Raw genomic sequence first — 113,639 nt, 5'->3', positions numbered from 1 at the left:
CAACCAACTCCTTTCCTCATGAGTCGACATCGGGACGGCTCGGCCCGTCACCCGGATACGACCAGAGGATCGAATGAACCCAGCCAGACGCACCGCGGCCGGCGCCGTGGTGCTCGCCACCGCCGGAGCCCTGCTCGGCGGCGCCACCGTGTCCGCCTCCGCGGCCGCGACGACCTGCGCCTCCCCCGTCTACAAACGGCAGTTCTTCGCGAACACCACGTTCAAGGGCACCCCGAAGAAGACGGACTGCGACTCCGCGATCAGCGAGACCTGGAGCGGTGCCCCGGCGTCCGGCCTGCCGAAGGACAACTTCGGCGTCCGCTGGAGCGTCACCCGCGACTTCGGCTCCGGCGGCCCCTTCGCCCTCGCCGCCTCCGGACTCGACGGGATCCGGGTGTACGTCGACGGCAGCCGCAAGGTCGACCTCTGGAAGAACACGACCAAGACGGTCAGCAAGACCGTCAACGTGACCCTCCCCAAGGGCCGGCACACCCTGCGGATCGACTACGTCAACTGGACCGGCGCCGCCAAGGCCACGTTCACGTACACACCCCGCACCTCGGCCACCGTCGACAAGGTCAAGCCGCTCGGGCCGAGCGGCGTGTCCGCCGTCTACCAGCCGGACGGGGAGGGCACGAACACCCTGGTCGCCTGGGCCGCCAACAAGGAGATGGACCTCGCCGGCTACCGGCTCTACCGGCGGCTCCAGGGCTCCGGCAGCTGGACCAGGGTGGCCACCACCACGGCCGGCACCCGCCGGACCTGGGACGAGACACCGCCGACCGGGCAGTCGTACTACTACGAGGTACGCGCCTACGACAAGGCGGGCAACGAGTCAGCCGGCTCCGCCGACCAGCTCATCGTGTCGCAGGACATGACCGCCCCCGCCGCCCCGGTTCTCACCGCCACCGCCGTGGAGGCCTCCAGCAACCTCTCCTGGACGGCCCCCGCGGACGCGGTGAACTACCGGATCTACCGCAAGGGCGCCTTGGACACCGAGTACACCAAACTCGCCGACACCACTGCCACGAACTACGCGGACACCTCGGCGGCCTACGGCGACGCCTACGACTACAAAGTGAGCGCGCTCGACGCGGCGCGGAACGCCCGCTCCTCCAACGTCGTACGCAGCACCCGGTCCATCGTCCCGCCGCAGAACGTGACGACGACCGTGCCGAGCTACGGCGTGGTGTTCACCTGGACCGAGGCGGCGGGCGGCGACACCGCCGACTACGACGTCTACCGCTCCACCACCTCCCCGGTGGAGACCGGCTACGAGAACCTCACCGACTGCCGCAGCCGCAAGACCGGGAAGGACGCGGCGGGCAACACGGTCCGCAGCTGTGTCGACTACGACGGCGACCAGGGCACCACGTACCACTACGTGATGGTCCGGAGGAACACCGCGGGCCGCTGGTCCACCGGCTCCGCCGAGATGACCGTCACCCGCCCCGGGGACGAGATCGCACCGCCTCCGGTGACCAACCTGACCGCGGAGCCCCTGGAGTACGGCTTCAGGCTGGACTGGGACGACAGTACGGCGGCGGACCTGAAGGAGTACCAGGTCTGGGAGTACCAATCCTGCTGCACGCCCGACTACCTGGGCACGGTGCCCGCCGGCACCTCCGAGTTCGTGGCCGGCCCGGAGGCGGCCGACGGCGGGTCGCACATGTACGTCGTCATCCCCGAGGACATCTACGGCAACTACCCCCGCTTCACAGGCGCCTACTGGGACGAACCCGTCTCCCGGGTCACCGCCACCGAACTCGACCTGCGGCCGACGACCGTCCCCGAGGACACCGCGCCCTGCTCCCTGAACGCCTACACGACCCTCGGCGACGAGGGCGGCATGTACATCGACTGCGCCGACTCGGTGGCCACGGAGGCCGCCGGCATCAACGTGTACCGCTGGGACCGCGCGACGGGCACCTACGTCCGGGTGACGGACACCCCGCTGGCACCCACCGCCACCAGCTACACCGACCCCACCGTGCCGCACGGGACCACCGTGTACTACCTGCTCTCGGTGGTCGCCCACGACGGCTCGGAGACCTTCAGCAACGTGGACTCCAGCGTGTCCCTGCCTAGCGGAGCCTGATCTCAAGATGAAGACCACCCTGACGGCGACGGCCGTGGTGCTCGCCACCACGGCCGGCGTCCTCGCCACCGTCGCCGCCCCCACCGCCTCGGCCGCGACGACCTGCGCCTCCCCCGTCTACAAACGGCAGTTCTTCGCGAACACCACGTTCAAGGGCACCCCGAAGAAGACGGACTGCGACTCCGCGATCAGCGAGAGCTGGAGCGGTGCCCCGGCGTCCGGCCTGCCGAAGGACAACTTCGGCGTCCGCTGGAGCGTCACCCGCGACTTCGGCTCCGGCGGCCCCTTCGCCCTCGCCGCCTCCGGACTCGACGGGATCCGGGTGTACGTCGACGGCAGCCGCAAGGTCGACCTCTGGAAGAACACGTCCAAGACGGTCAGCAAGACCGTCAACGTGACCCTCCCCAAGGGCCGGCACACCCTGCGGATCGACTACGTCAACTGGACCGGCGCCGCCAAGGCCAAGTTCACGTACACACCCCGCACCTCGGCCACCGTCGACAAGGTCAAGCCCCTCACCCCGCTGGATCCGCTGGTGTCCTACGACGGCGACGCCAACGCGACGAAGCTGAACTGGACGAAGAACCAGGAGATGGACCTCGCCGGCTACCGGGTCTACCGGCGCCTGCGGTCCAGCACCAGCTGGACGAAGGTGGGAACGACCACGGCGACATCCCTGACCGACGCCCCGCCCGCGACCGGCGCCCTCTACTACTACGAGATCCGCGCCTACGACAGGGCGGGCAACGAGTCGACCGGCACCACCGACGCCCTGGTCACCAGCACCGTGCTGCAGCCACCTGCCCGGTTCACCGCGTCCGCCACCGACACGGGCGCCGAACTGAACTGGTCGGGGGTGCACGCCGCGGTGAAGTACCGGGTGGAGCGGACCGACTTCTACAGCGTCGTCACCAAGTCCTGGGAGCTCAAGTACACCGTGAGCCTCACCGACGACACGCTCGCCCGGGGCGAGACCGCCAGGTACCGGATCGCGGCCGTGGACGGCTCGGGCCACGCGTCGCCGTTCACCGACCTCCAGGGGGTGACCCGCCCGCTGGCCGCACCCCGCGAGCTCACGGCGACCGCGGGCATCGGCAGCGCGACCCTCCAGTGGACGGTGAAGCCGGAGGACGCCCCGTACGACGAGTTCCGCGTCTACCGCTCGACCACGCTGCCCGTGGACACCTCGACGGCGCGGTGGGTGACCTGCACGACCAGCTTCACCACCCTCTCCGACGGGTCCCGCCGGTACAGCTGCGGCGACTTCTCGGCCGAGGAGGGCACGACGTACCACTACGCGGTGCAGAACGTGCAGTGGCCCAACGTCTCCCCGCTCTCCGACGCCGCGACCGTCACCACGCTGGTCTCGGACAAGCCGCCCGCCCAGGTGACCGGGCTGACGGCGACGGCCACGGAGTACGGCATCGAGCTGGACTGGGACGACAACACCGAGCCCGACCTGAAGCGGTACGCGGTCTACCGGGGCGTGGTGCTCGGCGAGGAGGGCGACGAGCAGGTCTGCTCCGGCTCGGAGTGGGCGTGGCTGCCAGCGGGCACCTCCCACTACCGGGACGTACGGCTGCCGGACGGCGACCACGCCTGCTACTGGGTGGACGCGATCGACAACGCGGGCAACTCCAGCAGATGGCTGGGGCCCGTGTCCGCGGTCACCGTCGACGAACTGGACCTGACCCCGTCGGTGGCGACCCCGGAGGGCTCCCCGCTCACCCTGACGACGGACCCGACCGACTCGGGTGTCGGCCTGTCGTGGAACGCCGTCGACTCGGCGACGGGCTACCAGGTCTACCGCTGGAACCCGGCCACGCGGACGTACGAGAAGCTGGCGGCCACCACGGACCGCTCCTACGACGACACCACGGCCGCCGCCGGCACCACCCACTACTACTGGGTGACCGCGCTGTACGCCGACGGCACGGAGTCGGCGCCCGGGGCGGACCGGGCCATCCTGGAGCCGTGACCACGAGAAGGGGCCCGGAGGATCTCCTCCGGGCCCCTTCCGCACAAAGCCGCTAGTCCTTGGCCTTCTTCGGCCGCCACACCACCAGCGCGCTGGTCTGCTGGACTTCCTGGTACGGGACCAGGTCACGGCGGTACGAGGCGTGCACCGCCGCTTCGCGCTGCCGCATCGTGGCCGCCGCGCCGTCCAGGGCCGCTTCCATCTCGGCCACGCGGGCCTGGAGCGCGGCGACCTGGTTCTCCAGTTCGATGATGCGCTTGATGCCGGCCAGGTTGATGCCCTCGTCCTGCGACAACGCCTGCACCTGGCGGAGCAGTTCGATGTCGCGGGCCGAGTAGCGCCGACCCCGTCCGGCCGTGCGGTCCGGGGAGACCAGGCCCAGGCGGTCGTACTGGCGCAGCGTCTGCGGGTGCAGTCCGGAGAGCTGGGCCGCCACCGAGATGACGTAGACCGGGGTCTCCTCGGTCAGCTCGTACGGGTTGCGTCGACGGCCGTCCATCTCTGTCATGCTCCCTTCGCGGCCTCGAACAGCTCGGCCCGCGGGTCCTCGCCCGCGGTCGCCTCGCGATACGCCTCCAGCGCGTCACGAGCATTCCCCGACAGGTCCTTCGGGACACTCACCTCGACGGTGACCAGAAGGTCGCCACGGGTGCCGTCCTTGCGGACCGCGCCCTTGCCACGGGCGCGCATGGTGCGGCCGTTGGGCGTCCCGGGGGGCAGCTTCAGGGTGACCGGCGGTCCGCCCAGGGTGGGCACCCTGACCTCGCCGCCGAGCGCCGCCTCGGTGAAGGTCACCGGGACGGTCACCGTGAGGTTGTCCTCCTTGCGGCCGAACACCGGGTGGGTGTCGACGTGGACCATGACGTACAGGTCGCCCGCCGGACCGCCGCGCTCGCCCGGTGCGCCCTTGCCGCGCAGCCGGATCCGCTGGCCGTCGGTCACCCCGGCGGGGATGCGGACCTGCATGGTCCGGGACGACTTGGCGCGGCCGCTGCCCTTGCAGTCGAGGCAGGGGTGCTCCGCGATCAGGCCGCGGCCCTTGCAGTCCGGGCAGGGGTCGGTGAGCGAGAAGCCGCCTCCGGATCCTCGCGCCACCTGGCCGGTGCCGACGCAGGTCGGGCACACGCGCGGTGTGCCGTTCTTGTCGCCGGTGCCCGAACAGGCCTTGCAGGGAGCCTGCGAGGACATCCGCAGCGGGACCGTGGCCCCCTCGATGGCCTCCGTGAAGCTGAGCGTGACCTCGGACTCGATGTCCTGGCCGCGCCGGGGCTGGGTGCGCGTGCCCGCGCCGCCGCCCCGATTGAACAAGCCCCCCAGGACGTCGCCGAAACCGCCGCCGAAGCCGCCCCCGCCCTGTTGCTGCGGGTTGCCCCCGAAGAGATCACCCAGGTCGAAGTTGAAGTTGCCGCCGCCCGCGCCCGGCCCGGGGCGGAAGCCACCGTTGCCGAAGAGGGCGCGTGCCTCGTCGTACTCCTTGCGCTTCTTGGCGTCGCCGAGCACGTCGTTCGCCTCGGAGATCTCCTTGAAGCGCTCCTCGGCCTTGGCGTTGCCCTTGTTGGCGTCCGGGTGGAACTCGCGGGCGAGCTTCCGGTACGCCTTCTTGATCTCGGCCTCGGTGGCGTCCTTGGGGACGCCGAGGACCTTGTAGTAGTCCTTCTCGATGAAGTCCTTGGTGCTCATCCTCGACGCGCCCCCTTTCCGGTGTTCCGCTCAATCTCTACGACTTCAGCCCTCCTCAGGGCCGTTGTCCTTCTCGTCGCCGGCCGCGGGGGCCTCTTCGGTCCCCTCGGCCTTCACCGGCGTCGCCCCCGGCTGCGGTTCGGCGACCGCCACCCGCGCGGGGCGGATGGTGCGTTCGCCGATGCGATACCCGGGCTGCAGAATCGCCACGCACATCGTCTCGGTGACGTCGGGCGCGTACGAGTGCATCAGTGCCTCGTGGATCGTCGGGTCGAAGGGCTCGCCCTCCTTGCCGAACTGCTGGAGTCCCATCTTCGCCGCGACGGTCTCCAGCGACTCGGCCACCGACTTGAAACCGCCGACCAGTTCGCCGTGTTCCCGGGCCCGGCCGATGTCGTCGAGCACCGGCAGGAGTTCGGTCAGGAGGTTCGCGATGGCGATCTCCCGGACCGTGATCCGGTCGCGCTCCACTCGGCGGCGGTAGTTCTGGTATTCGGCCTGGAGCCGCTGGAGGTCCGCGGTGCGCTCGGTGAGCGCGGTGCGCACCTGGTCCAGCTGCGCCGTCAGACCGGCCAGCTGTGCGCTTGAGTCCCCGGCCGGGGCCGCCCCCTGTGCGGGAGCGGCCTTCGGCTCGGCGTCGTCGGAGGTGGCGCCGGAGGGGACGTCGGGCTTCTCCTCGAAGCCCGGGGTCTCCTCCGTCACGCGGCACCGTCCTTGCGCTCGTCGTCGACGATCTCGGCGTCCACCACGTCGTCGGCGTCACCGGCAGCCTCACCGGCGGGACCGCCGGGGGCGGCCTGCGAGGCCTGGGCGTCGGCGTACATGGCCTGGCCGAGCTTCTGGGAGACGGCCGCGACCTTCTCGGTGGCGGTGCGGATCTCGGCGGTGTCCTCGCCCTTGAGCGTCTCCTTCAGCTCGGCGATGGACTCCTCGACCTCGGTCTTGATCTCGCCCGGGACCTTGTCCTCGTTGTCCTTGAGGAACTTCTCGGTCTGGTACACGAGCTGCTCGCCCTGGTTGCGGGTCTCGGCGGCCTCGCGGCGGCGGTGGTCCTCCTCCGCGTACTGCTCGGCCTCCTGGCGCATCCGGTCGACCTCGTCCTTCGGCAGCGAGGAGCCGCCGGTGACGGTCATCTTCTGCTCCTTGCCCGTGCCCAGGTCCTTCGCGGTCACGTGCATGATGCCGTTGGCGTCGATGTCGAAGGCGACCTCGATCTGCGGGACACCGCGCGGGGCCGGCGGCAGACCGGTCAGCTCGAACATGCCGAGCTTCTTGTTGTACGCCGCGATCTCGCGCTCGCCCTGGTAGACCTGGATCTGGACGGAGGGCTGGTTGTCCTCGGCGGTGGTGAAGATCTCGGACCGCTTGGTCGGGATCGTCGTGTTCCGCTCGATGAGCTTGGTCATGATGCCGCCCTTGGTCTCGATACCGAGGGACAGCGGGGTCACGTCGAGGAGCAGGACGTCCTTGACCTCACCCTTGAGGACACCGGCCTGGAGGGCGGCGCCGATGGCGACGACCTCGTCCGGGTTGACGCCCTTGTTGGCGTCCTTGCCGCCGGTCAGCTCCTTGACGAGCTCGGCGACGGCGGGCATACGGGTGGAGCCGCCGACGAGGACGACGTGGTCGATCTCGCCGAGCTGGATGCCGGCGTCCTTGATGACGTTGTGGAACGGCGTCTTGCAGCGCTCCAGGAGGTCCGCCGTCAGCTGCTGGAACTGGGCGCGGGTGAGCTTCTCGTCCAGGTGCAGGGGGCCCTCGGCGGACGCCGTGATGTAGGGCAGGTTGATCGACGTCTCGGTGGACGAGGACAGCTCGATCTTGGCCTTCTCGGCGGCCTCGCGGAGGCGCTGGAGGGCCATCTTGTCCTTGCCGAGGTCCACGCCGTGACCGGCCGCGAACTGCTTGACCAGGTAGTCGACGACGCGCTGGTCCCAGTCGTCACCACCGAGGTGGTTGTCGCCGTTGGTGGCCTTCACCTCGACGACGCCGTCGCCGATCTCCAGGAGGGACACGTCGAAGGTGCCGCCACCGAGGTCGAAGACGAGGATCGTCTGGTCGTCCTTGTCGAGGCCGTAGGCGAGCGCGGCCGCGGTGGGCTCGTTGACGATACGCAGGACGTTCAGGCCCGCGATCTCGCCGGCCTCCTTCGTCGCCTGGCGCTCGGAGTCGTTGAAGTAGGCCGGGACGGTGATGACCGCGTCGGTCACCTTCTCGCCCAGGTAGGCCTCCGCGTCCCGCTTCAGCTTCTGCAGGATGAACGCGGAGATCTGCTGGGGGTTGAAGTCCTTCCCGTCCAGCTGAATCTTCCAGTCGGTGCCCATGTGACGCTTCACGGACCGGATGGTGCGGTCCACGTTGGTGACCGCCTGGCGCTTGGCGACCTCGCCGACCAGAACCTCGCCGTTCTTGGCGAAGGCGACGACGGACGGCGTGGTCCGGGCACCCTCGGCGTTGGTGATGACGGTGGGCTCGCCGCCTTCAAGAACGCTGACGACAGAGTTAGTCGTGCCCAGGTCGATGCCGACCGCACGTGCCATGGTGATTTCCTCCAGCTGACTTGAGTGGAACAGGCTCAAGTGTGCATCAAGCCTCGCTGTGGGTCAACAGACCTGAGCCGCAACGACTCAACTCTTATCCGTTCCTTACACGCAAGTGGCCGCTGACCTGCGTCGATTCCAGACGACGGGGTCCATAAACCGGCACCCGAAGGAGTAGCAGCACGACGCTGACGGTGACGCACGCGACGCAGGTGGCGCCTGTCCGCCCGATCCAGCCGCCATGCACGAGCACCCCGACGAGCACCCCCGCGAAGGCCGCGACGCCCAGGACGACGGTCGCGCCCGGCGGAGTGAGCCCCAGCCGCCGCAGCCGGTGCGCGAGATGGTCGGGCCCCTGCCGCAGCACCGGCCGCCCGGCAAGGAGCCGTGACAGCACGACGAGCAGCACGTCGGCGCTGGCGACGGCGGTGAGCGCGAACAGCACGCCCGCGCTGGCGACCGGGTCGTGCCCGGTCCGGGTGATCAGCGCGGCCGCGGCCAGCACGAACCCCGTGAACAGCGCGCCGGTGGCGCCCAGCGCGATCCGCGCGGGATGCCAGTTGTGCATCAGGAACCCGGTGAGCGCGGCCGCGAGCACGCTCAGCAGCACGGCCAGCCCGTCCATGACCTCGGCGGTGGCACAGGCCCCCGCCCCGAAGGCGGTGACCACTCCCACGGTCCCGGCCAGCCCGTCCGCGTGGTCGAGCCCCTTGAAGGCGACGGCGACAAAGGCGATCCATCCGACCCCGAGCAGCCCTTCGGCCACACCGAACTCCCCGTACGGCACCACACACGCGGCCGCCACCGCCGTACCGATCAGCAGGAACCGGGTCTTCAGCCGCCACACGTCGGCGACCAGCCCGAGCAGCGACACGGCTCCCCCGGCGATCAGCAGTTCCCCGACCCCGGTACCGAGCGGGGCGACCCCGGTCCAGTCGCCGGCGCCGGCGACCAGACAGGTGGCGCCCACGACGGCGAACCCGCCCAGCACCGGGACAGGCCGCGCCCGCCGGCGGTCGACGAGCCCCAGCCGCAGCGCGAGCGGCCGGATCAGCGCGGCGAGGACGGCGGCGAACAGCAGGGCGGTGGTGGCGGCGGCGATCCCGTAGAGCACAGGTCTAAATTAGACCTGAATGTAACAATTCCGTACGAATAACACGAATAACACGATCACTTTGCCGCCGCAAGGCAGCGGCAGGTCAGGCACACCTCAGCGATTCAGATCACCCCGCACCTGACTACAGTGCGAGTAAAGATGCGGGTAGTCTCAGACCGACTGCATAAGTTACCGCTTAGTAATTTCGGGAACCCTCTCTCGCGAAGAGACCCGAAGAGACCCCTCGCAGGCCCGAGGAGCCCCCATGCAACTCGCCGCGATCATCGTGTCGCTGGTTCTGATCGTGGTCGGCGTGGCGTTGTTCGCCCGCGCCGTCGTGCAGATCTACACCTTCATGCGGCTCGGCCAGAACGTGCCCGCCGGCACCCGTACCGACGAGCCCGTGCAGCGGACCGTCACGGTGGTCAGGGAGTTCCTCGGCCACACCCGGATGAACCGCTGGGGCATCGTCGGCGTGGCGCACTGGTTCGTCGCGGTCGGCTTCTTCTCGCTGCTGCTGACGATCGTCAACGCCATCGGCCAGCTGTTCCAGGCCGACTGGCTGCTGCCGGTCATCGGCGAGTGGCCGCCGTACAACGTCTTCGTCGAGTTCATCGGCACCATGACGGTCCTCGGCATCCTGGTGCTGATCGTCATCCGCCAGCTGAGCAAGCCGAACCGGCCGGGCCGCAAGTCCCGCTTCGCCGGCTCCAACTTCGGCCAGGCGTACTTCGTCGAGGCGGTCATCCTGACCGTCGGCGTCTGCATCTTCATGCTGCACGCCCTGGAGGGCGCCCAGCACCACGTGGACTCCTACGAGGCCTCCTTCTTCATCTCCTACCCGGTGGTCTCCTGGCTGCGGGGCATGGACGTCTCCACCCTCCAGAACCTCACTTACTTCTTCGCCGGCCTGAAGATCGCGACCTCCTTCATCTGGATGATCGTGGTCGCCCTCAAGACCGACATGGGCGTCGCCTGGCACCGCTTCCTGGCCTTCCCGAACATCTGGTTCAAGCGCAACGCCACCGGTGAGACCTCCCTGGGCGCCCTGCTGCCGATGACCTCCGGCGGCAAGCCGATCGACTTCACCGACCCCGGTGACGACGACGTCTTCGGTGTCTCCCAGGTCGAGCAGTTCTCCTGGAAGGGCCTGCTGGACTTCTCCACCTGCACCGAGTGCGGCCGCTGCCAGTCGCAGTGCCCGGCCTGGAACACCGGCAAGCCGCTCTCCCCCAAGCTGCTGATCATGTCGCTGCGCGACCACGCCCACGCCAAGGCGCCCTACCTGCTCGCGGGCGGCGGCAAGACCATGGAGGGCGAGGAGAAGGCGAGCGAGGAGCAGCTGGCCGGTGTGCCCGCCGCCGCCCTCGCCGAGGCGGAGCGCCCGCTGATCGGCACCGCGGAAGAGAACGGCGTCATCGACCCGGACGTCCTGTGGTCCTGCACCACCTGCGGCGCCTGCGTCGAGCAGTGCCCGGTGGACATCGAGCACGTCGACCACATCGTCGACATGCGCCGCTACCAGGTCATGATCGAGAGCGCCTTCCCCTCCGAGGCGGGCACGATGCTCAAGAACCTGGAGAAGAAGGGCAACCCCTGGGGCCTGGCCAAGAAGCAGCGCCTGGAGTGGCTCAAGGAGGTCGACTTCGAGGTCCCGGTCGTCGGCAAGGACATCGAGGACCTCACCGAGGTCGAGTACCTCTACTGGGTCGGCTGCGCCGGCTCCCTGGAGGACCGCGCCAAGAAGACCACCAAGGCCTTCGCCGAGCTGCTGCACATCGCGGGCGTCAAGTTCGCGATCATGGGCGGCGACGAGAAGTGCACCGGCGACTCCGCCCGCCGCCTGGGCAACGAGCCCCTGTTCCAGGAGCTCGGCATGGAGAACGTCATGGCGCTGAACACGGCGTTCGGCGAGGAGCTGGACGACGACGGCAAGGTGACCGAGGAGTCCCGCAAGCCGAAGTCGGCCAAGAAGATCGTCGCGACCTGCCCGCACTGCCTCAACACCATCGGCAACGAGTACCCGCAGCTCGGCGGTGACTACGAGGTCATCCACCACACCCAGCTGCTCCAGCACCTGGTGGACGAGGGCAAGCTGGTCCCGGTCACCCCGGTCGAGGGCATCATCACCTACCACGACCCCTGCTACCTGGGCCGCCACAACAAGATCTACACGCCCCCGCGCGAGATCATCGCCAACGTCCCGGGCCTGCGCAACGAGGAGATGCACCGCCACAAGGAGCGCGGCTTCTGCTGCGGCGCCGGCGGCGCCCGGATGTGGATGGAAGAGCGCATCGGCAAGCGCATCAACAACGAGCGCGTCGACGAGGCGCTGTCGGTCAACCCCGACATCGTCTCGACGGCCTGCCCCTTCTGCCTCGTGATGCTCACCGACTCGGTCAACGGCAAGAAGAACGAGGGCAAGGCCAAGGAGTCCATCCAGGTCGTGGACGTGGCCCAGCTGCTGCTCGACTCCGTCCGGACCCCGGTCGACCCGGCGGGCGAGGCGGAGCAGGAGAGCGCGCCGGAGCCGGAACCGGTGAAGTAACCCGTTCAGACGAGGAACGCCCCCCGACCCACTGCGGGCCGGGGGGCGTTCCGCTGTGCTCCGCCTCGGTCAGGCGCGCGGGCGCTCGAAGGTCAGCAGCAGGCCCTCGACGGCTCCGGGACCTATCCGGCCCTTGACGTCGGCGGAGGTGATGGCCTTGAGGCCCCAGCCGTCCTCGGCGTGCTTGTTGAGGACCTTCTCCAGCTTGTCGCTGTCCAGCGCGTCGCCGATCAGCGACTCCCGGAAGGTGACGACCTTGTACTCGTACGCGTAGACACTGCTCATGACTGCGGGATCCTCCTGCCGGCCGGGGCCGGGTCGGGACGGGGTTGCCGGGGCCAGACAATCACCCCCGGGCACCGCCGCACACCGCGGGACCGGAATCACGGGGCGCCGGTCGCATCAGGCCACGGTGGCGGTGGCGGCCACCTACGCCGGCCCGCTGACCCGGAGGTGCTCGATGCCGGTGTCCAGGGCCGCCCTGAGGTGGGTCGAGTCACCGGTGGACATCATGATCGAGACACCGCCCTGGATGCCCGCGAGCAGTGCGGCGGACGTCCGGTCGACGTCGAGGTCCGGTGACACCAGACCGTTCGCCTGGAGGGCGCGCATACCGCGGGCGAGCTGCCGCTGCCACTGGCGCATCAGCTCCGTGACGATCGCCCGTGCGCCGGGGCTGGACCGGCCGACCTGGAGGAACAGGGAGCCCAGGGGGCACTGGTCGCCCTGGAGTTCATAGCGTTCCACCACCGCGTCCCGCCACTGCCGCCAGGACTCCCAGGAGTCCAGCCGCCCCAGGTGCGGCTGCTGGTCCGCCAGGACGCGGTCCGCCTCGAACTGGGCCACCGCGAGCAGCAGGGCGTCCTTGCCGTCGGGGAAGTAGTGGAAGAGCTGGCTCTTGCTGGTGCCGGTGCGGCCGCGGATGTCGTCGAGCGTGGTGGCGGCGACACCCTGCGCGCGCAGCACCTCGGCGGCCCCCTCGACGATCCGGGCCCGGGTGGCGCGCCCCTTCGCGGTCAGCGTTTCCGGCATGCGACTCCTCCTCCGACTCCGTCAAAGCCCGTCCGCGCGGTCGACTTTCTGGACTTGCTGGTCCATTTTATCCGACGCACAGTGGACCGCACACCGCTCGGCACAGCAGACGGACTGAGGGAGACTGCGTCATGAGTGAACGGCTGCGGAACAAGACGGCCCTGGTCACGGGGTCGACCAGCAACATCGGGCAGGCGATCGCCGAGGCCTTCGCCGCCGAGGGGGCACATGTCATCGTGTCCGGGCGCAACGCGGAACGGGGCGCACAGGTCGTGACGGGGATCCGCGCGTCCGGCGGCCTGGCCGACTTCGTGGCGGCGGACCTCGACGGCAGCCCGGAGGCGTCCCGGAGCCTGGCCGCCCGGGCCCGGGAGACCCTGGGCGGGCGGATCGACATCCTGGTGAACAACGCCGGCATCTATCCGTCCCCGGGTACCACCGGCACCGACGAGGAGACCTTCGACAGGGTCTACGGGGTGAACGTGAAGGCGCCGTTCTTCCTCACCGCCGCCGTCGCCCCGGCGATGGCCGAGGCCGGCGGCGGGGCGATCATCAACCTCGGCTCGTGGATCGCCCGGCTCGCCGTCCCCGTCGGCGCGCTCTACAGCTCTACCAAGGGGGCCATGGAGACCCTCACCCGGGCCTGGGCGGCGGAGTTCGGCCCCCAGGGCGTGCGGGTGAACGCCGTCTCGCCGGGCGTGATCCTGCCCCCGGCCCCGGCGGGCGCGGAGCCCCATCCGGGCGAGGTCATGATGAAGGGCACCCCGGCCGGCCAGGTCGGAACCCCCGACGCCATCGCCCAGGCCGTGGTCTGGCTGGCCGGCGACGAGGCGGCCTTCGTGCACGGGACCGTGGTGGATGTCGACGGGGGCAGGACCGGGGTCGCCGTCATCGCCGCGTAGCGCGGATCACGGCCTGAGAGTCCGGGGCCGATGGCGGGTGTGCGGGCCGGTCCGCTACTCCAGACCGATCGCCGCGCAGTCCGCCGCGTACTTCGGGGTGCAGATCTGGTCGACGGTGTAGACGCCGTCCGCGACCACCGTGTCCTTGATGTTGTCCCTCGTGAGGGAGACCACCGGCACGAGCGTCGCGGGGATCTTCCGCCGGGTCGGGCTGTCGACCGTGTCCTGGGTCAGCGCGTCGTACTGGATGTCACGGCCCTGCGCCTTGTACACCGCCATTTCGGCCGCCTGGGTGGCCTCGTCCAGGAACGACTTGTAGACGGTCATGTACTGCTCGCCCGAGACGACCCGCTGTACCGCGTCCAGGTTCGCGTCCTGGCCGGTCACCGGCGGGATCGTGGTGGCCCCCGCTTCCTTCATCGCGTCGATGACGGCGCCGGCCATGCCGTCGTTGGCCGAGTAGACGGCGGCGATGTTCTTGAGGCCGACGGCCTGGATCGCCTTCTTCATGTTCGCCCCGGCGACCGCCGGCGACCACTTGTCGGTGTCGTACTCCTTCGCGATCCGGACCTTGTTCCGGAGCTCGTCGAGGGCACCCTCCTTGAAACTGGCGGTGTTCGGGTCCGCGGGGTCGCCGTTCATCATGACGATCTCGCTGGTCGCCGCCTTGCTGCCGAGCGCCTCCAGGAGGGCGCGGCCCTGCACCTCGCCGACGAGTTCGTTGTCGTGGGAGACGTACGCGTCGATCGGGCCCTGGGCGAGGCGGTCGTAGGCGATGACGGGGATGCCGGCGTCCTTCGCCTTCCGGACGTCCGGTGCGATGGCCTTGGCGTCGACCGCGTCCACCAGGATGATGTCGGCCTTCTGGTCGACCATCCGCCGGAACTGCCGGCTCTGGGTGCCCGGGTCGGCCTCGGCGTTGGCGTAGACGACCTTGCCCTTGCCGTGGGTGAGGGAGGCGACCTCCTTGCTGAAGATGGGGTGGTCGAAGGTCTCGAACCGGGCCGTGTCCTTGTCGGGCAGGAGCAGCCCCACCGTGATGTCGTCGCCCTTCGCCGCGGACGCGGAGTCGCCGCTCCCGCCGATGCTGTCGACGACACCGCACGCGGTGAGCGTGAGAGCGGACGTGGAGGCGACCAGGGCCAGGGCGATACGGGGCACGGGGGTGCCGCAGAGGACAGGAGCGCTCACATCAGGCGCCTTCCGAGTGGGGGGGAGCATCATGCGCAACCGATGACGTGAGGGAAGCAAACGCGGAGTGGCCGGGTGCGTCAAGACGTAAGGACAACAAGGCTGTTGGGGTGAGCGGGGCGCGGTGCGGCGGGACGTGGCGGCGAGGTGGTGGTTGTCGCTGGTCAAGAGGGTGCCGGTGAAGGTGCGGTGTGGATCGCCGGGGTGGTGGGATTCCGGCGGGGCCGGACCGGGGGGCCGGCCGAAGGCGCGGGACGCCCCGATCACTTCGCGGGCGCTATCGCCGTGACGGTGTTCTGGGCCGCTCTCCGCTGTCACCGTTGCCCGTGTCCGCGATGCGGTCCGGCGCGGTTGTGGTGCACTGGCGGGGACACGGCGAAGGCATGGCGAAGACACAGCGAAGACATGGCAAGGGTTGTCGCGAGGGGCCCCATTCACGGCGTTGGCCCTGTTCCGCGGAGACGTCGCGTTCGACGTCGCGTTGCGCGTCGCCCGCTTTCCCGAACCGGACGAGAAGACGCACGCGTTCGAGAACCTGGCCGGCGGCGAGGGGCAGCCGACACGGCGACGGCAATGTTGGGCACTCTATTGACGGCAGCAGGAAATCAGCCCTACATTCCTGGACGCCTTCGTTCAGTGCACTGAGTACCGCGCCCCGTACTCCCCCACGTACACGTACAAGGAGCCGCCCCATGCCTGCCGCCACCCGCACCCGCGCCTCCCGCACCCGGCTGCGCGTCGCCCTCGCCGCCCTGGTCACACTCGCGTCCTCGGTCCTCACCGCCCTGCCCGCGCCCGCCGCCGAAGCGGACACCGCGGCCGCCGGCCATCTCACCGGCACCCTCTCCGACGGCGCCACCTGGATCGCGGACGTACCCGAGCACTGGAACGGCACCCTGCTGCTGTTCAGCCACGGCTTCGGCCCCACCGTCGCCCAGGACGCCCCCACCCCCGCCGTGCGCACCGAGCTGCTCGCGCAGGGGTATGCGCTGGCCGGGTCGTCGTACGACCCGAACGGCTCGATGTGGGCTCTGAACAGCGCCGAACGCGACCAGTTCGCGACCCTGGACGCGGTCACGGCGGAGATCGGCACGCCCCGCCGCACGCTGTCCGTCGGCCAGTCCATGGGCGGGCTCGTCAACGCCCAGCTGGCCCGGGACGGCGGCGGCCGTATCGACGGCGCGCTCGGCCAGTGCGGCCTGGTCGCGGGCGCCACCGACCTGGACAACTACCAGCTGGACGCCGAGTACACGATCGCCCGCCTGCTCCTGCCCGGACAGGACGTGAAACTCGTACGGTTCGACACCGCCGCCGACGCGGCCGCCACCGCCACCCTGCTCACCGGCGCGGTCACCGCCGCCCAGGGCACCCCGCAGGGCCGCGCCCGGATCGCGCTGGCCGCCGCCTTCCTCAACCTGCCCGCCTGGTCGCCCGGAAAGGACCGGCCAGCCGCGACCGACTGGGCGGGCCAGGAGGCACAGCAGTACGACTGGTTCGCGCAGGGCATCCTGGCGTTCGTCGAGGGCGGCCGGTACGCCATCGAGCAGTCCGTCGGCGGCAGCAACTCCTGGAACCAGGGCGTGGACTACGCCCGGCTGCTCGCCGGTTCCGAACAGGCGCCCCAGGTCCGGGCCCTGTACCGGGAGGCCGGCCTCGACCTGGACGCCGACCTGCGCACCCTGACCGAGCACGCCACGACCACCGCCGATCCCGGCGCCGTCCGCACCGCACAGCGGACGTCCGCCGCGGGCCAGGGCCTTGAGGTGCCGTTGCTCGACATGCACACCACCGCCGACAACCTGGTGCCCGTCCAGCAGGAGAACCGCTTCGCCGCCCGGGTGCGCGCCGCCGGCGACGGCGCGCTGCTGCGGCAGGCGTACGTCGAGCGGCAGGGCCACTGCGCGTTCACCACCGCCGAGACGGTGGCCGCCCTGCACGCCCTCGAACACCGCGTCGACACCGGCAGTTGGGACGACGCCGCGACCCCGACCGCACTCCAGCGGTCGGCCACCGCACTCGGGCTGGACGGGGCGGCCTACGTGCCGTACCAGCCGGCCCGGCTGACGGTCGGACGGTCACCGTCCGGGGTGTGAGGGCGGCACCAGGGCCTGGAGCGCGGACAGCGCGCCGCTGGTGACCGGGGACGGCGGCGCCGACTCGGGCGGGACCGTGCGGAAGGCGCTCGGAGGCATGCCGTAGACCGCGCGGAACCGGCGCGAGAAGTGGTAGGCGTCGGCGAAGCCGCACTGGACCGCTATGGCGCGCAGAGAGAGGTTGCTGAGCCACAGCAGCGGCTCGGCCCGTCCCAGGCGCAGCCGTTCCAGCGCCTCCACGGGGCTGACGCCGAGTCGCCGCCGGCAGATCCGGCACAGGGTGCTCTCCGAGACCCCGGCCGCCCGTGCCAGCCGCTGAAGGGCGAGCGGCCGGGCGACGCCGTCCGACCAGTGGGCGCGGACCTCGGCCATCATGGCGACCAGCGGTTCCGGGAGCGTGCCCGCGCCGGTCTCGGGGCCGTGCACGAAGGTGAGGAGCAGCAGCCGCAGCGTCTCCTCGGCGTGCCGCTCCCAGGCCGGCGGGCGGCTCGCGCCGAGCGTCAGGAGGTACTGGCAGAGCGCGGCCATCGGATCGCCGCGCCCCGTCAGGTCCCGGACGACCGGCCAGCCGCTGTCGTCCGGGAGGTCCGCGCCCCGCACGGCGGCGGGCAGCAGGAAGTGCGTGTAGCCGTGCCGGGTGGGGCGGCCGGGGTCCCAGTGGAAGGTGTCGCGCATTCCGGGGCGTACGAGCAGCAGCGCGCTCGGCGTCAGGGGCACGGTCAGACCGCCGCAGACCCAGCGGGCACTGCCGTGCAGCAGCCAGACGAACTCGTACGACCCCGCGTCCCGGGGCCCGAAGACCGAGCCGGGCGGGTAGTCGGCGACGGCGGGACCGAGCCGGGCGAGGAGCGCGGGGGCCGGGAGTGGGACGAACTCGGCGTCCTCCGTCATCGCCTCACCGGTCGCAGCCTCCGGACCGGTCGCGGCGTACCCGGGGTGTGCGGATGTCGGCGGTGCCCTTGTAGGCGTACGGGTCTCGGCCCGCGACCAGCACGATGTCCCGGAAGTCGGCCTGGGCCATGGGCAGTTCGGCCTCGGGGGGTGCCCAGGGGAGCAGGGACGAGGCGCTCATGTAGTGGTTGACCAGGGCCCGCCGGAAGCCTCGCCGGCCGGTGTTGGGGAGCGACTTGTGCAGCAGGTAGCCGTTGAAGAGCAGCACCGATCCGGCGGTGATCTCGACGGGCACGGCGTCCGTCTCGTCGTAGGGGAAGCCGTAGGACTGGACCGTGCAGTCGTAACGGGCGTCGTCGTGCTCGCGGTTGGGGTAGATGACGCCGGGCCGGTGCGAGCCCGGCAGGACCCAGAGGCAGCCGTTGTCGACGGTGGCGTCGTCCAGGGCGAGCCAGGCGGCGGTCAGGGACCGGTCCCGGGTGGGGATGAACATCTCGTCCTGGTGCCACGCCTGGCCCGGCCTGCCCTCGGACTTGACGAACAGCATCGACTGCATCGACTTGATGTCGGGTCCGATCACTTCGGTCAGCGGCCCGACGACGGCGGGATGGCGCATGGTGTCGAGCATGAGCGCCGACAGCTTGTGCGGATAGTGCACGCACAGAAACCGGCGCACGGTGTCGTCGTCGCTCTCGCCCGCCACCGGCGCCGGCGCCCCCTCGACGGCACCCCGTTCGCCACGGCAGATCCGCAGGGTCTCCGCGCGCAGCTCCGCCACCTCCGCCGCCGTCAGGGCGCCGGGCAGCACGGCGTAACCGTCCCGGTCGAAGCGGGCGGCGAGATCGTCTTCCACGGCGGCGCGGACGGTCATCGGATTCCCTTTCCCGCCGGGACGCCGGCACGGCTTTCCGGCGGACCTCGGCACAACGGAGGACGGTCGTGTTCCCGATGTTCCTGAATGCCGCGGCCGGCTGCCATGGCTCGCCCGTGCAAGGGGATGGCGAATCCTGTCACCCGGCTTGATCGAAATACGCGGGAAACCGTCCCGACAAAGGGAGTTCACGTGTCTTGACGCGTTTCGCGGCGTCCGAGTAGCGTCTTTCGGCACTTGCTAATACGTATTAACCGGGGGTGCTCATGGTCCCTCCCGAACGACGTAGACGCTCCACCCAACGGGACATCGCGCGGCATGCCGGCGTCTCCCAGGCAACGGTGTCACTGGTGATCAGCGGCGGTGCGGCCAGTGCGCAGATCGCGGAATCGACCCGCCGGGCCGTACTGGCGGCGGCCGAGGAACTGGGCTATGCGGCCAATGTCGCCGCACGCAGTCTGAAAGGCGGCCGGAATCAGCTGCTCGGGCTGTACACGTTCGAATCGGTGTTCCCGACCGACCAGCGCGATTTCTACTACCCGTTCCTGCTCGGCGTGGAGGCGGAGACGGCACGGCAGGGATACGACCTGTTGCTTTTCTGTTCCGACGGAGGTGAGTCCGGTCCCTCGGCGGCCGAGCGGTCGATCTACGTCGGCGGGGCCAACCGGCTGAAGATGGCGGACGGTTGTGTCCTGCTCGGCCGGAACGTCCGGCGCGAGGAGCTGTCCGCGCTGGTCCGGGAGGACTTCCCGTTCGTCTTCGTCGGCCGCCGCGAGGTGGACGACGGTGAACTCTCCTACGTGGCCGCCGACTACGTCTCCGCGACCGCGGCGCTCGTCGCCGAACTGGCGGTCCTCGGCCACCGGCGGATCCTGTACCTGCGGGCCCTGGAGGACAGCGAGCCCACCCGGGACCGCGAGGAGGGATACCGGCAGGGGCTGGCCGAGGCCGGCATCGCCCTGGACGAGGAGCTGATCCGGAGTCTGGCCGATCCCGCGGACCTGACGGTCGAACACCTTGAGGGGTGGATCGACGGGCTCGGGATCACCGCGCTGCTGGTCGAGCCGACCGAGGACAACCGGCTCACCGAGGCGCTCGCGACGATGGCCGGCACCGAGCGGGTCCGGTTCCCTCAGGACTGCTCGCTGGCCCTGCTGGGCGATCCGCCGTCCTGGACACCGGAGTTGCGGAACTGGACCCGATTCTCCCTGCCCCGCGCCGAGATGGCGGGCGAGGCCGTGCGGCTGCTGATCGAGCTGCTCGACCAGGAGACCTGCGAGCCACGCCGGCTGACCGTGCCCTGCGCGTTCGTACCGGGCGACTCGATCGGCCCGGCCCGCGCGGGCGGCCGCGGCCCGGCCCGTACGAGCGACCCGGCCCCGACCGACAACAGCCCGGCCCACACCAGCGGTCCGGCTCCGACCGACAACAGCCCAGCCCACGCCAGCGGTCCGGCTCCGGCCGACGGCGGTCCCGCCCGCGCCCGCCCCGTCGGCACCGGTCCCGTCCCGCTCCCGGGGCCCGACGGCAGCCACCCCGAGTCCGGCGGGAGGGCCGGCGGATGATCCGGATGATCGTGCACCGGTTGCTCATCGGCGTCTTCGTGATGTGGGGCGCCGCCTCGCTGATCTTCCTCATCGTCCGGGCCGCACCCGGCGACCCCGCGACCGTGCTGCTCGGCCCGGACGCCGACCAGAGCCAGATCGACAGCCTGCGCGCCTCGCTCGGACTGGACCGGCCGCTCGGCGCGCAGTACCTGAGTTATCTCGGTGACGTCTCCCGCCTTGACTTCGGCGAGTCGCACCGGCTCGGCAGGCCCGCCATGGACGCGGTCCTCGACCGGCTGCCCGCCACGATCGACCTCACGCTGACGGCCACCGTGATCGCGGTGCTCGTGGGGCTGACGCTGGGCATGCTGGCCGGCGGACGGCCGGGCGGCGTGGTGGACCGGGTGGTGTCGGCCTGCACGATCGCCCTCCAGTCGTTCCCCACGTTCTGGATCGGCATCATGCTGGTGCTGGTCTTCGCCCTGGGCCTGCGCGTGCTGCCCAGTTCCGGGGCCGGCACGCCCCAGCATCTGGTGCTGCCGGCCGTCACCCTCTCGTTCCCGTTCATCGCGATCATCGCCCGGCTGACCCGGACCAGCCTCGCGGAGACGATGCGCGAGGGCTACATCCAGACCGCGCTCTCCAAGGGACTGACCAGGCGTCAGGTACTGCTCGGGCACGCCCTGCGCAACTCGCTGATCCCGGTGGTGACCGTGGTGGGCGTCCAGGTCGGGGCGCTGGTCGGCGGCGCCGTGATCGTCGAGAACGTCTTCGCCTGGCCCGGCCTCGGCTCGCTGGTGGTGGACGCGGTGGCCAACCGCGACTACGCCGTCGTCCAGGGCGCCACCCTCCTGGTCGCCGGCATCGTCGTCGTCCTCAACCTGGTGGCCGACCTGCTCATCGCCCAGCTGGACCCGCGGATCCGGACGGGAGCCGTCTGATGGCCGACCTCGCCACCGCCCCCGAAACGCTGATGGCGGCAACCCCGCGGGCGCGGCGCCGCGGGCTGCTCTCCCGGATCCCCGCCGTGGTCGTGGGCTGCTACCTGCTGGTCGCCGTCGTGGGCCCGCCGCTGATCCACTACGACCCGGTGCACACCTCCCTGGACGACCGGCTGCTCTCCCCCGGCTCCCGGACCTCCACCGGGGGCACGGCCTGGCTGGGCACCGACGGGCTCGGCCGTGACCTGCTGGCCCAGATCGTCTACGGGGCCAGGACGTCGGTGCTCATCGGCGTGTCCACGGTCGCCCTCTCCTGTCTCGTCGGGGTCCTCCTCGGTGCCGTCGCCGGATACTTCCGCGGTGCCGTGGACGCCGTACTCGCCCGGATCTTCGACATCCTGCTGGCGTTCCCCGCGATCCTGCTGGCGATCGTGATCGCGGGCGCCTTCGAGCGCAGCGTCCTGCTGGTCGTCCTCGCGCTCTCGGCGACCGGCTGGATCACCTTCGCCCGAGTCACCCGCGGTGTCGCGCTCTCCCTCAGGGAACGGCCCTGGGTCGACGCCGCACGGGTGCTGGGAGTACCGGGCCGCAAGATCCTCGCCCGGCACGTCCTCCCGTTCACGGCGGGGCCGATCGTGGCCCTCGCCACCCTCGAGTTCGCGCTGGTGGTGCTGGCGGAGGCGGGGCTCAGCTTCCTCGGCATCGGGCTGCCCCTGTCGACCGTGTCCTGGGGGCAGACCATCGCCAACGGCAAGGAGTACCTGGAAACGCAGTGGTGGATCTCCACCCTGCCCGGCATCGCCCTGTCCCTCCTGATCATCAACATCGGCATCCTCGGCGACCAGCTCACCGCCCGCTACGGGCGGCGCCGCTCCGACTGACCTTCCCGAACTCCGCGCACCGCTCTCGTTCCCAGACAGGAGCACCTCCATGACCAAGACGCGTGCGTACGGGCGGAGCCGGCTGATCCGGCTCGCCACCACCTGCACGGCGGGCGCGGCCCTCCTCGCCGCCTGTTCGACGACCTCCGGCGGCGATGACAACGGGGGCGGGGCCTCGGGCGACGTGACGGTCGCGGGCACCTACCCGATCGAGAGCCTGGACCCGCACGGCGCCCAAGGCGCCTCCACCGGAACCCAGTTGGCGGCGCAGGAGATCTTCAGCCGACTGGTGAAGCCGACCGCGGACGGCACCCTCAAGGGCGACCTCGCCAGCTCCTGGAAGCCCAACAAGGACGTCACGCAGTGGACGTTCACGCTGCGCTCCGGCGTGACCTTCTCCGACGGCTCCGCACTCGACGCCGACGACGTGGTGGCGTCCTTCCAGCGGATGATCACCCTGAACGGCCCCAACGCCGGCAACTTCCCCGGCTACACGATGACCAAGGTCTCGCCCACCGAGGTGGTCCTCAAGAGCCCGGCACCCGACGCGTCCGTCCCGGGCAAGCTCGGCACCTTCTACGTCCTCCCCTCCGGCATCGGCAAGGAGGACACCGCCTTCTTCAACCACCCCGTCGGCTCGGGCCCGTTCACGGTCTCCGGGTTCACCCCGGGCCAGTCGCTGGTCCTGGTGCCCAACAAGAAGTACGGGGGCACCAAGCCCGCGCTCCACCAGGTCACCGTACGGAACGTCCCCGACCTGTCGGCGCGCCTGACCGCGCTGCGCACCGGCGAGGTGGACGTCGTCTGGGGCATCCCGGACGACCAGCTGGCCTCGCTGAAGGGCGACAACGACCTGACCGTGCGGACGGTGCCGAGCAGCGCCGAGTTCACCATGTGGTTCAACTCCGCCACGCCCGCCCTCAAGGACGCGAAGGTACGCAGGGCGATCTGGCAGGCGGTCGACTTCAAGACCATCATCGCCAAGCTCTATCCGGAGACCGGAAAACCGGCCGACGCGCCCGTGACCGGCGTCGTCCTCGGCCACGTACCGCAGTCGCCGGTGGCCTACGACCCGGCCGCCGCCAAGGCCGCGCTCACCGCCGCGGGCTTCGACTTCTCCAAGAAGCTGCGGCTCCAGTTCGCCAACGACGAGTTCCGGCCCTTCATTCAGGCCGTCGTCTCCGACCTGCAGAAGGTCGGCGTACAGGCGGACCCGCTGGAGAAGGAGCAGGCCACCTTCACCGAGGACCTGATCGCCCTCAAGTGGGACATCAACTTCCAGCAGCTGGCCACGCCCAGCTACGACGCGGCCAGCAACCTCGGGCGCCTCTACACCTGCGCCGCGAACCGGATGGGCTACTGCAACAAGCAGCTGGACGGACTGCTGGCGTCGGCGGGCGCGACGGCCGACAAGGCCAAGCGCACCGACCTCTACGGCCAGGCCGGCCGGATCATCTGGCGGGACGCCGTCGGGATGTACCCGATGTCGGTGAGCATCGCCTACGCCTGGAACAGCGACCTGAAGGGCTTCGTCCCCGACGCCAGCGGCCTGCCGGACTTCGCCACCGTACGGACCGACGGCTCGTGACCCCCGCCGGAACCGCACACGAACACGGGGCCACCGCACCGGCCCCGCCCGTGACCGACGGGCCGCTGCTGCGCGTCGACGACCTGGTGGTGGAACTGCCCGGCCCGCACGGCACCCGGGTCAACGCGGTGGACGGTGTCTCCTTCGACGTGCCCCGCGCCACCACCGTGGGACTGATCGGCGAGTCGGGCAGCGGAAAGACGATGACCGCCCTCGCGATCCTGGGCCTGCCGCCCGAGGGCGCCACCCTGGCGGGCCGGCTGCTGTGGCACGGCGAGGACCTGATCGCCGCCGACCCGGCCCGGCGCCGGGCGGTACGCGGCCGGGAGATCGCGATGATCTTCCAGGACCCGCTGGCCGCGCTCAACCCGACCCAGCGGATCGGCCGCCAGGTCGGCGAGATCCCCCGCCGTGACCGGCTGCCACGCGCCGAGGTGACCCGCCGGGTCGTCGAACTCCTCGACCGGGCCGGCGTGCCGGAGCCGGAACGCCGGATGCGTGCCTATCCGCACGAACTCTCCGGCGGCCTGCGCCAACGCGCCATGATCGCCATGGCGTTGGCCGGCCGGCCCACCCTCCTGCTCGCCGACGAGCCCACCACCGCGCTCGACGTCACCGTGCAGTCCCGGATCCTGCGGCTGCTCGCCGACATCCAGACCGCCGACGGCCTGTCGATGCTCCTGGTCAGCCACGACCTGCGGGTCGTGTCGCACGTGGCCGAACAGGTCGTGGTCATGTACGCGGGGCGGGTCTGCGAACGCGGCCCCGCCCGCGACGCGCTGCGACGCCCCGCCCACCCCTACACCGCCGCCCTGGTGCGCAGCGTGCCCGCCGTCAGGACCCGCACCGCGCTCGCCGACCCGCTGCCGGGCGCCCCGGCGACACCGGCGAACCGGCCGGCCGGCTGCGCGTTCCATCCGCGCTGCCCGCTCGCCCGCGACCGCTGCCGCGCCGAGGTACCGGAGGTGCGGGAGGTGGCACCGGGCCGCCGGAGCGCCTGCCACTTCGCGGAGGAGGTGCTGGGTTCGTGAGCACGAGCGAGGTCCCCCTCCTCGATGTCCGTGATCTGCGCGTCTGGTACGGCGGGCGGGGGCCGGTCCGCCGGGGCGGTCCGGTCGCCGTCGACGGGGTGAGCCTGTCGGTCGCACCCGAGGAGACCCTCGGCCTGGTCGGTGAGTCGGGCTCCGGCAAGACGACCGTGGCCCGGTGCGTGGCCGGACTGCTGCGGCCCGGCGCCGGGACGATCGCCTTCGACGGCCGCCCGCTCGGCCGCGCGGGGCGCAGACCGCCCGAGTTGCAGCGCGCGGTGCAGATGGTGTTCCAGGACCCGCGTTCCTCCCTGAACCCGCGGATGACGGTCGCCGCGGTCATCGCCGAGGTCTGGAACACCCATCCGGTCACCGCGCCCGAGGGCGACCGCACCGAGGCGCTGCACCGGCTCCTCGCCGACATGGGGCTCGACCCCGAGGTGGCGGGGCGACGCGCGGGGGACCTGTCGGGCGGCCAGTGCCAGCGGGTCAGCATCGCCAGAGCGCTCGCGGTACGGCCCCGGCTGCTGGTCTGCGACGAGGCGGTGTCGGCGCTCGACGTGTCGGTGCAGGCCCAGATCCTGCGGCTGCTAGTGGACCTGCGGGGCAGGCACCGGCTCGCGATGCTGTTCATCTCCCATGACCTGGGGGTGGTGCACCAGATCGCTGACCGGGTGGCGGTGATGCACCGGGGCGTGATCGTGGAGGAGGGCCGGACCGGCGAGGTGCTGACCGCGCCGCGGCACGCGTACACCCGGGCCCTGCTGGACGCGGCCCTGGACCTGGACGACTCGGTGCCCGGTGAGGGCACCGCCGACGACAAGGCGGGCGTATGAGCGCTGTGACCCCGGCGCCGACCGGCTGGAACACCTGGGACGTCCGTACGCACACGGGGATGAGCAGGCTGCCGGACGGCCCGCGGGTGCGGTTCGGCGTCCTCGGCCCCGACGGCCCGGTCCTCGACGGCTTCACCTGGCGCGACGGCCTCGACCGCCTGGGCCCGCACACCGTGGACGGCAGCTACACCGAGGTGACGGTACGCGCGGCGGGCCACCGCCTGCACCTGACCTTCGCGGGCGGCCCGGGGGACGTGCTGGACGCGCGGGCCGAGAGCACGGGCGTGATCGTGCTGTCGGTGGAGGGCCTGGACGCCATCGAGGAGCCGACGGACGTGACCACCATCGTCCGCGTGGGCGGGACCCGTTGGACGGTCACCACCTCAGCGCCGGCCCGCAGGATCGAGGGCGCGGCGGACGCACTGACGCTGGCATTCGACACCGAGGCAAGCGACAACGTGGAGTTGCGAATCACGCCGGCCACACTGGCGCCCCAAAGGGGCGCGGGACTGCATCAATGTGCGGCTCCGCCGCGGGGCGCGACCAGCCACGATGGCGCCGCAGCCGAACGACGACGCATCGCGGCCCGCACAGCGCAGCGCACCTCGCTCCGCTCCACCGGCTGGCTGGGCGAAGCCGCATCCGCCCTGACCAGGGCCGTCACCTGGAACACCATCTACGCCCCGGACCTCGGCCGCGTCCTCACCCCCACCTCGCGGGACTTCGTCTGCGCCGAGCGCAAGGGCTTCTACGGCACCTGGGCCCTGCACGCCTGGGACACGTTCTTCACCGGCCTCGCCGCCTCCGCCGTCGACCGGGACTACGCGCGCGGCATCTTCGGGCAGATCCTTCCGTACGCGGACGAGGCCGGGATGATCCCGAACCGGGTCTCGGACGAGCGGGGCCGCACCGACGACCGTTCACAGCCACCGGTCGGCGCACTCACCGTCCACCAGGCCTATCTGGCGGGCGGCCTGTCGCCCGGGACCCGCGACACGACGCTCCTCACCGACACCTTCCCGGCGCTGCTGGCCTGGCACGACTGGTGGCCCCGGGCCCGGCGCGGGCCGCACGGGCTGCTCGCCTGGGGGTCCGACCCGATCGCGGACGACCCCGCGTCGGCGACTCTGGACCGGGCCAGACGGGAGTCGGGCCTGGACGATTCGCCGATGTACGACGAGGCCCGGTACGACCCGGCGACCCACACCATGGACCTCGCCGACGTCGGCCTGAACGCCCTGCACATCGCCGACGCCGAGGCCCTGGCGGACATCGCCGACGTCCTGGGGCAGGGCACGACGGCCGGTCGGCTGCGCGCCGAGGCCGCCACGGCCAGGGCGGTCGCCGACCGGCTGCTGTGGGACGAGGAACGCGGCGGCTACCGCAATCTCACGGCGGCGGGGGCGCACGATCCGCATGTCTCGCCGACCATGCTGTACGCGCTGCTCGGCGGGTTGCCGGACGCCGACCGTGCGACGGCCATGGCCACCGACCTGCTGCGGCCCGAAGTGCTGGGCGGCGCACGCCCGTTGCCCAGCGTGGCCCGCGACGACCCGGGCTTCGCCGCCACCTACTGGCGCGGCCGGATCTGGGCGCCGATGGCCTATCTCGCCGTACGTGGGCTACGGCGTTACGACCTCACCGAGTTGAGCCGGCCGGTGGTCGGGGCCCTGCTGCGGCTGTTTCTCGACGAATGGCGGGAGTACGGCCATGTCAGGGAGAACTATCCGGCCGTGGCGGGCGAGAACCTGACCGGTCTTCAGAAGCGGTCGGACGGCCTGATGGCCTGGGGCGGGCTGCTGGCGTACCTCGCCTTCGGGGAACTGGCCGACGCGCGCCCCGACGGCTGGCGGTTCGCGCACCCGGGCGAACCGGCCGAACTGTGCAACCTGCCGCTAGGCGAGGGCCGCCTCGACATCCGGGCGGCCGACCGGCTCACCGTCGGCCTCGACGGACGGACCCTGCTGGACCTGGCGCCCGGAGTCGTCGTACGCGGATACCTGCTGACCGGCGACCGCGTGAGCGGGACCGCCGAGGGCGTCGGCGACCTGCTCGTCACTCCGCCGGGCGGTGGTCCGCCGGTGCGCGTGGAGGTGACGGGCGGCCCCCGGAGCTTCATGTTCGGGCCGGTCGGAGGACGTCACGCACGGGAAGGGAGCGGCACATGAGCGCGGAGACAGGGGCGGCCACGGACATCCTCGTCGTGGGCGGAGGCCTCGGTGGCGTGGCCGCCGCGCTGGCCGCCCTCGACCGGGGACGGTCGGTGCTGCTCACCGAGGAGACCGACTGGATCGGCGGCCAGCTCACCAGCCAGGGCGTACCGCCCGACGAGCACACCTGGATCGAGCAGTTCGGTGCCACCCGCACCTACCGCGCGCTGCGCGAGGCGATCCGCGACCACTACCGGACGTGGTACCCGCTGACCGAGGAGGCCCGGCGGCGCCGGTATCTCAACCCGGGCGAGGGACGGGTGAGCGCGCTCTGCCACGAGCCGAGGGTCGCCGCCGCCGTGCTGGAGGCCATGGTCGCGCCGTACGTGGCGGCCGGCCGGCTGCGGATCCTCTACGGGCACCGGCCGGTGGCCGCGTCCGTGGCCGGCGACCGGGTGCGGTCCGTGGTCGTCGAGGGCCCGGACGGCACCCTGGTCGAGGTCTCGGCGCCGTACGTCCTGGACGCGACGGAACTAGGCGACCTGCTGCCGCTGACCGGCGCCGAACACGTGACGGGCTTCGAGTCGCGCCGGGACACCGGGGAGCCGAGCGCGCCGGAGGAGGCGCAGCCGGCCAACATGCAGGCGTTCTCCTGGGTGTTCGCCGTCGACCACCGGGCCGGCGAGGACCACACCGTCGACCGCCCGGCCGGTTACGACGGCTGGGCCGCCTACCACCCCCCGCAGTGGCCGAACCGGCTGCTGAGCCTGAGCGCGCCCGACCCGAGGACGCTGGAGACCGTACCGCGCGGCTTCACCCCGAACGCCGACTCGGGGCCGGTGGTCGCCGACCAGAGCAAGGACGCGGGGGACAAGGAGCTGTGGGAGTTCCGCCGGGTGGTCTCCCGCAAGCTGTACCGGCCGGGCTTCGCCGCGAGCGATGTGACCATCGTCAACTGGCCCATGATCGACTACCTGCCCGGGCCGCTGATCGGGGTGGACGACAAGGAACGGGACCGGCATCTGGCGGGCGCCCGTGAGCTGAGCATGAGCATGCTCTACTGGCTGCAGACCGAGGCGCCCCGCCCCGACGGGGGCACCGGCTGGCCAGGGTTGCGGCTGCGCGGCGACGTGTTCGGTACGGCCGACGGGCTGGCGAAGGCGCCGTACATCCGGGAGTCGCGGCGGATCGTCGCCCGGCGCCGCATCGTCGAACAGGACCTGTCCCTGGCCGTCCGGGGCGAGCGGGGCGCGGTGCCCTACCCGGACTCCGTCGGCATCGGGATGTACCGGATCGACCTGCACCCCTCCACCGGCGGCGACACCTACATCGACGTCGCCAGCAGTCCCTTCCGGATCCCGCTGGGCGCCCTGCTCCCCGTACGGCTGCGCAACCTGCTCCCGGTGTGCAAGAACATCGGCACCACCCACATCACCAACGGCTGTTACCGGCTGCACCCCGTCGAGTGGAACATCGGCGAGGCGGCCGGATCCCTGGCGGCGCACTGCCTCGACCACCACCTGGAGGCCGAGCAGGTCTACGAGGACCCCGAGTTGCTGACCCGCTTCCAGACCGAACTCACCCACGCCGGGGTCGAACTCTCCTGGCCCGAGGTCAGGGGGTACTGATGGGTGACCAGGAAAGGAAAGCAGACAGGGACAGACAGGTCGACCTGAGTGAAGCGCCCCAAAGGGGCGCGGGGCTGGATCAATGTGCGGCTCCGCCGCGGGGCGCGATCAGCCACGACGGCGCCGCAGCGAAAAGACGGCCGATCACGGCACTCACAGCGGAGCGCCTGGCCGACGGCGAGAAGCGGCAGCCCGACGGCCGCACGCTGCTGTCCGGTGTCATCGTCCCGCTGGTCACCCCGATGGACCGGCCAGGGCGGCCCTCCGCCCCCGCCGCCGACGTCCTGCTGGGCGCCCTGGCCGCGGCCGGCGCCCGCGGCCTCATGCTCTTCGGCAGTAACGGCGAGGGCCCGCTGCTCCCCACGGCGGAACTGGGCGAGTTCACCGTGGGGGTCGCCAAGCGCTGGCGCGAACTGGTCGACGGCGGCCCGGTGTTGGTGAACGTCACCGCACCCGGCACCGCCGAGGCGCTGGCGCGGGCGGAGGCCGTGCTGCCCGCCGCACCGGACGCGCTGGTGCTCAGCCCGCCGATCTACTTCCACCACCGGCACGACGAGATCGTCGCCCACTACGCGGCCCTGGCCGGCCTCGGCGTTCCCGTCGTCGCCTACAACGCCCCCCGCTACAGCAATCCGCTGACACCCGCCCTGCTGGACGAACTGACCGGCCTCGCGCACCTCGTGGGCATCAAGGACAGTTCCGGCGACCTCGCGCTGTTCGGCCACGCCCTCGCCGCGGCCCGCCGGCGCGAGGACTTCGGGATCAGCCAGGGCGCGGAGCGGCAGGCGCTCGACGCACTGCGCCTCGGAGCCGACGGGGTGGTCCCCGGAGTGGCCAATCTGGCGCCCGCCGCCGCCGTCGAGCTGTTCCGGGCCCACCGCGACGGCCGGGACGATGCCGCGAGCCGCGCGCAACAGCTGCTCGACCGGGTGCTGGCGCTGCACACCGTACGACCCGGTGTGCCGGCGGTGAAGGCCGTCCTGGCCGCACGAGGGCTGTGTCCGCCGCACGTCGCGGCGCCCTTCACCCCGTGCTCCGACGAGGAACGACACGCCCTGCTCGACCTGCTCGCGCCCCTCGACGCCCATCTCATACGCGCCTGATCCGCACGCTCCTCGTTCCTGAAGCGGTACGTGCCGGCATCCGCTCCGCCGTACCGCCTCCTCCGTTCCGCCCGAAAGGGGTGGCCCACCTTGTCCGACAACGGACCGCAGCGCACCGCCATGAACCGCAGGTCCTTCGCCCTGGGCGTCGCCGGTGTCTCGGCGGCCGCCGCTTTCGGCCCCACGGCCCTGGCGTCCCCGGCCCACGCCGCCGACCGGTCGTCCGCGTCCGGCCGGCCCGGCACCTTCTTCGAGGAGCAGACCCTCTGGGACTCCGCCGAGGGACCGCTCGTGAACTACCACGTGCACGCGCTGGCCGTGCTGCCCGACGACACCGTCCTGGCCGTCACCGAGGGCCGGCACGAGGTCTGCGACGCCGGGCCGCGGGACCTGCTGCTGCGCCGCAGCACCGACGGCGGCCGGACCTGGGAGGAGAGCCGCACCCTGGTCACCTCCGTCGACGGCGAGTCCTGGGGCAACCCGGCGCTGGTCGTGGACCGGCGGACCCGGGAGGTCTTCCTCTTCTACATGCTCTCGCTCCGGCTGCCGCAGAACACCTCCTGCTCGGGCGACTCGGGCGACCTCTACCTGATCTCCAGCCAGGACAGCGGCCGGACCTGGGGCGAAGTACGGCACCTGGCCGGACTGTTCGACGGGTTCCCGTACACCTGGGCGCTGCACGGCCCCGGGCCGGGCCACGGGCTCCAGCTGAGATCCGGCCGGCTGCTGCTCAACTGCCTGCACCGCAGGGTGATCGTCGGCAACACCGTGGCCGAGCGGTACTACGGCGTCGCACCGATCTACAGCGACGACCACGGCGCCACCTGGCAGGCGACCGGCGAGGTGCCCGTACAGGTCGCCTACCCCATCAACGAGGCACGGATGGTGCAGCGCGCGGACGGCAGCGTGCTGGTGAACGGCCGTGCCGCGGCGGGCGGCGAGGGCCAGCGGATCGTCTCCGTCAGCGAGGACGACGGCCTGACCTGGTCGCAGCCGGCCCTCGACGGGGGCACCGGCTCGCTCAACGCGGTGGACGCGAGCCTGTTGCGCCACACCGGCGGCCCCGGCGGCCACGACACCGACCGGGTGCTGTTCAGCCGCCCCGACTCCCCCGTCAGACGCAACATGACGGTGTCGGTCAGCTACGACGAGGGCTACTCGTACCGCTACTCGCGCGTCATCAACGAGAACCGTTCCTTCTACTCCGACCTCGCCCACCTCTCCGACGGCACCGTGATCCTGCTCTACGGCTGCGACGGCGACTCGGCGAGCGTCCCGCTCCGGGTCAACGTCTGCCGTTTCTCGCTCGACTGGCTGACCCGCGGCCGTGACAGCCTGCGCCACGGCCCCCACTACCGGGAGACCGTCGTCGCCCTGGCCGGCACGCACCACGAGGTCACGAGCGGCGGCGCGGTGACCACCGTCGGCGACCCGCTGGCGCGCGCCGGCGAGCGCCTGGTCCTGACCCCCGAACAGGTCGGAGACGCGGTCGAGTTCACGATCCGGGTGCCGCACACCGGCGAGTACGAACTGCTCCTGCGCCACTACCGCTCGGCGGACGGCGGCCTCGTCACCGTCACGGTGGACGACGGCACCGTCCTGCCCGCCCACGCGATCGACACCACGGCGCAGACGGCGGCCGGCTTCGACCTGGCCCACCTTGGCTCGGCCCGGCTGCGCGCCGGGCGGCACACCGTGCGGTGTGCGGTGACGGGGACCGGCAGGGGCGGCGGGACCCTGCTCGGCCTCGACGCGCTCAGCCTGATCGAGGCGCCGGGCTCCGCCGACGTCCGCGCGGAGGTGGTCGTGGACAACGACCGGCTGGGCTTCGAGGTGGTCTCCGGCAGCTGGCCGACGGCGACGGCGGACCCGGGCTTCTGGTCGGGCAACTACCGGACGGCACCGGCAGGTTCGGGAACACGGAAGGTGCGCTGGCGTCCGGCCGTACCGCAGGACGGCGCGTACGAGATCCAGGCGTCGTATCCACCGGCGGCCACCCGCGCGAGCAACGCCCCGTACACCGTCGTGCAGGCGGACGGCACGACCACCACCGTCCGGATCGACCAGCGGACGGCGGGAGCCCCCGACCCGCGCGGCGGCACCTGGGTCTCCCTCGGCGAGTACCGGCTGGCGGCCGGTCTCGGCACGTCGGTCGAGCTGACCAACGACGCCGACGCGACGGTGGCCGCCGACGCGATCCGCCTGCTGGGCCCGCGGAGCTGAAGACCCGGAGTGCCGCCGGAGCCGCGGCCGGCGGCTACAGGGCGACGATGCCCTCGCCGCCGACCGCGTCCGGGACGGTGACCGAGCCGATCGCGGTCAGTGAGCCGTCGTGGCCGACCCGGAACTCGTCCACGATGCCCTTGGCGCCGGTCTGCGCGTAGAGGTAGCGGCCGTCCGAGGAGACGGCGGCGTCGACGGTGCCGCCGTCGGTGGCGGTGTCGCCGAGCGGGACGAGGCCGTGCCGGCCGTCGGTGCGGAAGCCGGACAGGCTGCCGCTGCCGGCGTTGGAGGCGTACAGGTGACGCCCGTCCCTGACGATCCAGCAGGTCGCGGCCTGCCCGGTGGCGGCGGGGGAGCCCACCGGGGTGACCTTCCCGTCGCGGCCCACGGCGTAGGTCGCCACGGCGTTGGTGCCGGCCTGGGTGACCTGGAGCCGGCCGGCGGCGTCGAAGGCGAAGCCGAAGGGCACGGTCCCGGGCTCGGAGTTCACCACCGGCTTGCGGGCCGGGGCGCCCGAGCGGTCCAGGGGAAAGACGTCGATGCTGTTGGCCGCGGCCTTGGTGGTGACGACCAGCCGGGTGCCGTCGGGCGTGAACGCGATCTGGCCCGGGGTGTGGGTGAACTGGGGCGTGGCCGTGGGGTCCAGGCCCAGGCCGCGCTGCCAGGAGTGCACGGTGGTCAGGTGGTCGCCGACCCGGACGAACCCCTGCACGGAGCCTCCGTCCAGGGCGTTGAGGACATAGACCCGGTCGCCGTGGACGGCGATGCCGACCGGGAAGGAGCCGCCGGAGGCCACCTGCTGGGTACGCGTCAGCCGGTCGCCGTGCACGGCGAACACGGTGACGGTGTCACTGCCCGCGTTCACGGCGTAGAGGAGCCGGTGCGCACGGTCGTAGGCGAGCGAGCCCTGCGAGGCGAGGTGGTCCACCACCGAGCCGGCCAGGCTGCCGCCCAGGCCGCCGGTGGGATAGCGGCCCGCGGCGGTGAGGGTGCCGTCGGCGTCGCGGTCGTAGGCGACGATCGCGTTCCCGGCCGGGCTGTTGGTCTGCACGAAGACCGTGGAGTGGACACGCGCGGTCTGGTGCGAGGCGGCGGCGGCCGGGACGGCGAACGCGGTGGCCACGGCGAGCGCGGCGGTGCCGATCGAGGCGGCGATACGGACGGTGCGGGCAGGCGTCATCGTCATTCTCCGTGTGTGGGACGGAAGTTCGGAATGACTGAGACGTTAGGTCGGCCGAGCCCGCGACAACCGGACGTATCCGGCATACCGCCTGGACGTCCGTGACCCGTAAGGATTGCCGGCCGGGCCGCGGCGCCCCTGCCGCTTACCGCCCGCCTACTGCTGTCCGGAGTTCTGGGCCGCGCTCACGATGAGGTCCGTGACCTCCTGGGGGTGGGAGATCAGGGAGACGTGCGAGGAGTCGATCTCCACGGTCTTGCGCGCGTGCGCGCGCTTGGCCTCGTACCTCTCGAGGCTCGGGTTGATCGCCCGGTCCTGGCTGCCGACGAGCACGTAGACTGGCTTGTCCCGCCAGGCCGCCTCGGTGACCTTGTCGGTGAACGCGGACTGTGCGATCGGGCGCTGCGTCGCCGCCAGGACGGCCGTCTGCTGCTGCGGGAGGTCCTGGGCGAAGACGGCGTGCAGCTTGCCGGGCTGGACGTACACGTCAGTGCCGGTGGTGCCGTCGCCGTTGCGGAACGGCACCTGCTGGAGCGCGCTGGTGAGCGGGACGGCCGGGAACTTGGCGGAGAGACTGGAGAACGACTCGCCCTTGTCCGGCATGATCGCGTTGATGTAGACGAGCGCCTTGACGTTGTCGAGCCCGGCGGCCGCCTGCGAGATCACCTCGCCGCCGTAGGAGTGTCCGACCAGGACGATCGGCCCCTTGACCGTCTTCAACAGGCTGTTCAGATACGTGGAGTCCTGGGGTATGCCGCGCAGTGTGTTGGGCGGGGCGATGACCTGGTAGCCGTCCGCCTGGAGGCGCTGCACCACGCCGTTCCAGCTGGACCCGTCGGCGAACGCTCCGTGCACGAGGACCACGGTCGGTTTCTGGCCCTCCGGGGCCCTGCCGACGCCGTCCGCCGCGTGCGCCGGCACCACGGTCAGGGCGGCGAGCACGGCCACCGCGAGGGCCAGTCTGCCCTCACCTGATTTCAAGGTCCCAGAGGCGGTCATGTGCGCGGTCATATGCGCGGTCATGTGCTTCCCCTTCCTCGACGTGCACGGTGAGAACAGGAAGGCCGATATCAGGCGTCAAATCAGCCTAGTCCGGTATCCACGGCGGTCAAACGGAGAGGTTGTGCCTATGGGGCGAGTGGCAATTCCGTTCCCTCAGGCCACCAGTTGCAGCCACCAAGAGGGCTGCTCAGACTTGTTACATATGCCTGATCGCCCACGGGAGTTTCGGAGTTTCTCATGGCCAAGATCCTGTGCGTGCTGACCGGCGCCAGTTACTGGACCCTGAAGGACGGGCACCGGCATCCGACCGGCTACTGGGCCGAGGAGTTCGTGGCGCCCTACAGCGTGTTCACCGACGCCGGACACGAAGTCACCGTGGCAACTCCGCATGCCGTGGTGCCCGTTGTGGACACGATGAGCCTGGAGGCCCGCATGGCGGGCGGCGAGGAGAACTCCCTCCGGGAGGAGGCCGTCATCGAGTCGGCGGATGAACTGCGGCATCCCCTCTCCCTCCAGGACGTGCGCCTCGAGGACTACGACGCGGTCTACTACCCCGGCGGACACGGCCCGATGGAGGACCTCGCGGTCGATCCCGAATCCGGGGAACTGCTGCGCGACGCCCTCGCGTCCGGCCGTCCCCTCGGCATCGTCTGCCACGCCCCGGCCGCCATCCTCGCGACCCGGGACGCGAACGGCGACACGCCTTTCGCGAATTACCGTCTGACGGGTTTCTGCAACGAGGAGGAAGCCGGCGTCGGTTTCGCCGACAGAGCCAAGTGGCTGCTGGAGGACGAACTGAGAAAGCTGCCCACCGAGTATTCGAAGGGCCCCGCCTGGGAGCCGTACACGGTCTCGGACCGCAACCTCTACACCGGTCAGAACCCGGCTTCCTCGGGCCCTCTCGCCGAGGAACTCGTCGCCGCCCTGTCCGGAACCGCCCGCTGAGGAACCGGAGTCCGCGCCCCGACCGGGATCATCCGCCGCCCAGGTCCAGCAGGACCTTGGACGCCCTCGTACGGTCACCGGCCAGGTCGAACGCCTCGACCGCGCGGCTCAGGGGCAGGGTGTGGCTGACGACGGGGCCGACGTCCAGGCCCGAGGCCAGGAGCGCGAGCGCGTCGTCGAACTCGTGGTCGAAACGGAAGGCGCCCCGGAGGGTGATCTCGCGGGTGACGACGACGTTGCCGAGGAAGCCGGTCTCGCCGGGCGGGAGCAGTCCGAGGAGGACGACGGTGCCGCCCCGGCGGATCCGCTGGACACAGGTGCCCAGGCCCGCCCCGGAGCCGGACGCCTCCACGGCCACGTCGACGTCGTCGGGCCAGGCCGGGTCGTCGGGGCGGTCCGCCCGGACGGTGGCCGTCGCGCCGACGCTCCTGGCGATGTCCAGCGGGGCGTCCAGCAGGTCGCTGACGATCACCTCGGCGGCGCCCGCGTGCCGCAGCGCGGCGACCACCAGGGAACCGATCGGACCGGCGCCGGTGACCAGCACCCGCCTGCCGGCCACCTCCCCGGCGCGGCGCACCGCGTGCAGGGCGACGGAGAGCGGCTCGGCGAGTACGGCGCGACGCGGGTCGAGCCCGGCCGGCAGCGCCCGTACCTGGTCGGCGGGGACGACGAACCGCTGGGCGAAACCGCCCTGGACGTGCGGCATCCGGGCGGCGCTGCCGAGATAGCGGGCGTGACCGCACACGTTGCGCCGGTCACCCGCGCACTCCGGGCAGGTCCCGCACGGGGTGGCCGGGTGGACCGCCACCGGGGTGCCGACCGCGGGGCCGCCCTCGGTACCGGGGCCGAGCGCGGCGACCCGGCCGACGACCTCGTGGCCGAGCACCAGGGGTTCGCGGACCTGGAAGTCGCCGACCGAGCCGCGGTGGTAGTAGTGCAGGTCCGAGCCGCAGATGCCGCCCAGGGACGCGGCCACGAGCACCTGCCCGGGGCCGGGCAGGCCCGGGTCCCACTCCTCGACCCGGAGATCGCCCGCCTTGTGGACCACGCATGCGTGCATGTGATGCTCCTTCCCTCGGGTCACAGGACCGACAGCATGCCGCCGTCGACGTACAGCACCTGCCCGTTGACGAAGTCCGACGCGGGCGACGCCAGGAAGATCAGGGCGCCGATCAGGTCGGAGACCCTGCCCCACCGGCCGGCCGGGGTGCGCCCCCGTACCCATGCGCTGAACTCCTCGTCCGCGACCAGTGCCGCGGTGAGTTCGGTCTCGAAGTACCCCGGGCCCAGGCCGTTGACCTGGATGCCCGAGGGGCCGAGGTCCGCGCACATGCCCTTGGTCAGCAGCTTCAGCCCGCCCTTGGTGGCGGAGTAGGGGGCGATGCCGGGCCGTACCGTCTCGCTCTGCACCGAGAGGATGTTGACGATCTTCCCGTGCCCGCGCGGGACCATCCGGCGGGCGACCTCCCGGCCCATGAGGAAGGCGCTGGTGAGGTTGGTGCCGAGCAGGCGGTGCCAGTCGTCGTCGGTGAAGTCGACCAGCGGCGCGCGGTGTTGGGCCCCGGTGTTGTTGACGAGGATGTCGATCGGGCCCACCTCGTCCTCGATCGCGGCGACGTTCGCGGCCACGGCGGCGGAGTCGGTCACGTCGAAGGGGTAGGCGAACACGGGGGATTTCCCGGCGAGTTCGTCGCGGGTGCGGGCGAGGGCCGTCCCGTCACGGCCGTTGAGGACGACCGTGCAGCCGGCCTCCAGCAGCCCCTGGGCCAGGGCCCGCCCGATGCCCCGGCTGGAGCCGGTGACCAGCGCGACGCGCCCGGCGATGTCGAACAGGGGGCTGGGTGTCATGCCGGCTCCGCCTTCGTGCCCGGCAGCGGCGTGCGGGCCGGGCGTCCGTCGAGGACGTCCAGGACGTTGTCCACAGCGAGGTCCACCATCGCCGCGCGGGTCGCCTCGGTGGCCGAGCCGACGTGCGGCAGGGCGAACAGGTTCGGCCGGGCGGTCAGATCGGCCACGTCCGCGCCGCGCGGCTCACGCTCGTACACGTCGAGCCCGGCCGAGTGCAGGCGGCCCTCGTCGAGGGCGCGCAGCAGGGCGGCCTCGTCCACGACCCCGCCCCGGGAGGTGTTGACCAGCGTGGCGGTCGGCTTCATGACCCGCAGTTCCGCGGCGCCGATCAGGTGGCGGGTGGCGTCGGTGAGCGGGACGTGCAGCGAGACGATGTCGGACTGGGCGAGGAGCTGCGGCAGCGCGACCGGGGTGGAGAGGCCGTCGGCGGCCGAGCCGGACCGGTCGTGGTGCAGTACGCGCATGCCGAAGCCGGTGGCGCGCCTCGCCACCGCCCGGCCGATCTGCCCGTAGCCGACCAGGCCCAGGGTGGCACCGTGCACGTCCAGGCCGAGGTAGTCATCCATCCGGAACAGGTCCCAGGCCCCGGAGTGCAGCGCGTCACGGGCCACACCCAGCCGGCGGCGGGCGGCCAGGATCAGCGCGAACGCCAGGTCGGCGGTCGTCTCCGCCAGCACCCCCGGGGTGTGGGTCACCACGACCCCGCGCTCGGCCGCGGCCCGCTGGTCCACGCCCTCGAACCCCATGCTGGCCAGGCTGACCACCTTCAGGGAAGGGCCGGCCGCGTCCAGCAGTCCGGCGTCGACCCGGTCATTGCCGAGGGCGAGAACGGCACTCACGCCTCCCTCGGCCGCGGCGAGCGAGGCCAGTTCGGCCGGCTCCGGCCGGCCCGTGCCCGTCCAGCGCACGACGTCCGTGTCCGGACGGGACGCCAGCCGGTGCAGCCCGCCGCCGGGCAGAGTGCCACGAGTACTGAGCACGCGCTCTTTCATCCACCACTCCCACGCTGCTTCTGCGTTACGACGGTGAAAACGTTAGTCAGCGCTCAGCCGACGCAACCAATACCGGATTCGTGTGACGTCATCGGGCTTCGGGATTCCCGCCGAATTCGTTGATCAGCTCGTGAAAGAGATCGTGTACGGCGAGGGCGGGTTCCGACAGGGGCTGGTGATCGGACGTGCACAGGGAGAGCTTGACCTCGATCGTGGGGTCGACGATCCGCCGTACCACCAGACTCCGTACGTCGAGTATGGCCTGCGCCGCCGACCAGGGCAGCACGGTGGCGCCGAGACCGGCGCCGACGGCACTGGTCAGGGTCAGGACCGACTCGATCTCGCCGACGACCCTCGGTTCGAGGGAGACATGGCGGAAGGCGGCGTCCACGACGTGCCGGATGGTGTGGATACGGCTGGGGAGCAGCAGGCCCACCCCGGCCAGCTCGGCGATGGAGACCTCGTCCCGGTCGGTCGCCGAACCGGTGCCCGGCGCGGCGACCAGGTACAGGTCCTCGGTCCGCATCGGCTCGAACTGGACACCGCGTACCGGACCGGCGTCGTAGATGAACGCCATGTCCATCCGGCCGGTCATGATCGCCTCGCTGATGACACCGCCGAAGTTCTCGTTGATGTGCAGCAGGATGTCCGGGTAGCGCTCGCGCACGGCCCGCAGCAGCGGCAGGGCCAGCGCGGCGCCGGTGCTGTACGGGGCCAGGCCCACCGAGACGCTCCCGGCCGGCGCCCGCCCGGACACGTCGACCGCCGCCTGCGCGTGTTCGAGCTGGCGCAGGATCAGCTGGGCATGGCGGTAGAGGGCGCGTCCGGCCTCGGTCGGTGCCACCCCGCGCTTGCTGCGGATCAGCAACTGCTGCTTGAACTGCGTCTCCAGCATCGAGACCTGCTGGCTCAGCGCGGGCTGCGCGATGTGCAGGATGTCGGCGGCGCGCGTGATGCTCCCGGCGTCGACGATCTTGACGAACGAGTACAGACGCCTGGTGTCCATCGGCGACCTCCAGCCTGAGAGGAGGGCTCATCGTACGGGCGGTCCGGGCGGCCCGAGAGCGAGCGGTGTCATACCCCGCCCTTATCACGCCACACACAACGGGTATTTGAAGCGCCGATCCCCCGGTACTACGGTCACCGAAACGCGAAATTCCCGGTCGACGGCGACCTGCCGAAGAAATTGCAACAGCCACGTTAACCGCGTTTCGGATTCATTTCCCCGGCTCCCCCCTTTTTCCCGGCTTCCCGGCTTCCCGGCTTCCCGGGCTTACCGGCTTACCGGCTTCCCATTCCTGGCGGAGGACGACATGACACTCACGGTCGATCTCGTGGCCGACCTCGGCGAGGGGTACGGCCCCTGGACCATGGGGGACGACGAGGCCCTCCTCTCCGTCCTGACCTCGGCCAACATCGCCTGCGGCTTCCACGCCGGCGACCCGCGGATCATGGACGCCACCGTCCGCCGCTGCGTGGACCGCGGCGTCGCCGTCGGCGCCCACCCCAGCTTTCCCGACCGCGTCGGCTTCGGCCGCCGCGCGATGGACCTGACCCCGGACGAGGTCCGCACCGACGTCCTCTACCAGGTCGGCGCGCTCCAGGCGTTCGCCGCCGCGCACGGCACCCGGGTGGGGCACGTGGCCCCGCACGGCCGGCTCGGCAACCTCGTCGCCACCCGGCGGGACTACGCGGTCGCCGTGACCGAGGCGATCGCCTCCCTCGACCCCTCACTGATCGTCCTGGCGCAGGACGGCGAACTCGCCGACGCCGCCCGCGCCCGCGGCCTGCGCGTCGCCGTCGTCGGCATCGCCGACCGCGCCTACCAGGACGACGGCACCCTCGTCCCACGGAGCGAACCCGGAGCGGTCATCCACGACGAACGGGAGATCGCCGAACGCACGGTCCGGATGGTGACCGAGGGCGTCATCCGCAGCGTCGGCGGCCGTGACATCCCCGTCGACTGCGACACCGTCCTGCTGCACGGCGACACGCCCGGCGCCCTCTCCCTCGCCCACCTCATCCGCGAGGAACTCCTGACGGCGGAGGTCGGGATCGCCCCGCTGGCCGCCGTACTCGACGGGAAGAGCACCTGATGAACGGCGACATCCGCATCGCGGACTGCGGTGACTCGGCCGTCGTGGTGAAGGCCCAGGGCGCGGGGGCCTGGCGGCTCGTGCACGCCCTCGCCGACGCGGTCGAGGCGGCGGCGGTGGCCGGCGTGTACGGCATCGTCCCGGCCTACGACTCCCTCCTCGTCGAGTTCGACTGCGCCACCACGGACCACGACACGGTCCGCCGCGCCCTGCGGCAGGCGGCAGCCCGGCTCACCGACGGCACACCCCCGTCGCCGTCCCCCCGGCGCTTCACCGTCCCGGTCGTCTACGGCGGCGAGCACGGCCCCGATCTCCCCGTCGTCGCGGACCGACTCGGCCTGACCGAGCGGGAGGTGGTGGAGCTGCACACCGCCCAGGACCTGACCGTGCGCTGTCTGGGCGCACCCGTGGGGGCGCCGATGATGGACGGTCCCGCGTTCCCGGCGCCGGTGCCGCGGCTGGCCTCGCCGCGGACCAGCGTGCCGCCCGGCTCGGTCGCGGTGGCCGGCCGGCAGGCCGTGATCTGCCCGCTGCGGTCCCCCGGCGGCTGGCCCATCCTCGGCCGTACCCCGCTGCGCGTCCTCGACCTCGACGCCGAGCCGCTGACGCCGTACCGGCCGGGCGACACCTTCCGGTTCGTGCCGATCACCGCGGAGCAGTGGCGCGACCACGACGGCGCGATGCTCTCGGCCGAGGCGGTGGCCCATGGCTGACACCCTCACCGTCCACCGCGCCGGACTCACGACCCTCCAGGACCTCGGCCGCCCGGGCCGCTCCCGCGACGGCCTCCCCGTCAACGGCGCTCCCGACCAGTACGCCGCCCGCGTCGCCAACGTCCTGACCGGCAACGACGAGAGCGCGCCGCTGCTGGAGACCACCGCGACGGACTTCAGCTGCACGCCCTCCGCCGACATACTCGTCGCCGTGACCGGCGCCCCCGCCGACCTCACCGTCGACGACGTCCCGCGCCCCCGCTGGGAACCCGTGGTCGTCCGCGCGGGCGAGACGATCCGCGTCACCGGCATCAGGGTCGGCGTCCGCGCCTACCTCGCCGTCCACGGTTCGGTGGAGTCGCCGTACCTGCTGGGCAGTTGTGCCCCCGACACGATCCTCGGCTTCGGCCACGCCCTGCGGGACGGCGACCAGATCGCCGTACGGACGGCCCTTCGGGCCCCGATCGGCCACCCGGTCTACGGCATCCCGCTGTTCCGTGTGCACGCGTCCGTACCGCGTCTCGCCGGGACGACGGCATGGACGATCGACGTCACCGACGGCCCCGACCTGGCGGAGTTCGGCGACTCGGCGGACCGGCTGTTCCGCTCGGAGTTCACCGTCACCCCGCGGAGCAACCACATCGGCCTGCGCCTGTCCGGCGACGTGCCGCGCAGGACCGCGACCGGCGAGGTGCTCTCCCGTGGCGTCCCCGTCGGCGCGATCGAGGTGCCCGCGGGCGACGAACTCCTCGTCCTGCACCGGGGCCGCGGTGTCACCGCCGGCTATCCCGTCCTCGCGGTCGTCACCTCGACCGGCCTGGACGCGCTCGGCCAGGCCCGCCCCGGCCAGGCCGTCCGCTTCCGGCGCCGCACGGTCGCCGAGGCGGTGGCCGCGTACCGCTTACAGCGCGCCGGTATCGAGGCCCTGAAGACCCGCGTCCGCACGGTGTTCGACGCCCACCGCATCCCCTGACTCCCCCATGCACGGCCCCGCACGTCAGTGACACCCCGTCCCCGAAAGCGCACGAACGTCATTGAAGGAGACCGCCATGGCCACCGTGGCCGCACAACCGACCCCCAACACGGTCGATCCGAGAACCGCTCGCAAAGTCACCCTCGCCGGCTGCGTCGGCATCTTCGCCGAGCTCTACGACAACGGCATCTTCGGTTTCATGGCGGGCACCCTCGGTGCCGTCTTCTTCCCCGACTCGGCCAACGCCGTCCAGCTGGTCTTCCTCGGCTACGCCGTCTCCTTCTTCTTCCGCCCGCTCGGCGGTGTCATCTGCGGCCACCTCGGCGACCGCATCGGCCGGCAGCGGATGCTCGTCTTCGTGATCATGCTGATCAGCGCGGCGACGGCGGCCATCGGCCTGCTGCCGACCTACGCGGCCATCGGTATCGCCGCACCCGCGCTGCTGATCCTGCTCCGGGTCGCCCAGGGCTTCTCGGTCGGCGGCGAGGCATCCGGCGCGATGAGCTTCCTCGCCGAGCACGCGCCGGAGGGCAGGCGCGGCCTCTACACCAGCTACGCCCAGATCGCCTCCTTCCTCTCCCTGCTCACCGGCACGCTCATCGCGGCCGCGCTGACCAGCGGCCTCGGCGCGGATCGGATGGAGTCCTGGGGCTGGCGGATCCCGTTCCTGCTGGCCATCCCGCTCGGCGTCACCGGCATCTACATCCGCAGGCGGATCAGCGACACCCCGAACTTCACCCGCCTCCAGGAGAGCGGCGGCCTGGCGAGGAACCCGCTGAAGGAGGCGTTCTCCTCCGCCGAGCACCGCCGCGCGATGCTCCTCGCGCTCTTCATCCCGCTGATGAACGGCTCCGGCTACTACGTCCTGTTCAGCTACATGCCGACCTTCATGAGCAGCGAACTCCACTTCAGCAAGGTGCAGGGTCTGCTCGTCACCGCGAGCAGCCTGGTCGCCATCTCGGTCGCCATCCCCTACATGGGCCGGCTCTCCGACCGGGTCGGGCGCAAGAAGGTCCTCGCGGGCGCCGCGATCGCCATGGCGGTCGTCGCGATCCCCTGTTACCTGCTCATCGGCACCGGCAACGTCCCGCTCGCCGTGCTCGGCGCGTGCGTCATGGCCGTCGTCTTCGCGGGCCACACCGGCGTCATCCACATCCTGCTGGTCGAGCTCTTCCCGACCCGGGTGCGCTACTCCGCCTACGGCCTCGGCTACAACATCTCCTCCGCCCTCTTCGGCGGCACCGCACCCCTGCTGATGACGTGGCTCATCGCCGAGACCGGCAACGTCAACATGCCGGCCTTCTACGCCGTCGTCACCGCACTGGGCACGCTCGTCGCGGTGTCCAGGGTCCAGGACCGGGCGCACCAGCCCCTGCGCGACGCGTAGTCAGCCCGCCCACGCCACCCCACTCCACCCCCCACCCCGCACCTCTGGGAGTAGTTCACATGCCCTTCTCCGACTACAAGACCGCGCTCGTGACCGGTGCCTCCACCGGAATCGGGGCCGTGGTCGTCGAGCGCCTGGTGAAGCAGGGGCTCGAGGTCCACGCCGTGGCCCGCAACGCCGACCGCCTCGCCGACCTGGCCCGGCGCACCGGCTGCGTGCCGCACGCCGTCGACATCACCGACACCGCCGCCCTGACCGGGGCCCTGCGGGGCATCGAGGTCGACGTCCTCGTCAACAACGCCGGTGTCTCCCGCTCCGGGAACATCCTCACCGCCGACGAGTTCGCCGTCGACGAGCAGGTGGCGGTCAACATCCAGGCGATACTGCACCTGGTCCGCCTGCTCATGCCGGGGATGGTGGAACGCGACCTCGGGCACATCGTCAACATCAGCTCGATCGCGGCCGTCTACAACTTCGGCGGCAACACGATCTACCACGCCACCAAGGCGGCCGTGCACACGCTCTCCCGGCAGCTCCGCGTCGATGGTTACGGCCACCGCATCCGCGTCACCGAGATCTGTCCGGGCCGGGTGGAGACGGAGATCTTCGGCCGGCTGCTCGGCGACATGGAAGAGGCCCAGCGCGTCTACTACGACGGCTACGAGTCCCTCAAGCCGGAGGACATCGCCGACGCCATCGACTTCGCCATCGACTCACCGCGCCATGTGAACATCGGCCACGTGGAGATCCTGCCGACCTTCCAGGTGCCGGGCGGCCTCAACTTCGAACGGCGGGCCGACTGACATGGCGGACACGACAGTCACGGCCCTGGCCCAGCGGGTCGACCGCATCAAGCCCTCCCCCAGCACGGCGGCCGCCCAACGCGTCCGCGAACTCAAGGCGCAGGGCCACCGCATCCTCGACCTCACGGTCGGCGAACCGGACTTCGACACCCCCGACCACGTCAAGGCGGCGGCGATCGAGGCGATCGGCCGGGGCGAGACCAAGTACACGCCGGTCAACGGCACCCCCCAACTCCGCGCCGCCATAGCCGACAAGCTCACGCGCCGCCACGGGCTGACCTACGCCCCCGACCGGATCACCGTCGGCGGCGGCGCGAAGCAGATCATCTTCCTGGCCCTGATGGCCACCCTGAACACGGGCGACGAGGTCATCGTCCCCGCCCCGTACTGGGTGTCGTACCCGGACATGGTCCTCGCCAACGACGGCACCCCGGTCGTCGTCCCGTGCCCGGAGAGCGACGGCTTCAAGCTGACGCCGGACCGCCTGGAGTCCGCGATCACGGACGCCACCCGCTGGCTGATCCTCAACGCCCCGAACAACCCGACGGGCGCGGCCTACACCCCGGCCGAACTCCGCGCCCTGGCCGACGTGTTGCTGGCCCACCCGCGTGTCCTCGTCCTCACCGACGAGATCTACGACGAGATCTGGTACGGCGACGAGGGCTCCGGCGAACTTCCCACCACCCTCGCCGCGGTCGAACCCCGCCTCGCCGAGCGGGTGTTCCTCACCAACGGCGTCTCCAAGACGTACGCCATGACGGGCTGGCGGATCGGCTACGGCGCCGGACCGGCCGGCCTGGTCGGCGCCGTCAACAAGCTCCAGTCCCAGATCTCCTCCTGCCCCTCCTCGATCAGCCAGGCGGCCGCCACGGCCGCGCTCACCGGCGACCAGGGCTTCATCGACGACTGTGTCGCCGTCTACCGGGCCCGCCGGGACGAGACGGTGAAGATGCTGACCGACATCCCGGGCCTGACCTGCACGCCACCGAGCGGCGGCTTCTACGTCCTGGTGAACTGCGCGGGACTGCTGGGCCGGCACACCCCGGCCGGTGAACGCATCGGCACGGACGAGGAGTTCGCCGCCCACCTCCTGGAGTCGCAGCAGGTGGCGGTGATCCACGGGGCGGCCTACGGAGCCCCCGGCTACTTCCGCATCTCCTTCGCGACGTCGAGCGCGGTCCTGACGGAGGCCTGCGAACGCCTCTCCGCCGCCTGCGCCGCCCTGACCTGACCGTTGCCCCTTGTTCCGCCCCTTGTACCGCTCCTCGTACCGCTTCTCGGAGAGAGACCCATGCTGCGTGTGAACACGAAGTTCGACCGCCCCGATCCGGACCTGGTCGAGCGACTCGGCACCTACTCCTCGGCCACCGTCCACGAGGCGCAGGGCCGGCTCGGCGCCCTGAGCTCGAAGATCAAGCCGGTGTCGGACACCATGTCCCTGTGCGGCCCCGCCTTCACCGTGCGCTGCGCGCCCCGGGACAACATCATGCTCCAGGTGGCCATCGCGCACGCCCGGCCCGGCGACGTCATCGTCGTGTCCGCCGGTGAGTACGCGGAGGCGGGCTCCTTCGGCGACGTACTGGCCAACGCCTGCGTGGCCAAGGGCCTCGGCGGGCTGATCACCGACACCGGTGTCCGCGACACCCGGGAACTGCGCGACCTCGGCTTCCCGGTGTTCTCCCTCGGCGTCTCCATCAAGGGCACGGTCAAGGAGACCGTCGGCCCGATGGCGGAGCCCGTCCTGGTCGGCGGCGAGCTGATCCGCCCGGGCGACGTGGTGCGCGGTGACGCCGACGGTGTCGTGGTGGTCCGCCGCGAGGACCTGGCCGACGCGGTCCGCCTCTCCCAGGAACGCGTCGACGCCGAGGCCGCGTACATCGCCGCCTACCGATCAGGAAAGAGCGTCATCGAGGTCAGCAACCTCACCGCGGTCCTCGAAGCGAAGGGCCTGGTCGTCGAGGAGTGACCCCGTGACACCGGTTCAGGCTCCTACGGTCCCGTCGATGCCCTCCCGCAGGAAGTCGGCGTGGCCGTTGTGGCGGCCGTACTCCAGGAGGACGTGGGTCATCACCATGCGCAGCGACACCTCCTGCTGCCACCTCGGCTGGTATCCGGCCCGGTCCAGGGATGCGGCCTCGCGTTCGATCCGGCGCGAGGTCTCCACCTCGGCCTGCCAGGCCGTGAACGCCTCCTGACGGGTCGACCTGCTCGCGTCGTACGCCGCCTGGAAGTCGACCTTGTCGGACCAGACCATGGGCGCGTCGTTGTCCTCGAACACCCGCCGGAACCAGGTGCGTTCCACCTCCGCCAGGTGCCGAACCAGGCCGAGCAGCGAGAGCGTGGACGGCGGCATCGACTGCCGCCGCAGCTCCTCGTCGGTGAGCCCTTCGCACTTCATGGCGAGGGTGGCCCGGTGGTAGTCGAGAAACGCCCGCAGCGTGTCGCGTTCGTTTCCGAAAGCGGGCGGTCCTATGCGGTTGTCGCTGGTCACTGACCGTACTCCTTGTCCGTTCCGGCGTCGGGGGGCAGCGGCGTCGCCGCCTCACCGGAGCCAGTATTGGGCAAGGGCCCCTTCCCGGTACGGCGCGGGGCTGACGCTGAGGTCGCCGGCGAAGGGACGGTCCAGGACGAAGACCAGGAGCAGGCTGAAGCCGACGAGTCCGGCGACCGAGGCGACGAACAGGATCTGGACCCGCAGTTTGCGCATGCCGTAGAGGAACGTGAGCGGCACCAGGACCAGCGCGCCGCCGACGGCCAAGGCCTGGAGCAGCGGCGGAAGTTCCTGGCGTGCCATGGTGATGCGGGCCCGCCGCTGGGAGGCCACGTCGTCGAGATGACCGACGGCCTGCTCGTAGAAGACCTGTTCCTGCTCGTTCTTCGGGCCGTACGTCTGGAACACCCGGAAAGCGTCCTGGAGATGGGACTCCGTGGCCCCGTAACTGGGGTGCCCCGCGCGCATCCGGGGCCACTGGTCCTCGACGACCGCGTGGACGTAGCCGCTCATGGCGGCGTCGAGACGGGCCCGCACCGACGCCGGGAACGAACCGGCGTCGCGCGTGATGAGCGCCACGTCGGTGGCCTCGGTGGCGACGATGGTCTGGGTGTCCTCCAACTGCGTCCACAGGGTGACGATCACGAACGCGAGGATGATGCCGTAGATGGCGCCGAACATCCCCAGCGTCACACCGACCATGTCGTTGTGCTCTCCGCGGGCCAGCGACGGGTACCTGCGGCGCAGCACCACACTGCCGGCGACAGCCAGGGCGACGGTCCCCCCGACGGTGCAGACGGCCAGCGTGAAGGTGCTGAAGTGGTTGAGCAGCCATAGGGACATGTGCGCGGAGTCTAGGCGGGACACAACACCCCAAAACCGCCGCACTCAAAGCCGCTACGGGTATGACGGGAAGAAGTTCACACCACCGAGTGAGAGCCCGATCCCGCCAGGCCCCGGCTTTGCCACAGCTTGATCAGGCGTATCCCCACACCTTGATCTTCCATGTCCCTGACATGGCTACGATTGGCCGACTTCGGGGCTGGAGGGGGAGACGACGGGGATGCTACGGAGATCGCTCGCTTTCGTCGGTGTGGCCGCGCTGGTGCCGTTGACCGCTTCCGCCGTCTCCGCACAGGCGGCGTCGGCCTCACTGGCCGTCACCACATCGGGCCGGCACGGCGGCAAGGTCTCGACGACGGTCACCGTCGTCGCCGTGCCGTCCGGTCATACGTACAGCGTCAAGTCCGGCAAGCGGATCAGCCTGCCGTCCGGGCGTTACCTCGCGATGACCGACATCTACGAGAGCGCCAAGGACGGTCTGGGCACCGACACCATCGGCGCGCAGGTCGTCCAGGTGTCAGGCAGCAAGTCGGTGACGCTCGACGCGCGCAAGGGCAAGGCCGTCAAGGTGTCACTGGACACGCCCGCCGACGTGACCGGCCCGCCGCGGATCAGCGCACAGGTGTGCGCCGCCACCGTCGGGAACACGCCCTCCGCCTTCAGCGCGGGTGGCTGGAACGACGAGGGCGCCCTCTACGCCATCCCGAACTCCTCCAAGCTGCTCCAGTTCGGGTACCTGGCACAGTGGTCGGGCGACGACAGCTACGTCGCCGTGAAGAACACCACGGGCATCCCGGCCGCGCCCGGTGGGTCGTTCACGCGGTCGAAGCTGGCGACGGTGCACTTCTCGGTACGCAGCGGTACGCAGATGGGTCGTCAGACCGGCACCGCAATCCAGGCGGTGCCGAAGGTCGACGACTGCACGACCGACCTGAAGGCCGAGGTCCGCGACGACGACGCACCGTACAGCGCCACCGTCCATGTGACTCCCGGCACCTGGCAGCCCCGCGACTACGTCTCCGCGAGCGACGGCGAAGGCGTCAGCGGCGGATTCCCGAAGGTCAGGACGCTGACGGCGGGGCAGAGTGTCACCCAGTCCTTCGGCCGGGCGGTGTGGGGTCCGTTGCACGACCTGCCGCTGATCGGGGACAAGTCCGTCACCTTCCATCCGGACGCCCTGATCGGCGACCCCGACGTCGGCGTCAACAGCGCCGACACGACGAAGGAGACGGTGGTCCTGTCCAGGGGAAGCACCACCGTCAAGAAGCAGACCCTGACCAACTGGGGCACCGGGGACGCCGTGTTCTCGGCCGGGGCCCGCTCGGCCGGCTGGTACCGCCTGACCGTCGACGCCCACCGCTACCGCCCGGGCATCACCTTCCCCGCCGGCATGCTGTCCTCGCGCGCCACCCTCGACTGGTACTTCAAGGCCGACCCGGCCAAGGCGACGGTCGCGCCCGTGTTCCTGACCCGCTTCCTGCCCACCGGGCTGAACACGCGCAACCAGGCCGCGCCCGACAGCACCACGACGGTCGGCGTGAGCGCCGCACGCGGCTCCCAGGGCACCGACCTGAAGTTCACCAAGGTGACCGCCAAGTCCGTCCGGGTCTGGTCGTCCGCCGACGGCGGCAAGACCTGGAAGGCGGCGACCGTCAAGCACTCCGGCTCGACCTGGCAGGCATCCGTCCACAACCCGGCCTCCGGCGCCGTCGCCCTGCGCTCCGAGGTGACCGACTCGGCCGGGGACCGCTCGGTGGAGACGGTGTACCGGGCGTACGCCATCGGCTGACACCGCGGTCGCCGGATCGCGGGCGAGCCGTGCCCGAGCACCCGGTGCCCGGCATCGGCCACGTCCCGACGTCCGCTGCGGCCAGACCGGCCGGACCGGCCGCGCCTGTCGGCGGGACCTCCTCGGGCTCCCCCTGGCGACCGGCCACGGGCGGCCGTCGGTTCGCCGCACGGAACGGGCCCGGACGCGTGATGTCGTCCGGGCCCGCGGGATGGCGAGGGTCGGTTCAGAAGACGCCCTTGTACCCCTGCCAGCCGGTGGCGATCTTCGTACGGCCGCCGAAGGAGCCCTTGCCGTTGCCGTTGTTGCGCCAGACGGTGCCGGAGGTGTCGCGGGAGACGAGGTCGGCCCTGCCGTCACCCGTGATGTCCCCGACCCCGACGATCGCGTTGTACGAGCCGCCCCAGTTGGCGAACAGCTTCACGCGTGCCTTGAAGGTGCCCTTGCCGGTGCCGTCGTAGCGGTACAGGTTGTTCGCCTTGTCCTGCGCGAGGAGATCACCGATGCCGTCGCCGTTCAGATCACCGGCGCCCACGATCTTCTTGTACGTCTTCCAGTCGGCGTAGAGCTTGACGCGGGCGGAGAGTTTCCCGGCGCTGGTGCCCTTGTACAGATAGACGGTGCCGGTGGAGGTGTTGCGGGCGATCAGGTCCGGTCGGCCGTCACCACTCACGTCACCGGGCGCGGTCAGCACGTCGTACTGCTGCCAGCCGCTGCCCAGCGAGGTGTACGCGGTGGAAGGCGTCACCGCCGCCCCGCACGCGGGCCGGTAGGCGCGCAGCGCACCGCTGCTGAACCGCACGAGCACGTCGTTGCAGCGGTCTCCGCTCAGGTCGCCGAAGGGCACCGCCTTCACCGTGGCCGGCCACCCGGAGCCCGTCCGCTTCCCGGTGAACGTCCCCTTCCCCGTCCCGTACTGGTACGCCAGCCCGCCCGAGCCGGTCAGCGTCATCAGTTCGCCGAAGCCGTCGGTCCCGACGAAGTCGCGGCGGGCCGGGGCGGCTCCGGTGACCTTGACCGTGCCCGTCCTCGTCAGCGCCGCCCCCTGCCCGTCCGCGGGGGTGACGGTCAGCTTCCAGGTGTAGGCGCCGTTGGGCACAAGGCGGCCGGAGCCGTCCTTGCCGTTCCAGGCCGGGGTCACCACTCCGCGTGCCGGACCGCCGGAGAGGGTGCGGACGGCCGTACCGGCCTTGTTGTCGACCACCAGCTTCCAGGAGGCCGCGGGCTTGTTCAGCCACCACTTCGGGCTCCACTGCGCGGCGCCGCCCTTGACGTCCACCGAGGCGGCGACGGTGGCGTCGCGCTGCACGAGGGCGGAGACGGGAACCTCGCTGGAGGTCAGGCGGATGGCGTTGTCGGAGCGGAGCTGGGCGATCACGCCGGTGTAGGGGTCGACGTCCCAGGCGTTCCCCTCGAACGTCCCGGCGGTGTGCGACACGGCCGTCCCACCGCGGACGTCGATCACCTTCAACTGCCCGGCCGCGACGGTCGCGACGAAGCCGTCGCCGAGCTGCGCCTGTTCCCAGTCGGAGCCCGCGAGCGTCAGGTTCCGCTTCGTGACGGTGTCGTAGACGCCCTGGCCCTCCGAGCCGAGCACGCAGTTCCACAGCAGCCACCGGCCGACCGCCTGGAAGTCGTTCAGGAGGCAGCCGCGCCCGAACCACACCGGCTCGCCCTGCTTCCCGGTCAGCAGGTCGTAGGGGACCACGGTGTCGTTGCCGGACATAACCCACACGGTGGTGCCCCAGATCGCCCGCACGCTGTCCGTCGTCGTGTACACCGTGCGCCCGGAGTCGAGGTCGACGACCCGGGTCTCCGCCACTCCCTTGCTGTCGTACGGCCTGGTCAGCGCGGCGAAACGGCCGTTCGCGGCGGTCGCTGTCTGGTAGCTGCGGGAGCTGTCGATCCGGGTGCCGGGCAGCGACCGGTCGGCGCCGAGGAGCTGGGGCTGCTGGGCGGCGCTCGTGCCGTAGCCGGAGATGACCGTCCGGCCGTCGCCGGTGTCGAGGAGACGCGGGCGGCTGCCCGAGTAGCTCTCCAGCACGATACGGCCGCGGGTGGTGCGGGCCCCCGCCGTGGGGGAGTCGGCCACGCCGGTCTCCCGGGTGTGGAGATACGACCAGTCACCCACGGGGTCCTGCTCGATGGTGGTCAACCGCCCCTGGGTGAGGGTCAGTTGGGAGACCGCGTGGGCGGTCTTCCGCGGGTACGCGTCCGCGATCCGGCGCACGGTGACCCCGCCGCCCGCGGCCGCCTCGATGAGGGAGACACCCCAGTGATCCGTGTCGGCGCCGCCCGCGACCAGGAGCCCGCCGTCCGGAGTCGGCACGGCCTGCCGTGACGTCCTGGCCAGCAGCGTGCGGGGCGCGGAGCCGTCCAGCGGGACGGCCTCGACCCGCGAGACCGCGCGGTAGGTGTCGTTCTGGCCCAGGGAGGAGTCGTACCGGGACACGATGACGTTGTCGCCGACCAGGCCCAGCACCTGCGAGATCTCGCCGACCCGCACGGTCCGCACGGCGGCGGCCGGGTTCTGGCGGGAGGCGACGTGCAGGGTGCCGTCCTCGTACCACACCAGGTGGGTGGGGCTGAGCGCGACCAGGTAGTACCACGCCCGCACGGTGTACGGCAGGGCGGTGAAGCGCCCCTGCTCGATGTCGAGCCAGCCGGTGACGTCGTCGTCGCCCTTGCGGTACTGCACGACCTGCCCGTGCGCGTCGCCCAGCCCGGCGGCGGACGTCAGGTAGACGCCGGAGGGGACGCCTTCCACCGTGCGGTCGGAGACGGAACCGTCGTCCCGCGCGTCCAGCAGATGCCACACGGAGTCGGTGCCCGGCGTCCCCGCCGTCGTGACGACCGTCGACCCGAGCGTGCTGAAGTACGCGTACCCGTCGGGCAGCTCGACGGTACTGACCTGACCGGACGTCATGTTCCGCAGTGTCACGGTCCTGGCGGAGGTGTCGTAGCGGGCGACGACGTCCGAGCCCGCGCCGGCACTCGTGACGCCGTACGCGTCCGTGCCCGACGCGTCGACGACCGTGTCGACACCGTCGTACGTCGTCCACAGCTGGCCCCGCCCCTCCTCGTACCGGAGGAATCCCGAGGGCCCCGCGCTCAGCAGGCCCGTCCGGGGGACCATGGCCGTGGTGGCCGGCACGACCACCTCTCCGGTGACCGTCTCCCCCTGCGCGCTGCCGGCCATGAGCGGGCCGAGCCCGAGGGCGAGCGTGCAGGAGACAGCGGCGGCGGTGGCGCCTCGTACGAGCGCGCGTCTGCCCATGCGGGACCTCTCCAGGAAGGGTGAGCGAGACCGGAGAGACCTGCGCGCACGCCGTCGAGCCGCAGGTCATGGACGTGCGGCACTATGACGTTCGGACACCCCCCCGGGCGAGTGGCCGGATCCTAGCATTTTACCTGCGCATGACCTGTCACAGAGCCGGCAGGCGCAGGGCGAGGAGGGCCACGTCGTCGGTGCTGCCGGGCGGCATGCGGGCGAGCAGTTGGTCGCACAGCGTGTCCAGCGGCGCGTGGGCCAGCGCGAGGGCGTGGCGGCGCAGCCCGGCCAGGCCGGTGCTGAGGTCGCTGCCGGGGACCTCGACCAGCCCGTCGGTGTAGAGCAGCAGGGTGGAGCCCGGTGGCAGGGGCTGCGTGGCGTCGGGTCGGCTCGTCTCGGTGCCCAGGAAGGCGCCGAGGAGGATTCCCTGTCCGGCTTCGAGGTAGCGCGCCTGTCCGTCCGGGGTCAGGAGGAGTGGCGGCGGATGGCCGGCGCTGGTCCACCGCAGTGTCCACGGCCCGGTGTGCGGGTGGCCTTCGACCCGGGCGAGGACGAGGGTGGCCATGGAGACGGTGGTGATGGCGGGCATGGCGTCGTCGAGACGGTCGACGACGGCGCCGGGCGGCCCGGTGTGGTCCCAGGCCAGTGAGCGCAGGATGCCGTGCAGTTGGGCCATCCCGGCCGCCGCGGTCAGGTCGTGGCCCACGACGTCGCCGATGACCAGCGCGAGCGTGCCGTCCTTCAACTCGAACGCGTCGTACCAGTCGCCGCCGACCTGGGAGCCGGCCGGGGCGGGCTGGTAGCGGGCGGCCAGCCGCAGGCGGCCGGGCTGGGGCAGGGGGGCGAGCAGGTTGCGCTGCATGGCCTCGGCGACGGCGCGCTGGCGGCCGAACCGCCGTGCGTTGTCGATGACCAGGCCGACCCGGCGCCCGATGTCGGTCACCACCCCCAGGTCGGCGGTGTCGAAGGGGTGCGCCGGGTCGGTGCGCACCAGCGTCAGGGCGCCGGTGATCTGGCGTCCGGACCCCAGCGGCACCGAGAGGACGGACCTCGCGCGCACCGTCCGCAGAAACCCGCTGTACGCCGCGGCCAGCGGGGAGCCGGGCGGCGCGGCCGTGCGGGCCTCGTCCTGAAGCACGGGATCACCGCTGTTCAGTACGTGGACGAGAGGTGAGCGGTCCCCCTCCGCGGGATCGGGTAGCCGCTCGCGCCCGCCCTCCAGTGCGCCGTCCCGGCCCGCGGGACCGGTCACCGCCATGCGGTGGACCTGCCCGGAACGGGTCAGGAGGTCGATGGCCGCCCAGTCGGCCAGGCGGGGAACCAGCAGGCGGCCGAGCCGGGCCAGGGCCTCGTCCGTCTCCAGGGTCTGGCCCAGTACGTCGGTGATCTCCGCGACCAGTGTCAGCCGCTCGTTGAGGTCCTCCAGGGCGCTCGTATAGGCCGCACGTTCCCGACCCGCGCCGTGGTCGCCCGTGACGTCGGTGAACATCAGGGCGATGCCCTTGAAGGAGCCGCCGTCCCGCAGGGGAGAAGCGGACCAGGAGATCGTGATCAGGTGGCCGTCACCGCGCAGATAGCTGTCGCCCTCCCCGCGCGCGGGGACCTCCTCGGCCAGCGCCTGGAGCAGGGGACACCGCTCCCGCAGGAGCGTGCCGCCGCCCGCGTCCCGGTGCAGCAGATCGTGCGCGTCCCGTCCGCGCATCTCGCCGACGGCACGGCCCAGCAGCCGCTCGGCGGCCGGGTTGAGGGCGACGATCCGTCCGGCCGGATCCAGCACCATCAGGGCCGTGCTCAGCTGGGCGACGACCTGCCACCAGAATCCCGGCTCGGCCGCCGGCCATGACCGCCCCTCGTCTCCCGCACCGGGCACCGCACCCGCACCACGCACCCGCCACCACGCACCCTCCAGCCGTCGCGGCCTCGCACCGGAGACCGCGGGCACGTCAGGGAAACCGACACACCCGGGTCCGATGGTCTCCCGGTCGGAGCCCGCCCGCATGGCCGACACGACGATCCGCCCCCGCACCTCCCGAGTACCCGCCCCATCGGGCGGCCACCGCCGGCGGACGGAAAGCCGCCGGGCGCCGCCCTCGCGCCGGCCATCGGCCGGGCGCCCGCGAGGGCACCGGTTCCGGGGGGATCGCGAGGAGGTCCCAGCGGCCCGCGGTGCGGGACAGCAGCAGGATCTCGTGTGGATCCAGCTCCGCGGCGGACCAACCGGCCCTCACCACATGGCCGTTGGCGGACATCCTGGAGGGGAGGACCGGCCGGTCACGCGGGTCGACCGCGATACGGGTGATCCGTCCCGCGGTCGTTCCACGCTACTCCGCACCGGCGCCTGAGGAGCCGTTCCCGGACGCCGTCCCGCCTCCGCCGGCGGGCCGTCGCCCGGACTGGCTGGTTTCGAGCCAGGACCGTGCGGGTTCTGCCGCGCGGGTGGTGTCCACGGTGAGATCGAGCAGGGTTCCTCCGTCGGGGCCCGCGGGATAACTGCGCTGCTCGGCGGCGGCGAAACAGTGGCGCAGCACCTCCGCCACCCTCCGCGCGACCTCGGGCGAGGCGGCGACGATACGGACCGCGGCATACCCGTCCGAGGGTGTTTGCATGGACTGCACGGCGACCTCGGAGTTCGGTGTCCCGGTATGAGACGGACTCGGACTGGATCACCCACTCTACTCCGGCGTGTCCCGCGGCCCCACGGGCGACCGGCGGGCGCCCCGGCCGCCGCCTAGGTGCGCAGCAGCCGCTGGGTGAGCTCCCGGTACTGCCTCAGCGCGAGCCTGAGTTCGGTGGAGTCCGTCTCGGGGTCCCGGTCCTGCCAGCCCGTGCGGAGGACCTGCCGCAGTTCCGCGAGGGCCTTCGTGAGCTGGGCGGCGGCTTCGTCGAAGGCGCCCTCGGCCTCCTCCAGGGCCTCACGCGGGGTGTCCGCGAAGGTGTTGACGGCATGTCCGAGGCGGCGCACGATCTCGTCCCGTTCTTCCGGGGGGAGCAGCGGCTCCGGGCCCGTGGTGCGGCGTTCGCCGGAGCCCGGGGGCCGGTCCGCGGGCTGCTGGGCGCGTGTCTGGTCGTACATCGTCGTGTGTACCGCTTCCGTTGCGATGGGGGGCACCGCCTGGAGACGGCCTTCGCGTCACCTTCTCGACGGCCTGCTCCAGGCTTCCGGGGCCCCGGTCGGCCTGCCCTTCATGGCCTGGCCCTCGGTCGTCCTGCCAGTCAATGTCCGGCGACGACGGGTGTCAACGCGACGCGGGGCCGGGCGCGTCCGGCCGGCGGGCGACGGTCGGCGCCCGCCGGGTGTCCCCCGCACGAGGAGCGGGAGGGAGTACTTTGGGGGGAGCGAGGGTGCGTCGTGCCTACCGACAGGCCGGCTCCAGCACAGCACCCATCCCCCAGGGGCAGTCCGTGACCCCGGCCGCGCCTCCTTCCCAGCGGCCTTCGCCCAGGTCAAGGAGCCCCACCATGCCGTCCGTCCCCAGAGCCCCCGTGCCCCCGACCGCCCCCGTCGCTCCGAGCCCGCCGGACACCGCATCGCCGCCCCGGGGCCACGACGGCGTCTCGCCCTTCCCGCCGGACGGACCGGCGCCCGCGCGCGACGGCGGGCAGCGGCTGTACGTGGCGGTGACGGCGGTGATCGTCGTCCTGCCGTTCGTGGCTCTCGGCCTGCCCGGCCGGCTGCTGTGGGGCCGGCTGATCCACCCCGCCGACATCCTGCTCGCCGCCGTCTTCTGCACGGTCACCGGCCTGCTCGCCCGGCTCTCCTTCGGGGAGAGCCGGCACAACCTCCACCACGCCGACCCGACCAGCGCCCGGCACGGTGCCGACCGCGGCCAGATCGACCCGTCGGCCGCCGTCATCCGCCTCCTGGAACGCCTCGGCTGGGTGTACGACGTGCGCCGGCCGACGCCGGACCGGGTCGCCGCGCGCCGTGCCTGACGGCAACCACGCATCCATTTACGTCAGTTGGCAGGAGCCTCATGAGCACCGCACTGCAGCCCGCGCTTCCCTCCCACCCCGTCCTCCGCCTGCACCTGGCACCCCACGGCGACCTGCCCCGGTCCATCGACGGAGCATGGTGGCCGCGCTCCTACGACCTCCTCGTGGAACTCCCGCGTCTGCTGGCCGGGCTGCCGCGCGACTGGGGCCATATCGCCAGCGTCACCGTCAACGGGGCGGCGTGGTCCGCGACGCCCGGCCGGATACTCGTCTCCAACCAGGTCGTACGACTGCGCAGAGCCCTGGCGGCGAACGCCCCGCACACCGTCGTCCTGCTCGCCCCCGGCCGCGGACGCTGGGACCTGGTGGTCGTGCCTCCGGACACCGCCGAGGACGCCGCGGAATCGCTCATGGCGGCCGCGGCGGGTGGCCTCGGGGACGGGTTCGGGGAGGACCTTGGGGACGGCCTCGGGCGTGGCCTCCGGGGTGACCTCCGGGGTGACCTCCGGGAAGGCTGACCCGGGCGCCTCGCCGCCGTATCTCCGCCACTTGCCACGGTTCGCGAAAATCTTTCGTAACCGAGGCATTTCCCTCGCTTGTCCCTGCCGTGAATCCCGTGTCAGTGTCCCGGCCAGCAGGCAGGCCGTCGGCAACCCCGCGTACGAAAGCCTTTCGTACGAGTCCCCGATCTGCCTCGCTCACCGACGGTATGGGGATACAAGAGAGGCACGACCATGCGGAGAACACCGGTCAGCGGACATCTCGAAAGCCCGCGCGTTCGTCGCGTCGTGGCGTCCGCCGTAACCCTGGCGGCGGCCATGGCCCTTGCCGCGTGCGGGACTTCGGGACCGTCCGGATCGTCTGCGGGCTCGTCGGGGAAAGGCCTGACGATGTGGGCGCTCAGCGACCAGACGATCCTCAAGGAGTCCGTCGACGCCTACAACAAGGACCACCCGGACGCGCGGATCACCCTGCGGCTCTTCGCGAACGACGACTACAAGCAGAAGCTGCGCGTCGCCTTCGGCGCGAACCAGGCCCCGGACATCTTCTTCAGCTGGGGCGGCGGAGCGCTCGACGACTACGTCGAGGCCGGCAAGGTCGACGCGCTGACGCAGGCCGACGCGGGCACGGACCGGTACACCCCGAGCGTGATGCAGAGCGCCACCTTCGACGGCAAGGTCTACGGCGTCCCCGCCAACGGACTCGCCCCGGTCGTCCTCTACTACAACAAGAAGGTGCTGTCCGACGCGGGCGTCCAGCCGCCGAAGACGTACGCCGACCTGCTGGCCGCCGTGAAGAAGCTCAAGGGCAAGGGCGTGACCCCGCTGTCCCTCGCCGCGAACTCCAAGTGGCCGACGCTGATGTACCTGGAGTACCTGCTCGACCGGCAGGGCGGCTCGGACGTCTTCACGAAGATCGCCTCCGGTGACGCCGAGGGCTGGAAGGACGCGTCGGTCACCAAGGCCAACCAGTACCTCCAGGACCTGGCGAAGGCCGGTGCCTTCGGCGACAACGCCTCCTCCGTCAACTACGACCAGGGCGCCTCCACGGCCCTCCTCTACACCGGCAAGGCCGCGATGGAGGTGATGGGCACCTGGGAGTACGCCAACATAGCCAAGGCCGCACCGGACTTCCTGAAGAAGGGCGACCTCGGCTACACCGCCTTCCCGTCGCTGTCCGGCGGCGCCGGCGACCCGAAGAGCATCGTCGGCAACCCCTCGAACTTCCTGTCCCTGAACTCCTCGACGAAGAACAGGTCGGCCGCCCTGACCTACCTCAAGGACTACGTCCTGGACGGCTCCCAGGTCGACGCCTACCTCGCCGCCGGCAGTGTGCCGCCGGTCAAGGGCCTGGAGTCGAAGCTGGCCGCCGTGAAGTCGTCGTCCGACAAGCAGTGGCTGACGTTCGTCTACGACCTGGTGCAGAACGCCCCGGGCTTCCAGCTCTCCTGGGACCAGGCGCTGCCCTCCGACCAGGCGGACCCGCTGCTGACCAACACCGACAAGTCGTTCCTGCGGCAGATCTCGCCCGCCGAGTTCGGTACGAACATGAGCAAGGCGGGGTCGTGACCGTCACCACGACCACCGTGCGCCGGAGAGGGGGCACCGGATCCGGCTCCGGCCTCCTCATGGCCGCCCCCGCCCTCCTCCTCTTCGGCCTGTTCGGCCTTGTCCCCCTCGTCGGCGTGCTGGCGCTCAGCCTCGCCGACTGGGACGGTCTGGGCTCCATCGGCTGGGCCGGCTTCGCCAACTGGGGCGACGTCCTGACCGACGGCGCGACCTGGCAGTCGCTCTGGCTCACCGTCAAGGTGATGACGGTGAGCTGGCTGGTCCAGACGCCGATCGCGCTGGCCCTCGGCGTCTTCCAGGCGCCGCGGGGGAAGGCGCGGGCACTGTTCGCGGTGCTGTTCTTCCTGCCGCTGCTGCTGTCCGCGGTGGCGATCGGCCTGACCTGGCAGGCGCTGCTCGACCCGTCCTTCGGCATCGGCGCCACACCCGGTCTGCACTGGCTGGCGAAGCCGCTGCTCGGCTCACCGGACCTCGCGCTGTATACGGTGATCTTCGTGATCGCCTGGCAGTTCGTGCCGTTCCACGCGCTGCTCTACCAGGCCGGGATACGGCAGATCCCCACCGCGCTGTACGAGGCCGCCGCCCTCGACGGCGCGGGACCGGCGGCCCGCTTCCGGCACATCACCCTGCCGCAGCTGAAGTACACGATGGTCACCTCCAGCACCCTGATGCTCGTCGGGTCGCTGACCTACTTCGACCTGATCTTCGTGCTGTCCGGCGGAACCGGCGGCCCCGGCACCGCCACCCGGGTCCTTCCCCTGGCCATGTACATCACCGGATTCCAGACCCATGACATGGGCCGGGCCAGTGCCGTCGCCACCCTGCTGGTGGTCGTCGGCCTCGGCCTGTCGCTGCTGACCACCCGGCTGTCCGGCTTCACCCGGATGGACAGCCGGCAGGAGGGCATGTGAGCACCACCGTGACCAAGGCCCGCGCCACCACCGCACCGGAGGACCTCCCCGCCCGGGGCACGGCGACCCCAGGGCCGGTACGGCCCAACCCCCTGCCCGGCATCCTCCGCCGCGCCCTCAGCGGCAGCGCCACGCTCGTGTGGACGGCGATCGTCGTCGTACCCGTCTACTGGCTGGTCGTCACCAGCCTGCGCGCCCGCGCCGACTTCACCACCGACAGCCCCCTGGCACTCCCCGCCCACCCGACGTTCGACAACTACCGGGCCGTGCTGGACGGTGACTTCACCACCTACCTGCTCAACAGCGTGGTCGTCACCGCCGGGACGGTGGTGCTCGCGGTCGCCTTCGCCCTCATGGCCGCGTTCGCGATCGTCCGCGGCGCGGGCAGCCGTCTGTCCCGGCTGTCGTTCCGGCTGTTCCTGCTGGGCCTGGCGATCCCGTTGCAGGCCGTGATCATCCCCGTGTACCTGCTGATCATCAGAATGCGGCTCTACGACAGCCTGCTCGCGATCGTCCTTCCGTCGGCCGCGTTCGCGCTGCCGATCACCGTGATGATCCTGGTGAGCTTCCTGCGTGACGTGCCCCGCTCGCTGTTCGAGGCCATGATCGTCGACGGCGCCGGCGACTGGCGCATGCTCTGGTCGCTGGCGGCGCCCCTGGCCCGCCCCGCCCTGATGACGGTCGCGGTGTACGACGGACTCCAGGTCTGGAACGGCTTCCTCTTCCCGCTGATCCTCACCCAGAGCGGCGACAAGGCCGTACTGCCGCTGGCACTGACCCTCTACAAGGGCCAGTTCGGCATCGACGTGCCGGCCACCATGGCCGCGGTGGTGCTCTCCACCCTCCCGATGCTCGCGCTGTTCATCCTCGCCCGGCGCCAGCTCGTCGCCGGCCTCACCGCCGGTTTCTCCAAGTAGCCAAGTAACCCACAGCGCTGAGCAGTTGACCCCCGTACGACGGCCGGGCCCCGCGCCCGGCCCCGTCGGCATGCCCGCGCAACTCCCCGAGGAGTCGTGAATGACGACCACCATGCCCGACCACGGCGGCCTCCCCCAGGAGGAGGACGGCCGTCCCTGGACCGACCCCGCCCTCCCCGTCGCCGAACGGGTCGAGGCACTGCTCGCCCGGCTCACCCTCGCCGAGAAGGTCGCGCAGCTCAGCAGCGCCTGGGAGGACGTCGAACCGGCCGGCCCCGAGGTGGCACCGGGCACCAGCATCTTCGACCGGGTCGGCGACCTCACCGAGACCGCCCGGCACGGCCTGGGCCAGCTCACCCGCCCGTACGGCACCCTGCCCAGGCCCGCCCTGGAACACTCCCGGGCGCTGGCCGACCGCCAGCGGCAGGTCATGGCGCAGAGCAGGCTCGGCATCCCGGCCATGGCGCACGACGAGTGCCTGACCGGGTTCACCGCCTACGGGGCGACGATCTACCCCACCTCCCTCGCCATGGCGGCCACCTTCGACCCGGAGCTGATCCGGCGGGTCGGTGCGGCCATCGGCGCCGACATGGCCGAGGCCGGCGTCCACCAGGGGCTCGCCCCGGTCGTCGACGTGATCCGGGACTACCGCTGGGGCCGCTGCGAGGAGACCTACGGCGAGGACCCGTACCTGGTCGGGGAGATGGGCGAGGCATACGTCACCGGCCTGCAGAGCGCGGGCGTGTACGCCACTCTCAAGCACTTCGCCGGGTACTCCGCCTCCATGGGCGGCCGCAACCACGCCCCCGTCCAGGCCGGGCCCCGCGAGCTCCACGACGTCCTGCTGCCGCCGTTCGAGCGCCTGGTCGCCGCGGGCGTGCGGTCGGTCATGAACTCCTACGCCGAGATCGACGGCGAGGCCCCCGCCGCCAGCCGCCGCCTGCTCACCGACGTCCTCCGGGACGCCTGGGGGTTCGAGGGCACCGTCGTCTCCGACTACTGGTCGCTGCCCTTCCTGGTGACAGCCCACCGGGTCGCCGCCGACCTGCCCGATGCCGGGGTGCTCGCCCTGCGCGCCGGGATGGACGTCGAACTCCCCGACCAGCGCGGCTTCGGCGACGCGCTCGTGCACGCCGTGGAGCAGGGCGCGGTCGACGAGGAGCTGGTCGACCGTTCGGTGCGCCGGGTGCTGCGGCAGAAGGCCGAACTCGGCCTGCTGGAAGCGGACTTCGACCCGCGGTCCCCCGCCCTGCGCGCGGGCGAACTGGACCTGGACAAGCCGGCCAGCCGTGCGCTCGCCCTGGCCGTGGCCCGGTCCAGTGCCGTCCTCCTCTCGAACGACGGCACCCTGCCGCTCCCGTCCGGCGGGCGGATCGCGCTGATCGGCCCCTGCGCCGACGACGTCCGCACCATGTTCGGCTGCTACAGCTTCCCCAACCATGTCCTCGCCGGCCGCGACGACCTCGGCAACGGTGTCGAAGCCGTCCCGCTCCGCACCGCGCTGGCCGAGGAACTTCCCGCCGTGGACTGGGAGTTCGTCCAGGGCTGCCCGGTCCGGGACGAGGACCGCTCCGGTGTGCCCGCCGCCGTGGCGGCCGCGGCCGGCGCCGACCTCACCGTCCTGGTCGTCGGCGACAAGGCGGGCATGTTCGGCATCGGCACCTCCGGCGAGGGCTGTGACGTGGAGGATCTGCGGCTGCCGGGCGTCCAGGAGGAGCTGGTCGAGGCGGTCCTGGCGACCGGGAAGCCCGTCGTCCTGGTCGTGAGCAGCGGCCGGCCCTATGCCGTGGGCCGGTTCGCGTCCGCCGCCGCGGCCATGGTGCAGGTGTTCCTGCCGGGCGAGGAGGGCGGCCGGGCGGTGGCCCAACTCCTCGCTGGAAAGGCGAACTTCAGCGGCAAGCTGCCCGTGCAGATCCCCGTCTCGCCGGGCGGCCAGCCGTACACCTACCTCCACCCGCCGCTCGGCGACCGGCAGAGCTTCCTGTCCAACCTCGACCCGACCCCCGCGTTCCCCTTCGGACACGGGCTCTCGTACACGACGTTCGCGGTCGACCAGCTGTCCGTGGACCGTGAACAGGTGCCCACGGAGGGGGAGTTCACGGTGCGGGCGCGGGTGCGGAACACGGGGGCGGTCGCGGGCGCCGAGACCGTCCAGCTGTACGCGATCGACCCGGTCGCCCAGGTGACCCGCCCGGTGCGTGCGCTGCTGGCCTTCGCCAAGGTGGCCCTCGAACCCGGCGAGGAGGCGACGGTCCGCTTCCACGTCCACACCGACCGCCTGGCCTTCAGCGGACTGGCCGGCCACCGCGTCGTGGAGCCCGGCGAGATCCTGCTGGAGGCGGGCTCCTCCAGCCTGGACACCCCGGTACGGACCGCGATCCGGCTGGTGGGCGAGGAACGGGACGCGACGGTGCTGCGGCAGCACGGGGTGCCGGTGAGCGTCGACCGGGCGTAGCGAGCGGGTACGAGAAGGCGGCGCCACCGGTGGACGCGGTGGCGCCGCTTCTTCGGCTCGGCACCTAACTACGGCTCCACTGCTGGGTCGCGGTGCCCAGCCCCGTCCACAGCTCGACCTTCGAGCCGTTGGCCGTCCCCCAGTTGGTCACGTCGATGACCAGGCCGTCGGAGCGGTTGACGATGGTGCCGTCCACGCGGAACGCCCACTTCTGGCTGGACTTCCCGTTGCAGGTCCACAGGATGAGCGTGGTTCCCGCGGTCGTACCGTCGCCGTTCGCGGCCAGGCACTTGCCGGAGACGCGGAGTTCGCCGGCCGTGGTCTGGGTGATGGTCTGGTTGGCGTTGCCCGAGCAGTCGTAGATCTGGACCTGGACGCCCGTCGAGCCGTTCGGGACGTCGAGGCAGCGGCCGGAGTAGGCGCCCTTCAGGGTGAAGGTCGAGGCCGTGGGGAGCGGGTCCTGGACCAGTTGCCAGTCCTGGGAGCCGTCGGTGGTCGCGGCCGCCACGGTAACGGCACCGCCGGCGGTCGAACCGGTCATGTAGAGGCTGGAGTTGAGGACCGAGCGGAGCTTGTAGTAGCCGCTGGTCGACGACGCGACCTGGGTCCACTGTTTGTCGGTGGCGCCGTCGTCGACCCACTGGGCGAGCTTCTGCCCGGCCGTCGCGGTGCCGGTCCAGATGGCGACCGAGCGGCCCCCCGCCTTGTTGAGCAGGGTGACGTTGCCGCCCTTGGCGGTCAGGTGCCAGCGTTGCGTGGCGGCGGTGGAGTCGGCCGCGCCGAGGACGAGGTCGGGGGTGTTCCCGGTGAGGTTCGCGTCCTGGGTCTTGCCGGACGCGGTGGTGAGGACCTGGCCGGTCAGCCGGTTGACGAGGCTGTAGTAGGCGCCGTCGGAGCGGCCGAGGTCGACCTCGGCGTACTTCACGGGGCCGACGCTGGTGCCGCTCCAGGACGCCTGGAGGATCAGGACGCGTCCCGTGCCGTCGACGTACTGGAGGTTTCGGCTGTATCCGGCGGCGATCGGCGTCTTGTACTCCTTCCAGGTGCCGGTGGACAGCCCGGACTCGTTGACCCAGACGTCGCCGCTGCCCGCGGCGTTGTAGACGATCCGGCCGTCCGGCATGGGCAGCAGGACCGGGCTGCCGCCGGTGGACAGGGTCGCCCCGCCCGAGGGCACGGGCAGTGCGGTGATCGCGGCGTCCGTGGCGGAGAAGAACTTCGTCGGGTCGTCGGAGATCCGGTAGCGGACGTTCGTCCCGCCGCCCCAGTACTCGTACGTCAGCAGCCACTTGCCGTCGGTCGTCGGGGCGATGGTCGTCATGCCCGGACGGCCCCCGCCGATCTCCGTCTTTCCGCTGCCCATGCTCACCGTGGAGCCGGGGACGTCCACGACCGGGCTGCTCCAGGCGGAGCCGCTGGTGCCGTCCCAGGTGCGGTGCAGGAGGACCTGGCCGCCGGAGTCAGTCGCGGTGTCGTTGGCCGGGTCGAGGGTCGGGGCGCCGGTGGTGGTGTTGTAGCCGGTGTAGTCGTCCTCGTCTGAGTAGTACGCGATGAGCTGACCGTTGTGGGCGAGCAGGTGCGGCTCCCAGACGGGGTCGACCTGGGCGTGGGTGTTGGCGGTCGAGACCCGGCCGACGCTGCCCGCGCTGCCGCCCTGCCAGCCGCCGGCCGCGATGATGTTCTGGAAGCTCCAGGTCGCACCGTCGTCCGTACTCGCGTACAGGGCCAGCGCCACGTCCTTGCGGTCGCCGTCACTGGTCGGCGTCCAGCTGGAGTTGGCGGCCTTCTGCTCCTCGTAGTAGTAGTCGTCGCCCGAGACGATGCTGGCGAGCAGCAGCGTGCCGGCGCTCAGGGAGCCGACGCTCTGCGGGAGGACGTACAGGTACGGGTTGGTCCAGTTGCTCGTGTACTTGGCGTACGCGGAGTCGGCGGAGAGGTAGGCGGGGGCCTTGACCTCGGCGAGCTTCGCCCATGTCGTGCCGGAGTCGTCGCTCTTGTAGATGGGCAGGGTCTGGCCGACGGGAGCGCTCTGGCTGTTCTCGAACGTGGCCACGAGCCGGCCGTCCGGCAGCTGGGCCGACTTCGGGTAGAGGACACAGGGGCTCTTGTTGCAGGCGGCGGTGTTGTCCGCCGTATACAGATTCGCGGGGCTCGGCTGATACGCCGACGCGGCCGTAGCGGAGGCGAGGGCGACCACCACGCCTATGCAGAGGGCCGTCGCCGAAGCGAAGGCCTTTCGCGCCCAGGATCTTTTCACCGGCGTTCCTTTGCCACGGGGGTGCGGGGAGGAAGCCAGTATTCGTAGGCGGCCCGGCACTGTCACCGGCACATTGCGAAAGGGTTTCGCGCGGTCGCGGGTTACGAGGTATTGACGCGGTGGCGAACGGACGTCGAGGTGCGCACCACGAGTTCCGTGGTCAGCTCGATCCGCGAGGAGGCGGGCGGCCGGCCCTGGGCGAGGTCCATGAGCACCCGGGTCGCCTCGCGCCCCAGCTCCTCGAACGGCTGGCGCACCGCGCTCAGCGGCGGGCAGGCCATGGCCGCCACGAGAGTGTCGTCGAAGGACATCACCGACAGGTCACCCGGCACGGCGAGCCCCTGCTGCCGGGCCGCCTCCAGCACGCCGAGCGCCTGTGCGTCGCTGGCCGCGAAGACGGCCGTGGGCGGGTCGTCGGCCCGCAGGATCTGGAGACTGGCGGTCAGCGCCTCGGCGTAGTCGAAGTCGGTGGAGCGGACGATCGCCGGATCGTAGGCGACCCCGGCCTCCTCCAGCGCGGCCCGGTAGCCGTGCACGCGGGCCGCCCCGGCCAGGGAGTGCGAGCGGCCGGCGACCATGCCGATCCGGGTGTGCCCCAGGTCCAGCAGATGCTGGACGGCGTCCCGGGCGCCGCTCCAGTTCGTCACGCCGATGCTCGGGATGTCCTCGGAGGGCGCGCTGAGCGGGTCGATCAGCACGACCGGCAGCCGCTGTTCGACGATCCTGCGCTGGTCCTCCTCGGCCAGCATCGAGATCACGATCACCAGCCCGGCCGCGCCGAGCGCCACGCACTCCTCCAGCCACGCGGAGATCGACCGCCGGCTCGTCGTGCCGGTCACCACGTCGATGCCCAGCTCACCGGCGGCGTCCACGATCCCCCGGGCGACCTCCAGGGTGTACGGGCCGGACAGGTCGCGGAAGACGACGATGATCTGCCGGGGCGTCTCGGGATCGCGCTCCCACGGGCGGACGTACCCGTACCGTGCCAGCAGTTCCTCGACCCGGTCCCGGGTCGCGGCGCCGACGTCGCGGCGCCGGTGCACCACCTTGGACACGGTGCTGAGCGAGACCCCCGCCTCGGCGGCGATGTTCGTGAGCAGGCCGTGCTGTGCCTCCTGCCGGCCCTTGCCTCGACCTGTCACCCGATGTCCGTTCCGTACGCCGCGCGTCGATGCGCCGGACGCACCGCACCGCGTGCCTGGCCGCAAGCCCCGCCGCAAGGTAACGGCGGCCGGTACGGGGAGGCAATACCGGGGACCGCCGTCCAGGGCGAACCGGGCCTGTCGGCCCCGCCGCCCCTCGTGCATGATGAGCCTCCGCCGCGCGGGAGGGCGCACCAGAGGCGAGTGTGGCGCAGGTCACGGGAAGTCGGTGCCGGGTGCCGCACAGCTCAATGAGGTGAGCACTCCTATGCGAACCCGAATACGGGCCGGGGACTCGAGCGCGTTCGCCGAGCTCTTCGACGGCTACGCCCGCGCCGTCTACAACCATGCCTTCCGGCTGACCGCCGACTGGTCGACGGCCGAGGACGTGATGGCCGCGACCTTCATGGAGGCGTGGCGGCTGCGCGAGAAGGTCGATCCGACGGGCGGTTCCCTGCGGCCGTGGCTGCTGGGTATCGCCACCAACACCGCGCGCAACCAGTACCGGAGCAACCGGCGCTACCGGGCGGCGGCGACGGCGGCCGCCGCGGCCGAGCTGTCGGTGCCCGACCACGCCGAGGAGGTGGCGGCCCGGCTCGACGACCGGGAGCGCCTCGCGACGGCGCTGACCGCGCTCGCGTCGCTGCGCCGCCCGGAGCGCGAGGTCATCGCGCTCTGCCTCGGGGAGGGCCTGGACTACGAGGCCGCGGCGGAGGCGCTCGGCATCCCGGTCGGCACGGTCGCCTCCCGGCTCTCCCGCGCCCGCAGGAAGCTCCGCAAGCTCGCTGACGCCGAAACGGCACGGCGTCGGAAAAATCTTGGAGCAACTCCCGGGAATCGGGAAGGCGGCGGCCCCGGCCGACAGACAAGAGGCGATCACGCACACGCGATCCGGCCCGCACAGGAAGGAAACCGATGAACGCGAACACGTCCCGGCAGAACGCTGCCGAACGGGACGAGGGCGACCGGCTCTTCGACCGGACGACGCGCGACCTGCCGCCGGGCCGTCACCAGTTCCACAAGGAGCGCATGATGGCCCAGATTCACGAGACCCAGGCGGCTCAGCGCACGGCCGAGCAGCCGGCGGACCGGGCGCGGACCCGGCGGCTGCGGCTGCCGCGCCCCGCGATCGCCCTGCCCGCGCTGGCCGCCGCCCTCGCCGGGGTGGTCGTCGTGGGGGTGGCCGTCTCCGGTGGCGGCAGCGGCGTCCAGGACGAAGGCGTCGCCACCGGACCGGCCCTGACCACCACCGTCGGCGCCGCGACCAGCAACGGCGTACCGCAGCTGCTGGACCGGATCGCACTGGCGGCGGCCGACACGTCCCACCCGGACGTCAGGCCCGGCCAGTACGTCTACGTCGAGTCCAGGTCGGCCGACACCTTCGTGAAGTCCACCGACGCCGGGACCTCCCTGGCCAGCCATGAGCTGCACACCCGCCAGGTGTGGAGGTCCGCCGACGGCACCAAGGGCTGGCTGATCGACCCGGCCACCAACGACAGCCCCGAGGGCGAGACCCTGAGCCTGCCCGACGAGCAGGGCAACACCCCGAAGGCGAACCTGAACTTTCCGTCGTACGACTACCTGGCCAAGCTGACCACCGATCCCGACGCCCTGCTGGCCAAGATCTACAAGGAGACCAAGGGGCAGGGGAACTCCCCCGACCAGGAGGCGTTCACCACCATCGGCGACCTGCTCGGCGAGAGCTACCCACCGGCGAAGCTCTACCCGGCGCTCTTCAAGGCCGCCGCGAAGATCCCCGGCGTCGTCGTGGTGAACGACGCGGTGGACGCGGCCGGCCGGCACGGTGTCGCGGTGGCCCGGCTCGACGAGACCAGCGGTCAGCGCGAGGAATGGATCTTCGACAGGAAGAGCGATGTCTTCCTGGGCGAGCGCACGGTCCAGGTGAAGCGGATGACCGGCGACGACGCCCTCATCGTGCCGGGCACCGTGCTGTTCACCAACGCCGTCATGAACCGCGCCATCGTCGACGGCATCAAGCAGACCCCGTCCCAGTCCGGCTGACACGTCCGAGGTCTCGCCACGAGAGGCCCCCGGGTGAACAATCTGGGGGTCTTTCCTGAACGAGACCGGAACCCGGCAGGCGATCCCTCCGTCTTCCCTCATCGGACAGGTGTCGTCGTCTAACAAATCGGCCGGAAATTGAGATCCATACCACCGCGGGTTCCTTCGCGAAGAAGCTATGGAACACCGCTCTCCCTGTGGCGTCGACCGGGGGCGAGACCCTGGGCCGTGGCGGGTGTCGCGGCCCTCGGGTTCCTCCTGGCACTCGAGATCGCCGCACGACGCTACGGCCTGCCAGGGCCGATCACCGAACAGGCGCGGGAGGTGATCCTCGCCCCCAAATCGGGCTTCCTGCTGTACGCCGGCATGGCGCTGATGATGACGGTGCTCACCTGGCGGCAGCGGTGCGTCGCCCTCGCCGCCGCGATCGGTATCGACATCGCCATCGCGGCGGTCCGCTGGGCGCTCGACGCCCCGGTGACCGACGGCCATCCCTTCGGCAACGGCGCCCTGTGGGTGATCCTGGGCCACGCGGTCGTCGCGGTCACCCGCCGCACCGGCCAGGAACGGGTCCTGCTGCTCAAGGGCGTCGGGCTGGGCCTGCTGCTGGTGACCGGCCGCAAGACCGGCGACACCTGGCTGCTCCTCACCTCCAAGACCCGCCCGACGGTACTCGACCAGTACGTGGCCACCGCCGATCACGCGCTGGCCGAACCGTCGTGGCTGGTCGGCCGGATCGTCACCGCCGCCGGCCCGGTCGGCTTCAACCTCCTCGACATCGTCTACGGCCAGCTCGCCGTGGCCGCGGTCGTCGTCGCGCTGTACCAACTGCGCCACGTGGCGGTCGAACGGCGCTTCCCACGCCACCACCTGGTGCGCACCTTCCTGGTGATCGGCCTCATCGGGCCGGCCGTCTACATGATCTTCCCGGTGGTCGGGCCGGTCTTCGCCTACGGCACCGGCGCCGAGCACTGGGCCTCGGTCAGCCTGTGGCCGGACCCGCCGCCCGGCGGTCACTTCCACGGCCACGGCCACGGCCTCGGCCCCGGCAACGGCCACTGGGCGGTGGCCGACTGGTGGCCGCGGACGCCGCCGCCGGTCGACCCCCCGCACCCCATGCCGTTCGACGGGTTCACCCCGCGGAACTGCATGCCCAGCCTGCACACGGCCTGGGCCGTCGCGATCTTCATCCACTCCCGGAACGGCCCGCGCCTGCTGCGCTTCGCCGGCGCGTTCTGGCTGGTCGCCACCCTCACCGCGACGCTCGGATTCGGTTACCACTACGGCGTGGACCTCATCGCCGGCGTGGTGTTCACGCTCACGGTCGAGGCGGCGCTGCGCGCGTTCGACCGCGGCTGGGACCGGTCGGGGCTCCGGTTCGCCGCCTACGGCGCGACGGTCTTCGCCGCGCTCCTGGTGTCGTACCGCTGGCTGCCGTTGGAGATGGCCAGGCACCCGTGGGCGTCCGGCCCGCTGCTCCTGCTGACACTGGCCTCGGTGGTCTACGGCTACGTACGGACACAGCACCGGCCCGTGGCGGAACCTCTCCTGACATCCCGTCAGCCGCTGCGGCCGGGGGCGATGCGGTAGACCGGCAGCGGCACGACGGGCATGCCCCGCCAGGTGCGCGTACCAGGTGTGCGTACCCCGGGCGGGGGCGGGCCGCCGCGCACCGGCAGACCGGTACGGCTGCGCCCAGGCGGATTCCCGGTGCGGGAGTAGCGTGGAAGTCATGACCGAAGACACGCTGATCGCACACGAGTCAGGGACCTTCGAGATAGCCGGCAAGCAGGTGGCCCGGCTGGGCTTCGGGGCGATGCGGCTGACCGGACCCGGCATCTGGGGCGAGCCGGCCGACCGCGAGGAGTGCCGGCGGGTCGTCCGCCGCGCCGTCGAACTGGGCGTCCAGCTGATCGACACCGCCGACTCGTACGGGCCCTATGTCAGCGAGGAGATCATCCGCGAGGCGATCCACCCGTACCCCGACGACGTCCTGATCGCCACCAAGGCGGGCCTCACCCGCTCGGGCCCGGACGAGTGGGCCCCGGTCGGACGGCCCGAGTACCTCCGGCAGGAGCTCGAGATGAGCCTGCGGCGGCTCGGCCTGGACCGTATCGACCTGTTCCAGCTGCACCGCATCGACGCGAAGGTGCCGCTGGAGGACCAGATCGGCGAGCTGAAGAAGTTCCAGGACGAGGGCAAGATCGTGGCGATCGGGCTCTCCGAGGTCACGGTGGCCGAGATCGAGGAGTGCCGGCGGATCGCCGAGATCGTCACCGTGCAGAACCGCTACAACCTCACCGACCCCACGTCGGAGGACGTGGTCGACCACTGCACGCGCGAGGGCATCGGCTTCATCCCGTGGGCGCCCGTCGCCGCGGGCGAGCTGGTCGAGCCGGGCCGTCTCGTCGACACGATCGCCAAGCGGCACGAGGCCACCCCCGGTCAGGTCGCGCTGGCGTGGCTGCTGGCCCGCACGGAGGTCATGCTGCCGATCCCCGGCACCTCCCGGGTGACCCACCTGGACGAGAACGTCGGCGCCGCCCGGCTCACCCTCGACCCCGAGGAGGTCGACCAGCTCACCCGGGCGGCACGCGAAGCGGCCTGAGCCACCGGTTCACGGGGCGCACACCGACGGGCGGCGGGTCTCGGGGTGTGCCTATGGTGGGCAGGTGACGGGCGTTTCGCCGTGGCCGCGGGTGCGCTCCAGGCTCCGGGCGCAGGGGCCGACGGCGGCCCGCATTCTGGTGATCGCGGTGCTCTGCTGGCAGGCCGCGCTGTGGGCCGGTGCCGATCAGCCGCCGGTGTTCGCCGCCATCGTTCCGCTGCTGTGCCTGCGCGGTGATTCCGCCTCCTCCCTGACGGCACTGCTGCTGAGGATTCTCGGCGTGATGGCCGGAGTGGCCCTGGGCGTCACCGTGGTCCACTTCTTCCGGCCGACCACGGCCGTCCTCGCCGTCGTGATGGGCCTGGCCCTGCTGTGCGGGACCGTCATCAGTTCCGGCACGGCACTGAACGTGCAGGTCGCGGTGACCTCGCTGCTGGTCTTCGCCAACCCGACACCGGAGTCCTACGGCTTCGCCCGGTTATGGGAGAACGCGCTGGGCGGCGCGGTCACCGCCGTCCTCGGTCCGCTGCTCTGGCCGCGGAACCCCCGCCGGGAGGCGGCGACGCTGGCGCGGGAGTACGCGGACGACCTGACGGAGGGCCTCGTCCGCAGCACCCGCGCCATCGGCTCGCCGGACGCCGCGTACGCGAACCGGACGCACACGCAGGCGGAGGCGGACCGGCTGCACCGCTACGGGGAGAAGGCCCGCGACGCGGAGAAGGCCATGCGGTTCAATCCGCTGCACCGGCGCCACCGGACCGAGGTGGCCGAACTGAGCGACCGGATCGGCCGCGCCACCCGGGCCGCGCCCCACCTCTTCGCGCTGGCCGCCGAGGTCGACTTCTTCACCGCGCGCGACGGACCCACTCCGGCCCTCGCCCGGGCCCGGACAGCCCTCCTCCCGGTCGCCGAGGCCACCGGCCGCGCCCTGAAAGCCCTCCTCGAAGGACGGGACCCCCACGAGGACACGGCCGCCGCCCGCGCCGCGCTGGCCCGGTACACCAGGGACGACGCGGCCCCGGTGGCCGTACTGCTCCGCAGACCGTTCACGAAGATCCTCGACCTCTGTGACGGCTCCCCGGGCTGAGGGCGGATCAGAGAGGCGATCGGCCTTCGCCCGCGGTCCAGGTGACGTGCGGGGGCTCGACGCGTGCGCACAGGGGGCCGCCGGCCGCGTCGGTCAGGCCGAGCCGGCCGACCAGCAGGCCGTGCCGCGCGGCGGCGGCGAGCACGTCGGCGGGGACCGCGTCGAGCATGAGCTTGGCGCGACGGAACATGACGAAGACGCCCGAGTCGTCGACCGTGCACCAGGACAGGTACACGAACCGGCGGCCCAGACGGTGCTGCACATACGGGCCCGTCACCTCGATGCCGTCGGGTGTGACGGTCGCCGTGCACTCCAGGGTCCACGTCGCGGACACGGCGTCGGCGGGCTGTGGCCCGAGGAGTTCGCCCGGACGGTCACGGCGTTGCACGGCGACATGGACGCCGGCGTACGCGGGACCGTCGCTGCCGGCGGGGGCCGGAGGGGTGCGGCCGGGCAGGTCGACGGCGTCGATACGGATACGCATACCGGCCATCATCCGCCCGCAGCCGCCGCCCGCGGCCGGCACGGCGACCGGATCTCCGCTGCCGGGTTCGTCGGGGTGCCCGTCGTGGAGGGGACCCGTCGTGGAGGGGACCCGTCGTGGAGGGGACTGGGCCGCTCGGTCCGGTGCTCGTCTCGACCCGGTGCTTATGTGGTGCGGCCGAGTACGTCGTCGGCGCTGCGGGGTTCTGTGCGGGGCTGTTGGTTGAGCTGGTGGCGTTCGATGGAGGATTGCCGGTAGACCTCCTTGCGGGCCCGCATGATGTTGCCCAGGGGCGCGTGCTCGGCGGTGACCCGCCAGGGTGTGAAGGACAGCGCGTCCATCTTCTCCAGGTTCTCGGGGCCGGAGATGTCCTGCCGCGGGAGCCGCAGCTTGGCCACCGTGAAGGACGGCGAGAGCTGCTCGGGCCACTCCACGGTGGTGTCCTCCACCGGCATGCGCTCCAGGTCGGTGCAGAGCTGGACCTGGATGTCGAAGGCGTAGGGCCCCTCCTGCAACTCGGCTTGCAGAGCCGGCCGGAAGACCTCCGCCGCCGAGGCCGGGTCGATGGTGCGCCGGACCACCCCGGCGGCGGACGTCGGGTCGGGAGTGATGCGCACCTTGGCGATGTAGTCCCCGTGCCGGACCGCGCCCATCGTCCAGTAGCTCGACAGCAGCAGGTTCGCCGGCGGGGTCTTCGACAGGCGCAGGAAGGCCAGGAACTCGTCCCATGCCCAGTTGTCCTGGTCGAGGGTTCCCTTTCCGGTCACGAACTCGCTGTAGAAGCGATGCGCGCCGGGGCGGCCCTGGGAGAAGTAGGCCGGCGCGTTCAGGAACAGCTCCTGGATGAACAGGTAGTGCTCGACGGTGTTGCAGAAGAAGACCGGTCCGTTGATGTTGGCGTAGTCGAAGGTGCCGGTGTCCGGTTCGTCGTCCAGCAGGGTCGGGCCGGGGATGTCGAACATCTTCAAGGCCAGTCCGGTGGCGGCGCCCAGTCGCGCGTCGGCTCCGGCGTGGGGCGAGCCGTTGGAGAAGCGGATGAGGGCGTCGTGGGTGCCCGGGGTCGCGTAGATGCCCTGGGCGTACTCGGGGGGCAGCCCGTCCAGGATCTCCACCTCGCCCCGGACCAGCCCGTAGCCCTTGGCATGGGCGTCACGAAGGGCCCGCCCGGTGCCCCCGGCCTTGACCGACTCGGCGATGTACTTCCCGGTCTTCTCGATCACGGTCTGCACGTTGCGGTCGAAGTCCGGGTCGGCGTCCTCGACGTCGGGTGTGTAGCGGACGAACTGTGCTGCCATGACGTCGACCTCTCCTCGGAGGGCGTGATCGGACCTCAGGGTGACCGGACCTCAGGGTGATCGGACTTCAGGGTGACCGGACTTCAGGGTGACCGGGCCTCAGGGGGGTGGCGATCGCCGTCAGTCCTCCAGTTCGGCGAGCCAGCGCAGGGCCCGCAGACCCGGCACGAAGCAGTACTCACCGCCCCGGGTGACCACGAAGCTGGGCAGGTTGTGCAGGCGGCGCCGGACCGGCTTCTCCGGGATGGTGACGGTGCCGGTTCCGCCGTGGTGGCCGGCCACCGGGTCCTGCTCGCCGGGGTAGCCGATGAAGTTGCCGTCGTTGACCCACTGGGCCTTGATGAACTCGAACTGCCGGTCCAGATGGGCCCCGAGGAAGACTCCGACCAGGCCCCGGTCGGCGCCGTCGTCCTCCAGCACGCCCTCGGGCAGCGGCGGCCCGTAGGTGGTGCCACGGCGGATGAGCCGGTGCATCCGCGCGTCGCCGACGATGGTGGCATCGCGGGGATTGGTGCGCCGGATGTGCGCACCGGCGGGGCACCGGTAGCCCCGGTCGTCGTTCTCCCGGTAGAGGAAGTTGTTGACGCGGTGCGGATCGGCCGCCAGCTCCGGATCATCGTGCTCCGGCGTCAACGTCAGCGGCGCCCCGCTGGGCCAGCGCCCGATCATCTTCGCCGCCAGCAGCGCCTCCTCCTCGGCAGTGGAGCTGTTCGCGCGCAGGAACCGGCGCCAGGCCGCCACGTCGGTGTGGACCTTGCGCACGGCCGCGTAGGTTCCGTTGCGCCCGAGCGCCTCGGGACGGGGCATGGGCGGCACGTTGCCGGTCTCGTCGGGGTAGCCGAGGATGAACTCCCCGGCCTTGATGGGGGCTTCCTGCGGGTTGGACCCGGGCAGCCCGACGCCCTCGATGTTCGGATGGCTGATGCCGTCACGGAACCCGAAGGTCGTGCGCCCGGTCGGGAGCTGCTTGACCTCCTGCTGCCAGATCACCCGCACACCGGGCGTGTCCTCGTAGGCGGCACGGGCCCGCTCCAGCTCCTCGTCCAGCCGCGCCGTATCGGAGGAGAGGGCACTCAACGCGATATGGACCTCCCCGGTTCCGAACGGTGCCTCCCAGTGGGCCGGGGCACTCTCCCCGACGTCGCCGATCAGCTCCGCGCGCGCGGCCATACCGTCACGGAACGCCTGCGGAAAGCTGTCCAGCGACTCCTGGGGCACCCCCAGCGCTTTCAGCCCCTGGTAGGTGAACGCCACGGCGACCCAGGCATCCTGCTGCCGGTCCGCGCCCGGCAGACCACCCGAGACCACCGGGAGCAGCCGCCCCAGCAGGGCCCGCCCGGCATGGGGGTCATCGACACGCAGGAGGATGTACTTCCCCTCGTAAGGCACGGGCCGTGGCCGCAGAGCCCCGCTCTGGACGTCGTCGATGTCGACGCGCACGCCTGCCGCGCTGCCGCTGTCCACTGCGTTCATGGGCGCTCGCGCCTCCACATCGATCTTGGCCTGGACAGCCGCCCCGCAACGGCCGACTCGCGACAGCGGGTTCTAGGCCGAGGCTTCTTCCAGCAGCTTCTGGAAGGCGGGCGTGGACACCAACTCCGCGTTGGCCGGGTTCTCCAGCGCCGCCCGGAACTGGGGGGTGTCCAGCACCTCCTGGAACGCGTCGTCCACGCGGTGGTCCTTGTAGATCTGCTGGACGGTCAGGTCGGGATAGGCGCTGACGAAGACCCCCGCGGCCTCCTGGTGGGCGACGAACCAGTCCTTCGCCCCCGGATCCTTGACGCCGGGGAACCCTTCGCTGTGCGAGAAGACCGTGTCGAAGCGGTCCCCGACCACCGTCTGGGCGAAGTCGTCGATGTAGTTGTCCCAGGAGCCGTCGAAGACGCTGGCGAACATGAACCGGGTGTCGTTGTCGAAGATCACGTGCCGTGCGTCGTGCAGGGTGCCGATCTGGCGCACCGCCGCATGGACCTTCTCGTCGTCCGCCGCGTCGGCGAGCTTGGCGAGATCCTTGCGCAGCTCGTCCGCATGGCCCGGCTTGATCTTGGTGAAGACGGTGAACTCGCTGCAGACCCCGTCCGACCTGCCCGGACGCTCGGGGTGAGCCGACTGGGTCGCACCTGTCGTCGCAGTCATCGTGGAACTCTCCTGCCACGGATCGGTGCGAGGGGCACCAGGCGCCCGAACATGAGACACCGTCGCCCTCACACCTCAATCCTCACCACGGACGCGCTGCCTCGCATCCGGGGAAAACCCCTGGCCCTCAAGCCCGGAACCCTTGGGGCCCCCGCCTCGCGAGCCTCCCGAGGACAGACCCGGCCGGGCGCAGGAAGATGGAACCAGTGGGACGTGCCGAGTGCGCCGTACACCGTCGTACTTCTCGGGCAGCCACTTCCGTACGGCGGTGAAACGCGGCGCACGGCCGTGAAGCGCACGACCGAGCAGGCAGCGGCGCAGCCGACCGCACGCCGGCCTGTCGCGCCGCGCCAAGCCCAACTCGGCCGGATCGCCACCCCGACCCCACGCGGAGGCAACCATGGGCGCAGTTCTCGGTGACGTACTGGGATTCGCGGCCGGCGTCGCGGTCAGCCCGCTCCCCATCATCGCCGTCATCCTCATCCTCGCCACGCCTCGGGGACGTCTCAACGGCGTCCTCTTCACGGTGGGCTGGATTCTGGGACTCGCGGTACTGGGTGCGATCATGCTGGCGATCGCCTCCCCGGCAGGTGCCTCCTCCCACAACCACCCGGCCACCTGGGTGGGAGCCCTCAAGCTCGCCCTCGGCCTGTTCCTCGTCCTCTTCGGCGCCCGGCAGTGGCACCGGCGTCCGAGGGATCCCTCACAGGCCCGGCTGCCGAAGTGGATGAGTGCGATCGACGGCCTCACGCCGGTCAAGGTCTTCGCACTCGGACTGGCCCTGGCGGCGCTCAATGCCAAGAACGCGCCGCTGACCATCGCCGCGGGCGCCGCGATCGGCTCGGCCGACCTGCCGCTGGGGCAGCAGATCGGCTCTCTGGCGATCTTCGTCGTGATCGCCACCCTCGGCCTGCTGGCCCCGCTGGCGGTCTACCTGCTCGGGGGAGAGCGCGCCAAGACCACGCTCGGCAACTGGAAGGACTGGGCGGCTCAGCACAATGTCGCCGTGATGGCGGTCCTGTTCTTCGTCCTCGGGCTGAAACTGCTCGGGGACGGCATCTCCGTCCTCGCCTCCTGAGAAGCGAGGTCGGACGTACGGCGTCCGGTGCCGGGGGACCCTTACCAGTAGTGGCGTCGGCCGGCCACCGCGTGCCCCATGGATCCCAGGATCCAGAAGGCGGCACCGACCACCGCCAGAATGATGCCGAGGGTCCACAAGATGGATATCCCCGTGACGAACCCGACGACGAGCAGAATGATTCCGACAGCGATCATGGCCTACCTCCTGGCGTTTCCTGAAGCCTGCTGGTAGTTGCCGGGTTCCCCGAAGCGGCGATGTCATCCCGAAGCCGGCCGCATCAGATTCGTCCGATGACCCTTTGTCGGCTGTCGGGGTTCGCGGGACATGGCGCCCCCGCGGAGGCCCGGGCCCACCGGCGGCCGCGGTGGGCCCGGGCGTGACCGTGGACCCACCGCCGCGTCTCGCGTTCTACCGCCGGTCAGAGGTCGCGCCAGCGCGCGTTGGCCCAGGAGAAGACCCCGAAGGCCATCAGGCCGATGGCTATCAGCGCCAGCAGCCAGGGGCCCGCCGGGGTGTCGGCGAACGTACGCAGGGTGTCGTCCATGCCTTTGGCCCTGCCGGGCTTGTGCTGGACGGCCGCGGCGACGGCGAAGCAGCCCGCGGTGGCGAAGACGACGCCCCGGGCCGTACCGCCGAACGTGCCGAAGAAGGCGACGACTTTACGCATCTTCGGTGACATCTCCGACATCCTGAGGTGCTTCTCGAACTTGCGCATGACGGCCCGGGCGGCGATCCACAGGCCGGCAGCGGCCACCGCGGCACCCGCGACGCCGACGATCCACTGCCCGCCGGGCCAGTCCAGGGCCTTCGCCGTGACGTCCTGGGAGTTCTTGTCGGAACTGCCGCTGCCGCTGCTCTTGTCCCCGGCCGCGTAGGAGAGGACGGAGTAGGCGACGAATCCGTAGAAGACGGAACGGCCCGCGGCCATCGCCCTCTTGCCCGGTTTCCCGCCGTCGGGACCCGCCTGTCCGAAGGCGGCCTCGGACAGCCGCCACAGGGCCATCCCGGCCAGGGCGACGCCGAGCATCCACAGCAGTACGGTGCCGAAGGGCTTCTGGGCGATCTCGGCGATCGCGCCGCCCCGGTCGGCCTGCTTGCCCCCGCCGGAGAAGGCGATCCGCAGGGAGAGAACGCCGATCAGTGCGTAGATGACCCCACGGGCGACGAAGCCCGCCCGGGCCGCTGCCGCGATCGCCTTGCTGTTCGCCGCACGTCGAACCTGACCGCGTCCGCGTGTCGTTGCCGATCCAGTAGCCATGTCCTACCGGATGCCCCGGAAGGCCGAGGCCATCCCGGGACCGACCCTCCGCTTCGCCTTCCGGCGCACTGCCGAGGAAGGTGGCGCGGAGGAAGCCGGCCGGGGTCCTCGATGGGCGGGGCCCACGCACGAGACGCCGGCGGACCCGATGACCCTCGGAGGACCTCGGCAACCGCAGCACGGCGACCCGCCGGTGCGATGGGAGACCTGCGGATGCGCGACGACTGCCTCGGCCTGTCAGGCGGGCCCGTCAGGCGGGCCTGTCAGGTGGGCCCGTCCGGGCTCCGGGAGAAGACCGTGTCGCCGGCCATCGCCACGATCGCGTCCTTGACGAGCAGCACGCGCGGCGGGTAGCTCTGCGCCTTGTCCCCGGGGTCGGCCAGTGCGGAGGTGCGCCAGACCTCCGCCCCGGTGCGGCTGTCCAGTGCCAGCAGACGGCCGAAGCGGTTGGAGAAGTAGACCCGTTTGTACGTCGCCGACACGGCGGGCGCGGACAGACTCTCCACGTCCGTCACCTTCTGCCAGAGTTGCTTGCCGCTGTCCGCCGACACCGCGGTGACCGACCCGTCGGACCGGACGAAGTAGACGATGCCGTCCACCAGGGTGGCCGCGCCGGTCAGTGGACGAGCCAGCGGTATCCGTCTGACCTGCCCGGTTTCCGAGGACACCCGCAGCAGCGCGTTGTACGGCCGTTCGTATCCGGCTTCGTAGACGTCCTTCGCGGTCTGCGGGGCGAGGAACAGAGGTTGCCCGTCGACCGCGCCGAGCGCCTCCGCCTTCTTGGGGAGTCCGGCGGTTTCGGTCAGGCTGCCGGATCCGAGCTTCATCAGTTCGACCGGGGCCTGGCCGGGCTCGGTACCCCGCGAGCACAGGGCGTAGGGGACGCCCCCCAGCACCGACGGAGTGCAGTACTCGTCCAGCGAGGGCGCCCGCCACAGTTCCTTGCCGGAGGGCCCGTAGGCCACGAACGACGAGTAGTCGGGAGACAGGGTCAGCAACCCGCCGTCGTACAGGACCGCGGCCTCGGACTTGTTGATGTCGCGTTGCCACCGCCGGTCCCCGGTCGCGGCGTCGAGGGCCACCACGCGCCTGGTGTTGTCGTCCGGATCCTCGTACACGTAGACCAGCCCGTCGCGGACGCCGATCGGCTGCGCCCCCTGAGGGCGGGTGCCGGTCCGCCACAGGGTGCGGCCGGAGGCCGCGTCGACCTTGGCGACCGTGACGCCTGTACCGCCGCAGAAGAGGGCGCTTCCCTCCGCCACGCATCCGGAGCTGTTGTAGTCGAGAGGGACACCCTTCACGTCGTACCGCAGCTCCGTGCGCCACGGCCGCCAGCCGGCGGGCAGTGACGCGGCACGGGCGGTGGCCGTGGCGGTGGCGGTGGCGTCCGAATCGGAGACGAAGACGCCCACGCCGACACACAGCGCGGTGACGGCCAGCACCGCGCCGAGACCGGTGAGCAGCATCCGGGCTCGGCGTCGCTTGCCGGTTCCGGAGCCGGTGCTGGTGCCGGTGGCCGTGCCGGTGCCGGTGGCCGTGCCGGTCGTGGCGCCCGCGGTGGCGGTGGCCGCGCTCCGGGCAGCGGGGTGGCGCCGGGGGTTCGGTGACTGTCCGGTCTTCGGAGACTCGGTGGCGTCGGCCTCCGGCAGCGCCTGGAGCATGCGGTGCAGGTCCGTCAGTTCCGGGCGTGCGGCCGGGTCCTTGTGCAGGCAGCGCTCGACAACACCCAGGAGCGCCTCGGGCACCCCGCCGAGGTCCGGGGCCCCGTGCACCACCTGATAGCCCGTTATGTACGGGCTGTCGGCGTCGAACGGTCCCGTGCCGACGGCCGCGAACACCAGCAGCGACCCCAGTGAGAACACGTCCGAGGCCGGGGTGACGTCCCGGGGAGCGGCCAGTTGCTCCGGCGACATGAAGGGCGGCGTGCCGATCATCCGCCCGGTCGTGGTCAGGTTCTGGTTGTCGGAAGCGCGCGATATGCCGAAGTCGATGACGCGCGGCCCGTCCTCGGTCATCAGGACGTTGCGCGGTTTGAGGTCCCGGTGCACCAGGCCCGCCCGGTGGATGTCGCGCAGCGCCTCGGTGAGCCCCAGCCCCAGCGCGCGCAGTTCCCGCTGGTTCAACGGGCCGTCCTTCTCCACGGCTTCGGCGAGGTTGAGCCCCGGTACGTAGAGCGTCGCCATCCACGGCCGGTCGGCGTCCGGATCGGCGTCCACGACCGGCGCGGTGAAGGCACCGCTCACTCTGCGCGCTGCCGCGATCTCCTGCCGGAAGCGGGTGCGGAACTCCTCTTCCTGGGCGTACGGCCCGTGGACGAGCTTGACCGCGACCTGCCGCCCCGAGGCGGAGACTCCCAGATAGACGACTCCCATGCCGCCCGTCCCGAGCCGACCGAGAAGGGTGTACCCGCCTATGGACTCCGGGTCCCCGGTGCTCAGGGGCGTCATCGCCGATCGTCCTTCCCAGCGCCTGCCTGCCTCACGGGGATCAGGGTAGGGCCTGCCGTCCCGGAAACTGAGCCGCTCATTTCCCGACCGGGCTCCCGCACCCTCCCGCATCCCGTTAGGCATTCCAGGAAGGCCACGTTTCCGCAGTTCAGAGCTGGTTCGATCATTCCAGCATCCCGAAACTCCCGCAGGGAATGGCGGATGGAACGCCGCAGGGCACAGGCTTGGGTCATCCGAGCAGGGCGCCTCACCGGACACGGCGGTCGTCCTCGTTCAACCCCGCGTTCACGGCTCGCACTTGCGGCGCGCCCACGCACACCACACGCAGCACACCCAGGACAGAACCGACCGGCACAGCCCACAACCGGAAGATCACCTTCCGAATATTCAGAGAGCAGTCCACTCATGCGTATCGCCACTCGTTTCGCCTCCCGCGCGGCCGCCTCCTCCATGGTCGTCGCCGCCGCCCTCGCGCTCGTCGGTTTCCAGGCCACCGCGCAGACCGCCTCCGCCGCCACCAAGAAGGCCTCCTCGGTCGTCACCTGCACCACGGCGAACACCAAGCTGACCGTCACCGAGGTGTCCCGCCCGATCAACCACCTGCTGCTCAAGGCCACCAACACCGGCACCAAGCCCTGCTACGCCTACATCGCCCCCTTCCTGAGGGCCGGCGCCGACGCCCAGGCCCCCCTGCCGTGGGCCGAGGAGACCACCCCGCAGGCCGTGGTGACGCTCGAACACGGCCAGTCCGCGTACGCGGGCATCACGACGTCGTCCCCCGACGGAGAAGGCGGAGCCAAGGAGAAGACCCTGGGCGTGTTCTTCGCCGACAGGAAGGGCAACGCGACCAGCACGGAGAAGACCCTGAAGCTGCCGAAGGGCGGCGTCTTCTTCAACAGCGCCGCCACCGTCACCTACTGGCAGGACAACGCGGCGGACGCCCTCTCCTGGTAGCCGTTCCCCGAGCCCCGCACCGCACCGCACCAACCCCAGGTCACCGACCTGGGGTTGTCTCGTCCGGCATGGCACCGGAAGGCGCGGAGGCGCACCGCTGTCGACCCTGGTGGACCCGAACGAGTTTCGCGGAGGTCTAAGGCCGTCGCAGGAGTCCTCTTTCCATGGCCACCACCACCGCCCTCGTCCGGTCGTTCACATCGAGTTTGGCGAACAGGCGCAGCAGATGCGTCTTCACCGTGGCCTCGGCGATCACCAGGCGTCTGCCGATCTCGGCGTTGGTGAGGCCGTCGGCCACCGCGTTGAGGACATCGGTCTCGCGGTCGGTCAGTGGGTCCTGGACGGGGCGCCGCATCCGCGCCACGAGCTTCTCGGCGACCCGGGGTGCCAGCACCGTCTCGCCGCGTGCGGCCGCGTGGATGGCGTCGACAAGCTGCTCGCGGGTGGTGTCCTTGAGCAGATAGCCGATGGCACCGGCCTCCACACCGCGCTCGATCTCCGTGTCCGTGTCGTACGTCGTCAGGATCAGCACCCGGGTACGCGGATACCGGGCGACGATCTCGGTCGTCGTCGCCACCCCGTCCAGAACGGGCATCCGCAGATCGACGAGGGCGACGTCGGGGTCGTACCGCTCGACGAGTCCGAGCCCGTCGCGCCCGTCGCCCGCCTCGCCGACGATCTCGATGCTGTCCTCGGCGGCGAGCAGGGCGACCACTCCGGCCCGCATGACGGTGTGATCGTCCACCACGACGATACGCAGAACCCCCTCACTCATGCTTCACCCTCGTCCCCCGTGGGGATCATCGCCAGGATCCGCGTCCCGTCTCCCACCGAACTCGTCACCGTGAGCCTCCCGCCCAGCTCCGCCAGTCGTTTGCGCATGCCGTAGAGCCCGAAGCCCGTCGACTCCTCCACCACGAATCCGGTCCCGTCGTCGGTGATCTCCAGTTCCACTCCGTACGGACGCCGGACCAGCACCACGCCGACCGTGGACGCGCGCGCGTGTTTGCGCACGTTGGCCAGGGACTCCTGGGTACAGCGCAGCAACGCGATCCGGGTCTGCTGGTCGCACTCGAGGTCCGCCAGGTCGGCGTCCACGGCAAGCCCGGTGTCCTCCGCGAAGCGGTCCAGCGTGCGGCGCAGCGTCTGCGTCACCGAACCGGCCGCCTCGCCGCCCGGGCCCGGCTGCCGCACCGAACCGACCAGCTCCCGCGCCTCTGCCAGGTTCTCCCGAGCAGTGGACTCGATCGACCGCACTTGCTGGGCACTGCGCGCGGGATCGTCGGACATGCCCGCCCGTGCCGCCTCCGCGAGCACGATGATCGATGCGAAGCCCTGCGCGAGCGTGTCGTGGATGTCCCGTGCGATGCGTTCCCGTTCGTCCGCCGCGCCCTGTCGCTGGTGAGCCTCGGACAGTTGCGCCTGCGTCCGCTCCAACTCCCCGATCAGCCGGGCCCGTTCGCTGCTCTGCGCGACGACCGAGTGCGCCCACAGGCCGATCAGTACGCCCACCGCGACCACGATCAGGGTGGACACCAGCGTCTCGCCGAAGAACTCCGCCGACCAGCCCTGCCGGACCAGGGCCCCGGCCAGCGTGGCACCGGTGGCCAGTCCGAGGAACCCCATCGAGGCCCTGGGCGTGGGCCCGAACATCCAGTAGTGCGGCAGCGTCACCATGAACAGGGCCGCATAACTGCTCCCGAGGTACGCCAGTCCGCCGAGGGCGAGTACCAGCACCGAGAGGTAGACCTGCGGACGTACGACGGGATTCCCCGGAAAGCGGTCGAGCACCGCGTAGCACAGCACCACGCAACCGAGCAGCGCGAGCGCCTTGTACTTGCTCCCGCCGGACGGAGCGGCCGTCACCAGCCCGACGGCCATCGCACCGAACAGCGCCCAGCACACGGCGTTCCACCGCCGCAGCGAAGTGGCCCAGAAGGGGTCGGCCGAGGGGTCGGCGAGAGCGGTCATGCCGATCAACGTACGTCGACCGCCAGGTGCCCGTCGGCGATTTGAGCCGCCGCCTTTCGCTCCGCCGCCCGCGAGGGCCACCAGCTCGCCTCGCCGAGCAGCAGCATCGCCGACGGCAGGACCATGATCCGGACGACGAAGGCATCGAGCAGCACGGCCACCGCGAGGACGAAGCCGATCTGCTTCATCTCGATGATGTGCAGGAAGACGAAACTCACGAACACGGTCGTCATCACCACCGCGGCGCTGGTCACCACGCTCGCCGACCTGTGGATTCCGTCGAGCACGGCCTGCCTCGTGGACGCTCCCGCGAGCACGGCCTCCCTGATCCGGCTCACCACGAACACCTGGTAGTCCATCGAGAGCCCGAAGAGGATCACGAAGAGGAACAGCGGTACGCGCGAGCCGATCGAACCCGTGGAGTGGAAGTCCAGCAGCCCTTCGGCCCAGGTGCCCTGGAAGACCAGGACGAGCAGTCCGAGCGCCGCCGCCGCGGACAGCAGATTCAGTACGACACCGATCAGGCCCAGCACCACCGAGCGGAACGCGTACACGGTCATCGCGAAGGTCACGAGCAGCAACGCGCCGAGGACCAGCGGGAGTTTGCTGTTCTGGTGAGCGGGATAGTCGGTGTACCGGGCGACATCCCCGCTCACTCCGTACTCCGCCCCGTCGATCCGCCCGACGGTCGCGGGCAGGTAGTCGTCCCGCAGGTGGTCGAGGGACTCGTACGCCTGCTCGGAGTTGCCCAGGTACGGCACCTTCAGTTCGAGCACGCTGATCCGGTGGTCGGTCGACGTCCGGATGCCCGAGGCGCCGGCGAACAGCGGGTCTGCGTCAGCACGCCTGGCCAGCTCGCGCAGCGCCCCGGTGACCTCGCCGGAGCGCGCGGCGTCGGAACGTACGACGACCTGGTGCGTGACCCGCTGCTCGGGGAACGCCTCGTTCAGCCGGTCGTACACCCGCATGGCGGGGATGTCGCGGGAGTGCGTGTCCCGGCTCATCTCCGTGATCTTCAGGCCTGCCAACGGGGTCACGAGCGCGAGCAGGGCGAACACCGAGACGCACAGGGTGGCCAGCGGGTGCCTGCTCGCCGGCCGCAGCAGCGCGGCCCACACGCGGCCGCCGCCGTCGCCCCGTGTCCGGCGCGCCGGCTTTCCGCGCAGGTCCCGGCGCCGGGACCTGCGCTCGGCCCGCTGTCCGAGCTTGACCAGCAGTGCCGGCAGCGCCGTCAGGGAACTGGCCACCGCGACCAGGACGACCACGATGGTGCCGGTGGCCAGCGAGGAGAAGATGACGTCCGAGGCGAGATACAGCGTCGCGGTGGAGGCCACGACCGCGAGTCCGGAGATCACGACCGCCCGGCCCGAGGTCGCCGCGGCCAGCTCCACCAGCGCCTCGGAGCTCAGCCGGCCGCCCGAGCGGGCGCGCTCCTCACGCTCCCGCTTGAGGTAGAAGAGCGTGTAGTCGACGCCGACGGCGAGGCCGATCATCAGGATGACGTTCGTGCCGACCCCGGCGTCGGGGGAAAGGTGCGAGGCCACCATCGACAGCCCGACGGCCGCCGCGATCGACGACAGAGCGAGCAGCAGCGGCACCCCTGCCATGGTCACCGACCCGAAGACGGCCAACAGGGTGATCAGGGTGATGGGCAGCGTGATCTCCTCCGACAGCGCCAGGTCGTCGCCGCGCTGCTGGTCGACTCCCTTGCTGATGGAGGGACTTCCGGTCTCCTCCAGCAGCAGCGCAGGACGCGCCTTCCGCACGGCCTCGGTCTGCGCGAGCAGCGCGTCGACCTTGTCCTTCGCGTCCCGTTCCTCGCCCTTCAGGGCCACCTCCACCATGAGGATCCGGTGATCCCCGGACAGCAGCGGGTCGGCCACGCCCGCCACCTCGGGCAGCCGCTCCATCCGGGCGGTCAGGTCCTTCGCGGCGGCTTCGGCCGCGGCCCGGTCGAGGGGGCCCGACCGGGAGGAGATCAGCACCTGCTCGGTGGACCTGCGTTCCAGGTGCCCCTCGGCGGCCATCGCCTCCGCCCGGCCGGCCTCGCCGACCCGGTAGTCGGCCGTCGTCGCGCTGTGCGTGCCGACGGCACTGCCGATCCCCAGGCACAGCACCACGAACACGAGCCAGCCGACGATGGCCCGCCAGGGGTGCCGGGCGCTCCAGCGCGCCATACGGACAGTGATTGAATTCATGCCCAAGAGCCTTGCTGGCAACCGCAGTTGGCAGACAGAGGTGTCTGGTTGAACTTCGGGTCCACCGATCGGTGGACCTACTGCGGCGCGACCGGTCCCGGACGTCGGTTCGACAAACGGAAAGGGAGTATTCACTTGTGCTGGTCACATCGGTCGTGCGTCCGACGTGAATGTGATCGACGCTCCAGTAGTTGATGATCCATCACCCGGCACGCATGGCCGTGTCCGTAATCGATTCGGAGAGTCACCGGAATGTCAGTGCGGCGGGACGGGACCTCGACGGCGTACGAACGCTATCTGCACACCGATGAGTTACTCAGCCTGCAGCGGGACACGGAGGGGCGCGTCGACCCCGACGAGATGATCTTCATCGTCGTGCAGCAGTCGTCGGAGCTGTGGCTCAAGCTCATCGCGTACGAGATGGAGTCCGCCGTTTCCGCGACGCGCTCCGATGCCGTTCTGCGGGCCGTCCGGCACCTGCGCAGGGTCCATTCCTACCTGCTGAACCTCATGGGACAGCTCGACGCGCTGGACCACATCCCGCCGTGGGCGTACCAGCGGATCCGGACCCAGCTGGAGGACGGCTCGGGGTTCTCCTCGCCGGGATGGTCGAGCACCCGGAGACAGGCCCGGGCGCTGGGTGAGGAGTTCACCGCGTTCCTGGCGCGCCGGGCCGTCGGACTGCACGAGGTCTACACGCGGCTCACCGAGTTCGAGGACCTCTACCAGCTCGCGGAGAGCCTCGTCGACCTCGACAGCGACTGCATGCTGTGGCGCACGCGCCACCTGAAGGTCGTCGAGAGGATGGTCGGCGTCGACGCGGTGGGTGTGGCCGGAACCCCGATCCACGTGCTGGCGAAGCTCGCCACCGAGCGCCTCTACCCGGAGCTGTGGCGCATCCGGTCACAACTCACCGGCGAGGCCGGCGAGTACTTCGCCACCGCGCCGACTCCCACCCCCTGACCGAAAGGCCGAGATGTCCGAGTTCTCCCGCGAGTCGTTGACGGACTGGGACCGCGTCGTCGCCGCCGTACGCCCCCACCTCGACGCTCTCCTCGACACCCAGCGCACTCCGTGGACACGGCCGGTCACCAGCGACGACAAGGCGTTCTACGAGCGCTCGCGGGACGCGGGAGCGGCTCCGGAGCGTGGTACCCCGCTTCCGGAGCTGTTGACGGAGATCACCTCGACGGTCCTGGACCGCGGGTACCTCAACGGTGCCCACCCGCAGTACTTCGGGTACTTCCACCCGCGGCCGCTGCCGGTGGCCGTCCTCGGCGACAGCATCGCGTCCCTGCTCAACCAGAGCCCGGCGGCGTGGCGGATGGGGCCGGCCGCCACGGCCATGGAGACGGAGACGCTGTCCTGGGTGGCGGACTTCGTCGGCTACCCGAACGCGACCGTCCCCGGCGGCATCTTCACCTCGGGCGGGACGATGGCCAACATATCCGCGTTGAAACTGGCCCGGGACGCCGTGCTGGGCGACGCGGTGCGGGAGAACGGGATCACCGGCGGCGGCACCGTGTACGTCTCGTCCGAGCTGCACTACTCCGTCTCCAGGGCGATGGACTTCCTCGGCATGGGGCGGGCGGCGCTGCGGGTCGTGCCGACCGACCGTGCAGGGCGAATCACCGTCCCGGCACTGCGGGAGCGGATCGCGGCCGACGTGCGGGCGGGGCACCGGCCGGTCGCGGTCGTCGGCCTGGCGGGGGCGACGGCCACCGGCGCGATCGACCCCCTGGCGGACCTGGCGCAGGTCGCGGCGGATCACGACATGTGGTTCCACGTCGACGGTGCCGCCGCGGCGGTCTTCGCGGGCCTTCCGCGTACTCAGGAACTGTTCACCGGACTCGCGTCGGCAGACTCGGTCACCCTGGATCCGCACAAGTGGATGTTCGTGCCGTACGGGTTGGGGTGTCTGCTGGTGCGCGACCCGAGCCGGCTCTCCGCCAGCTTCGCCGACCAGGCGCACTACTGGAACCACGACTCCCGCGCCGATTTCGTGTTCCTGGGCCCGGAGGGCGCCCGGCCGTGGAAGTCACTGGGGCTGTGGCTGGCCATGCGTCACCTCGGCCGCGAGGGATACGCGGACCTGCTGCTGGGCAACCTGGACGTGGCCCGGCACCTGGCCGACCGGGTCCGCGCCACCGACGGCCTCGAACTCCTGGCCGACCCGGTTCTCCCGATCTGCTGTTTCCGCGCGGTGCCCGGACGGGACGGCGTGGACCTCACCGAGTACACCGAGCGACTGCACCGCGCGGTGGTGGAACGCGGCGACTTCCATCTCACGGTCTGCCACCCGAACGGCGAGCCCTACCTGAGAGTGGCGGTGAACAACTACACCACCCGGAACGAACACGTCGACGCCCTGCTGGAGGCCGTGATCGACGCGCGCGCCACGCTCGACGCCTGACGGTCCGGGCAGGACCTTCGCGCTGAAGCCCGTCCGGCGGGCCTGCCGCCCCCGTCCGTGCGCCCTCGCCTGAAAGGATCCGGCCGGTGCCGGACAGGACGGGGCGTGGAATCCATGACGGAAGAGGAGGCGCGCCAGAGGCAGCGGGCGCGCTTCGAAGGACTGGCGCACGTGGTGGTGGAACCGTTGCACCGGTATCTGCTGCGACGGACGAGCGCCGACACGGTCGACGACATCCTGGCGGAGGCGATGCTGGTGCTGTGGCGCCGCATCGACGACGTCCCCGGTCTTGGCCCGGCGCCGGATTCCCCGCCCGACCCCGATGACGTGCTCCCGTGGTGCTACGGGGTGGCGCGGGGCTGCCTGGCGAATGCCCGTCGCGCCGACGGGCGCCGTCTCCGGCTGGTGGAGCGGTTGATCCGGACGCGGGAGCAGCAGCCGGCCGGGGCCGCCGACCACAGCGATCTGCACGCCGCGCTCGCCGCCCTCGGGGCGCTGGACCGCGAGGTGGTGCGGTTGTGGGCGTGGGAGGGGCTGGCGCCCCGGCAGATCGCGGAGGCGACCGGGCTGACGTCCAACGCGGTGAGCATCCGGCTGAACCGGGCCAAGAAGAAACTCGCCCAACAGCTGAGGCGAAAGCATGACGAACCGTCCGGACACAAGAGGGTTGAAGGAAGGAGCGGTCAGTGAACGACGACGAGTTGCTGGCCCGGCTGAAGTCCGCGGACCCGGCGCTGACCCCCCATGCTCCGCTGCCCGACATCGACCGACTTGTGGAGGACACCTTGACCACCGACACCGCGCTCCGGACCGGCGTCACGGTCCCCGTGAAGACCGCCGCGCGGCGGAGCCGCCGTCAGCTCCTCGGACTCGCGGCGGCCGCCGGTCTGCTTCTGCTCGGCGGCGGCATCGCCGCAGGATTGATGGCGCACGACGACAACGGGCACCCGGCCTCGGCCGGCCCGCTGACACTCACCACCCACAGCGGCTTCGGCGCCCAGAAGTGCGCGGCACCCAGCCCCGACACCCTGCGCGGGTACCCGACCCTCTTCGTGGGGACGGTCACCTCCGTCAAGGGCGCCACGGTCACCTTCCGGGTCGACTCCTGGCTGAAGGGCGGCGACACGCAGACGGTCGTGCTCGACAGCGACGCGAGCCGGCCGGAGGCACTGACGTTCTCGGAGGGTGAGCGCTACATCGTGGCCGCCGAGAACGGTGTCGTCCCGGTGTGCGGCGCGAACGGGGCCTCTGACGAGACCGTCGACGAGTTCCGCCAGGCATTCGGGAAGTAACGGAACACGGCCGCACGGACGATCCGAGCCCACCGACGGCCGCGGTGGGCTCGGTCGTATCTGATGTTCCGTCACATCCGCGTGCATGCACTGTTACCCGAAGCGCCGGTATTAATTCGAATGATCAAAGTATTGAGATCAATTGTGTGATGAGTAGGCTTCCCCTGACATGGCGCGGACCCCATTTTTCGGACCAGTCCGCCATCGCTAGCATGCCGGGGACTTCTGTGGCACTTCACGCGCAAGCGGCAAAACAGCAGACAAGCCAAGAAGCGGAACGGCGGCGAGGCGACCAGGAGACGGTTTCGGAGCGCGGGCTTTCGCTGCGTACGACTCTGCTCATCCTGGCCCTGGTTCCCACCATCGCCATGATCGCCCTGTGGGCGACGAACTCGGCGCAGCTCTACGGCAACTGGAAGAGCATCAACGACCGCAACAACGCGGGCAAGCAGCTCGGGCAGCCGATCGCCACCGTCTTCTACCAGTTGCAGGCGGAGCGGCAGCTGAGCGCGGCGGCACTCGCCGACCCCGACGCCGATCCGTCGACGTTGGCGAAGCAGCGCAAGCTCACCGACCGGTCCGTCCAGAGCCTCGAAGCGCTGTCCGGCTCCGTGCCGTCCGGTCTCACCAAGAGTTTCCAGCGGCTCGGCCGGGGTCTGGAGCGACTGCCCGAGTACCGCAACGCGGTGGACAAGCGGGACGCCACCCAGGAGCAGATGCTCGACAGCTACACCGGTGTCATCGCCTCGGACATGCAGGTGTTCGAGGAGTTCACCAACGTCGGCATCGGCGAGGTCAACGTCCTCACCAGGCCGGTCCTCGACGCCCAGTGGGGTCAGGAGATGCTCTCGCGCGAGAACGCGATCTTCACCGCCGGAGCGGCGAGCGGTCACCTCACCAGTGCGCAGCGCTTCCAGCTCGCCGAGGTGATCGGCAGCCAGCAGCACATTTACGAGGACAAGGTCGTACCGCGGCTGCCCGGCACGTACGCCACGACGTACCAGCGTGTGCTGTCCGGTGCGGCCTGGAAGCAGAAGACCGGGATCGAGCAGAAGGCCCTGAACGCGGAGAGTCCCGGGGCGGACGGCGGGACCCCGGTGTCCGCACAGCTCGGCAAGGAGTGGCAGCGGAGCTACGGCGCGCTGACCCCCCAGTTGCTGCAGGCCAGTGGCGCCTACTCCGAGTACCTCGTCGACGCCACCCACGACAAACTCGGCGACATGATGACCGACCTGGTCGTCGACAGCACCGTGGGCGCCGCGGCCGTCCTGCTGGTGTTCCTGGTCTCGCTGCGGCTCACCGGAGTCCTGCGCCGCCGCATCCTCGGGCTCCGCTCCGCGGCGCTGGAGCTGCAGACCCGGCTGCCCGACATGGTGGAGCGGCTGCGGCAGGGCGAGACGGTCGACACGGACGCCGAACTGCCCGAGATCCGTTACGGCAACGACGAACTGGGCATGCTCGGCCAGGCGCTCAACCAGGCCCGCAGCAGTGCCCTGGAGACCGCCGTGCGGCAGGTCGAGCAGTACCGGGGCTTCGAGCGTCTGCTGCAACGCATCGCCAGGCGCACCCAGTTGCTGATCGGCATGCAGATGAAACGTCTCTCCACGATGCAGCGGCAGCACGAGGACCCCGAGGTCCTGGAGGGGCTCTTCGACGTCGACCACCTGGCCGCCCGGCTGCGGCGGTACGAGGAGAACCTGGTCATCCTCGGTGGCGGTCAGCCCCAGCGGCGCTGGCGCAATCCCGTGCTGCTGCTGGACCTGCTGCGCTCCGCGCAGGGCGAGGTGCAGGACTACCGGCGCATCCGGATCGACACCGAGGACGAGATCTGGCTGTCCGAGCGCGCGGTCGGTCCCATGGTGCACGTACTGGCCGAACTCATGGAGAACGCGGTGTCGTTCTCCAAGCCGCCGACTCCGGTGGAGGTGTCCGCGTCCCGGGTGGGCCGCGGGGTCGCGGTCGAGATCGAGGACCGCGGCATGGGCATGGACCCCGAGCAGTACGCCGAGGCCAACCGCCTGATGGCCGACCCGCCCCGGATGGACGTGATGTCCCGCGCCGACGACGCCCGCCTCGGCCTGTACGTCGTGGCCCGGCTCTCCGCCAACCTGGGGCTGAAGGTGGAGCTGCGGCCCTCGTCGTTCGGAGGCACCCGGGTGGTCGTCCTGGTGCCGGCAGAGCTGATCTCCGACGGAAGGCCGCGCACGGAGCCGTCGGACGGCGCCGTCCCGGCGCAACTCGCGAGCGTCGGCGCGCCCCGCTCCGCGCAGGACGGCGATGCCGGGGGTTCACGGCCGGAGCAGCAGCCTCAGCCGCACCTCCCCCCGCAGCCGCAGCCCGGCGGCCAGGAGGCGTCCACGCGCACGGTCACCAGCCCCAGGACCGACGCGCCGGCCCGCGCCACCGCCACGCCCCCGACGGCGAGTTCGGACCCGCTGCCCCGCCGGGTACGGCAGGCCAGTCTGGCCGCAGAACTCCGCGATCCTTCCTGTGTGTACGCTGAGACGCCGCTCGCCGAGACCTCGGATACGGAGACGGAGCCTTTGCCGCGCCGGATCTCGCCGCGCCGCTCCGGCGCCACGGTCGGCGCCTTCCAGCGCCAGTCCCGGATAGCCCGGCTCGGGCCCGACTCCGATCAACAGCCCACCCAACCCTCACCGCGCCACGACGGGGCCCGCAAGGAAGACGGACGATGACTCTGCGAACCACTGCCACCAACTCCGACCTCGACTGGCTGCTCGACCGCTTGGTCGACCAGGTTCCGGGCACCAGGAACGCCATCGTGCTGTCCGACGACGGCCTGGTGGTCAGCCAGTCCAGCAGTATCGACCGGGTCGACGCGGAACGCCTGGCCGCCATCGCCACCGGCCAGCAGAGCCTGGCCCGCGGAGTCGGTGAGGTCTTCGGCGGCGGCCCGGTCCATCAGGTCATCATCGAACTCCGTGACCTCTGGCTCTTCGTCAGCTCCGCCGGCCGGGGCACGCACCTGGCGGTCGTGGCGGACCAGGAGGTGGACGCCGAGGTGATGTCGGTGGCGATGCACACCCTCGTACAGCAGGTCGGGCAGCGCCTGGGCACCGAGGTCCGTGTGGCGCCGGACGATGCCGAGGGACCGGCGTCCCGCCGCTCCGGCGACGCCGAGAGTGGGGGAGGACGTGGGTGAGCCACTGGGCGGACGCGGCACCGGACGACGAGGACGCCGAACAGAGCTTCGTCAGGCCGTACACGATCACCCAGGGGCGCACGACCTCGGCCCGGAGCGACCTCACCCTCATCACCGTGATCGCGACCGTCGTCACGCCCGGTGAGGAGCCCTCGAACCGAGGCCTGCAACCCGAACACCGGCTGATCCTCCAGCAGTGCCACACCCCGGTGGCGCTCGCCGAGGTCGCCGCCGGGCTGAACCTGCCCGTGGCGGTGACGAAGATCCTTGTCTCCGACCTGATCACGCTCGGCAGGGTGACGGCCCGCGCACCGCTGGCCGTCACGGACGGCCAGGCACTGGACATGACACTTCTGCAGGCGGTGAAAGATGGCCTACTCAGACTCTGACGACCAGGTCGGGACAGACGCGACGCGCTCCACCGCGGCCCAGGCTCCGGCGGCGGTGAAGATACTCATCGCGGGCGGATTCGGCGTGGGCAAGACCACCATGGTCGGTGCCGTGAGCGAGGTCGTGCCCCTGAACACCGAGGAGCATCTGACGGTCGCGGGCGTCGACGTGGACGACATCGACGGGGTGGACCAGAAGGCCACCACGACGGTGGCCCTGGACTTCGGCCGGATCACCGTGAACTCCCAGCTCGTGCTGTACCTCTTCGGCACCCCCGGCCAGGAACGCTTCTGGTTCATGTGGAACGACCTGGTGCACGGGGCGCTCGGTGCCGTCGTCCTCGTCGACACCCGGCGGCTGAAGAGCAGTTTCGCGTCGATCGACTTCTTCGAGAGCCGTGGCATCCCGTTCGTCGTGGGCGTCAACTGCTTCGACGGACGCCAGGACCGCACCGAACCCGAGGTCCGCGAGGCACTCGACCTCGACCCGCACACCCCCATCGTCATGGGCGACCTCAGGCAGCGCCTGGCAAGCCGCGACCTGCTGCTGGCCCTGATCGAGCTCCTGATGACCGGCCCGGCCCCACTCCCGGCCAACCCGGCCGCCGCACTGCCGGGCACGGTCAGCACCATGTGACGCTCACGGTTCGCCCTCTCCTTCCCCGCGGACGCGGCGGCCGCTGGGGTCGGTCGGATGCCGGAGCGGGTCGTCGCGTAGCCGCCGTAGGGCGGCACCCGGTCGACCGTGGCCGCACCGCGGCGTGAGGGGGCCGCCGGACTCGGATCACTCCTCGTCGCGGTGGGTGAGGTGACCGTTGGTGAGCCGCCAGTAGTGGCGGTGCGGTGTCAGTTGCCAGGTCTCGTCGGCGGCGATCGCCTGCGTGATCCATTCGTGGAGTTGCGGGAGGGCATGCGCTCGTAGAACGGCGCGGGTGGCGGCACGTTCAGTGGCATCGACGGGATGGACGTCTATGCGGAAGCCGACCATGTCCGGGTGGATGCCGCGGCCGTAGTTGCGGGGGTTCGGAGCAACCCACTCCGCCCCCAGGACGATGGTCCCGCTGTCATGCCCGGTAAGGAACTCCAGGGCCGTGACGCGGGTCATGCAAGGGCCGAGACACTCGTTGATGTCGGTGGTGGTCAGTGGCCAGGCGCGGTGCCGGGGCAGTCTTCGATTTCGCGCGGACATGGCAGGCAGAATGGCAGAGAGCCACGGTCGGTTCTCACAGGTTTGTTCGGCGGCACGCACCGCGGCGACGTGGTCGCCGGTGGACATCGTGGTGCGGTACGGGCCGGTCGTCGTGGACGCGGTGCCGCGGGTGCCGTTCTGCTGGATGCCGTTCTGCTGGGTGCCGGCGAGTCACCTCAGCCGGTCGCTCGAAGTCGCCGACCGAGATGGGCCTTTGGCCGACGGCTGCTGCTCCGTCGCCGATTACGGCCCTGCCCGACGACAGCGGCCCGAGCCCCGATCACGACCTGTTCCTAGTCACAGAACCGAGACGAAACGCGCCAGGGGCGGTCTTGCACCCCTGGTCACATGGTCGCCGTACGGGACGGACCCGGGACCGTGGCCGGCAAGGACGAAGGAGACAACCCTGCGGGTAGGCATGTGCTTCCGCGAGCGATGTCTCCGCCCTGGCCGGGGTCGCCAAGGGCGTGGACGGCCGCTGGAAGGGCTTCGCGTTCGTCGAGAACGGCACAGCGCCCACCGCCACCCAGGGCCTGGACGGCCTGGCCGCGACGGTCGAGGGCTGCTGGTAGCACCGGCCACCGTGTCGCCGAAGCCGGCGCCCGGGCTGCGCCGCCCGTCACGGCTGGGCGTTCCAGAAGGCGCAGTGGTGGTGGGCCGCGGTGTGCGCCGGGCCGGTGTGGTCGGGGGCCAGGGACTGCACCGCGCCGGGCTGCCAGGGCCGCGGGTCCGCCTCGGGCGAGGACACGTGGTCCGGGTCGCCTGTTCGCGCGAAGCGGGACCAGTAGTCGATCATCAAGTCGGCCAGGCGGTGCTGGGCCGGGGTCATGGTCCGGGGACGGCCTCCCAGGTCGAACAGGTACGGGAGTTCGCTCGCGTGCGGTGCGCCGAGCGGGAACGGCGGGGTGCCCGGGGTCAGCGCAGGGGCGTGCTCGTCCGCGAACTCGTAGCGCCATACGGGGACTTGGGCGTCAAGCAGGGCGGCGGTGCGCAGGGTGGGGCAGGCGAAGTTGCTGTCGCCGATGACCGCTCCGAACACGGGGCCGCCGTCCGGTCCGGTGACCGGGTAGGCGCGGACGACCGCCGCCGCCCGAGCCGGGTCGGGGAAGAACGCGGCCACGGTGTCGGGCCAGGTCTTCGGGGTGACGGGATGGCCGGCCTGGATGATCCCGGCGGCCCAGCCGTTGCCCTCGTCGTGGTTGTTGCCGATCAGCACCGGTACGCGGTGGAAACGTCCCTGCGCGAGGGCCGTGCCGGGGTCGTACGGCAGGAGCGGTGTTCCGTAGGCGGGCTGTTGATCGACGTCCTGCGCGGCGAGCAGCCGGGAGACGCTCACGTGCCGCAGGCAGGCCAGTGTGTCGTGGGCGGTCCTGCAGCCCACCTCGGCCGCGAACCGTGCCCCGGCCGCCCGCACGGTGGGCAGCGGGGCCGCGGAAGGCGCGAAGGGACGCTCCGGCCGGCCGGTGCAGGGCCCGCTCTGGATGATCGCGCGGTCGAACAGGCCCGCGGCGGAGGGCGAGGCGAGCTGGGCGCAGACGCTGAAGCCGCCGGCCGACTCACCGGCCAGGGTGACGTTGCGGGCGTCACCGCCGAAGGCGCCGATGTTCGCCCGCACCCAGCGCAACGCCGCCTGCTGGTCGGCGAGTCCGAAGGTTCCGGAGCCGGGCAGTCCGCTGTGTCCGAGGAAACCCAGGGCGCCCAGGCGGTAGTTGACGGTGACCACCACGACGTCTCCGCGCACCGCCATCCGGTGGGCGTCGTAGGAACTGCCCGCACCGGTGGTGAACCCGCCTCCGTGCAGCCAGACGATCACGGGCTTCGGCGACCGGGGCGAAGTGTCGGCGGGCGCGGTCACGTTCAGACGGAGGCAGTCCTCGTCCGTGCTGCCGTCGGGCACCTCGCCGGCCTGCTGCGGGCACGCGCTGCCGGGCCGGGTCGCGTCCCGTACGCCCGTCCACGGGGACGCGGGCCGGGGCAGGGCCCAGCGCAGAGCACCGACCGGGGCAGCCGCGTAGGGGATGCCCTCGAAGGTGCGGTAACCGTCCTCGGCGCTGCCGCGCAGGGCGCCTTCGTGAGTCTCCACGACAGGGGCGGGTCGGAGCACCGTCTCCGTGGCCTGCGCCGGGACGACGGTCCAGGCGGCGGTCCAGGCCGCGGCCAGGCATGCCAAGGCCGCGGTCAGTCGTCGTACCTTCATTGTCTCCCCCAGTGCGGTGCGGTCCTGTTCCGGTGGTGGTTCAGCCGCCGCCCATGCCTCCCTGCGCGGCGACCATGGTCGTACGAAGTCCGCGGACGGCCTTCTCCAGACCGGGCGCGAGCGAGCCGAGGCGGCCGGTGAGGGCGTCGACGCGGGCCCGGTGGACACGGATGTCGCGGCGCGTGACGACCGAGGGGACGCCGCCCGCCGCGCACAGCGCCACCAGAGCGGCGTCGGCGACGGTGACGTCGGCGGCCGGGCCGGTGCCGTGCAGGACGGCCGAGACGTGGTCGGTGAGCGCCTTGACGGCCGCCGGGTCCGACACCGTGAGGCGCCGGGCGGAGAACCGGGTGGAGAACCGGGTGGAGAACCGGGTGGAGAACCGGCCCCTGCTCCCCCCGCGCTCGTCCACCGTGAGGAGTCCGCGCGCCGCGAGCCGGTCCTCGACAGCCTTCAGCGTCCGCGAGCGGTGCCGCCGGACCAGGTGCTTCCAGCCACGTGAGGAGCCGGCGGCCTCTTGCATGACCTCGTCCAGTACCGGGTCCCCGGTCGGCGGCCCCGATGCGGTCACCCGGACGACGTGGTCGCCGGTCTCCTCCAGACTTCCGCGCGACGCGAGCTCGACGAGGACGGCGGTCCGCACCAGGAACCCTGTCCTGCGGCGGTCGAAGGGGCCTCGGGCGGAGTCGTCGTAGGCGAGGAGGTACATGCGGTAGGGAAGTGTGTCGGTCACACCATCGACGCTAGGGCCGCCGCGGCCGTCGCTGATCGGCCCCGAGAACGGACTCGCGATAGGCGTGAAGGGGGAGTGCCCGGCCGGCTCCTCCTCAGGGATGACCCCACCGGGGTGAGGAGCCGGCCGGGCTCAGGGGCGACGCGGCCGGACGAGTCCGCAGTCGTAGGCCGCGACCACGGCCTGGACCCGGTCCCTCAGCCCCAGCTTGCGCAGGACCGCGGAGACGTGGTTCTTGACGGTGGCCTCCGACAGGGCCAGTTCCCGGGCGATCTCGGCGTTGGACAACGCCTGCCCGACCAGCGTGAGCACTTCGGTCTCCCGCTGCGACAGACTCTCCAGACCCTCCGGGGGGCGTACGCGGGGCGCGGTGCGCAGCAGCTTGTCCAGCATGCGGCGGGTGACGCTCGGTGCCAGCGGCAGGTCGCCGCGTGCCGTGCCCCGGATGGCGTCGACCAGGTCGGTGGGCCGGATGTCCTTGAGCAGGAACCCGCAGGCTCCCGCCCGCAGCGCCGCCAGGACGTGTTCGTCGAGATCCCACGTGGTCAGCACCAGGACCCGGGCCGTACCGCCGTCGGCCACGATCTGCCGGGTCGCCTCGATGCCGTCCAGGACCGGCATCCGTACGTCCATCAGCACCACGTCGGGCCGCGTCCGGCGCACCAGCCGTACCGCCTGGTCTCCGTCGGACGCCTCGCCGACGACCTCGAGGTCGTCCCGGGCATCGATGATCATGCGGAACCCCGTACGGACCAGGGCCTGGTCGTCGGCCACCACGACACGGATCGTCACGACGAGCCCTCCTTCGGCGGGCTCGCGCCCTCTGTGGGCAGTGTCGCGCGCACGCTCCATCCGCCGCCGTCGAGCGGACCGGCCCGGAAGCTGCCGCCGAGCAGCGCCGCGCGTTCCCGCATCCCGGTGAGACCGTGCCCCGAACCCGCCACCACGGCGGGCCGCGCCCGCGGCCGGCCGTTGTCGACCACCTCGATGTCCACCGCCGCCGCACCGAGGCGTACCGACACCCGCACCTCGTCGGCGTCGGCGGCATGGCGCAGGGTGTTGGTGAGCGCCTCCTGGATGATCCGGTAGGCCGTGAGGTCCACAGCCGTCGGCGGCACGGCCGGGGACGCGCCACCGGCGGGAACATCCTCGGGGCCATCCCGCCGTACGACGACCGACAGCCCGGCCGCGCGCGCCGCGCCCACCAACTCGTCCAACCGGGCCAGCCCCACCTGCCCCTGGTCGGCCCCGTCCTCCTGTGCGACTCGTTCGTCTTGTTCGTCGTCCCGGAACGCCCGCAGCAGCCACCGCAGTTCGGTCAGGGCCGAGCGTCCCACGGCGTCGATGTCCCGCAGCGCCTGCCGGGCCTGTTCGGGACGGGCCGCGAAGCCGTCCTCGGCGGCGCTCGCCTGAATCACCATCACGGACACGGTGTGCGCGACCACGTCGTGCACTTCGCGCGCGATGCGGGCACGCTCCTCCGCCACCGCCCGCCGCGTCTCGGCCGCCGCCCTGGCCCGCCGCGTCTGGTACAGCTCCCCGGTGGTCCAGGCCAGAGCCACGGCCAGCAGATAGAGCGGCAGACCGAGCCGGCCGCCGGCCAGGAGCGCCAGTGGCGCGGGTGCGCACATCACCGTCACGCCCCACAGGGAGATCCGCCTGGGCCGCGTCGCCGCCAGCGCGCACAGCGCGACCTGCGCGGCGAGCAACGCGCCGGTCAGACTCACCGCGGGAAACAGCGCCCACACCGCGAGACCCGTCGTCATCGTCAGGCCGAGCACGGCAGCCGGACTGCGCACGACCCGCCACAACGCACAGACCTGGACCACGACCAGGCCCGACGCCACCCCGAGACGCCAGCCCGAACCGGCCCCCACCACGGCCGGCGCCGAGCCGAGCGCACTCACCACCAGCCCACCCGACGCACACCACAGCAGACGCCGTCCCGGATCCCGACTCACGTACCCACCGTAGCGACGGCGGCCGGAAGCAGTTCGCCACTCGGTTCACGGGCCCGGGCCCGGACCCGGCAGAGTCCGCCGGCTCCCCTACCGCAGGTGCCGGGCCACGTGATCGGCGATCGTCCGGAGGAGCCGTGCGTCGTGGTCGACGCCGGGCTGGTTCGGGAGGGTGGGCAAGAGGGTGTGCGGGCCACCGGGACCCGGTGCGCGGCCAGGGCGGCGAGCAGGGCCCGGCGGCCGTCCGGGTCGGCGCGGGTCTCGGTCCGCTGGACGATGGTCGTGGGCGCTGTCCCTCCAGGAGGCGAAACCGGCATCGCCCGGCGCCACGCGGGAGCACTCTCCCAAGCCGGCGGTGCAGCGCTCCACCGGTCGGGCGTGCGCGGGCGCGTGCAGCCGTTTCGCTCCGGCGAGGCGTGGAACCGCAGCACCCACCTGCGCGCGGCGCGCCTTCGTCGCGGGCTCAGTCGAGGGCGGCGAGATGGTCGGCGTCGCCGCCTCGCCATTCGATGAGGAAGATGGTCGCGTCGTCGCTCGTGGTGCCGCCACGTTCCTGTTTCAGGGCGTGGGAGAGGGCACGCACCACCGCCCGTACCTCGGTGCGTTCGCGGAGGATCCGGTTGGTCCACTCGACGAGCTGCTCCTCACCGAACTGTTCCCCGCCAGTCTTGTGCTCCTCGATCAGGCCGTCGGTGAAGCACAGCAGCCGGTCCCCGGGGTGCAGTATCCGCTCGCTGACCACCGGCTCCTGGCCGCCGAAGCCGACCGGCAACGTGGTCGGGCTGTCCAGCCGGTCCACCACCGCGCGGTCCCGGATCAGGAAGGGAGCCGGGTGGCCCGCGTTGACCCAACGCAGCCGGCCTGTGGCGATGTCCAGAACCATCATCTGCGCGGTCACGAAGTGGTCGGGGCCGAACTGGGCGTCGATGGCCCTGTCCATGAACGCGTACACCTGGGACAGATCCGTGTCGGCCCGTCGCGTGTGGCGGTAGGCGCCGATGGCCACCGTCGCCATCGTCGCGGCATCCAGCCCGTGGCCCATCGCGTCGATCATGGCCACGTGCAGGAGGCTGCCATTGAGGGCGTAGTCGAAGCTGTCTCCGGCCACGTCGTAGGCGGGCTCCAGGATTCCGGCCACCTCCACCTGGGGAACGGTCATCGACAGTGGGGGAAGCAACGACCACTGGATCTCCGCGGCCACGCTCATCGGGGCGCTCCGGCGGGCCTGGAAGAACAGGTCGGTGTAGGCGTCCTTGGTGACGATCATGTCCGCGACCAGACCCGCGAGTCTGCGGAGCAGTCGCCGGTCGTCGTCATCGGCCCTGTCCAGGGTGACGGCCATCACCCCGATCTGGTCGCTGCCGTCCAGCAGCGGCAGATACATCCGCACACTGCCGTCCTGTGACACCTCCACCGTTCTGCGGCTCAGGAACGCCTCGCCGGCGGGCGAGTCCTCGACCGTCTCGGGGCCGCCGACCCTCAGCCTCCGGCCCGGCAGCGGCACCAGCATCACCTGTTCGTAGTCCTGCAGGAGAATGGAGACCTCCCGCCCCCCGACCCTGGCCACCTCTTCCGCGACGAGGGGGGCGATCAACTCCGGCGGCATCTCATGGGCCCGGTCCAGCAGCACACCCAGCAGACGTTCGCCGAACCCCTCCGACCGGTCCACCCCGATCCTGCCCGGGTTGTGCCCACCGTCCGTCATCGCTGCTTGCTTCCCTTCCCTCCGGGGCGCGATCTCCCTGGGGAACCCACGGGGCGGCGTGTCCACGCAGTGTTCGCAAGGCGGCCCGGTGCCCCGGCCTCGTCGAACCGCAGCCGGTGCGGGGCGGTGACGGCCGGAACGGCGCCGGCGCCTGCAACGCCCGACCACCTGTCCCGACTCACGGCGCCCCGACGCAACACGCACCCCGCCCTCTCGGATCCATCCGGCAGTCAGCGGCGATCAGCGTGGCACGACGCTGTCGACCGGCCCAGGTTTGCATCGCCGACCGGTCCGACTAGCCGATTACGCCATGGGCGGCATGTCGGCCAACTACCCGTCGCCACAGAACGCCGGGGCGAAGGGGACATGGGCACTCCGGTGAGCGGGGCCGGCCCGGAACACCGGTCTGATCGAACCGGGCCGACGGTGGCCACAGTCCGCTTCCGACGGCGCGTCGGCCGTCCTCCAACGACCCCGGCGTATACACACCGGGGTCGCCCTTCCAGGCCGGTCGCACGTGAGAGTGTGCCGACCCGCTTTCACCCTATGCCTGATACGCATTTCGGGCATCAGGGGTTTCATGCTCCGCTCGGGAGGCGCTGGGAGTGGGACGTATGACCAGGTCCCTTTCCAAGCGGTACGCCGCCTGGAGCCACCGTGCGAGGACGTCGCCCTCGTCAACGGCCGTCGTCTGTCTCCGTCTGGTGATCAGTCGCGGTCGCCGGACAGCGTCTGGGGACTGGGCCCGTCCAAGGCAGCCCGTCCGCAGGAGGAGCGCAGGGGGCGGTTCCTCCGCCGACGCGACGGTCCGTTCGGCCTGTCAGAGGAGTAGCCTGGAATTACCGAGGATATTTCGCGCACCGGCTACCACGCTCGTGTCGTTTTCGGCGATCGAATAGGCCGGGCCGGTCGCGGTCGGCCCGGGGCAGGGTTCGCGTCATGACTGCGACCATTTCCTTCTCGCCGACACTCGAAGACCGGCTGTCGCCGTCCGCTCCTCCGTCGTCCGCTCCCTCGTCGTCCCCGCTCCGCCTGTCGCTGGCTCCCGCCGGCGCCATGCCGGCTCTCCTGGACGGCGCATGGTGGCCCCGCTCCCGTGATCTCGGAGCGGAACTCCCCGCCCTGACCGCCGTGCTGGATCCGCTGTGGGGGCGGATCACCCGGGTCACGGTGAATCCCACCCACTGGCCGGTCGTTCCACGCAAGGTGCCCGTCGCCGGGCATGTGGTCAAGGTCGGCTGGTTCCTGGCCGAGCAGGACCCGCACGAACTGCTGCTGCTCTCCTACCGCGTGGGCCGGTGGAACCTGCTGGTGATACCGCCGCAGACGGATCAGGTCTCGGCCACCTGGCTGATGGCCGCCGCGAGCGACCCGCTGGGTACGTCGACCGCGAGCCGGTTGATGGAGGAGGCGGCGCGTCTGCGGACGGTGTCCGAGACCGACCGGGCCGTGGAGGCGGCCTGGGACTCCGAGGGCGGACACGGGGCCCGTGATCCGGCCGCACTGCCTCGACCTCGGATCCCGGCAGTCATGGCCACGGGCAGAGACCGGTCCGCCGCACCTGCCGCGGCCTCCATTCGGCCGTCGGGGACGTGAGGACCGCGGACACCTTCATGACCCTTGCCGTCGTCATGGCGGTGATCGCGCTGGGCGTGCTCCTCATCCACCTGCTCGACCGGCGGCACAGCGACGGCATCGCCGCCTTCCACCACAGCCACTCCCGGGCGACCCTGCGAGGACGCCGCACCCGGAGGCGAGTGGAGTGAATCCCCGTGTTTCCCCCTGAGGCCTCTGGCGGACACCAGGGGGAGCCGGTACTCCCCGGCACCGCGGGTCCTGCGGATGGGGACAACGCCCAAGCGCACAGGGACGTTGACGGCGCGTGGTGGCCACGGTCACGCCACCTCGAGAGTGCGGCCAGGACCACTTCCTGTTCCTGGTGATCCCTTCGCAGACGGGTCCTCCGCCGCTCACGCCGCGATGGCCATGGCCCCGCGGGACGAAAGCGGCGCCTCGGCCAGGCGGATCCTCACCACCACCGGCGTCACCCCCGTCGGCCGGACGCGTGTACCGGCCGGCACTCCCGGCCCTCAGCCCATCCGATCGCACAGCGCGGTCCGTCGCCGGAGGCCGATATCAGGACCGGTTCATCAACCCGGTTCGCCGCATCGGGAGTTCCTTCCGTCCCTCACCGCGCACGACCACCCGCACCCGCACCCCATACGTCCGAACAGAGGATCCATGCCCCTCCCACAACTGAACGTCCACCGGCACGACCGCGACACCCGCGCTCTGATCACCCTCGCGGGAGAGATCGACCTCGCCACGGCACCGCAGGTGAGCGAGGCGCTGGCCGAGTGCCTGAGCGACGGCATCCGCAGCATCGACGTCGACCTCACGGCGGTCACCTTCTGCGACGCCAGCGGACTCAACGCCTTCCTCACGGCATTCCGGCTGGTCACGGACGCCGGTATGACCCTGCGACTGCGCTACCCGTCGCAGGCCGTGGCCCGTGTCATCGAGATCACCGGCTCCGGATTCCTGCTTCACCCGGTACTCACCGGTCGCGCACGATCGCGCCGGATTCCGGTCACCGCGGGCGGTGCGCTGTGACGGCCACGCCCCGGCGGGATCGGCCGCCACAAGGCGACGGAGACACACCGCGCGCCATCGACGCGCTACGCCTGCGCCGGCTGAACCGCTGGCAGGCCGAGACCCTCAAGGAGGACCTGGCCGATCTGTACGTGGAGTCCTCCCGGGCGCGGCCCGGCGAGGAGTACCGGGACCGGGAGGCGTTTCTACGGCGGCTGACCGGCGCCATCAGGCAGCCCGGCTTCGCCGTGCTGGTCGCGGAGAACACGGCCTTCGCCGCGTGTGCCTACGGATTCCCGCTACGGCGCGAGGGGACGTGGTGGCGGGGGTTCGACGGGCCCCTGCCACGGAGCGTCGAACAACTCACCGCGTCCGGACACGTCTTCGCGATCACCGAGACCCTGGTGCACCCTCACACGGATGCCCCGGGCCTCGCCCGCCGCCTCCAGAAACGTCTGCTCGCCGACCATCACGCCTCGCTCGGGGCGACGTTGGTGGATCAGGCCGACTCTGCGGCCTGCGACGCCTTCCTGTCGTGGGGCTGGCAGGACATCGGGGCGGTCCGTCGACCGCCGGACCGTTCCGGTCTCCGGCCTCTCCGGCCGTCGGACGCCGTGGTGCTCCGGGCCCTGGTGCTTCCCTTCGGGCTCGGGCCGCGTGCGGCGGCCCACCCGGACGGGCTGGCTCACGAAAACCGCACCCAACGGCCCGACTGAAGCCGACGCTGATCACGTCCGCCGAACAAGCCCCTGCTGTCCGTGTGCGGATCAGCGGGCGATCGAGATCGCGAAGGGGGCGAATCCGCTGGACCGGATCACGTGCGGTACGAACAGGATCGCGGCCTCGGCAGCCCGCGCGGTCTCGATCCCGCCCAGGTCCGTGATCCACTCCTGGTGCCAGCCCAGGTCCACGAGAAGCCCGCGGACGATCTGCTTGGCCTCCGGGTCCTTGCCGGAGAGGAACGCGGTTGGCGTCTGGGTGAGCGTGGCGGGCGCCGTCATCACCGAGTGAAGCATCGTGTTGAGCGTCTTGACGACGCGCGTCTCGGGGAGCGCCTCCTGGAGTTGCTCCGCGAGGCTTGAGCCGGGGTAGAGCAGGTCGGCGGGCAGTCCGTCCGGTCCGTCGACGGTGGCGTTGGAGACGTCCACGAGGATCTTGCCCCGCAGCTCCGTGCGCAGTGCGACGAGCCGCTCCAAAGAGCCCGCGCCCGGCGTGGCGTTGATGACGATCTGTGCCGTGCGGACGGCATCGGCGGCGGCGCCCGGCGAGCGGTCCGCCACGGTCACCTCGTGCCCGGCCCGGGTGAGGGCGGTGGCCAGACCGCCGCCGACGCGGCCGCCGCCGAGAACGGTGATGTCGCTCATGCTGAACCGGTCCTCCTGGTCTTTCTGTTTCTCGCGAGTGGTCAAGGGTGAGTGGTGAGGGGTCAGCGGGAGAGCGTGGCGACCGCATCGGCGTGCACGCCGGTTGCCGCCGCCAGGAAGCTCTCGCTCTCCGGGGTCCAGGGGCGGCCCTCGGCGTCGGAGATCCGTCCGCCGGCCTCCGCGACGAGCAACGCCCCGGGAAGCAGGTCCGCGCGGGCCCCGGCGAACTGCCAGAAGGCGTCGATCCGGCCTGCGGCCACGTTCAGCAGGTGCAGGGTGGCGGGCACGGATGTCCGCACCACGAGCGCGTCGAGGAGCATCTCGGTGATCGAGGAGCCGACGCGCCGTACGACCTTCTCGTCCTCGTCCGGCCTTGCCTGGCTCGTGGCCACGATGCCCAGGCCGAGGTCCGTGGTCCGGGACACGTGCAGCGGCCGATCGTCGAGGTGGGCGCCGGCGCCGGTGAGCGCGGTGTAGGTCTCGCCGGTCAACGGCAGGTGGACCGCGGTGAGCACCGGCTGGTTCTCGCGCACAAGGGTGGCGGTCACCGCCCACTCCGGCAGGGCGTGCAGGTGGTTGACGTTGCCTTCGGCCGGGTCCACGACCCACCATTCGCCGGACGGCAGAGCACCGCCCGCCAGTTCGTCCTCCACCCAGCGGGCGTCCGGGCGCAGGGCTGTGAGGCGGGGGCGCAGGATGCCGAGAGCCGTGTCGTCGTTCGCGGCGAGCGCGCGCATCAGCTCTTCGCGGCTCTGGTAGCGGACCACGTCGCCGAAGCGCTCCCGCAGCGCCGAGCCCGCAGCGCGTACGGCGATCGCGGTCTGTGCGAGCAGGTCGGCGTCGGAGGTGGCCGCGGAGTCGGCGGCTGCGGTACTACCGGTGTTCTGGATCGACTCGGGCATGGCGGTACTCCCGTCTGAGCAAGGGCGATTGAGGCGAGGCCAACCGGGCGAGAACCGGGTTCTTCGGCGCCCGCATCTCGAAGGTAGGAGCGACCATCGTTAACTTCAAGTGCATGTAAAGCACGGCTAGGATGACTCCCATGCAATTGGATCTGAATCTGCTCGCCGCGCTGGACGCTCTCCTGGAGGAAGGCAGCGTGGCCGGCGCCGCCGACCGCCTGCACGTCACCGCCCCCGCGATGAGCCGTAGCCTCGGCCGGATCCGCCGCACGACGGGGGATCAGATCCTGGTGCGCACAGGGCGCACGATGACCCCGACGCCGTACGCGATCGCCGTCCGGGAACAGGTGCACGACCTGCTCCAGCAGGTCCGGGGCGTGCTGGCGCCGAGCCGTGAACTCGACCTCGCGACGCTCGAGCGCACCTGCACCCTCCGCTGGCACGACGCGCTCGTCGCCCTCAGCGGCCCCGCGCTTCTCGCTGCCGTGCGTGAGCAGGCGCCGGGTGTGCGGCTGCGCTTCATCGCGGAATCGAGCATCGACACACCCGAGTTGCGCCGCGGCGAGGTCGACCTCGCCGCGAACGCGGACCGCCCGGCCGCACCCGAGATCCGCGCCGACCGGGTGGCCGAGATCCAGTACGTCATCGTCGTACGGCGGGGCCACCCGCTCACCCGCGTCAAGGACGTCACCGCCGCGCGGTACGCCGCGGCCGAGCACATCACCGTCTCGCGGCGCGGAAGGCTCGGCAACGTTCTCGACGACGCTCTCGCGCGGCTGGACCTCACCCGACGTGTGGTGGCGACCGCGCCCACCGAAAGAGCCGCGTTCGACTTCGTGCGAGGCTCCGACCTCCTCGTCACAGCCCCCGAATCCACGGCGCGTTCGGCCGCCGCGGATCTCGGCCTGGTCCTGCTCCCGCTCCCCCTCGAACTGCCACCGGCCCCGGTGTACCTGTCATGGCATCAGCGCTATGACACCGACCCCGCACACATCTGGCTACGCGATCTGGCACGGACCGCGCTGACCAGCGCGATGACGCGATGACGCGATGAGAGGACAGCACCAGTGTCAACGTGCCGTCTAGGGGTACGCGGGCCGCGACGCCCTGGCGGCCGCGGCCCGCGCCTTCTGCGCCTTCGTCCTGGAACACCCCGGCCGGTACGCCGCGACGATCGGCGCGGAACCGTCCGGCCCGGACGATCCGATCGCCACCGCGGGTCAGCGGCTGCTCGGCGCGTTCATGGCGGTCCTGCGTGGCTACGAGCTCCCGGAGTCCGACGTGGACCACGCCCTGCGCACGCTCCGCAGCCTCTGCCACGGCTTCGCGACGTTGCAGGCGGACAACGGCTTCCAGTGGAGCGCCGACATCGACGAGAGCTTCGAGTGGCTGATCGCCTTCGCCGGCCGAGGCCTGCGCGCCAGGTGAGAGAGGCCACCGCCCTCGACGAGCGCCACATTTCCGGTGCCGTGGTCCTGCTCCGCCAGACCGACGCACACCGCGTTCCGACCTGGTCGATGGGCCCGTCGTCGGTGTAGATGCGCTGGACGGGGTATTCGCCGCCGGAGGCGACGTTCCGGCGGGCGAGGTCGACGGCCAGGGTCAGCCCTGCCGCGCCGGTCCCACAGATGATCACGTCGGCGTCGGCGTCGGCGTCGGCGTCGGCGTCGGCGTCGGCGTCGGCGTCAGTGGTGTGTGACATGGTTCTACGCTCCTTCGGTAACTCCGGTACGAACTGCATGGCGGTCTCGCCGGCGTCAGGGCACCAGGACGGTGCGCACGCCCGGGACCTCGGGCGCGGTCCACGCGCTTTCGACGTCGGCGAGGGGTACTGCCTTGGCGGCGACCGTGAGACCTCCGGCCTCGATCTCGTCGACGAGGGACGGCAGTTCCTCCAGGTACGTCCTCGTCGACACGGCTCCCTGGCCGTTGCCCTGGAGCCGGAAGTTCGCCGAGCGCAGCGCGACCGAGGGCAGTTCGACGGTGGGGCCGGCCATGGCGCCGATCTGGATCCAGTTCAGGGCGCGGCTGCGGTCGGCGCGGGCCTGGAGCAGTGCCATGATCGCGTCGCCGGCGGGCCTGCCCCACAGGTAGTCGATGACCAGGTCGACCTCGGCGGCTTCCTCGGCCAGGGCCGCGGCGGTGGCGTCGGCGTCGTCGGTGAGCGCGACGGTCGCGTCCGCGCCGATTCCCGGCAGGGCCGCCAGCCGGGCCTGGTCGCGGCCGGCGCCGACGACCCGGCCCGCACCGAGGCGCTTGGCGACCTGGACGGCCATCTGGCCGGCGTTGCCGGTGGCGCCGAGGATCAGCACCGACTGGCCGGCCTCGATCGGGACGCGGCGGCGCAGCGCCACCCAGGACGACATGGCCGGGTTCATCGCCGCGGCGATCTTCACGACGTCCGCGCCGTCGGGCAGCGGGATGCTGCGGCGGCTGTCGATGACGGTCCGGGTGGCCATCGGGCCGACGAGTTCGTCGTCGGCGACGAAGTACACCAGGCGGCCGTCCGCGCGCCGGCCGACTCCGTCGACGCCGGGCACCATCGGCAGCTTGCCGCTGCTGGTGTAGTGGCTGCCCGACGCGCCGGTGCGCACGCGGGGGTGCAGGCCCACCGCGAGGACGTCGACGAGTGCCTGGTCCTCGTCGGTCGGGGCGGGCAGGTCGAAGGGCTCATAGCGGGGCGGGTTGCCGAACGAGCTGACGACGGCGGCGTGGATGTCCATGGAGGCTCTCCTCAGATTTGGTACGCGGAACGAAGGATTTAGTAGGCGCCACGAACAATTTAGTACGTGACGCAAATCAAAGTAGTAGGTGCCACGTACCTTTGCAAGTAGAATCGGGGTATGACGTCACCCCAGGACATGCCGCCCCCGCCCGCGCCGTCGCCGCCGGACGAGGATTTCGGGCTGGTCGACGCCCTGGCCCAGCTGTCGTTCCTGGTACAGAGCGCCCTGGCCGAGATCGCAGGGCGCCACGACCTGTCGGTCGTCCAGACCCGGATGCTCGGGATACTGCGGGACCGGGAGCCGACCATGAACCAGCTCGGCCGACACCTCGGCCTCGACAAGTCCTCGATCACCGGCCTGGTCGACCGCGCACAGCGCCGCGGTCTGGTCACCCGCACCGCCAGCACCGTCGACCGCCGCTCGTTCCAGGTATCGATCACCGACGCCGGCCGGCATCTCGGCGAACAGGTCGCTGCCCAGTTCGCCGAGCAGATCGAGAGGTCTGTCGCACCACTGCCCGAAACCGACCGGCGACTGCTGTCACGGTTGGCGACCCGGATCGTGACCGCCGACGCCCATGGCCGAGGCATCGACCTGCGCACCACACCCCGCTGACCGGAACCCGTCAGACCGAGCTGCGCGGCACCGTCACCACGTGCTTGCCCACGACGCCGCCGCGCTCGAACGCCTGGTGCGCCGCGGCGATGTCCGCAAGCGGATAGACACGGTCGATCACCGGGCGCAGCGCCCCTGACGTGGCGAGGTCGGCCACGTCGCGCAGCACGGGGGTTTCGGGGTTGGCGCTGAAGGTGCGGATGCGGCGGGAACCGTGCACGCTCGAGGCGGCGATCGCGGCCAGGGCCGACGCGGACAGTCCCACGGTGACCATCCGGCCGCCCTCGGCCAACCGGCCCCGGTAGCAGTGCAGTTCCGAGCCGACGGTGTCGACGATGACGTCGAACGGCCCTATCCGGTCCGAGGTGGTGGAGCCGTAGTCCAGGACCTCGTCGGCGCCGAGGTCGGTGAGGAGCTCGGCGTGGCGGTCGCGGGCCAGCGCGGTCACATGGCCGCCCATGGCGTGCGCCAGCTGCACGGCGGCCGTGCCGACTCCGCCGGCCGCGCCCCGGACCAGCACCCGCTCCCCCGCCTTGATGTGCACGCTGTCGCGCAGCGCGATCAGCGCCGTGGAACCCGCGACCACCAGGGAGGCCGCCTCGACCGACGAGAGGTCCGCCGGGGCATGCGCGATACGGCCCGCGGCGACCACGACGTACTCGGCCGCCCCGGCGACGGCGTGCCGCTGCCGGGGATGCACCATGCCCCACACCCGGTCCCCGACCCGGTAGCCCTCGGCACCGGCGCCGGTCGCGGCGACGGTGCCCGCGAAGTCCAGCCCCACACCGATCGGGAACCGGCGCCCCGACACCATCTTCAACTCCCCCGCCCGGACGATCACATCGTGCCCGTTCACACTGGACGCCTCGACCGCCACCAGCACCTCACCCGCACCGGGAACGGGACGATCCACCTCATTGACCCGCAGGACGTCCGCCGTACCGAAACCCGTGATCTGAACGGCCTTCATGTCGCTGTTCCTTCCGTGGCCCGCTGTGTGGTCGATCCGATGCTGGACCCCGCACGCGACATCACGGTCGTTCTCCTTTTCCTGGGTCCGGCAGACCCACCCTCGCGGGCCGCACCGACGGCATACTGACGCGGTGACCGACTCCTCCCACGCCATGAGCGACGATCCCCGACGCGAACTCGCGGAGTTCCTGCGCACCCGTCGAACTCGGCTGCGACCGGAGGACGTCGGTCTGGAACCCGGCCCGAGACGGCGCGTCGCGGGCCTACGGCGCGAGGAACTGGCCCTGCTGGCGGGAGTGAGTTCGGACTACTACCAGCGCATGGAGCAGGGACGCGACGTACGCCCCTCCGAACAGGTCCTCGACGCCCTCGCGCGCGCCCTCGACTTCTCCGCCGAGGAGACCCGCCACCTGCACAGCCTCGCCGCCGCCGCACGCACCCCGGCCCGCCCGTCGCGTTCGTACGAGCCGGAGGAGGTACCGGACACCACGCTACGACTGCTGCACGGCATGACCGCGCCCGCTCTGGTCGTCGGCCGTTTCCTGGACGTGCTCGCCTGGAACCCGCTCGGCGGTGCCCTGCTGGGGGAGTTCACCCGGCAGCCCCAGCGGGAGCGGAACCTGCTGGCACTGTTTCTGCACCCCGAGGCCGACCGGGCGTGCCCGAACCGGGCGGCCACCGTCGCGGAGCTGATCGGGATGCTGCGCACGCAGGTCGCCGCCGATCCGGGCCATCCGCGTGCCGTCGAACTGGTGGGTGAACTCGCCGTCCGCAGCGACGAGTTCGCCGCCCTGTGGGCCCTCCACGACGTGGCGGAACCGACCCGCGGCCAGATGCGCCTCAACCACCCCCAGGCCGGTGAACTGAACCTGGACTGGGACGCCTACCCGATACCGGGCAACCCCGGCCCCGCACTCATGGTCTGCACCGCCGCCGAAGGCAGCCCCGACGCCGAGCGACTCCAACAGCTCGCCGACCTGCTGGGCACCCCCTGACCCACCACGGCATCCGATCCAGCGCGGGCCGAGCGCCACAGTGAACACGCTCCGCTCTCGGCTCAGCCGGCCCGCGTGTCCGGCTCGGGGAGCGCTTCGCGAGTGCAGAACCATCCGGGAGCGACGACAGCCAAGTGGGGCAGTGATCTGAACGTCGGCTGCACCATGTGATCGCAGCGCGGCGGTGGGGCTCGCCTACCCGAACCGCGGCACCGGTGCACAGCCCTCCTGATGCCCGACCTTGAGGTGGGCACGGTGAGGGCTGGGTGCGCCGGACGGGCGGGAACCGGCCCGGCTCCATCCCGTCGCTCCCACGACAGCCGACGCTGTCGTCACCCCGACCGCGGGACTTCCGGCCCGTACTCTCGCGTGGCCACCACGAGGCCCTCCGGGTGGCCCGCGCCCACGCGATCAGCTGGAACCGGAGCTGCCGGCCGCCTCGTCCGCGGCACGACGGTACTCGGCGTTGATGCGCTGAGCCTCCTCGAGCTGGTCCTCGAGGATGACGATGCGGCAGGCGGCCTCGATCGGGGTGCCCCTGTCGACGAGCTCACGGGCGCGAGCGGCGATCCGCAGTTGGTAGCGGGAGTACCGGCGATGCCCACCCTCCGAGCGGAGCGGAGTGATCAGACGAGCCTCGCCGATGGCTCGAAGGAAGCCCGGGGTGGTGCCGAGCATCTCGGCTGCCCGGCCCATCGTGTAGGCGGGGTAGTCGTCGTCGTCCAGAAAATCACTAAGAGGGTTGTCCGCTGTCATGTCACCTCGCTGTGCAGCAACGCGTCGAGGGGCCTTGGTGCCGTACGGCACCAAGGCCCCGAAGGAAATTCAACACCATCTGTCGGCCCTACTGCTGTGCCGACCTTCTGTTTCCGCTACCCGGCCGGCAGAGGGCGGGGTAGCGGGGGGATCGCAGCTGCTTGACCGGGGACCACCATCCATTCCGGGGTCTTGCGGTACCCGGGCCGAGCGCTTCTCGGGCCGGGCGATCCTGATGGCGTGTCTGCTCCTCCGTTCCTCTCTGAACCAACCACTGGATGAATCGGCACTGCGGTACTGCTGCGGCAGCTCCTCGACATGCGAGCCGCCCAGTGCGGCTCCCAGCGCCGTCGCCGTTCTGGGAAACCTTGGCTTCGAGGCTCGAGAGCCGCACTGACCTGCGAACTTCGTGTACAGCTACCCGCCAGTTCGTTTCTGCCGGGTCTCGTTCGACCGCGTTCTATGACAGGAAGCATAACCACGCCGAGAGGCAATGTCTACTCTGGCAAGAGTAGATTTCACCCCCATGGCAGAGGAGGAATCCTGCCACCTGCGACGATGCCCTCCCCCATCCGTCGTCGCGCGCGGCGCCACGACGGATGGGGGCCCCTCGCCGCTCGGTCAAGAACCGCCCTCCCGCCGTCCGCGAAGCTTGTTCACCCCCCGGCGGGGCAGCCCCGAGACAGGCAGCTGAATAGGATCTGCTCTCATGTCGAACCCTGATGAACTGCTTGTCGCTCTCTCCGCCGCGGTGGAGTCCGAGCGAAGCAATCAGATGTCGCTGACCGTGGTCGTCGGCGGCGCCGTCATCACCGGCCGGCTGGCTCCCGAGGCCGTGTGGAGGGAGCGAGTGGCGGAGGTCCTGAAGGAATCGGACCGTCTCGGCCCGTTCTCCGACGTCTTCACCGGCGGCCCGCGAGGGGAACGTCCCGGCCGCGGCGGAGATCCCACGCATCTGCACTTCCATCTCGCGCGGATCCTGCAGGGCACCCTCGGTATCCCGGAGACGGGCGGCATGTACCGAGTCGCGATCAAGGACGTCAGCGCATGGACCGTGGGTGATTTCAGCTACTTCGACCGGTGAGACGCCGTCCCCGCCCCGCTGCTCGGCCAAGAGTCTCCGAGCGGACGAGGACACAGCGGTGGGGGGGGGGGGGGGGGGGGGGGGGGGGGGGGGACAGGGGGGGGGGGGGGGGGGGGGGGGGGGGGGGGAAAGAAGAGGAGAGGATCGGGCGGGCGGGGGTGCTCCAACCAGCACGAGTCTGTCTAGCGCTC

General features: G+C 71.3%; 98 protein-coding genes and 2 pseudogenes. 54 read left to right on the top strand and 46 right to left on the bottom strand.

Annotation, left to right across the window (positions count from 1 at the left end; translation table 11 throughout):
• The first annotated feature begins 73 nt into the window (after window positions 1-73).
• Together ACZ5K7_RS40360 and ACZ5K7_RS40355 are read left to right on the top strand one after the other, a co-directional pair.
• The gene (locus ACZ5K7_RS40360; protein WP_468922080.1) at window positions 74-2,098 is read left to right on the top strand and encodes a PA14 domain-containing protein; all 2,025 of its coding nucleotides are present in this window, start codon (window positions 74-76) and stop codon (window positions 2,096-2,098) included.
• Window positions 2,099-2,105: 7 nt separating this feature from the next.
• The gene (locus ACZ5K7_RS40355; RefSeq protein WP_468922077.1) at window positions 2,106-4,076 is read left to right on the top strand and encodes a PA14 domain-containing protein; all 1,971 of its coding nucleotides are present in this window, start codon (window positions 2,106-2,108) and stop codon (window positions 4,074-4,076) included.
• Between the two features lie 52 nt (window positions 4,077-4,128).
• Here ACZ5K7_RS40355 and ACZ5K7_RS40350 read toward each other — a convergent pair whose 3' ends face one another.
• The 5 genes from ACZ5K7_RS40350 to ACZ5K7_RS40330 all read right to left on the bottom strand — a co-directional run bounded on the left by ACZ5K7_RS40350 (window position 4,129) and on the right by ACZ5K7_RS40330 (window position 9,410).
• Window positions 4,129-4,575: a heat shock protein transcriptional repressor HspR gene (locus tag ACZ5K7_RS40350; RefSeq protein WP_468922074.1), complete on the bottom strand. Its 447-nt coding sequence runs from the start codon at window positions 4,573-4,575 to the stop codon at window positions 4,129-4,131.
• Window positions 4,576-4,580: 5 nt separating this feature from the next.
• Entirely contained in the window at window positions 4,581-5,756 is a 1,176-nt protein-coding gene (gene dnaJ / locus ACZ5K7_RS40345; protein ID WP_351708065.1) for a molecular chaperone DnaJ, read from the bottom strand.
• Between the two features lie 45 nt (window positions 5,757-5,801).
• Window positions 5,802-6,458 carry a nucleotide exchange factor GrpE gene (gene grpE, locus ACZ5K7_RS40340; RefSeq protein ID WP_351708062.1) on the bottom strand — a complete coding sequence of 219 codons (657 nt, stop codon included), beginning with the start codon at window positions 6,456-6,458 and terminating at the stop codon, window positions 5,802-5,804.
• Window positions 6,455-8,296: a molecular chaperone DnaK gene (gene dnaK / locus ACZ5K7_RS40335; RefSeq protein WP_351708059.1), complete on the bottom strand. Its 1,842-nt coding sequence runs from the start codon at window positions 8,294-8,296 to the stop codon at window positions 6,455-6,457. Before dnaK ends, grpE begins: the two co-directional genes overlap by 4 nt.
• A gap of 94 nt (window positions 8,297-8,390) precedes the next feature.
• Window positions 8,391-9,410 carry an MraY family glycosyltransferase gene (locus tag ACZ5K7_RS40330; RefSeq protein ID WP_351708056.1) on the bottom strand — a complete coding sequence of 340 codons (1,020 nt, stop codon included), beginning with the start codon at window positions 9,408-9,410 and terminating at the stop codon, window positions 8,391-8,393.
• A 247-nt stretch (window positions 9,411-9,657) separates the two neighbouring features.
• Between ACZ5K7_RS40330 and ACZ5K7_RS40325 the strand changes: the two genes are divergently transcribed.
• Window positions 9,658-11,940: a (Fe-S)-binding protein gene (locus tag ACZ5K7_RS40325; RefSeq protein WP_351708053.1), complete on the top strand. Its 2,283-nt coding sequence runs from the start codon at window positions 9,658-9,660 to the stop codon at window positions 11,938-11,940.
• A gap of 69 nt (window positions 11,941-12,009) precedes the next feature.
• On the opposite strand, the gene ACZ5K7_RS40320 is transcribed toward ACZ5K7_RS40325, so the two are convergent.
• Together ACZ5K7_RS40320 and ACZ5K7_RS40315 are read right to left on the bottom strand one after the other, a co-directional pair.
• Window positions 12,010-12,225 carry a DUF4177 domain-containing protein gene (locus ACZ5K7_RS40320; RefSeq protein ID WP_351708051.1) on the bottom strand — a complete coding sequence of 72 codons (216 nt, stop codon included), beginning with the start codon at window positions 12,223-12,225 and terminating at the stop codon, window positions 12,010-12,012.
• A 144-nt stretch (window positions 12,226-12,369) separates the two neighbouring features.
• Window positions 12,370-12,972: a TetR/AcrR family transcriptional regulator gene (locus tag ACZ5K7_RS40315; RefSeq protein ID WP_468922068.1), complete on the bottom strand. Its 603-nt coding sequence runs from the start codon at window positions 12,970-12,972 to the stop codon at window positions 12,370-12,372.
• 131 nt (window positions 12,973-13,103) lie between these two features.
• On the opposite strand from ACZ5K7_RS40315, the gene ACZ5K7_RS40310 reads away from it, so the two are divergent.
• Complete coding sequence (locus ACZ5K7_RS40310; RefSeq protein WP_468922066.1) at window positions 13,104-13,874, top strand: SDR family NAD(P)-dependent oxidoreductase; 771 nt, start codon at window positions 13,104-13,106, stop codon at window positions 13,872-13,874.
• Between the two features lie 54 nt (window positions 13,875-13,928).
• On the opposite strand, the gene ACZ5K7_RS40305 is transcribed toward ACZ5K7_RS40310, so the two are convergent.
• Window positions 13,929-15,095 (bottom strand): sugar ABC transporter substrate-binding protein, encoded by a 1,167-nt coding sequence (locus ACZ5K7_RS40305; protein ID WP_468922104.1) that lies wholly within the window; start codon window positions 15,093-15,095, stop codon window positions 13,929-13,931.
• A gap of 662 nt (window positions 15,096-15,757) precedes the next feature.
• Between ACZ5K7_RS40305 and ACZ5K7_RS40300 the strand changes: the two genes are divergently transcribed.
• A complete protein-coding gene (locus ACZ5K7_RS40300; protein WP_468922063.1) occupies window positions 15,758-17,158 on the top strand; it encodes a DUF6351 family protein in 1,401 nt (466 codons plus the stop codon).
• On the opposite strand, the gene ACZ5K7_RS40295 is transcribed toward ACZ5K7_RS40300, so the two are convergent.
• On the bottom strand, window positions 17,141-18,049 hold the full coding sequence (locus ACZ5K7_RS40295) for a helix-turn-helix domain-containing protein (protein ID WP_468922060.1): 909 nt from the start codon (window positions 18,047-18,049) through the stop codon (window positions 17,141-17,143). The two genes, ACZ5K7_RS40300 and ACZ5K7_RS40295, sit on opposite strands and share 18 nt — an antisense overlap.
• Before the next feature lie 4 nt (window positions 18,050-18,053).
• Window positions 18,054-18,920, bottom strand: a complete 867-nt coding sequence (locus ACZ5K7_RS40290) for a phytanoyl-CoA dioxygenase family protein (RefSeq protein ID WP_468922057.1) — start codon at window positions 18,918-18,920, stop codon at window positions 18,054-18,056.
• 266 nt (window positions 18,921-19,186) lie between these two features.
• Between ACZ5K7_RS40290 and ACZ5K7_RS40285 the strand changes: the two genes are divergently transcribed.
• From ACZ5K7_RS40285 to ACZ5K7_RS40240, 10 genes are all read left to right on the top strand, one after another.
• Window positions 19,187-20,485: a LacI family DNA-binding transcriptional regulator gene (locus ACZ5K7_RS40285; protein ID WP_468922101.1), complete on the top strand. Its 1,299-nt coding sequence runs from the start codon at window positions 19,187-19,189 to the stop codon at window positions 20,483-20,485.
• Window positions 20,482-21,408 (top strand): ABC transporter permease, encoded by a 927-nt coding sequence (locus tag ACZ5K7_RS40280; protein ID WP_468922054.1) that lies wholly within the window; start codon window positions 20,482-20,484, stop codon window positions 21,406-21,408. The genes ACZ5K7_RS40285 and ACZ5K7_RS40280 overlap by 4 nt, the downstream gene beginning before the upstream one ends.
• On the top strand, window positions 21,408-22,289 hold the full coding sequence (locus tag ACZ5K7_RS40275; RefSeq protein ID WP_468922051.1) for an ABC transporter permease: 882 nt from the start codon (window positions 21,408-21,410) through the stop codon (window positions 22,287-22,289). Before ACZ5K7_RS40280 ends, ACZ5K7_RS40275 begins: the two co-directional genes overlap by 1 nt.
• Before the next feature lie 49 nt (window positions 22,290-22,338).
• Window positions 22,339-23,877 (top strand): ABC transporter substrate-binding protein, encoded by a 1,539-nt coding sequence (locus tag ACZ5K7_RS40270; RefSeq protein WP_468922048.1) that lies wholly within the window; start codon window positions 22,339-22,341, stop codon window positions 23,875-23,877.
• Window positions 23,874-24,908, top strand: a complete 1,035-nt coding sequence (locus ACZ5K7_RS40265) for an ABC transporter ATP-binding protein (protein WP_468922045.1) — start codon at window positions 23,874-23,876, stop codon at window positions 24,906-24,908. Before ACZ5K7_RS40270 ends, ACZ5K7_RS40265 begins: the two co-directional genes overlap by 4 nt.
• Window positions 24,905-25,741: an ATP-binding cassette domain-containing protein gene (locus ACZ5K7_RS40260; RefSeq protein WP_468922042.1), complete on the top strand. Its 837-nt coding sequence runs from the start codon at window positions 24,905-24,907 to the stop codon at window positions 25,739-25,741. Before ACZ5K7_RS40265 ends, ACZ5K7_RS40260 begins: the two co-directional genes overlap by 4 nt.
• Window positions 25,738-27,909: an MGH1-like glycoside hydrolase domain-containing protein gene (locus tag ACZ5K7_RS40255; RefSeq protein WP_468922039.1), complete on the top strand. Its 2,172-nt coding sequence runs from the start codon at window positions 25,738-25,740 to the stop codon at window positions 27,907-27,909. Before ACZ5K7_RS40260 ends, ACZ5K7_RS40255 begins: the two co-directional genes overlap by 4 nt.
• The gene (locus tag ACZ5K7_RS40250; RefSeq protein WP_468922036.1) at window positions 27,906-29,519 is read left to right on the top strand and encodes an FAD-dependent oxidoreductase; all 1,614 of its coding nucleotides are present in this window, start codon (window positions 27,906-27,908) and stop codon (window positions 29,517-29,519) included. The genes ACZ5K7_RS40255 and ACZ5K7_RS40250 overlap by 4 nt, the downstream gene beginning before the upstream one ends.
• The gene (locus ACZ5K7_RS40245) at window positions 29,519-30,622 is read left to right on the top strand and encodes a dihydrodipicolinate synthase family protein (protein WP_468922033.1); all 1,104 of its coding nucleotides are present in this window, start codon (window positions 29,519-29,521) and stop codon (window positions 30,620-30,622) included. Before ACZ5K7_RS40250 ends, ACZ5K7_RS40245 begins: the two co-directional genes overlap by 1 nt.
• A gap of 90 nt (window positions 30,623-30,712) precedes the next feature.
• Window positions 30,713-32,845 (top strand): golvesin C-terminal-like domain-containing protein, encoded by a 2,133-nt coding sequence (locus ACZ5K7_RS40240; protein ID WP_468922031.1) that lies wholly within the window; start codon window positions 30,713-30,715, stop codon window positions 32,843-32,845.
• A gap of 34 nt (window positions 32,846-32,879) precedes the next feature.
• Here the strand turns inward: ACZ5K7_RS40240 and ACZ5K7_RS40235 are convergent, their stop codons facing one another.
• Complete coding sequence (locus ACZ5K7_RS40235) at window positions 32,880-34,031, bottom strand: lactonase family protein (RefSeq protein WP_468922028.1); 1,152 nt, start codon at window positions 34,029-34,031, stop codon at window positions 32,880-32,882.
• Window positions 34,032-34,181: 150 nt separating this feature from the next.
• The gene (locus ACZ5K7_RS40230; protein WP_351707995.1) at window positions 34,182-35,048 is read right to left on the bottom strand and encodes an alpha/beta fold hydrolase; all 867 of its coding nucleotides are present in this window, start codon (window positions 35,046-35,048) and stop codon (window positions 34,182-34,184) included.
• Between the two features lie 216 nt (window positions 35,049-35,264).
• On the opposite strand from ACZ5K7_RS40230, the gene ACZ5K7_RS40225 reads away from it, so the two are divergent.
• Entirely contained in the window at window positions 35,265-35,972 is a 708-nt protein-coding gene (locus ACZ5K7_RS40225) for a type 1 glutamine amidotransferase domain-containing protein (protein WP_450972939.1), read from the top strand.
• Window positions 35,973-36,000: 28 nt separating this feature from the next.
• Here ACZ5K7_RS40225 and ACZ5K7_RS40220 read toward each other — a convergent pair whose 3' ends face one another.
• The 4 genes from ACZ5K7_RS40220 to nac form a co-directional block, all read right to left on the bottom strand.
• On the bottom strand, window positions 36,001-37,032 hold the full coding sequence (locus ACZ5K7_RS40220; protein WP_468922024.1) for an L-idonate 5-dehydrogenase: 1,032 nt from the start codon (window positions 37,030-37,032) through the stop codon (window positions 36,001-36,003).
• Window positions 37,033-37,052: 20 nt separating this feature from the next.
• Window positions 37,053-37,820: an SDR family oxidoreductase gene (locus ACZ5K7_RS40215; RefSeq protein ID WP_468922022.1), complete on the bottom strand. Its 768-nt coding sequence runs from the start codon at window positions 37,818-37,820 to the stop codon at window positions 37,053-37,055.
• Complete coding sequence (locus ACZ5K7_RS40210) at window positions 37,817-38,812, bottom strand: 2-hydroxyacid dehydrogenase (RefSeq protein WP_351707983.1); 996 nt, start codon at window positions 38,810-38,812, stop codon at window positions 37,817-37,819. The genes ACZ5K7_RS40215 and ACZ5K7_RS40210 overlap by 4 nt, the downstream gene beginning before the upstream one ends.
• Window positions 38,813-38,900: 88 nt before the next feature.
• Window positions 38,901-39,818 (bottom strand): nitrogen assimilation transcriptional regulator NAC, encoded by a 918-nt coding sequence (gene nac / locus ACZ5K7_RS40205; RefSeq protein ID WP_468922019.1) that lies wholly within the window; start codon window positions 39,816-39,818, stop codon window positions 38,901-38,903.
• A 307-nt stretch (window positions 39,819-40,125) separates the two neighbouring features.
• On the opposite strand from nac, the gene ACZ5K7_RS40200 reads away from it, so the two are divergent.
• From ACZ5K7_RS40200 to ACZ5K7_RS40170, 7 genes are all read left to right on the top strand, one after another.
• Entirely contained in the window at window positions 40,126-40,908 is a 783-nt protein-coding gene (locus tag ACZ5K7_RS40200) for a LamB/YcsF family protein (protein ID WP_468922016.1), read from the top strand.
• On the top strand, window positions 40,908-41,621 hold the full coding sequence (locus tag ACZ5K7_RS40195) for a 5-oxoprolinase subunit B family protein (RefSeq protein ID WP_468922013.1): 714 nt from the start codon (window positions 40,908-40,910) through the stop codon (window positions 41,619-41,621). Before ACZ5K7_RS40200 ends, ACZ5K7_RS40195 begins: the two co-directional genes overlap by 1 nt.
• Window positions 41,614-42,594 carry a 5-oxoprolinase subunit C family protein gene (locus tag ACZ5K7_RS40190; protein WP_468922010.1) on the top strand — a complete coding sequence of 327 codons (981 nt, stop codon included), beginning with the start codon at window positions 41,614-41,616 and terminating at the stop codon, window positions 42,592-42,594. The genes ACZ5K7_RS40195 and ACZ5K7_RS40190 overlap by 8 nt, the downstream gene beginning before the upstream one ends.
• Before the next feature lie 76 nt (window positions 42,595-42,670).
• Window positions 42,671-43,981 carry an MFS transporter gene (locus tag ACZ5K7_RS40185; RefSeq protein WP_351707968.1) on the top strand — a complete coding sequence of 437 codons (1,311 nt, stop codon included), beginning with the start codon at window positions 42,671-42,673 and terminating at the stop codon, window positions 43,979-43,981.
• 59 nt (window positions 43,982-44,040) lie between these two features.
• Window positions 44,041-44,784, top strand: coding sequence for an SDR family oxidoreductase (locus tag ACZ5K7_RS40180; RefSeq protein WP_468922006.1), 744 nt, complete (start codon window positions 44,041-44,043; stop codon window positions 44,782-44,784).
• 1 nt (window position 44,785) lies between these two features.
• Window positions 44,786-46,015 carry an aspartate transaminase gene (locus tag ACZ5K7_RS40175; RefSeq protein ID WP_468922003.1) on the top strand — a complete coding sequence of 410 codons (1,230 nt, stop codon included), beginning with the start codon at window positions 44,786-44,788 and terminating at the stop codon, window positions 46,013-46,015.
• Window positions 46,016-46,075: 60 nt separating this feature from the next.
• Window positions 46,076-46,750, top strand: coding sequence for a 4-carboxy-4-hydroxy-2-oxoadipate aldolase/oxaloacetate decarboxylase (locus ACZ5K7_RS40170; RefSeq protein ID WP_351707959.1), 675 nt, complete (start codon window positions 46,076-46,078; stop codon window positions 46,748-46,750).
• 15 nt (window positions 46,751-46,765) lie between these two features.
• Here the strand turns inward: ACZ5K7_RS40170 and ACZ5K7_RS40165 are convergent, their stop codons facing one another.
• Complete coding sequence (locus tag ACZ5K7_RS40165; protein ID WP_468922000.1) at window positions 46,766-47,275, bottom strand: DinB family protein; 510 nt, start codon at window positions 47,273-47,275, stop codon at window positions 46,766-46,768.
• Between the two features lie 51 nt (window positions 47,276-47,326).
• Window positions 47,327-48,118, bottom strand: a complete 792-nt coding sequence (locus tag ACZ5K7_RS40160; RefSeq protein WP_351707953.1) for a bestrophin-like domain — start codon at window positions 48,116-48,118, stop codon at window positions 47,327-47,329.
• 220 nt (window positions 48,119-48,338) lie between these two features.
• On the opposite strand from ACZ5K7_RS40160, the gene ACZ5K7_RS40155 reads away from it, so the two are divergent.
• On the top strand, window positions 48,339-49,907 hold the full coding sequence (locus ACZ5K7_RS40155; RefSeq protein WP_468921996.1) for a hypothetical protein: 1,569 nt from the start codon (window positions 48,339-48,341) through the stop codon (window positions 49,905-49,907).
• 226 nt (window positions 49,908-50,133) lie between these two features.
• On the opposite strand, the gene ACZ5K7_RS40150 is transcribed toward ACZ5K7_RS40155, so the two are convergent.
• From ACZ5K7_RS40150 to ACZ5K7_RS40130, 5 genes are all read right to left on the bottom strand, one after another.
• The gene (locus ACZ5K7_RS40150) at window positions 50,134-53,184 is read right to left on the bottom strand and encodes an FG-GAP-like repeat-containing protein (RefSeq protein WP_468921993.1); all 3,051 of its coding nucleotides are present in this window, start codon (window positions 53,182-53,184) and stop codon (window positions 50,134-50,136) included.
• A gap of 148 nt (window positions 53,185-53,332) precedes the next feature.
• Window positions 53,333-55,048, bottom strand: coding sequence for a PP2C family protein-serine/threonine phosphatase (locus tag ACZ5K7_RS40145; protein WP_468921990.1), 1,716 nt, complete (start codon window positions 55,046-55,048; stop codon window positions 53,333-53,335).
• A 73-nt stretch (window positions 55,049-55,121) separates the two neighbouring features.
• The gene (locus ACZ5K7_RS40140) at window positions 55,122-55,478 is read right to left on the bottom strand and encodes a DUF5994 family protein (protein ID WP_468922099.1); all 357 of its coding nucleotides are present in this window, start codon (window positions 55,476-55,478) and stop codon (window positions 55,122-55,124) included.
• 21 nt (window positions 55,479-55,499) lie between these two features.
• Window positions 55,500-55,784 (bottom strand): hypothetical protein, encoded by a 285-nt coding sequence (locus ACZ5K7_RS40135; protein WP_351707941.1) that lies wholly within the window; start codon window positions 55,782-55,784, stop codon window positions 55,500-55,502.
• Between the two features lie 122 nt (window positions 55,785-55,906).
• On the bottom strand, window positions 55,907-56,251 hold the full coding sequence (locus ACZ5K7_RS40130; RefSeq protein ID WP_351707938.1) for a hypothetical protein: 345 nt from the start codon (window positions 56,249-56,251) through the stop codon (window positions 55,907-55,909).
• Window positions 56,252-56,922: 671 nt separating this feature from the next.
• On the opposite strand from ACZ5K7_RS40130, the pseudogene ACZ5K7_RS40125 reads away from it, so the two are divergent.
• The 6 genes and pseudogenes from ACZ5K7_RS40125 to ACZ5K7_RS40100 form a co-directional block, all read left to right on the top strand.
• Window positions 56,923-57,111: pseudogene (locus ACZ5K7_RS40125) on the top strand (acyl-CoA desaturase); the annotation flags it as partial.
• Between the two features lie 41 nt (window positions 57,112-57,152).
• Window positions 57,153-57,629: a DUF5994 family protein gene (locus ACZ5K7_RS40120; protein ID WP_468921985.1), complete on the top strand. Its 477-nt coding sequence runs from the start codon at window positions 57,153-57,155 to the stop codon at window positions 57,627-57,629.
• Window positions 57,630-58,001: 372 nt separating this feature from the next.
• The gene (locus ACZ5K7_RS40115) at window positions 58,002-59,180 is read left to right on the top strand and encodes an extracellular solute-binding protein (RefSeq protein WP_468921982.1); all 1,179 of its coding nucleotides are present in this window, start codon (window positions 58,002-58,004) and stop codon (window positions 59,178-59,180) included.
• 59 nt (window positions 59,181-59,239) lie between these two features.
• Window positions 59,240-60,091, top strand: coding sequence for a carbohydrate ABC transporter permease (locus ACZ5K7_RS40110; RefSeq protein WP_468922096.1), 852 nt, complete (start codon window positions 59,240-59,242; stop codon window positions 60,089-60,091).
• Entirely contained in the window at window positions 60,088-61,008 is a 921-nt protein-coding gene (locus ACZ5K7_RS40105) for a carbohydrate ABC transporter permease (RefSeq protein WP_468921980.1), read from the top strand. Before ACZ5K7_RS40110 ends, ACZ5K7_RS40105 begins: the two co-directional genes overlap by 4 nt.
• Before the next feature lie 100 nt (window positions 61,009-61,108).
• Window positions 61,109-63,463, top strand: coding sequence for a glycoside hydrolase family 3 N-terminal domain-containing protein (locus tag ACZ5K7_RS40100; protein WP_468921977.1), 2,355 nt, complete (start codon window positions 61,109-61,111; stop codon window positions 63,461-63,463).
• 64 nt (window positions 63,464-63,527) lie between these two features.
• On the opposite strand, the gene ACZ5K7_RS40095 is transcribed toward ACZ5K7_RS40100, so the two are convergent.
• Together ACZ5K7_RS40095 and ACZ5K7_RS40090 are read right to left on the bottom strand one after the other, a co-directional pair.
• The gene (locus ACZ5K7_RS40095; RefSeq protein WP_468921974.1) at window positions 63,528-65,720 is read right to left on the bottom strand and encodes an RICIN domain-containing protein; all 2,193 of its coding nucleotides are present in this window, start codon (window positions 65,718-65,720) and stop codon (window positions 63,528-63,530) included.
• Window positions 65,721-65,821: 101 nt separating this feature from the next.
• The gene (locus tag ACZ5K7_RS40090; RefSeq protein ID WP_450972947.1) at window positions 65,822-66,862 is read right to left on the bottom strand and encodes a LacI family DNA-binding transcriptional regulator; all 1,041 of its coding nucleotides are present in this window, start codon (window positions 66,860-66,862) and stop codon (window positions 65,822-65,824) included.
• Window positions 66,863-67,130: 268 nt separating this feature from the next.
• On the opposite strand from ACZ5K7_RS40090, the gene ACZ5K7_RS40085 reads away from it, so the two are divergent.
• From ACZ5K7_RS40085 to ACZ5K7_RS40065, 5 genes are all read left to right on the top strand, one after another.
• Entirely contained in the window at window positions 67,131-67,781 is a 651-nt protein-coding gene (locus tag ACZ5K7_RS40085; RefSeq protein ID WP_468921970.1) for an RNA polymerase sigma factor, read from the top strand.
• A complete protein-coding gene (locus ACZ5K7_RS40080; protein WP_351707914.1) occupies window positions 67,778-68,884 on the top strand; it encodes a CU044_5270 family protein in 1,107 nt (368 codons plus the stop codon). Before ACZ5K7_RS40085 ends, ACZ5K7_RS40080 begins: the two co-directional genes overlap by 4 nt.
• A gap of 228 nt (window positions 68,885-69,112) precedes the next feature.
• Window positions 69,113-70,474 (top strand): DUF5933 domain-containing protein, encoded by a 1,362-nt coding sequence (locus tag ACZ5K7_RS40075; RefSeq protein WP_468921967.1) that lies wholly within the window; start codon window positions 69,113-69,115, stop codon window positions 70,472-70,474.
• A gap of 142 nt (window positions 70,475-70,616) precedes the next feature.
• Entirely contained in the window at window positions 70,617-71,492 is an 876-nt protein-coding gene (locus tag ACZ5K7_RS40070) for an aldo/keto reductase (protein WP_468921964.1), read from the top strand.
• A 64-nt stretch (window positions 71,493-71,556) separates the two neighbouring features.
• Window positions 71,557-72,579 (top strand): FUSC family protein, encoded by a 1,023-nt coding sequence (locus ACZ5K7_RS40065; RefSeq protein WP_468921961.1) that lies wholly within the window; start codon window positions 71,557-71,559, stop codon window positions 72,577-72,579.
• A gap of 7 nt (window positions 72,580-72,586) precedes the next feature.
• Here ACZ5K7_RS40065 and ACZ5K7_RS40060 read toward each other — a convergent pair whose 3' ends face one another.
• From ACZ5K7_RS40060 to ACZ5K7_RS40045, 4 genes are all read right to left on the bottom strand, one after another.
• On the bottom strand, window positions 72,587-73,063 hold the full coding sequence (locus ACZ5K7_RS40060) for a DUF5990 family protein (protein WP_351707902.1): 477 nt from the start codon (window positions 73,061-73,063) through the stop codon (window positions 72,587-72,589).
• Window positions 73,064-73,227: 164 nt separating this feature from the next.
• Window positions 73,228-74,358 carry a catalase family protein gene (locus ACZ5K7_RS40055; RefSeq protein ID WP_468921958.1) on the bottom strand — a complete coding sequence of 377 codons (1,131 nt, stop codon included), beginning with the start codon at window positions 74,356-74,358 and terminating at the stop codon, window positions 73,228-73,230.
• Between the two features lie 120 nt (window positions 74,359-74,478).
• A complete protein-coding gene (locus ACZ5K7_RS40050) occupies window positions 74,479-75,831 on the bottom strand; it encodes a Dyp-type peroxidase (protein ID WP_468921955.1) in 1,353 nt (450 codons plus the stop codon).
• A 72-nt stretch (window positions 75,832-75,903) separates the two neighbouring features.
• Complete coding sequence (locus tag ACZ5K7_RS40045) at window positions 75,904-76,494, bottom strand: hypothetical protein (RefSeq protein WP_468921952.1); 591 nt, start codon at window positions 76,492-76,494, stop codon at window positions 75,904-75,906.
• A 400-nt stretch (window positions 76,495-76,894) separates the two neighbouring features.
• On the opposite strand from ACZ5K7_RS40045, the gene ACZ5K7_RS40040 reads away from it, so the two are divergent.
• Window positions 76,895-77,572: a GAP family protein gene (locus ACZ5K7_RS40040; RefSeq protein WP_351709568.1), complete on the top strand. Its 678-nt coding sequence runs from the start codon at window positions 76,895-76,897 to the stop codon at window positions 77,570-77,572.
• Between the two features lie 41 nt (window positions 77,573-77,613).
• Here the strand turns inward: ACZ5K7_RS40040 and ACZ5K7_RS40035 are convergent, their stop codons facing one another.
• From ACZ5K7_RS40035 to ACZ5K7_RS40025, 3 genes are all read right to left on the bottom strand, one after another.
• Entirely contained in the window at window positions 77,614-77,769 is a 156-nt protein-coding gene (locus ACZ5K7_RS40035) for a DUF6131 family protein (RefSeq protein ID WP_351709565.1), read from the bottom strand.
• 224 nt (window positions 77,770-77,993) lie between these two features.
• Window positions 77,994-78,833 (bottom strand): DUF1206 domain-containing protein, encoded by an 840-nt coding sequence (locus ACZ5K7_RS40030; RefSeq protein ID WP_468921948.1) that lies wholly within the window; start codon window positions 78,831-78,833, stop codon window positions 77,994-77,996.
• 263 nt (window positions 78,834-79,096) lie between these two features.
• A complete protein-coding gene (locus ACZ5K7_RS40025) occupies window positions 79,097-81,280 on the bottom strand; it encodes a serine/threonine-protein kinase (protein ID WP_468921945.1) in 2,184 nt (727 codons plus the stop codon).
• A 405-nt stretch (window positions 81,281-81,685) separates the two neighbouring features.
• On the opposite strand from ACZ5K7_RS40025, the gene ACZ5K7_RS40020 reads away from it, so the two are divergent.
• Window positions 81,686-82,234, top strand: coding sequence for a DUF4232 domain-containing protein (locus ACZ5K7_RS40020; protein WP_351709556.1), 549 nt, complete (start codon window positions 81,686-81,688; stop codon window positions 82,232-82,234).
• 136 nt (window positions 82,235-82,370) lie between these two features.
• On the opposite strand, the gene ACZ5K7_RS40015 is transcribed toward ACZ5K7_RS40020, so the two are convergent.
• Genes ACZ5K7_RS40015 through ACZ5K7_RS40005 form a run of 3 tightly spaced genes read right to left on the bottom strand, consistent with a single transcriptional unit; the run spans window position 82,371 to window position 86,403 of the window.
• Entirely contained in the window at window positions 82,371-83,009 is a 639-nt protein-coding gene (locus tag ACZ5K7_RS40015; protein WP_351709553.1) for a response regulator transcription factor, read from the bottom strand.
• Window positions 83,006-84,205: a sensor histidine kinase gene (locus ACZ5K7_RS40010; RefSeq protein ID WP_468921942.1), complete on the bottom strand. Its 1,200-nt coding sequence runs from the start codon at window positions 84,203-84,205 to the stop codon at window positions 83,006-83,008. Before ACZ5K7_RS40010 ends, ACZ5K7_RS40015 begins: the two co-directional genes overlap by 4 nt.
• 5 nt (window positions 84,206-84,210) lie before the next feature.
• Window positions 84,211-86,403, bottom strand: coding sequence for an MMPL family transporter (locus tag ACZ5K7_RS40005; protein WP_468921939.1), 2,193 nt, complete (start codon window positions 86,401-86,403; stop codon window positions 84,211-84,213).
• A 252-nt stretch (window positions 86,404-86,655) separates the two neighbouring features.
• On the opposite strand from ACZ5K7_RS40005, the gene ACZ5K7_RS40000 reads away from it, so the two are divergent.
• The 8 genes from ACZ5K7_RS40000 to ACZ5K7_RS39965 all read left to right on the top strand — a co-directional run bounded on the left by ACZ5K7_RS40000 (window position 86,656) and on the right by ACZ5K7_RS39965 (window position 94,297).
• Complete coding sequence (locus tag ACZ5K7_RS40000; protein ID WP_351709544.1) at window positions 86,656-87,366, top strand: tryptophan 2,3-dioxygenase family protein; 711 nt, start codon at window positions 86,656-86,658, stop codon at window positions 87,364-87,366.
• Window positions 87,367-87,379: 13 nt separating this feature from the next.
• The gene (locus ACZ5K7_RS39995; RefSeq protein ID WP_468921935.1) at window positions 87,380-88,816 is read left to right on the top strand and encodes a pyridoxal phosphate-dependent decarboxylase family protein; all 1,437 of its coding nucleotides are present in this window, start codon (window positions 87,380-87,382) and stop codon (window positions 88,814-88,816) included.
• Between the two features lie 114 nt (window positions 88,817-88,930).
• On the top strand, window positions 88,931-89,506 hold the full coding sequence (locus ACZ5K7_RS39990) for an RNA polymerase sigma factor (protein ID WP_351709594.1): 576 nt from the start codon (window positions 88,931-88,933) through the stop codon (window positions 89,504-89,506).
• Window positions 89,503-90,108, top strand: coding sequence for a hypothetical protein (locus ACZ5K7_RS39985; RefSeq protein ID WP_468921933.1), 606 nt, complete (start codon window positions 89,503-89,505; stop codon window positions 90,106-90,108). Before ACZ5K7_RS39990 ends, ACZ5K7_RS39985 begins: the two co-directional genes overlap by 4 nt.
• 368 nt (window positions 90,109-90,476) lie before the next feature.
• On the top strand, window positions 90,477-92,804 hold the full coding sequence (locus ACZ5K7_RS39980) for a sensor histidine kinase (protein ID WP_468921930.1): 2,328 nt from the start codon (window positions 90,477-90,479) through the stop codon (window positions 92,802-92,804).
• Window positions 92,801-93,271, top strand: coding sequence for a roadblock/LC7 domain-containing protein (locus ACZ5K7_RS39975; RefSeq protein ID WP_468921927.1), 471 nt, complete (start codon window positions 92,801-92,803; stop codon window positions 93,269-93,271). The genes ACZ5K7_RS39980 and ACZ5K7_RS39975 overlap by 4 nt, the downstream gene beginning before the upstream one ends.
• Window positions 93,268-93,660, top strand: a complete 393-nt coding sequence (locus ACZ5K7_RS39970) for a DUF742 domain-containing protein (protein WP_351709529.1) — start codon at window positions 93,268-93,270, stop codon at window positions 93,658-93,660. The genes ACZ5K7_RS39975 and ACZ5K7_RS39970 overlap by 4 nt, the downstream gene beginning before the upstream one ends.
• Window positions 93,641-94,297 (top strand): GTP-binding protein, encoded by a 657-nt coding sequence (locus ACZ5K7_RS39965; protein WP_468921924.1) that lies wholly within the window; start codon window positions 93,641-93,643, stop codon window positions 94,295-94,297. The genes ACZ5K7_RS39970 and ACZ5K7_RS39965 overlap by 20 nt, the downstream gene beginning before the upstream one ends.
• 147 nt (window positions 94,298-94,444) lie before the next feature.
• Here the strand turns inward: ACZ5K7_RS39965 and ACZ5K7_RS39960 are convergent, their stop codons facing one another.
• The 6 genes from ACZ5K7_RS39960 to ACZ5K7_RS39935 form a co-directional block, all read right to left on the bottom strand.
• A complete protein-coding gene (locus tag ACZ5K7_RS39960; protein ID WP_468921921.1) occupies window positions 94,445-94,936 on the bottom strand; it encodes a hypothetical protein in 492 nt (163 codons plus the stop codon).
• 532 nt (window positions 94,937-95,468) lie between these two features.
• Window positions 95,469-97,046, bottom strand: coding sequence for a carboxylesterase/lipase family protein (locus ACZ5K7_RS39955; RefSeq protein WP_468921919.1), 1,578 nt, complete (start codon window positions 97,044-97,046; stop codon window positions 95,469-95,471).
• Between the two features lie 40 nt (window positions 97,047-97,086).
• Window positions 97,087-97,779, bottom strand: a complete 693-nt coding sequence (locus ACZ5K7_RS39950) for a GOLPH3/VPS74 family protein (RefSeq protein ID WP_468921916.1) — start codon at window positions 97,777-97,779, stop codon at window positions 97,087-97,089.
• A gap of 132 nt (window positions 97,780-97,911) precedes the next feature.
• Window positions 97,912-98,571, bottom strand: a complete 660-nt coding sequence (locus ACZ5K7_RS39945; RefSeq protein ID WP_351709517.1) for a response regulator transcription factor — start codon at window positions 98,569-98,571, stop codon at window positions 97,912-97,914.
• Window positions 98,568-99,740 carry a sensor histidine kinase gene (locus ACZ5K7_RS39940; protein ID WP_468921912.1) on the bottom strand — a complete coding sequence of 391 codons (1,173 nt, stop codon included), beginning with the start codon at window positions 99,738-99,740 and terminating at the stop codon, window positions 98,568-98,570. Before ACZ5K7_RS39940 ends, ACZ5K7_RS39945 begins: the two co-directional genes overlap by 4 nt.
• Before the next feature lie 460 nt (window positions 99,741-100,200).
• A complete protein-coding gene (locus ACZ5K7_RS39935; RefSeq protein WP_468921909.1) occupies window positions 100,201-101,442 on the bottom strand; it encodes a PP2C family protein-serine/threonine phosphatase in 1,242 nt (413 codons plus the stop codon).
• A 939-nt stretch (window positions 101,443-102,381) separates the two neighbouring features.
• Here ACZ5K7_RS39935 and ACZ5K7_RS39930 point away from each other — a divergent pair.
• From ACZ5K7_RS39930 to ACZ5K7_RS39915, 4 genes are all read left to right on the top strand, one after another.
• Window positions 102,382-103,038: a DUF5994 family protein gene (locus tag ACZ5K7_RS39930; RefSeq protein WP_468921906.1), complete on the top strand. Its 657-nt coding sequence runs from the start codon at window positions 102,382-102,384 to the stop codon at window positions 103,036-103,038.
• 17 nt (window positions 103,039-103,055) lie between these two features.
• The gene (locus ACZ5K7_RS39925) at window positions 103,056-103,208 is read left to right on the top strand and encodes a hypothetical protein (protein WP_351709505.1); all 153 of its coding nucleotides are present in this window, start codon (window positions 103,056-103,058) and stop codon (window positions 103,206-103,208) included.
• A gap of 475 nt (window positions 103,209-103,683) precedes the next feature.
• The gene (locus tag ACZ5K7_RS39920) at window positions 103,684-104,055 is read left to right on the top strand and encodes an STAS domain-containing protein (RefSeq protein WP_351709502.1); all 372 of its coding nucleotides are present in this window, start codon (window positions 103,684-103,686) and stop codon (window positions 104,053-104,055) included.
• Window positions 104,052-104,750: a hypothetical protein gene (locus ACZ5K7_RS39915; RefSeq protein ID WP_468921902.1), complete on the top strand. Its 699-nt coding sequence runs from the start codon at window positions 104,052-104,054 to the stop codon at window positions 104,748-104,750. Before ACZ5K7_RS39920 ends, ACZ5K7_RS39915 begins: the two co-directional genes overlap by 4 nt.
• A gap of 51 nt (window positions 104,751-104,801) precedes the next feature.
• Here the strand turns inward: ACZ5K7_RS39915 and ACZ5K7_RS39910 are convergent, their stop codons facing one another.
• Together ACZ5K7_RS39910 and ACZ5K7_RS39905 are read right to left on the bottom strand one after the other, a co-directional pair.
• Entirely contained in the window at window positions 104,802-105,398 is a 597-nt protein-coding gene (locus ACZ5K7_RS39910) for an NADPH-dependent F420 reductase (RefSeq protein ID WP_351709496.1), read from the bottom strand.
• A gap of 62 nt (window positions 105,399-105,460) precedes the next feature.
• Window positions 105,461-106,300 (bottom strand): 3'(2'),5'-bisphosphate nucleotidase CysQ, encoded by an 840-nt coding sequence (locus ACZ5K7_RS39905; protein WP_468921898.1) that lies wholly within the window; start codon window positions 106,298-106,300, stop codon window positions 105,461-105,463.
• A 140-nt stretch (window positions 106,301-106,440) separates the two neighbouring features.
• On the opposite strand from ACZ5K7_RS39905, the gene ACZ5K7_RS39900 reads away from it, so the two are divergent.
• Both ACZ5K7_RS39900 and ACZ5K7_RS39895 read left to right on the top strand, forming a co-directional pair.
• Window positions 106,441-107,346 (top strand): LysR family transcriptional regulator, encoded by a 906-nt coding sequence (locus tag ACZ5K7_RS39900; RefSeq protein ID WP_468921895.1) that lies wholly within the window; start codon window positions 106,441-106,443, stop codon window positions 107,344-107,346.
• Between the two features lie 40 nt (window positions 107,347-107,386).
• Window positions 107,387-107,728 (top strand): annotated as a pseudogene (locus ACZ5K7_RS39895) (TetR-like C-terminal domain-containing protein); the annotation flags it as partial.
• A 329-nt stretch (window positions 107,729-108,057) separates the two neighbouring features.
• Here the strand turns inward: ACZ5K7_RS39895 and ACZ5K7_RS39890 are convergent.
• A complete protein-coding gene (locus ACZ5K7_RS39890) occupies window positions 108,058-109,023 on the bottom strand; it encodes a zinc-binding dehydrogenase (RefSeq protein ID WP_468921892.1) in 966 nt (321 codons plus the stop codon).
• A gap of 120 nt (window positions 109,024-109,143) precedes the next feature.
• Here ACZ5K7_RS39890 and ACZ5K7_RS39885 point away from each other — a divergent pair, with 120 nt between their 5' ends.
• Window positions 109,144-109,641 (top strand): MarR family winged helix-turn-helix transcriptional regulator, encoded by a 498-nt coding sequence (locus ACZ5K7_RS39885; protein WP_468921890.1) that lies wholly within the window; start codon window positions 109,144-109,146, stop codon window positions 109,639-109,641.
• A gap of 10 nt (window positions 109,642-109,651) precedes the next feature.
• Here ACZ5K7_RS39885 and ACZ5K7_RS39880 read toward each other — a convergent pair whose 3' ends face one another.
• Window positions 109,652-110,611 (bottom strand): NADP-dependent oxidoreductase, encoded by a 960-nt coding sequence (locus tag ACZ5K7_RS39880; protein ID WP_468921887.1) that lies wholly within the window; start codon window positions 110,609-110,611, stop codon window positions 109,652-109,654.
• Between the two features lie 154 nt (window positions 110,612-110,765).
• On the opposite strand from ACZ5K7_RS39880, the gene ACZ5K7_RS39875 reads away from it, so the two are divergent.
• On the top strand, window positions 110,766-111,608 hold the full coding sequence (locus ACZ5K7_RS39875; RefSeq protein ID WP_468922092.1) for a helix-turn-helix transcriptional regulator: 843 nt from the start codon (window positions 110,766-110,768) through the stop codon (window positions 111,606-111,608).
• Between the two features lie 411 nt (window positions 111,609-112,019).
• Here the strand turns inward: ACZ5K7_RS39875 and ACZ5K7_RS39870 are convergent, their stop codons facing one another.
• Window positions 112,020-112,364, bottom strand: a complete 345-nt coding sequence (locus ACZ5K7_RS39870; protein WP_059130428.1) for a helix-turn-helix domain-containing protein — start codon at window positions 112,362-112,364, stop codon at window positions 112,020-112,022.
• 709 nt (window positions 112,365-113,073) lie between these two features.
• Here ACZ5K7_RS39870 and ACZ5K7_RS39865 point away from each other — a divergent pair.
• Window positions 113,074-113,448, top strand: coding sequence for a hypothetical protein (locus tag ACZ5K7_RS39865; RefSeq protein WP_351709476.1), 375 nt, complete (start codon window positions 113,074-113,076; stop codon window positions 113,446-113,448).
• The last annotated feature ends 191 nt before the right edge of the window (window positions 113,449-113,639 follow it).

This window comes from Streptomyces sp. NPDC031497, from assembly GCF_055580905.1.
The sequence above is the reverse complement of the archived record's forward strand: the minus strand, read 5'-3'. Positions and strand labels throughout refer to the sequence as shown.

Bases quoted from the DNA above. Each gene is read 5' to 3' on its own strand.
- ACZ5K7_RS40070 (WP_468921964.1), top strand. From the start codon at position 70,617: ATGACCGAAGACACGCTGATCGCACACGAGTCAGGGACCTTCGAGATA.
- ACZ5K7_RS40045 (WP_468921952.1), bottom strand. From the start codon at position 76,494: ATGACTGCGACGACAGGTGCGACCCAGTCGGCTCACCCCGAGCGTCCG.
- ACZ5K7_RS40195 (WP_468922013.1), top strand. From the start codon at position 40,908: ATGAACGGCGACATCCGCATCGCGGACTGCGGTGACTCGGCCGTCGTG.
- ACZ5K7_RS40305 (WP_468922104.1), bottom strand. From the start codon at position 15,095: ATGCTCCCCCCCACTCGGAAGGCGCCTGATGTGAGCGCTCCTGTCCTC.
- ACZ5K7_RS39980 (WP_468921930.1), top strand. From the start codon at position 90,477: ATGATCGCCCTGTGGGCGACGAACTCGGCGCAGCTCTACGGCAACTGG.
- ACZ5K7_RS40020 (WP_351709556.1), top strand. From the start codon at position 81,686: ATGCGTATCGCCACTCGTTTCGCCTCCCGCGCGGCCGCCTCCTCCATG.
- ACZ5K7_RS39885 (WP_468921890.1), top strand. From the start codon at position 109,144: ATGACGTCACCCCAGGACATGCCGCCCCCGCCCGCGCCGTCGCCGCCG.
- ACZ5K7_RS39960 (WP_468921921.1), bottom strand. From the start codon at position 94,936: ATGTCCACCGGCGACCACGTCGCCGCGGTGCGTGCCGCCGAACAAACC.
- ACZ5K7_RS40300 (WP_468922063.1), top strand. From the start codon at position 15,758: ATGCCTGCCGCCACCCGCACCCGCGCCTCCCGCACCCGGCTGCGCGTC.
- ACZ5K7_RS40030 (WP_468921948.1), bottom strand. From the start codon at position 78,833: ATGGCTACTGGATCGGCAACGACACGCGGACGCGGTCAGGTTCGACGT.
- dnaJ (WP_351708065.1), bottom strand. From the start codon at position 5,756: ATGAGCACCAAGGACTTCATCGAGAAGGACTACTACAAGGTCCTCGGC.
- ACZ5K7_RS40290 (WP_468922057.1), bottom strand. From the start codon at position 18,920: ATGACCGTCCGCGCCGCCGTGGAAGACGATCTCGCCGCCCGCTTCGAC.
- ACZ5K7_RS40250 (WP_468922036.1), top strand. From the start codon at position 27,906: ATGAGCGCGGAGACAGGGGCGGCCACGGACATCCTCGTCGTGGGCGGA.
- ACZ5K7_RS40180 (WP_468922006.1), top strand. From the start codon at position 44,041: ATGCCCTTCTCCGACTACAAGACCGCGCTCGTGACCGGTGCCTCCACC.
- ACZ5K7_RS39900 (WP_468921895.1), top strand. From the start codon at position 106,441: ATGCAATTGGATCTGAATCTGCTCGCCGCGCTGGACGCTCTCCTGGAG.
- ACZ5K7_RS40230 (WP_351707995.1), bottom strand. From the start codon at position 35,048: ATGACCGCGCATATGACCGCGCACATGACCGCCTCTGGGACCTTGAAA.
- ACZ5K7_RS40360 (WP_468922080.1), top strand. From the start codon at position 74: ATGAACCCAGCCAGACGCACCGCGGCCGGCGCCGTGGTGCTCGCCACC.
- ACZ5K7_RS40015 (WP_351709553.1), bottom strand. From the start codon at position 83,009: ATGAGTGAGGGGGTTCTGCGTATCGTCGTGGTGGACGATCACACCGTC.
- ACZ5K7_RS40155 (WP_468921996.1), top strand. From the start codon at position 48,339: ATGCTACGGAGATCGCTCGCTTTCGTCGGTGTGGCCGCGCTGGTGCCG.
- ACZ5K7_RS39995 (WP_468921935.1), top strand. From the start codon at position 87,380: ATGTCCGAGTTCTCCCGCGAGTCGTTGACGGACTGGGACCGCGTCGTC.
- ACZ5K7_RS39965 (WP_468921924.1), top strand. From the start codon at position 93,641: ATGGCCTACTCAGACTCTGACGACCAGGTCGGGACAGACGCGACGCGC.
- ACZ5K7_RS40310 (WP_468922066.1), top strand. From the start codon at position 13,104: ATGAGTGAACGGCTGCGGAACAAGACGGCCCTGGTCACGGGGTCGACC.
- ACZ5K7_RS39955 (WP_468921919.1), bottom strand. From the start codon at position 97,046: ATGAAGGTACGACGACTGACCGCGGCCTTGGCATGCCTGGCCGCGGCC.
- ACZ5K7_RS40225 (WP_450972939.1), top strand. From the start codon at position 35,265: ATGGCCAAGATCCTGTGCGTGCTGACCGGCGCCAGTTACTGGACCCTG.
- ACZ5K7_RS40320 (WP_351708051.1), bottom strand. From the start codon at position 12,225: ATGAGCAGTGTCTACGCGTACGAGTACAAGGTCGTCACCTTCCGGGAG.
- ACZ5K7_RS40275 (WP_468922051.1), top strand. From the start codon at position 21,408: ATGGCCGACCTCGCCACCGCCCCCGAAACGCTGATGGCGGCAACCCCG.
- ACZ5K7_RS39865 (WP_351709476.1), top strand. From the start codon at position 113,074: ATGTCGAACCCTGATGAACTGCTTGTCGCTCTCTCCGCCGCGGTGGAG.
- ACZ5K7_RS39930 (WP_468921906.1), top strand. From the start codon at position 102,382: ATGACTGCGACCATTTCCTTCTCGCCGACACTCGAAGACCGGCTGTCG.
- ACZ5K7_RS39925 (WP_351709505.1), top strand. From the start codon at position 103,056: ATGACCCTTGCCGTCGTCATGGCGGTGATCGCGCTGGGCGTGCTCCTC.
- ACZ5K7_RS40255 (WP_468922039.1), top strand. From the start codon at position 25,738: ATGAGCGCTGTGACCCCGGCGCCGACCGGCTGGAACACCTGGGACGTC.
- ACZ5K7_RS40120 (WP_468921985.1), top strand. From the start codon at position 57,153: ATGAGCACCGCACTGCAGCCCGCGCTTCCCTCCCACCCCGTCCTCCGC.
- ACZ5K7_RS40130 (WP_351707938.1), bottom strand. From the start codon at position 56,251: ATGTACGACCAGACACGCGCCCAGCAGCCCGCGGACCGGCCCCCGGGC.
- ACZ5K7_RS39935 (WP_468921909.1), bottom strand. From the start codon at position 101,442: ATGACGGACGGTGGGCACAACCCGGGCAGGATCGGGGTGGACCGGTCG.
- ACZ5K7_RS40135 (WP_351707941.1), bottom strand. From the start codon at position 55,784: ATGCAAACACCCTCGGACGGGTATGCCGCGGTCCGTATCGTCGCCGCC.
- ACZ5K7_RS39870 (WP_059130428.1), bottom strand. From the start codon at position 112,364: ATGACAGCGGACAACCCTCTTAGTGATTTTCTGGACGACGACGACTAC.
- ACZ5K7_RS40295 (WP_468922060.1), bottom strand. From the start codon at position 18,049: ATGACGGAGGACGCCGAGTTCGTCCCACTCCCGGCCCCCGCGCTCCTC.
- ACZ5K7_RS40350 (WP_468922074.1), bottom strand. From the start codon at position 4,575: ATGGACGGCCGTCGACGCAACCCGTACGAGCTGACCGAGGAGACCCCG.
- ACZ5K7_RS40355 (WP_468922077.1), top strand. From the start codon at position 2,106: ATGAAGACCACCCTGACGGCGACGGCCGTGGTGCTCGCCACCACGGCC.
- ACZ5K7_RS40190 (WP_468922010.1), top strand. From the start codon at position 41,614: ATGGCTGACACCCTCACCGTCCACCGCGCCGGACTCACGACCCTCCAG.
- ACZ5K7_RS39910 (WP_351709496.1), bottom strand. From the start codon at position 105,398: ATGAGCGACATCACCGTTCTCGGCGGCGGCCGCGTCGGCGGCGGTCTG.
- ACZ5K7_RS39875 (WP_468922092.1), top strand. From the start codon at position 110,766: ATGAGCGACGATCCCCGACGCGAACTCGCGGAGTTCCTGCGCACCCGT.
- ACZ5K7_RS40150 (WP_468921993.1), bottom strand. From the start codon at position 53,184: ATGGGCAGACGCGCGCTCGTACGAGGCGCCACCGCCGCCGCTGTCTCC.
- ACZ5K7_RS39890 (WP_468921892.1), bottom strand. From the start codon at position 109,023: ATGGACATCCACGCCGCCGTCGTCAGCTCGTTCGGCAACCCGCCCCGC.
- ACZ5K7_RS40325 (WP_351708053.1), top strand. From the start codon at position 9,658: ATGCAACTCGCCGCGATCATCGTGTCGCTGGTTCTGATCGTGGTCGGC.
- ACZ5K7_RS40040 (WP_351709568.1), top strand. From the start codon at position 76,895: ATGGGCGCAGTTCTCGGTGACGTACTGGGATTCGCGGCCGGCGTCGCG.
- ACZ5K7_RS40035 (WP_351709565.1), bottom strand. From the start codon at position 77,769: ATGATCGCTGTCGGAATCATTCTGCTCGTCGTCGGGTTCGTCACGGGG.
- ACZ5K7_RS40000 (WP_351709544.1), top strand. From the start codon at position 86,656: ATGTCAGTGCGGCGGGACGGGACCTCGACGGCGTACGAACGCTATCTG.
- ACZ5K7_RS40050 (WP_468921955.1), bottom strand. From the start codon at position 75,831: ATGAACGCAGTGGACAGCGGCAGCGCGGCAGGCGTGCGCGTCGACATC.
- ACZ5K7_RS39920 (WP_351709502.1), top strand. From the start codon at position 103,684: ATGCCCCTCCCACAACTGAACGTCCACCGGCACGACCGCGACACCCGC.
- ACZ5K7_RS40235 (WP_468922028.1), bottom strand. From the start codon at position 34,031: ATGACGATGACGCCTGCCCGCACCGTCCGTATCGCCGCCTCGATCGGC.
- ACZ5K7_RS40010 (WP_468921942.1), bottom strand. From the start codon at position 84,205: ATGACCGCTCTCGCCGACCCCTCGGCCGACCCCTTCTGGGCCACTTCG.
- ACZ5K7_RS39905 (WP_468921898.1), bottom strand. From the start codon at position 106,300: ATGCCCGAGTCGATCCAGAACACCGGTAGTACCGCAGCCGCCGACTCC.
- ACZ5K7_RS40245 (WP_468922033.1), top strand. From the start codon at position 29,519: ATGGGTGACCAGGAAAGGAAAGCAGACAGGGACAGACAGGTCGACCTG.
- ACZ5K7_RS40115 (WP_468921982.1), top strand. From the start codon at position 58,002: ATGTGGGCGCTCAGCGACCAGACGATCCTCAAGGAGTCCGTCGACGCC.
- ACZ5K7_RS39990 (WP_351709594.1), top strand. From the start codon at position 88,931: ATGACGGAAGAGGAGGCGCGCCAGAGGCAGCGGGCGCGCTTCGAAGGA.
- ACZ5K7_RS40100 (WP_468921977.1), top strand. From the start codon at position 61,109: ATGACGACCACCATGCCCGACCACGGCGGCCTCCCCCAGGAGGAGGAC.
- ACZ5K7_RS40280 (WP_468922054.1), top strand. From the start codon at position 20,482: ATGATCCGGATGATCGTGCACCGGTTGCTCATCGGCGTCTTCGTGATG.
- ACZ5K7_RS40160 (WP_351707953.1), bottom strand. From the start codon at position 48,118: ATGTCCCTATGGCTGCTCAACCACTTCAGCACCTTCACGCTGGCCGTC.
- ACZ5K7_RS40060 (WP_351707902.1), bottom strand. From the start codon at position 73,063: ATGCGTATCCGTATCGACGCCGTCGACCTGCCCGGCCGCACCCCTCCG.
- ACZ5K7_RS40175 (WP_468922003.1), top strand. From the start codon at position 44,786: ATGGCGGACACGACAGTCACGGCCCTGGCCCAGCGGGTCGACCGCATC.
- dnaK (WP_351708059.1), bottom strand. From the start codon at position 8,296: ATGGCACGTGCGGTCGGCATCGACCTGGGCACGACTAACTCTGTCGTC.
- ACZ5K7_RS40110 (WP_468922096.1), top strand. From the start codon at position 59,240: ATGGCCGCCCCCGCCCTCCTCCTCTTCGGCCTGTTCGGCCTTGTCCCC.
- ACZ5K7_RS40185 (WP_351707968.1), top strand. From the start codon at position 42,671: ATGGCCACCGTGGCCGCACAACCGACCCCCAACACGGTCGATCCGAGA.
- ACZ5K7_RS40220 (WP_468922024.1), bottom strand. From the start codon at position 37,032: ATGCACGCATGCGTGGTCCACAAGGCGGGCGATCTCCGGGTCGAGGAG.
- ACZ5K7_RS40270 (WP_468922048.1), top strand. From the start codon at position 22,339: ATGACCAAGACGCGTGCGTACGGGCGGAGCCGGCTGATCCGGCTCGCC.
- ACZ5K7_RS40080 (WP_351707914.1), top strand. From the start codon at position 67,778: ATGAACGCGAACACGTCCCGGCAGAACGCTGCCGAACGGGACGAGGGC.
- ACZ5K7_RS39880 (WP_468921887.1), bottom strand. From the start codon at position 110,611: ATGAAGGCCGTTCAGATCACGGGTTTCGGTACGGCGGACGTCCTGCGG.
- nac (WP_468922019.1), bottom strand. From the start codon at position 39,818: ATGGACACCAGGCGTCTGTACTCGTTCGTCAAGATCGTCGACGCCGGG.
- ACZ5K7_RS40055 (WP_468921958.1), bottom strand. From the start codon at position 74,358: ATGGCAGCACAGTTCGTCCGCTACACACCCGACGTCGAGGACGCCGAC.
- ACZ5K7_RS40200 (WP_468922016.1), top strand. From the start codon at position 40,126: ATGACACTCACGGTCGATCTCGTGGCCGACCTCGGCGAGGGGTACGGC.
- ACZ5K7_RS40005 (WP_468921939.1), bottom strand. From the start codon at position 86,403: ATGAATTCAATCACTGTCCGTATGGCGCGCTGGAGCGCCCGGCACCCC.
- ACZ5K7_RS39975 (WP_468921927.1), top strand. From the start codon at position 92,801: ATGACTCTGCGAACCACTGCCACCAACTCCGACCTCGACTGGCTGCTC.
- ACZ5K7_RS40085 (WP_468921970.1), top strand. From the start codon at position 67,131: ATGCGAACCCGAATACGGGCCGGGGACTCGAGCGCGTTCGCCGAGCTC.
- ACZ5K7_RS40285 (WP_468922101.1), top strand. From the start codon at position 19,187: ATGGTCCCTCCCGAACGACGTAGACGCTCCACCCAACGGGACATCGCG.
- ACZ5K7_RS40025 (WP_468921945.1), bottom strand. From the start codon at position 81,280: ATGACGCCCCTGAGCACCGGGGACCCGGAGTCCATAGGCGGGTACACC.
- ACZ5K7_RS40215 (WP_468922022.1), bottom strand. From the start codon at position 37,820: ATGACACCCAGCCCCCTGTTCGACATCGCCGGGCGCGTCGCGCTGGTC.
- ACZ5K7_RS40170 (WP_351707959.1), top strand. From the start codon at position 46,076: ATGCTGCGTGTGAACACGAAGTTCGACCGCCCCGATCCGGACCTGGTC.
- ACZ5K7_RS40315 (WP_468922068.1), bottom strand. From the start codon at position 12,972: ATGCCGGAAACGCTGACCGCGAAGGGGCGCGCCACCCGGGCCCGGATC.
- ACZ5K7_RS40210 (WP_351707983.1), bottom strand. From the start codon at position 38,812: ATGAAAGAGCGCGTGCTCAGTACTCGTGGCACTCTGCCCGGCGGCGGG.